At 73.7% G+C, this 109,085-nt stretch carries 110 protein-coding genes (2 of these 110 only partly in view); 52 read left to right on the plus strand and 58 right to left on the minus strand.

The window, feature by feature from the left end; translation table 11 throughout:
• Window positions 1–1,227, minus strand: the 5' portion of a protein-coding gene (locus EAH89_RS03805) for an amidase (protein WP_140881429.1). Its footprint begins 252 nt before the window's first position; only the first 1,227 of its 1,479 coding nucleotides appear in the window; the start codon lies at window positions 1,225–1,227; its stop codon lies beyond the left edge, outside the window.
• Between the two features lie 63 nt (window positions 1,228–1,290).
• Between EAH89_RS03805 and EAH89_RS03810 the strand changes: the two genes are divergently transcribed.
• From EAH89_RS03810 to EAH89_RS03820, 3 genes are all read left to right on the plus strand, one after another.
• A complete protein-coding gene (locus tag EAH89_RS03810) occupies window positions 1,291–2,328 on the plus strand; it encodes an ABC transporter substrate-binding protein (protein ID WP_140881430.1) in 1,038 nt (345 codons plus the stop codon).
• Window positions 2,329–2,569: 241 nt separating this feature from the next.
• Window positions 2,570–3,370 carry a DUF1194 domain-containing protein gene (locus tag EAH89_RS03815; RefSeq protein ID WP_140881431.1) on the plus strand — a complete coding sequence of 267 codons (801 nt, stop codon included), beginning with the start codon at window positions 2,570–2,572 and terminating at the stop codon, window positions 3,368–3,370.
• Window positions 3,371–3,419: 49 nt separating this feature from the next.
• Window positions 3,420–3,671 (plus strand): hypothetical protein, encoded by a 252-nt coding sequence (locus EAH89_RS03820; RefSeq protein WP_140881432.1) that lies wholly within the window; start codon window positions 3,420–3,422, stop codon window positions 3,669–3,671.
• A gap of 7 nt (window positions 3,672–3,678) precedes the next feature.
• Here EAH89_RS03820 and EAH89_RS03825 read toward each other — a convergent pair whose 3' ends face one another.
• From EAH89_RS03825 to ygfZ, 3 genes are all read right to left on the minus strand, one after another.
• Entirely contained in the window at window positions 3,679–4,665 is a 987-nt protein-coding gene (locus tag EAH89_RS03825; protein WP_140881433.1) for a Bug family tripartite tricarboxylate transporter substrate binding protein, read from the minus strand.
• 28 nt (window positions 4,666–4,693) lie between these two features.
• Window positions 4,694–5,635, minus strand: a complete 942-nt coding sequence (locus EAH89_RS03830; RefSeq protein WP_140881434.1) for a 2-hydroxyacid dehydrogenase — start codon at window positions 5,633–5,635, stop codon at window positions 4,694–4,696.
• Between the two features lie 139 nt (window positions 5,636–5,774).
• The gene (ygfZ, locus tag EAH89_RS03835) at window positions 5,775–6,605 is read right to left on the minus strand and encodes a CAF17-like 4Fe-4S cluster assembly/insertion protein YgfZ (protein WP_194152296.1); all 831 of its coding nucleotides are present in this window, start codon (window positions 6,603–6,605) and stop codon (window positions 5,775–5,777) included.
• Window positions 6,606–6,720: 115 nt separating this feature from the next.
• Between ygfZ and EAH89_RS03840 the strand changes: the two genes are divergently transcribed.
• The 3 genes from EAH89_RS03840 to EAH89_RS03850 are packed head-to-tail and all read left to right on the plus strand — an operon-like array spanning window position 6,721 to window position 9,540.
• On the plus strand, window positions 6,721–7,626 hold the full coding sequence (locus EAH89_RS03840; protein ID WP_140881435.1) for a glycosyltransferase family 9 protein: 906 nt from the start codon (window positions 6,721–6,723) through the stop codon (window positions 7,624–7,626).
• A 7-nt stretch (window positions 7,627–7,633) separates the two neighbouring features.
• Entirely contained in the window at window positions 7,634–8,422 is a 789-nt protein-coding gene (locus EAH89_RS03845) for a glycosyltransferase family 2 protein (protein WP_140881436.1), read from the plus strand.
• Window positions 8,419–9,540 carry a glycosyltransferase family 4 protein gene (locus EAH89_RS03850; protein ID WP_140881437.1) on the plus strand — a complete coding sequence of 374 codons (1,122 nt, stop codon included), beginning with the start codon at window positions 8,419–8,421 and terminating at the stop codon, window positions 9,538–9,540. The genes EAH89_RS03845 and EAH89_RS03850 overlap by 4 nt, the downstream gene beginning before the upstream one ends.
• On the opposite strand, the gene EAH89_RS03855 is transcribed toward EAH89_RS03850, so the two are convergent.
• Window positions 9,509–10,738 carry an O-antigen ligase family protein gene (locus EAH89_RS03855; RefSeq protein WP_140881438.1) on the minus strand — a complete coding sequence of 410 codons (1,230 nt, stop codon included), beginning with the start codon at window positions 10,736–10,738 and terminating at the stop codon, window positions 9,509–9,511. The genes EAH89_RS03850 and EAH89_RS03855 overlap by 32 nt on opposite strands.
• Window positions 10,739–11,073: 335 nt before the next feature.
• Between EAH89_RS03855 and EAH89_RS03860 the strand changes: the two genes are divergently transcribed.
• The gene (locus EAH89_RS03860; RefSeq protein WP_140881439.1) at window positions 11,074–12,420 is read left to right on the plus strand and encodes a hydrolase; all 1,347 of its coding nucleotides are present in this window, start codon (window positions 11,074–11,076) and stop codon (window positions 12,418–12,420) included.
• Window positions 12,421–12,426: 6 nt separating this feature from the next.
• Here EAH89_RS03860 and EAH89_RS03865 read toward each other — a convergent pair whose 3' ends face one another.
• Window positions 12,427–13,485 carry an AbrB family transcriptional regulator gene (locus EAH89_RS03865; RefSeq protein WP_241666847.1) on the minus strand — a complete coding sequence of 353 codons (1,059 nt, stop codon included), beginning with the start codon at window positions 13,483–13,485 and terminating at the stop codon, window positions 12,427–12,429.
• 143 nt (window positions 13,486–13,628) lie between these two features.
• Between EAH89_RS03865 and EAH89_RS03870 the strand changes: the two genes are divergently transcribed.
• A complete protein-coding gene (locus EAH89_RS03870) occupies window positions 13,629–14,960 on the plus strand; it encodes a dihydroorotase (protein WP_140881441.1) in 1,332 nt (443 codons plus the stop codon).
• A gap of 27 nt (window positions 14,961–14,987) precedes the next feature.
• Here the strand turns inward: EAH89_RS03870 and EAH89_RS03875 are convergent, their stop codons facing one another.
• Both EAH89_RS03875 and EAH89_RS03880 read right to left on the minus strand, forming a co-directional pair.
• Window positions 14,988–15,329 carry a hypothetical protein gene (locus EAH89_RS03875; RefSeq protein ID WP_140881442.1) on the minus strand — a complete coding sequence of 114 codons (342 nt, stop codon included), beginning with the start codon at window positions 15,327–15,329 and terminating at the stop codon, window positions 14,988–14,990.
• A 125-nt stretch (window positions 15,330–15,454) separates the two neighbouring features.
• Window positions 15,455–15,823, minus strand: a complete 369-nt coding sequence (locus EAH89_RS03880; RefSeq protein ID WP_140881443.1) for a hypothetical protein — start codon at window positions 15,821–15,823, stop codon at window positions 15,455–15,457.
• A gap of 106 nt (window positions 15,824–15,929) precedes the next feature.
• On the opposite strand from EAH89_RS03880, the gene EAH89_RS03885 reads away from it, so the two are divergent.
• The 3 genes from EAH89_RS03885 to der all read left to right on the plus strand — a co-directional run bounded on the left by EAH89_RS03885 (window position 15,930) and on the right by der (window position 19,372).
• Window positions 15,930–16,583, plus strand: a complete 654-nt coding sequence (locus EAH89_RS03885) for a tetratricopeptide repeat protein (RefSeq protein WP_140881444.1) — start codon at window positions 15,930–15,932, stop codon at window positions 16,581–16,583.
• Between the two features lie 27 nt (window positions 16,584–16,610).
• Complete coding sequence (locus EAH89_RS03890) at window positions 16,611–17,957, plus strand: outer membrane protein assembly factor BamB family protein (RefSeq protein WP_140881445.1); 1,347 nt, start codon at window positions 16,611–16,613, stop codon at window positions 17,955–17,957.
• Between the two features lie 74 nt (window positions 17,958–18,031).
• Window positions 18,032–19,372, plus strand: a complete 1,341-nt coding sequence (der, locus tag EAH89_RS03895) for a ribosome biogenesis GTPase Der (protein ID WP_140881446.1) — start codon at window positions 18,032–18,034, stop codon at window positions 19,370–19,372.
• Here the strand turns inward: der and EAH89_RS03900 are convergent.
• The 6 genes from EAH89_RS03900 to radA all read right to left on the minus strand — a co-directional run bounded on the left by EAH89_RS03900 (window position 19,357) and on the right by radA (window position 25,676).
• On the minus strand, window positions 19,357–20,739 hold the full coding sequence (locus tag EAH89_RS03900) for a phosphatase PAP2 family protein (RefSeq protein WP_140881447.1): 1,383 nt from the start codon (window positions 20,737–20,739) through the stop codon (window positions 19,357–19,359). The genes der and EAH89_RS03900 overlap by 16 nt on opposite strands.
• Before the next feature lie 118 nt (window positions 20,740–20,857).
• A complete protein-coding gene (locus tag EAH89_RS03905) occupies window positions 20,858–21,586 on the minus strand; it encodes an SDR family NAD(P)-dependent oxidoreductase (protein WP_140881448.1) in 729 nt (242 codons plus the stop codon).
• The gene (gene purF, locus EAH89_RS03910) at window positions 21,583–23,061 is read right to left on the minus strand and encodes an amidophosphoribosyltransferase (protein ID WP_140881449.1); all 1,479 of its coding nucleotides are present in this window, start codon (window positions 23,059–23,061) and stop codon (window positions 21,583–21,585) included. The genes EAH89_RS03905 and purF overlap by 4 nt, the downstream gene beginning before the upstream one ends.
• 4 nt (window positions 23,062–23,065) lie before the next feature.
• Window positions 23,066–23,626, minus strand: coding sequence for a CvpA family protein (locus EAH89_RS03915; protein WP_140881450.1), 561 nt, complete (start codon window positions 23,624–23,626; stop codon window positions 23,066–23,068).
• 118 nt (window positions 23,627–23,744) lie between these two features.
• Window positions 23,745–24,170: a hypothetical protein gene (locus tag EAH89_RS03920; protein ID WP_140881451.1), complete on the minus strand. Its 426-nt coding sequence runs from the start codon at window positions 24,168–24,170 to the stop codon at window positions 23,745–23,747.
• A 66-nt stretch (window positions 24,171–24,236) separates the two neighbouring features.
• Window positions 24,237–25,676, minus strand: a complete 1,440-nt coding sequence (gene radA / locus EAH89_RS03925) for a DNA repair protein RadA (protein ID WP_140881452.1) — start codon at window positions 25,674–25,676, stop codon at window positions 24,237–24,239.
• Between the two features lie 124 nt (window positions 25,677–25,800).
• On the opposite strand from radA, the gene EAH89_RS03930 reads away from it, so the two are divergent.
• The gene (locus EAH89_RS03930; RefSeq protein ID WP_140881453.1) at window positions 25,801–26,199 is read left to right on the plus strand and encodes an MAPEG family protein; all 399 of its coding nucleotides are present in this window, start codon (window positions 25,801–25,803) and stop codon (window positions 26,197–26,199) included.
• Between the two features lie 4 nt (window positions 26,200–26,203).
• On the opposite strand, the gene EAH89_RS03935 is transcribed toward EAH89_RS03930, so the two are convergent.
• The 10 genes from EAH89_RS03935 to rpsF all read right to left on the minus strand — a co-directional run bounded on the left by EAH89_RS03935 (window position 26,204) and on the right by rpsF (window position 35,452).
• Entirely contained in the window at window positions 26,204–27,298 is a 1,095-nt protein-coding gene (locus EAH89_RS03935; RefSeq protein ID WP_206667442.1) for an SPL family radical SAM protein, read from the minus strand.
• A complete protein-coding gene (locus EAH89_RS03940; protein WP_140881454.1) occupies window positions 27,288–28,343 on the minus strand; it encodes a spore photoproduct lyase family protein in 1,056 nt (351 codons plus the stop codon). Before EAH89_RS03940 ends, EAH89_RS03935 begins: the two co-directional genes overlap by 11 nt.
• A gap of 138 nt (window positions 28,344–28,481) precedes the next feature.
• Window positions 28,482–29,258, minus strand: a complete 777-nt coding sequence (locus EAH89_RS03945; protein WP_140881455.1) for an ABC transporter ATP-binding protein — start codon at window positions 29,256–29,258, stop codon at window positions 28,482–28,484.
• Window positions 29,255–30,058: an MlaE family ABC transporter permease gene (locus tag EAH89_RS03950; RefSeq protein WP_140881456.1), complete on the minus strand. Its 804-nt coding sequence runs from the start codon at window positions 30,056–30,058 to the stop codon at window positions 29,255–29,257. The genes EAH89_RS03945 and EAH89_RS03950 overlap by 4 nt, the downstream gene beginning before the upstream one ends.
• On the minus strand, window positions 30,055–31,134 hold the full coding sequence (gene alr / locus EAH89_RS03955; protein ID WP_140881591.1) for an alanine racemase: 1,080 nt from the start codon (window positions 31,132–31,134) through the stop codon (window positions 30,055–30,057). The genes EAH89_RS03950 and alr overlap by 4 nt, the downstream gene beginning before the upstream one ends.
• A 1-nt stretch (window position 31,135) precedes the next feature.
• Window positions 31,136–32,668: a replicative DNA helicase gene (locus EAH89_RS03960; RefSeq protein ID WP_241666848.1), complete on the minus strand. Its 1,533-nt coding sequence runs from the start codon at window positions 32,666–32,668 to the stop codon at window positions 31,136–31,138.
• A 9-nt stretch (window positions 32,669–32,677) separates the two neighbouring features.
• The gene (locus EAH89_RS03965; RefSeq protein ID WP_140881457.1) at window positions 32,678–33,964 is read right to left on the minus strand and encodes an SAM-dependent methyltransferase; all 1,287 of its coding nucleotides are present in this window, start codon (window positions 33,962–33,964) and stop codon (window positions 32,678–32,680) included.
• Between the two features lie 150 nt (window positions 33,965–34,114).
• Entirely contained in the window at window positions 34,115–34,681 is a 567-nt protein-coding gene (gene rplI / locus EAH89_RS03970) for a 50S ribosomal protein L9 (protein ID WP_140881458.1), read from the minus strand.
• Between the two features lie 15 nt (window positions 34,682–34,696).
• The gene (rpsR, locus tag EAH89_RS03975) at window positions 34,697–34,975 is read right to left on the minus strand and encodes a 30S ribosomal protein S18 (protein WP_043830720.1); all 279 of its coding nucleotides are present in this window, start codon (window positions 34,973–34,975) and stop codon (window positions 34,697–34,699) included.
• Between the two features lie 6 nt (window positions 34,976–34,981).
• Window positions 34,982–35,452, minus strand: a complete 471-nt coding sequence (gene rpsF, locus EAH89_RS03980; protein WP_140881459.1) for a 30S ribosomal protein S6 — start codon at window positions 35,450–35,452, stop codon at window positions 34,982–34,984.
• Between the two features lie 335 nt (window positions 35,453–35,787).
• On the opposite strand from rpsF, the gene aqpZ reads away from it, so the two are divergent.
• The 9 genes from aqpZ (at window position 35,788) to EAH89_RS04025 (ending at window position 43,268) form a co-directional block, all read left to right on the plus strand.
• On the plus strand, window positions 35,788–36,513 hold the full coding sequence (gene aqpZ / locus EAH89_RS03985) for an aquaporin Z (protein ID WP_206667443.1): 726 nt from the start codon (window positions 35,788–35,790) through the stop codon (window positions 36,511–36,513).
• A 179-nt stretch (window positions 36,514–36,692) separates the two neighbouring features.
• Window positions 36,693–36,950, plus strand: a complete 258-nt coding sequence (locus EAH89_RS03990) for a hypothetical protein (RefSeq protein ID WP_140881461.1) — start codon at window positions 36,693–36,695, stop codon at window positions 36,948–36,950.
• A 199-nt stretch (window positions 36,951–37,149) separates the two neighbouring features.
• Window positions 37,150–38,109 (plus strand): ACP S-malonyltransferase, encoded by a 960-nt coding sequence (gene fabD / locus EAH89_RS03995; RefSeq protein ID WP_140881462.1) that lies wholly within the window; start codon window positions 37,150–37,152, stop codon window positions 38,107–38,109.
• The gene (locus EAH89_RS04000) at window positions 38,106–38,603 is read left to right on the plus strand and encodes a GNAT family N-acetyltransferase (RefSeq protein WP_241666849.1); all 498 of its coding nucleotides are present in this window, start codon (window positions 38,106–38,108) and stop codon (window positions 38,601–38,603) included. Before fabD ends, EAH89_RS04000 begins: the two co-directional genes overlap by 4 nt.
• Window positions 38,591–39,328, plus strand: coding sequence for a 3-oxoacyl-[acyl-carrier-protein] reductase (gene fabG / locus EAH89_RS04005; protein WP_140881463.1), 738 nt, complete (start codon window positions 38,591–38,593; stop codon window positions 39,326–39,328). Before EAH89_RS04000 ends, fabG begins: the two co-directional genes overlap by 13 nt.
• A gap of 219 nt (window positions 39,329–39,547) precedes the next feature.
• Window positions 39,548–39,787, plus strand: coding sequence for an acyl carrier protein (locus EAH89_RS04010; protein WP_140881464.1), 240 nt, complete (start codon window positions 39,548–39,550; stop codon window positions 39,785–39,787).
• A gap of 163 nt (window positions 39,788–39,950) precedes the next feature.
• Window positions 39,951–41,234, plus strand: coding sequence for a beta-ketoacyl-ACP synthase II (gene fabF / locus EAH89_RS04015; protein ID WP_140881465.1), 1,284 nt, complete (start codon window positions 39,951–39,953; stop codon window positions 41,232–41,234).
• A gap of 59 nt (window positions 41,235–41,293) precedes the next feature.
• The gene (mltG, locus tag EAH89_RS04020; RefSeq protein WP_140881466.1) at window positions 41,294–42,307 is read left to right on the plus strand and encodes an endolytic transglycosylase MltG; all 1,014 of its coding nucleotides are present in this window, start codon (window positions 41,294–41,296) and stop codon (window positions 42,305–42,307) included.
• Between the two features lie 61 nt (window positions 42,308–42,368).
• Window positions 42,369–43,268 (plus strand): DMT family transporter, encoded by a 900-nt coding sequence (locus EAH89_RS04025; protein ID WP_161993470.1) that lies wholly within the window; start codon window positions 42,369–42,371, stop codon window positions 43,266–43,268.
• Window positions 43,269–43,314: 46 nt separating this feature from the next.
• Here EAH89_RS04025 and rutA read toward each other — a convergent pair whose 3' ends face one another.
• Window positions 43,315–44,403, minus strand: a complete 1,089-nt coding sequence (gene rutA, locus EAH89_RS04030) for a pyrimidine utilization protein A (protein ID WP_140881468.1) — start codon at window positions 44,401–44,403, stop codon at window positions 43,315–43,317.
• 191 nt (window positions 44,404–44,594) lie between these two features.
• Here rutA and EAH89_RS04035 point away from each other — a divergent pair, with 191 nt between their 5' ends.
• Complete coding sequence (locus EAH89_RS04035) at window positions 44,595–45,389, plus strand: TerC family protein (protein WP_241666850.1); 795 nt, start codon at window positions 44,595–44,597, stop codon at window positions 45,387–45,389.
• Here EAH89_RS04035 and EAH89_RS04040 read toward each other — a convergent pair.
• Window positions 45,352–46,146 (minus strand): SDR family NAD(P)-dependent oxidoreductase, encoded by a 795-nt coding sequence (locus tag EAH89_RS04040; RefSeq protein WP_140881469.1) that lies wholly within the window; start codon window positions 46,144–46,146, stop codon window positions 45,352–45,354. The genes EAH89_RS04035 and EAH89_RS04040 overlap by 38 nt on opposite strands.
• A 30-nt stretch (window positions 46,147–46,176) precedes the next feature.
• Here EAH89_RS04040 and EAH89_RS04045 point away from each other — a divergent pair, with 30 nt between their 5' ends.
• The 3 genes from EAH89_RS04045 to EAH89_RS04055 are packed head-to-tail and all read left to right on the plus strand — an operon-like array spanning window position 46,177 to window position 48,637.
• Window positions 46,177–47,070, plus strand: a complete 894-nt coding sequence (locus EAH89_RS04045; RefSeq protein WP_140881470.1) for a YicC/YloC family endoribonuclease — start codon at window positions 46,177–46,179, stop codon at window positions 47,068–47,070.
• Window positions 47,067–47,696, plus strand: a complete 630-nt coding sequence (gene gmk, locus EAH89_RS04050) for a guanylate kinase (RefSeq protein ID WP_140881471.1) — start codon at window positions 47,067–47,069, stop codon at window positions 47,694–47,696. The genes EAH89_RS04045 and gmk overlap by 4 nt, the downstream gene beginning before the upstream one ends.
• A complete protein-coding gene (locus tag EAH89_RS04055) occupies window positions 47,696–48,637 on the plus strand; it encodes an AEC family transporter (protein WP_140881472.1) in 942 nt (313 codons plus the stop codon). Before gmk ends, EAH89_RS04055 begins: the two co-directional genes overlap by 1 nt.
• 21 nt (window positions 48,638–48,658) lie before the next feature.
• On the opposite strand, the gene EAH89_RS04060 is transcribed toward EAH89_RS04055, so the two are convergent.
• Entirely contained in the window at window positions 48,659–48,934 is a 276-nt protein-coding gene (locus EAH89_RS04060; protein WP_140881473.1) for an usg protein, read from the minus strand.
• 256 nt (window positions 48,935–49,190) lie between these two features.
• Here EAH89_RS04060 and groES point away from each other — a divergent pair, with 256 nt between their 5' ends.
• From groES to EAH89_RS04075, 3 genes are all read left to right on the plus strand, one after another.
• Window positions 49,191–49,511, plus strand: a complete 321-nt coding sequence (gene groES / locus EAH89_RS04065; RefSeq protein ID WP_140881474.1) for a co-chaperone GroES — start codon at window positions 49,191–49,193, stop codon at window positions 49,509–49,511.
• Window positions 49,512–49,539: 28 nt separating this feature from the next.
• On the plus strand, window positions 49,540–51,186 hold the full coding sequence (gene groL, locus EAH89_RS04070; protein ID WP_140881475.1) for a chaperonin GroEL: 1,647 nt from the start codon (window positions 49,540–49,542) through the stop codon (window positions 51,184–51,186).
• A gap of 495 nt (window positions 51,187–51,681) precedes the next feature.
• Window positions 51,682–51,891 (plus strand): cold-shock protein, encoded by a 210-nt coding sequence (locus tag EAH89_RS04075; RefSeq protein ID WP_140881476.1) that lies wholly within the window; start codon window positions 51,682–51,684, stop codon window positions 51,889–51,891.
• A gap of 9 nt (window positions 51,892–51,900) precedes the next feature.
• Here the strand turns inward: EAH89_RS04075 and EAH89_RS04080 are convergent, their stop codons facing one another.
• From EAH89_RS04080 to EAH89_RS04090, 3 genes are all read right to left on the minus strand, one after another.
• Window positions 51,901–52,398: a hypothetical protein gene (locus EAH89_RS04080; RefSeq protein ID WP_140881477.1), complete on the minus strand. Its 498-nt coding sequence runs from the start codon at window positions 52,396–52,398 to the stop codon at window positions 51,901–51,903.
• A 94-nt stretch (window positions 52,399–52,492) separates the two neighbouring features.
• Window positions 52,493–52,981, minus strand: a complete 489-nt coding sequence (locus tag EAH89_RS04085; RefSeq protein ID WP_338325518.1) for a tellurite resistance TerB family protein — start codon at window positions 52,979–52,981, stop codon at window positions 52,493–52,495.
• On the minus strand, window positions 52,974–55,835 hold the full coding sequence (locus EAH89_RS04090; protein ID WP_140881478.1) for an ATP-dependent DNA helicase: 2,862 nt from the start codon (window positions 55,833–55,835) through the stop codon (window positions 52,974–52,976). Before EAH89_RS04090 ends, EAH89_RS04085 begins: the two co-directional genes overlap by 8 nt.
• Before the next feature lie 145 nt (window positions 55,836–55,980).
• Between EAH89_RS04090 and fbaA the strand changes: the two genes are divergently transcribed.
• The gene (gene fbaA / locus EAH89_RS04095) at window positions 55,981–57,078 is read left to right on the plus strand and encodes a class II fructose-bisphosphate aldolase (RefSeq protein ID WP_140881479.1); all 1,098 of its coding nucleotides are present in this window, start codon (window positions 55,981–55,983) and stop codon (window positions 57,076–57,078) included.
• Window positions 57,079–57,186: 108 nt separating this feature from the next.
• Here the strand turns inward: fbaA and EAH89_RS04100 are convergent, their stop codons facing one another.
• Window positions 57,187–58,194 (minus strand): aspartate-semialdehyde dehydrogenase, encoded by a 1,008-nt coding sequence (locus EAH89_RS04100; protein ID WP_140881480.1) that lies wholly within the window; start codon window positions 58,192–58,194, stop codon window positions 57,187–57,189.
• 182 nt (window positions 58,195–58,376) lie between these two features.
• On the opposite strand from EAH89_RS04100, the gene EAH89_RS04105 reads away from it, so the two are divergent.
• The gene (locus EAH89_RS04105; RefSeq protein ID WP_140881481.1) at window positions 58,377–60,029 is read left to right on the plus strand and encodes a lysine--tRNA ligase; all 1,653 of its coding nucleotides are present in this window, start codon (window positions 58,377–58,379) and stop codon (window positions 60,027–60,029) included.
• On the plus strand, window positions 60,026–61,963 hold the full coding sequence (locus EAH89_RS04110; RefSeq protein WP_140881482.1) for a phosphatidylglycerol lysyltransferase domain-containing protein: 1,938 nt from the start codon (window positions 60,026–60,028) through the stop codon (window positions 61,961–61,963). The genes EAH89_RS04105 and EAH89_RS04110 overlap by 4 nt, the downstream gene beginning before the upstream one ends.
• Window positions 61,964–62,011: 48 nt before the next feature.
• On the opposite strand, the gene EAH89_RS04115 is transcribed toward EAH89_RS04110, so the two are convergent.
• Genes EAH89_RS04115 through EAH89_RS04125 form a run of 3 tightly spaced genes read right to left on the minus strand, consistent with a single transcriptional unit; the run spans window position 62,012 to window position 63,309 of the window.
• The gene (locus EAH89_RS04115; RefSeq protein WP_140881483.1) at window positions 62,012–62,368 is read right to left on the minus strand and encodes a DUF952 domain-containing protein; all 357 of its coding nucleotides are present in this window, start codon (window positions 62,366–62,368) and stop codon (window positions 62,012–62,014) included.
• 18 nt (window positions 62,369–62,386) lie between these two features.
• Window positions 62,387–62,920 (minus strand): cell wall hydrolase, encoded by a 534-nt coding sequence (locus EAH89_RS04120; RefSeq protein WP_140881484.1) that lies wholly within the window; start codon window positions 62,918–62,920, stop codon window positions 62,387–62,389.
• A gap of 2 nt (window positions 62,921–62,922) precedes the next feature.
• Entirely contained in the window at window positions 62,923–63,309 is a 387-nt protein-coding gene (locus EAH89_RS04125; RefSeq protein WP_140881485.1) for a hypothetical protein, read from the minus strand.
• A 95-nt stretch (window positions 63,310–63,404) separates the two neighbouring features.
• Here EAH89_RS04125 and EAH89_RS04130 point away from each other — a divergent pair, with 95 nt between their 5' ends.
• Window positions 63,405–63,632, plus strand: a complete 228-nt coding sequence (locus EAH89_RS04130; protein WP_140881486.1) for a hypothetical protein — start codon at window positions 63,405–63,407, stop codon at window positions 63,630–63,632.
• A 235-nt stretch (window positions 63,633–63,867) separates the two neighbouring features.
• Here EAH89_RS04130 and terL read toward each other — a convergent pair whose 3' ends face one another.
• The 11 genes from terL to EAH89_RS04185 all read right to left on the minus strand — a co-directional run bounded on the left by terL (window position 63,868) and on the right by EAH89_RS04185 (window position 75,663).
• Window positions 63,868–65,325, minus strand: a complete 1,458-nt coding sequence (gene terL, locus EAH89_RS04135; RefSeq protein ID WP_140881487.1) for a phage terminase large subunit — start codon at window positions 65,323–65,325, stop codon at window positions 63,868–63,870.
• Window positions 65,309–65,611: a hypothetical protein gene (locus EAH89_RS04140; protein ID WP_140881488.1), complete on the minus strand. Its 303-nt coding sequence runs from the start codon at window positions 65,609–65,611 to the stop codon at window positions 65,309–65,311. Before EAH89_RS04140 ends, terL begins: the two co-directional genes overlap by 17 nt.
• On the minus strand, window positions 65,608–67,890 hold the full coding sequence (locus EAH89_RS04145) for a glycosyl hydrolase family 28-related protein (protein WP_140881489.1): 2,283 nt from the start codon (window positions 67,888–67,890) through the stop codon (window positions 65,608–65,610). Before EAH89_RS04145 ends, EAH89_RS04140 begins: the two co-directional genes overlap by 4 nt.
• A 39-nt stretch (window positions 67,891–67,929) precedes the next feature.
• Entirely contained in the window at window positions 67,930–68,370 is a 441-nt protein-coding gene (locus EAH89_RS04150) for a hypothetical protein (protein WP_140881490.1), read from the minus strand.
• Window positions 68,370–70,250 carry a hypothetical protein gene (locus EAH89_RS04155; protein ID WP_140881491.1) on the minus strand — a complete coding sequence of 627 codons (1,881 nt, stop codon included), beginning with the start codon at window positions 70,248–70,250 and terminating at the stop codon, window positions 68,370–68,372. Before EAH89_RS04155 ends, EAH89_RS04150 begins: the two co-directional genes overlap by 1 nt.
• A gap of 3 nt (window positions 70,251–70,253) precedes the next feature.
• On the minus strand, window positions 70,254–70,820 hold the full coding sequence (locus tag EAH89_RS04160) for a hypothetical protein (protein WP_140881492.1): 567 nt from the start codon (window positions 70,818–70,820) through the stop codon (window positions 70,254–70,256).
• A 262-nt stretch (window positions 70,821–71,082) separates the two neighbouring features.
• Window positions 71,083–71,925 (minus strand): phage capsid protein, encoded by an 843-nt coding sequence (locus EAH89_RS04165; protein ID WP_456306484.1) that lies wholly within the window; start codon window positions 71,923–71,925, stop codon window positions 71,083–71,085.
• A 408-nt stretch (window positions 71,926–72,333) separates the two neighbouring features.
• Window positions 72,334–73,083, minus strand: a complete 750-nt coding sequence (locus EAH89_RS04170; protein WP_140881494.1) for a capsid assembly protein — start codon at window positions 73,081–73,083, stop codon at window positions 72,334–72,336.
• A complete protein-coding gene (locus EAH89_RS04175) occupies window positions 73,080–74,492 on the minus strand; it encodes a portal protein (protein WP_140881495.1) in 1,413 nt (470 codons plus the stop codon). Before EAH89_RS04175 ends, EAH89_RS04170 begins: the two co-directional genes overlap by 4 nt.
• A 209-nt stretch (window positions 74,493–74,701) precedes the next feature.
• Window positions 74,702–75,061: a hypothetical protein gene (locus EAH89_RS04180; RefSeq protein ID WP_194152297.1), complete on the minus strand. Its 360-nt coding sequence runs from the start codon at window positions 75,059–75,061 to the stop codon at window positions 74,702–74,704.
• 167 nt (window positions 75,062–75,228) lie between these two features.
• Window positions 75,229–75,663: a hypothetical protein gene (locus tag EAH89_RS04185; protein WP_140881496.1), complete on the minus strand. Its 435-nt coding sequence runs from the start codon at window positions 75,661–75,663 to the stop codon at window positions 75,229–75,231.
• A 124-nt stretch (window positions 75,664–75,787) separates the two neighbouring features.
• Between EAH89_RS04185 and EAH89_RS04190 the strand changes: the two genes are divergently transcribed.
• Window positions 75,788–76,423 (plus strand): S24 family peptidase, encoded by a 636-nt coding sequence (locus EAH89_RS04190; protein ID WP_140881497.1) that lies wholly within the window; start codon window positions 75,788–75,790, stop codon window positions 76,421–76,423.
• 18 nt (window positions 76,424–76,441) lie between these two features.
• On the opposite strand, the gene EAH89_RS04195 is transcribed toward EAH89_RS04190, so the two are convergent.
• Window positions 76,442–77,497, minus strand: coding sequence for an alpha/beta hydrolase family protein (locus EAH89_RS04195; protein ID WP_206667444.1), 1,056 nt, complete (start codon window positions 77,495–77,497; stop codon window positions 76,442–76,444).
• Between the two features lie 102 nt (window positions 77,498–77,599).
• Window positions 77,600–78,448, minus strand: a complete 849-nt coding sequence (locus EAH89_RS04200) for a DMT family transporter (RefSeq protein ID WP_241666851.1) — start codon at window positions 78,446–78,448, stop codon at window positions 77,600–77,602.
• A gap of 134 nt (window positions 78,449–78,582) precedes the next feature.
• Here EAH89_RS04200 and EAH89_RS04205 point away from each other — a divergent pair, with 134 nt between their 5' ends.
• Together EAH89_RS04205 and EAH89_RS04210 are read left to right on the plus strand one after the other, a co-directional pair.
• On the plus strand, window positions 78,583–79,641 hold the full coding sequence (locus EAH89_RS04205; RefSeq protein WP_140881498.1) for a quinone-dependent dihydroorotate dehydrogenase: 1,059 nt from the start codon (window positions 78,583–78,585) through the stop codon (window positions 79,639–79,641).
• The gene (locus EAH89_RS04210) at window positions 79,641–80,498 is read left to right on the plus strand and encodes a TIGR01459 family HAD-type hydrolase (RefSeq protein WP_194152298.1); all 858 of its coding nucleotides are present in this window, start codon (window positions 79,641–79,643) and stop codon (window positions 80,496–80,498) included. Before EAH89_RS04205 ends, EAH89_RS04210 begins: the two co-directional genes overlap by 1 nt.
• An 18-nt stretch (window positions 80,499–80,516) precedes the next feature.
• Here EAH89_RS04210 and EAH89_RS04215 read toward each other — a convergent pair whose 3' ends face one another.
• Window positions 80,517–80,723 carry a hypothetical protein gene (locus tag EAH89_RS04215; RefSeq protein ID WP_140881500.1) on the minus strand — a complete coding sequence of 69 codons (207 nt, stop codon included), beginning with the start codon at window positions 80,721–80,723 and terminating at the stop codon, window positions 80,517–80,519.
• A 182-nt stretch (window positions 80,724–80,905) separates the two neighbouring features.
• On the opposite strand from EAH89_RS04215, the gene EAH89_RS04220 reads away from it, so the two are divergent.
• A complete protein-coding gene (locus tag EAH89_RS04220; protein ID WP_140881501.1) occupies window positions 80,906–81,253 on the plus strand; it encodes an Hpt domain-containing protein in 348 nt (115 codons plus the stop codon).
• Between the two features lie 10 nt (window positions 81,254–81,263).
• Here the strand turns inward: EAH89_RS04220 and EAH89_RS04225 are convergent, their stop codons facing one another.
• Together EAH89_RS04225 and EAH89_RS04230 are read right to left on the minus strand one after the other, a co-directional pair.
• The gene (locus EAH89_RS04225; protein ID WP_161993471.1) at window positions 81,264–83,879 is read right to left on the minus strand and encodes a hybrid sensor histidine kinase/response regulator; all 2,616 of its coding nucleotides are present in this window, start codon (window positions 83,877–83,879) and stop codon (window positions 81,264–81,266) included.
• 438 nt (window positions 83,880–84,317) lie between these two features.
• Window positions 84,318–85,007 carry a GntR family transcriptional regulator gene (locus EAH89_RS04230; RefSeq protein ID WP_140881503.1) on the minus strand — a complete coding sequence of 230 codons (690 nt, stop codon included), beginning with the start codon at window positions 85,005–85,007 and terminating at the stop codon, window positions 84,318–84,320.
• An 80-nt stretch (window positions 85,008–85,087) separates the two neighbouring features.
• Here EAH89_RS04230 and EAH89_RS04235 point away from each other — a divergent pair, with 80 nt between their 5' ends.
• The 4 genes from EAH89_RS04235 (at window position 85,088) to EAH89_RS32995 (ending at window position 88,332) form a co-directional block, all read left to right on the plus strand.
• Entirely contained in the window at window positions 85,088–86,305 is a 1,218-nt protein-coding gene (locus EAH89_RS04235; RefSeq protein ID WP_140881504.1) for a CaiB/BaiF CoA transferase family protein, read from the plus strand.
• 8 nt (window positions 86,306–86,313) lie between these two features.
• Complete coding sequence (locus tag EAH89_RS04240) at window positions 86,314–87,129, plus strand: enoyl-CoA hydratase (protein WP_140881505.1); 816 nt, start codon at window positions 86,314–86,316, stop codon at window positions 87,127–87,129.
• Between the two features lie 30 nt (window positions 87,130–87,159).
• The gene (locus tag EAH89_RS04245; RefSeq protein WP_140881506.1) at window positions 87,160–88,134 is read left to right on the plus strand and encodes a Bug family tripartite tricarboxylate transporter substrate binding protein; all 975 of its coding nucleotides are present in this window, start codon (window positions 87,160–87,162) and stop codon (window positions 88,132–88,134) included.
• A gap of 72 nt (window positions 88,135–88,206) precedes the next feature.
• Complete coding sequence (locus EAH89_RS32995; RefSeq protein WP_277753760.1) at window positions 88,207–88,332, plus strand: hypothetical protein; 126 nt, start codon at window positions 88,207–88,209, stop codon at window positions 88,330–88,332.
• Window positions 88,333–88,339: 7 nt separating this feature from the next.
• Here the strand turns inward: EAH89_RS32995 and rfaD are convergent, their stop codons facing one another.
• Window positions 88,340–89,323, minus strand: a complete 984-nt coding sequence (gene rfaD / locus EAH89_RS04250; RefSeq protein ID WP_140881507.1) for an ADP-glyceromanno-heptose 6-epimerase — start codon at window positions 89,321–89,323, stop codon at window positions 88,340–88,342.
• 96 nt (window positions 89,324–89,419) lie between these two features.
• On the opposite strand from rfaD, the gene EAH89_RS04255 reads away from it, so the two are divergent.
• A complete protein-coding gene (locus tag EAH89_RS04255) occupies window positions 89,420–90,535 on the plus strand; it encodes an AGE family epimerase/isomerase (protein ID WP_241666852.1) in 1,116 nt (371 codons plus the stop codon).
• On the opposite strand, the gene EAH89_RS04260 is transcribed toward EAH89_RS04255, so the two are convergent.
• Window positions 90,536–91,255 (minus strand): M48 family metallopeptidase, encoded by a 720-nt coding sequence (locus tag EAH89_RS04260; RefSeq protein ID WP_140881508.1) that lies wholly within the window; start codon window positions 91,253–91,255, stop codon window positions 90,536–90,538.
• Window positions 91,256–91,357: 102 nt separating this feature from the next.
• Between EAH89_RS04260 and EAH89_RS04265 the strand changes: the two genes are divergently transcribed.
• Window positions 91,358–92,461, plus strand: coding sequence for an acyltransferase family protein (locus EAH89_RS04265; protein WP_161993472.1), 1,104 nt, complete (start codon window positions 91,358–91,360; stop codon window positions 92,459–92,461).
• Here the strand turns inward: EAH89_RS04265 and EAH89_RS04270 are convergent.
• The 3 genes from EAH89_RS04270 to EAH89_RS04280 are packed head-to-tail and all read right to left on the minus strand — an operon-like array spanning window position 92,442 to window position 94,230.
• On the minus strand, window positions 92,442–92,756 hold the full coding sequence (locus EAH89_RS04270) for a cupin domain-containing protein (RefSeq protein ID WP_140881510.1): 315 nt from the start codon (window positions 92,754–92,756) through the stop codon (window positions 92,442–92,444). The genes EAH89_RS04265 and EAH89_RS04270 overlap by 20 nt on opposite strands.
• Window positions 92,757–92,761: 5 nt before the next feature.
• Complete coding sequence (locus tag EAH89_RS04275) at window positions 92,762–93,709, minus strand: dihydrodipicolinate synthase family protein (protein ID WP_140881511.1); 948 nt, start codon at window positions 93,707–93,709, stop codon at window positions 92,762–92,764.
• On the minus strand, window positions 93,706–94,230 hold the full coding sequence (locus EAH89_RS04280) for a YcgN family cysteine cluster protein (RefSeq protein ID WP_140881512.1): 525 nt from the start codon (window positions 94,228–94,230) through the stop codon (window positions 93,706–93,708). Before EAH89_RS04280 ends, EAH89_RS04275 begins: the two co-directional genes overlap by 4 nt.
• 72 nt (window positions 94,231–94,302) lie before the next feature.
• On the opposite strand from EAH89_RS04280, the gene EAH89_RS04285 reads away from it, so the two are divergent.
• Window positions 94,303–94,776, plus strand: a complete 474-nt coding sequence (locus EAH89_RS04285) for an MmcB family DNA repair protein (RefSeq protein ID WP_140881513.1) — start codon at window positions 94,303–94,305, stop codon at window positions 94,774–94,776.
• Window positions 94,777–94,883: 107 nt separating this feature from the next.
• On the plus strand, window positions 94,884–95,468 hold the full coding sequence (locus EAH89_RS04290; RefSeq protein WP_140881514.1) for a DUF4142 domain-containing protein: 585 nt from the start codon (window positions 94,884–94,886) through the stop codon (window positions 95,466–95,468).
• A gap of 3 nt (window positions 95,469–95,471) precedes the next feature.
• Here EAH89_RS04290 and EAH89_RS04295 read toward each other — a convergent pair whose 3' ends face one another.
• Window positions 95,472–96,917 (minus strand): PfkB family carbohydrate kinase, encoded by a 1,446-nt coding sequence (locus tag EAH89_RS04295; RefSeq protein WP_241666862.1) that lies wholly within the window; start codon window positions 96,915–96,917, stop codon window positions 95,472–95,474.
• A gap of 130 nt (window positions 96,918–97,047) precedes the next feature.
• Here EAH89_RS04295 and EAH89_RS04300 point away from each other — a divergent pair, with 130 nt between their 5' ends.
• From EAH89_RS04300 to EAH89_RS04330, 7 genes are all read left to right on the plus strand, one after another.
• On the plus strand, window positions 97,048–97,947 hold the full coding sequence (locus EAH89_RS04300; RefSeq protein ID WP_140881515.1) for a hypothetical protein: 900 nt from the start codon (window positions 97,048–97,050) through the stop codon (window positions 97,945–97,947).
• Window positions 97,944–99,131 carry a hypothetical protein gene (locus EAH89_RS04305; protein ID WP_140881516.1) on the plus strand — a complete coding sequence of 396 codons (1,188 nt, stop codon included), beginning with the start codon at window positions 97,944–97,946 and terminating at the stop codon, window positions 99,129–99,131. Before EAH89_RS04300 ends, EAH89_RS04305 begins: the two co-directional genes overlap by 4 nt.
• Window positions 99,132–99,174: 43 nt before the next feature.
• Window positions 99,175–99,936 carry an ABC transporter ATP-binding protein gene (locus EAH89_RS04310; RefSeq protein ID WP_161993473.1) on the plus strand — a complete coding sequence of 254 codons (762 nt, stop codon included), beginning with the start codon at window positions 99,175–99,177 and terminating at the stop codon, window positions 99,934–99,936.
• Window positions 99,937–99,949: 13 nt separating this feature from the next.
• Complete coding sequence (locus EAH89_RS04315) at window positions 99,950–100,600, plus strand: GntR family transcriptional regulator (protein ID WP_140881517.1); 651 nt, start codon at window positions 99,950–99,952, stop codon at window positions 100,598–100,600.
• 78 nt (window positions 100,601–100,678) lie between these two features.
• Window positions 100,679–102,076, plus strand: coding sequence for an FAD-dependent tricarballylate dehydrogenase TcuA (gene tcuA, locus EAH89_RS04320; protein WP_140881518.1), 1,398 nt, complete (start codon window positions 100,679–100,681; stop codon window positions 102,074–102,076).
• Window positions 102,063–103,211: a tricarballylate utilization 4Fe-4S protein TcuB gene (gene tcuB, locus EAH89_RS04325; RefSeq protein WP_140881519.1), complete on the plus strand. Its 1,149-nt coding sequence runs from the start codon at window positions 102,063–102,065 to the stop codon at window positions 103,209–103,211. The genes tcuA and tcuB overlap by 14 nt, the downstream gene beginning before the upstream one ends.
• A gap of 100 nt (window positions 103,212–103,311) precedes the next feature.
• Window positions 103,312–104,106 (plus strand): class II aldolase/adducin family protein, encoded by a 795-nt coding sequence (locus EAH89_RS04330; RefSeq protein ID WP_140881520.1) that lies wholly within the window; start codon window positions 103,312–103,314, stop codon window positions 104,104–104,106.
• 7 nt (window positions 104,107–104,113) lie between these two features.
• Here EAH89_RS04330 and EAH89_RS04335 read toward each other — a convergent pair whose 3' ends face one another.
• Window positions 104,114–105,079, minus strand: coding sequence for a tripartite tricarboxylate transporter substrate binding protein (locus EAH89_RS04335; protein ID WP_140881521.1), 966 nt, complete (start codon window positions 105,077–105,079; stop codon window positions 104,114–104,116).
• Between the two features lie 108 nt (window positions 105,080–105,187).
• Here EAH89_RS04335 and EAH89_RS04340 point away from each other — a divergent pair, with 108 nt between their 5' ends.
• Window positions 105,188–106,153 (plus strand): Bug family tripartite tricarboxylate transporter substrate binding protein, encoded by a 966-nt coding sequence (locus EAH89_RS04340; RefSeq protein WP_140881522.1) that lies wholly within the window; start codon window positions 105,188–105,190, stop codon window positions 106,151–106,153.
• Between the two features lie 50 nt (window positions 106,154–106,203).
• Here EAH89_RS04340 and EAH89_RS04345 read toward each other — a convergent pair whose 3' ends face one another.
• Window positions 106,204–109,085, minus strand: the 3' portion of a protein-coding gene (locus EAH89_RS04345; RefSeq protein WP_140881523.1) for an efflux RND transporter permease subunit. It continues 226 nt past the right edge of the window; only the last 2,882 of its 3,108 coding nucleotides appear in the window; the start codon falls outside the window, past its right edge — the gene reads right to left on this strand; the stop codon is at window positions 106,204–106,206.

Raw genomic sequence — 109,085 nt, forward strand, 5'->3', positions numbered from 1 at the left:
GGGCAGGGCGGCGGCGGCGGGGGTGAGGATGGCGTCGCAGTCCCGGGTGAGGAACAGCGCCATGGCCTGCCGGAAGGCGCCCATGGCGTCGAGCGCGCCGAAGAGCGCCGCCGCCCCCGCCCCGCGCCCCGCCGCGGCCATGGCGGCCAGCGCCGGGGAGGACGGTGACGGGTGGCCGGGCAGGCTGCCCAGCAACCAGGCGAGCCCCGCCCCCGCGATGGCTGGGAACAGCGGCAGCACGGCGTCGGGGTCGAAGGGCGGCGGTCCCTCCTCCACCGCGTGGCCCAGCGCGGCGAGGCGCCCCGCCGCCACCGCCACCGAGGTCGCGATGCCGGGGTCCACGGGGGAGGCGCCGAAGCGCGGGACGTAGCGGATGCGGAGCCGCGGCGCGGCATCGAGGGCCGCGAAGGGCTCGATCCCGCGGGAGAGCGGGTCCTCCGGCGCGGGATCGGCGATGGCGGCGAGGAGGAGGGCGGCATCGGCCACCGTGCGGGCGATGGGGCCGATCACCTCCAGGTCCAGCAGGATGGCGGGCAGCCCCTCCGCCCGGGGCACGCGCCCCGGCGTGGGCTTGAGGCCGACGAGGCCGGTGTGGGAGGCCGGGCGCCGGATCGAGCCGCCGCCGTCCGTGCCGAGGGCCAGCGGCCCCATGCCCGAGGCCACCGCCGCCACGGCGCCGCCGCTCGACCCCCCGGGCGTGAGGCGCGGGTCCCAGGGGTTGCGGGTGGGGCCGAAGAGGGCGTTGTCGGTGTAGCCCTCCAGCGTGAACTCGGGGACGTTGGTCTTGCCGAGGATGACGGCGCCGCCCGCCCGGAGGCGGGCCACGGGCAGCTCGTCCCGCGCGGGGACCCCGCCGGGCCAGGCCGGGCTGCCCCAGCGGCAGGGCAGGCCGGCGGCGGGGATGTTGTCCTTCACGGTCAGCGGCACGCCGTCGAGCGGGCCGGCGGGGCAACCCGCGCGCCAGCGCGCCTCGCTGCGCGCGGCCGCCGCCCGCGCGCCCGCCTCGTCGAGCGCGATCACGGCGTTCAACCGCGGGTTCCCCCGCGCGATGCGGCCGAGGGCGGCGCGCGCGGCCTCGACGGGCGAGAGAGCGCCGCGGCGGTAGAGGCCGACGAGCGCCCCGGCGGAGAGGGTGGAGGGATCGATGGCGCGGCACTCCCGGCGTGGCGGCCGCCATGCAAGCACCAGGCCTGGGGGCGGGCCAGGGCGGGCGCCGGGGCGCGGCATCCTTCTTGCTGCAGCCCTGGGCAAGCGGCGGCTCCCTCCGCCGGTTCCGGAAAGGGCTCCTCCATGAACAGGCATCTCTCAAGGCGCGGGCTTCTGGCCGGGGGCGCGGCCCTCGCGGGCACGGCCCTGGCCATGCCGCGCCTCGCCCGCGCGCAGCCGATGGCGAAGCTCCGCTTCGCGCTCGACTGGGCGAAGCAGGGGCCGAACGCCTACGTCACGCTCGGGCACGAGAAGGGCTTCTTCCGCGAAGTCGGGATCGACGCGACGGTCGACCGCGGCTTCGGCTCCGGCCGCGTGCCGACCGACATCGCGGCGGGCGCCTACGACATGGGCCAGGCCGACATCAACCCCGTCATCAAGTTCATGGCGGAGAACCCGGGCGCGGGCCTCGCCATCGTCGGCCTGTGGGGCGACCGCTCGCTGCTCTGCGCCGTCACCCGCGCGGACGGCGCCGTGCGGGCGCCGAAGGACCTCGAGGGCAAGACCCTCGCCGCGCCGGAATCGGACGCGGGCCGGCAGCTCTTCCCCGCCTTCGCGCGGGCGGCGGGCGTCGACGCCGCCAAGGTGAACTGGATGACGGTGAGCCCGGAACTGCGCGAGCCGATGCTCGTGCAGAAGCGGGCGGACGGCGTGACCGGCGCCATCACCTCGGTCGGCATGTCGCTCAAGGCGCTCGGTCTCGACTTCCCGCAGCAGCGCGTCATGTACTACCGCGACCACGGCCTCGACCTGCTGGGCACCTGCTACGTGACCACGCGCGCCTTCGCCGAGCGCAACCCCGAGGTGGTCCGCAACGCCCAGCGCGCGCTGTTCCGCGCCCTGATCTACGCGAACGCGAACCGCGCGGAGAGCATCGCGCTGCTCAAGAAGGTCGAGCCGCTCACCGACGTCGCGATCGAGACGGAGCGTCAGGCGATCAGCATGGAGCAGGGGGTCATCTCGGACCACGTCATGGCGAACGGCCTATCCAACCCCGACCCCGCGCGCTTCCAGCGGGCGATCGAGGCGGTGGAGAGCGCCTACGGCATGGCGCCGCGGCTGAAGGTGGCGGACATCTACACCGACCGCTTCCTGCCCCCGGCCGCCGAGCGCCGCCTCTGAGCCAGCCGCGCGGCCGCGGCGCGAGAGGGCCCCGGCCGCCCGTGCCCGCCCCCGCTTCGGAAACGAGGCGGAAGGGATGTCACCTGTCCGCAACACTATTTCGTGAATTCCGCTGAAGCTCTATTGACATCACGAAATTGCTGGCATTCGCAACTCTCCGCCGTCATGCTGCATTGCACAAAGGCCCGCCGGCGAGGCGGGTGGGAAAGCCAGACATGGCCCATCCTGAAGGACGGGACCGATGCAGCGTCGCCAACTTCTGCGCCTCTCCGGCGCCGGGGTCCTCAGTGCCCCCGCCATCCTCCGCGCCCGCCGCGCCCGGGCCCTCGGCGGCGTGCCGCCGGACGACGCGCGCGAGGCCGTGGACGTCGAGCTGGTGCTGGCGGTGGACGTCAGCCGCTCCATCGACGCGGAGGAGCACGAGGCGCAGATGCGCGGCTACGCCGAGGCCTTCCGCGACCCGCAGGTGGTCCGCTCCATCGCCGGCGGCGGCATCGGCGCCATCGCCTGCACGCTCTTCACCTGGTCCGACGCCGCCGCGCAGGAGAACCTCGTGCCCTGGTCGCGGATCGATGACGCCGCCTCGGCCGAGCGCTTCGCCGCGGCACTCGACGCCGCGCCCCGCCGCACCGGCAGCTACACCTCCATCTCCGGCGCGATGGAGCACGCGATGGGCCTCTACGAGGAGGGGCCCTACGAGGGGACGCGCCGCGTGCTCGACATCTCCGGCGACGGCATGAACAACGCGGGCCGGCGGCTGGAGCCGGTGCGGGCGCGGCTGGTGGAGGCCGGCATCGTCCTCAACGGCCTCGCCGTCGTGGACCGCGCGCCGATGCCTGGCAGCGGCTCCGCGCTCGAGGACTACTATCGCGACGAGGTCATCGGCGGCCCCGGCGCCTTCCTCGTGGTGGCCGAGGGCTTCGAGGCCTTTGGCCGCGCCGTGCGCCGCAAGATCGCGCGCGAGGTGGCGGGCCTCGGGGCCGCCGGGCACCTCGCCGGCGACGTCCTTCCCTTCCCCCGCGTGGACCGGGTTGCCGCGTGATGCGCGCCCGCCTTCCGCCCCTCCTTCGCACCAACCGAAAGCATCGCCCATGCCCCGCCTGACGATCGTCTCCACCCGCGACTACCGCCAGCACGTGCTCGAGATCGAGGAGCGCGGCAACGGGTCCTGCTCCGTCGTCGTGCATCCCCCCGCCCGGCTCGGCCGGCCGCGCCTGGTGGAGCCGCCGGCCGGGAGCGCCACGCTCATCGAGATCGTGAACAAGGCGAAGGCGGAGATCGACGACGTCATGGGCCCGAAGCCCGTGCCGCGCCGCCCGATGCCCCGCCGCCGCTTCGCCTGACGCCCCGCTACTCGGGGGCGATGCGGCCCTTCTGCACCACGTCCTTCCAGCGGGCGATCTCCTCCCGCTGGAAGCCCGCGAAGGCTTCCTGCGTGCTGGCGACGATCTCGAAGCCGAGGTCGGTCAGGCGCTTCGCCGTTTCCGGCTGGCGCAGCGCTGCGGCGCAGGCCGCCTGCACCTGGGCGGCGAGCGCGGGCGCCATGCCCGGCGGCCCGCCCAGCGCCTGCCAGGAATAGACGACGAAGTCGGCGAGCCCGGCCTCGGTCGCGGTCGGCGCCTCCGGCAGGATGAGGTTGCGCGCGCTCGCCGTCGTCACGATCGCCCGCACGCGGCCGTCGCGGATATGCGGTGCGATGGAGCCAAGGTTCTGGAAGGAGAACTGCACGTTGCCGGCGATGAGGTCCGTCGTCGCAGGGCCACCGCCGGAATAGGGGATGTGCGAGGCCTCCGTGCCCGTGCGCTGCTTGAACATCTCGGCCGTCAGGTGGTCCGAGGAGCCGACGCCGGAACTGGAGTAGGCGGCGCGCCCCGCCCGCTGCTTCAGCCAGGCGACGAAGCCCGCGAGGTCGGTGGCGGGGACCTGGTCCGGGTTCACGACGAGCACGTTGGGCGTGCGCACGGTCTGCATCAGCCCCGTGAAGTCGCGCGTCGGGTCGTAGCTGAGGTTCGGGCGCAGCGCCGCGTTGATCGCCCAGGTGCTGATCGGCGCGTGCATCAGCAGGCCGCCGTCGGGCGCGGCGCGGATGACGACGCGCGCCCCGATCTCGCCCGTGGCGCCCGGCCGGTTCTCGACCACGATGCCCTTGCCGCTCGACACCTGCAGCGCCTGGGCCATGGCCCGCGCGATGATGTCGGACGAGCTTCCGGGCGCGAAGGGCACGATGATGGTGACGGGCTTGGAGGGCCAGGCCTCCTGGGCCCGTGCCCGGCCCGGCCGGAGGATCGGCGCGGCGAGCCCACCGGCGGCGAGGCCGAGCATCTGGCGACGGTTCATCGGTTCTTCTCCTCGGCGTGCCGGTTGATCAGACGGGGTCGATCGGCGGCCGGCCCGCGAGCACGGCGGCGACGTTGTCGAGCGCCTTGAACCCCATGGCGTTGCGCGTCTCGATCGTGGCGCTCGCGACGTGGGGCGTGAGGAAGACGTTGGGCAACTCGGCGAAGCGGAGGTCGAAGTCGGGCTCGCGCCGGAAGACGTCGAGCCCGGCGGCGAAGAGATGGCCGGACCTCAGCGCCTCGATCAGCGCGTCCTCGTCGACCAGCGACCCGCGGGCGGTGTTCACGAAGACGGCGCCGCGCGGCAGCAGGGCGAAGTTCTCGGCCGTCATCAGCGTGCCCGCCTCGCCGCCCGGCAGGTGGAGCGACAGGACCTGGCTGCGCGGGAGCATGGCGCGCAGGTCGTCCACGTATTCCGCGCCCATCTCCTGCTCGGCCGGCAGGCGGCGGCGGTTGTGGTAGAGGACCCGCATGCCGAAGCCGCGCGCGCGCTGCGCCATGGCCTGGCCGATGCGCCCCATGCCGACGATGCCGAGCGTCCGGCCGCTGACCTGCAGGCCGAGGTGGTCGGGGAAGCCGTAGCCCTTGCGCCAGCCCGCGCGCATGATCGCCTCGTACTCGTGCCCGCGCCGGCAGGCGTTGAGCAGGAGCATGAAGGCGAGGTCGGCGGTGCAGTCCGTCAGCACGTCCGGCGTGTTGGTCACGACGACGCCCGCGGCCTTCACGGCCTCAGAATCCATGTGGTCGTGGCCGACGCTGGTGTTCGCGACGATCTTGAGGCTCGGCGGCAGCTTCGCGGCATGCTCGGCGGTGATCCGCACCTTGCCGCCCGTGACAAGCGCGGCCAGCCGCTTCTCGGCGACGATCGCGAGCGCCTCGTCGGCCGTCATGTCGTGGTCGGCCAGGATGGCCCTGAACTCGCGCCGCGCGCGCTCCGCCACGGCCTCCGTGATGCGGCGGGCGATCAGCATGCCGCCTTCCACCGCCGGTTTCTGACCTTCCTGGACGCCTGGATTCACTGGACTGTCTCGCCTCCGTCGGGGGCCGCGCGGGGCGGCCATGCGGGGGCGATGGTGGGGCGTCGGGCCGCGCGGGGCAAGCGAGGGGGGCTCAGGCCGCCGCGGCGGGGAGCCTCATCCAGTCCGGCACGCGCGGCCGCAGCACCGCGGTGCCGCAGGCGAGGGCGCCGGCCCGGGCCGCCTCCAGCCGCAGCAGCGCGAGCCCGATCCCGTCCCGGCCCGAGCGCATCTCGCCGACCGTCGCGCCGTCCAGCGTGACCGGCGCGTCGCGCGGGGGGAGGGGACCCTCCACCGCCACGGGCACGAGCCGGCGCTTGAGCAGGCCGCGGTAGCGCGTGCGGGCCGTCAGCTCCTGGCCCATGTAGCAGCCCTTCTCCCAGGAGACGCCGCCCAGTTCGTCGAAGCCGGCCTCGAGCAGCACGGTCTTGTCCCGGTCGAGGTCGCGCGCGCCCTCGGGCAGGCCGAGCCCGAGGCGGTGGCGGTCGTAGTCGGCGGGGTCGCCCCCCAGGGCCGTGCCGTAGACGCGCCAGCCAGCCGCGGGTAGGCGGGGGTCGCGGCGGGCGACGGCGAGCAGGGGCGGCTCCTCCCCCCAGACGGCGCCGACCGGGATCTCGCCCGAGCGGTCCGCCAGCGCGACCTTCGAGCGGAGCCGGAAGCGCGAGAGCTTCTCCACCAGCAGCGCGGCGTCGGCCCGCGGTACGTCGAGGAGGATCGCCTCGGGCGCGAGGGCCGGCGCCTCGAAGGCGAGGAAGTCGGTGAGCCACTTGCCCTGGGGGGAGAGAAGCGCGGACCAGGCCATCCCCGTCGCCTCGCCCCCGCCGAAGGGGGCCATGTCGTTGGAGACGAGGCCCTGGAGGAAGGCGGCGCGGTCGGGGCCGGCGACCTCCACGAGGCCGCGGTCGGGAAGGGGGGCGCTGGGCATAGGGGGCAGATCGGGCGGCGCCCCGCCCGGCGCAAGCACCCGCGCGGTGGGGCCGTCGCCGGCGTCCATCCCCCTGGCCCCGAACGGGGCCGGACGTGCTAGACCGGCGCGGCCCATGCGCATCCTCTTCGTCACTTCCACGCGGATCGGCGACGCCGTGCTCTCCACCGGCCTGCTCGATCACCTCCTCCGCACCCATCCGGGCGCGCGGATTACGGTGGCCTGCGGCCCGGCGGCCGAGGGCGTCTTCGCGCGGATGCCGGGGCGCGAGTGCACGATCGTCGTCGCCAAGCGGCCGATGTCGATGCACTGGCTGGTCCTCTGGGGGCAGGTCGCGACCACCGTCTGGGACCTCGTGGTGGACCTCCGCGGCTCGGCGCTCGGCTGGCTGGTGCCGGCGCGGCGGCGGGTGGTGATGCGCGGCGGGCGCCGGCCGGGCCACCGCATCGGGCACATCGCGGCCGTGCTGCGCCTCGACCCGCCGCCGCCGCCGGTGGCCTGGTTCGCGCCCGAGGACAGCGCGCACGCCGCGGCCCTCCTCGGGGACGGGCGCCCGGTGCTGGCGCTGGGGCCGACCGCGAACTGGGACGGCAAGGTCTGGCCAGCGGAGCGCTTCGTGGCGCTCGCCCGCGCGCTGGTCGGGCCGGGCGGGGCGCTGGCGGGCGCGCGCCCCGTGCTGCTGGGCGGGCCGGGCGAGGCGGAGCGGGCCATGGCGGCCCCGGTCGTCGCGGCGCTGCCGGACGCGCTCGACCTCGTGGGCCGGCTCTCCCTGCCCGAGGCGGCGGCGCTGCTCGCGCGCGCCGCGCTGTTCGTGGGGAATGATTCCGGGCTGATGCACCTCTCGGCCGCGGCCGGGGCGCCGACGCTCGGCCTCTTCGGGCCGACGCCAGCCGGGGAATACGGCCCGGTCGGCCGCGCCGCCCGCGCGGCGGTGGCGCCGGACGGCACCATGGCGGGCCTCTCGGTCGAGCGCGCGTTGGAGGCCGCCCGCGCGCTGCTGCCCGCGCCCATTCCCGCGTGATCCCGGCATGAGCCGCATCTCCGCCCTCGTGGTGGCGCGCAACGAGGCGGAGCGGCTGCCCGGCTGCCTCGATGCCCTCGCCCCCGCCGACGAGATCGTGGTGGTGCTCGACCGCAGCACGGACGGCAGCCTGGCGATCGCCTGGGGCCGCGCGCAGCGCGTGGTCGAGGGCGAATGGGCGATGGAGGGCGACCGCCGCAACGCCGGCATCGAGGCCTGCACCGGCGACTGGATCCTCGAGGTGGACGCCGACGAGCGCGTGCCGCCGGAACTCTGGGCCGAGATCCGGCGCGTGGCCGAGACCTCCGCGCACGGCTTCCACCGCGTGCGGATCGACAACTACGTCGGCGACCGGCTGATCCGGGGCGGCTGGGCCGGCAGCTTCGGCACCACTTCCAAGCCGGTGCTGTTCCGGCGCGGCGCCAAGCGGTGGCGGGCGCAGCGGGTGCACCCCGGCATCGACCTCCGGGGCACGGAGGGGGCGAAGATCACCGCCCACGGCATCCACCACGCGCTCGACCGCGACATCTCCGACATGCTGCGGCGGCTGGACCGCTACTCCAGCGCCAAGGCGGCGGACCTCATCGATTCCGGGAACATCGGCTCCCTGCCGGACAACCTCCGCCGCTTCGTCAGCCGCTTCTTCAAGTCCCTCGTCTCCCGCGGCGGCTGGCGGGAGGGCGGCTGGGGCGTGCTGCTGGCCTTCTGCACGGGGCTCTTCCCGCTCCTCTCGCACCTCAAGGCGCGGCTGGAGCCGGAGAAGCACGGCGGGCGGCGGGCCGACGCGCCCTCTTGATCCTCGTCCTCACCCAGAACCTGCCGCCCGACCCCGGGGGGATCGAGGCCCTGATGGGCGAGCTGGCGCGGGCGCTCGCCGGCGCCGGGGAGGGAGTGCTGGTGCTGGCCGACCACATCCGCGGGAGGGGCCTGGCCGAGCCGTCCTGGCCGGCGGGGGTGTCGCTCCGCCGCTTCGGCGGGCCGCGGCCGCTGCGGCGCTGGCGCAAGGGCCTTGCGGCGCGGCGAGCCCTGGCGCGGCAGCCGGTCCGGGCGGTGATCGCCGATAGCTGGAAGAGCCTCGAGGTGCTGCCGCGGGCCCCGGTGCCGGTGCTCGTTCTGGCCCATGGTTCGGAATTCCCGCCCTCCCCGAGCCCGCGGAAGCGGCGGCGGATCGAGCGGGCGCTGGAGGGGGCGACGGCCATCGCGCCGAACTCCGCCTTCACCGCGGGGCTCCTCCAGCCCTACCTGACCCCGGCCGCGCCACGACCGGTCGTGGTCCACCTGCCTGTCCCGCCGCAGCCGGACCCCTCGCCGGAGGGGCGCGCCCGGGTCGAGGGGCTGCGCGGGGAGGGGCCGCTGCTGCTGACCCTGGCCCGGCTGGAGCCGCGGAAGGGGGTCGATCAGGTCATCCGCGCGCTGCCGGGGCTGGCCGCCCGCCACCCCGGTCTCCGCTACGCCGTCGCCGGCGGGGGAGAGGACCGCGCCCGCCTGGAGGCGCTGGCGCGGGAGCTCGGCGTCGCGGAGCGGGTGGTCTTCCTCGGGCGCGTGGACGACGCGGCGCGGGCCGCGCTCTACGCCGGGGCCGACCTCTTCGCCATGCCGGTCCGGCGCGAGGGCGCCTCGGTCGAGGGCTACGGGCTCGTCTACCTCGAGGCCGCCTGGTACGGGCTGCCCGCCCTCGCCGGGAGGGACGGGGGCGCGGCGGAGGCGGTGCGGGACGGGGAGACGGGTCTTCTCTGCGACGGGGCGGACCCCGGCGACGTCGCCGCCGCCCTCGCGCGCCTGCTCGGCGACGAGGTCCTCCGCCGGCGGCTGGGCGAGGCAGCAGCGCGGCGCGTGCGGCGCGACCTCGGCTGGGACTCGGCGCTGCCCCGCTACCTCGCGCTCATCGGGGGCGCGCCGCCCGGAGGCGGTTGAGCGCGGCGAAGACGGCGCCGACGATCAGCAGCAGGCCGATCCACCACTCCTGCCAGATGCCGTAGCTGAGCATGCCCACCGTGACCGCGGCCGCCAGCACCCCCGCGCCGGCTGGCCCGCTGGCGCCCGCCGCCCAACCCAGGCGGAGCATGAGAAGCGCGACGAGGGCCGCGCCCACCCCGCCCAGCTCCAGCCAGACCTGCAGCATGGCGTTGTGGGTGTGCAGCGGCAGGCGCTGCGCCTCCGGCCGCGCGAACCAGAAGCGCGAGGCGGGGGAGGTGAGGCCGAAGCGGTCGAGCGTCGGGAGGTCGAAGGTGTCGCGCCCGCCGGGCACCGCGCGGCTGGCCTCGCCGCCCCAGCCGAGCACCGGGCGCTCGGCGATGCGCGCCAGCGCGAAGTCCCAGATGAGGATGCGGTGCGCGGCGGAGGGCGGGATCGTCTCCAGCGAGGGCAGGCGGGGCAGGGCCGCGCCGAAGACGAGCGGCGCCGCGACGAAGCCCGCCGCCAGAGCCATCCCGATCCCGCGCGCGACCCAGGGTCCGAGCCGCCAGGCCGCCGCCAGCGCCAGGAGCCCGACCAGGGCCGCGATCTTGGCGGAGGAGGCGGGCAGCAGCGCCAGGGTGACGAGCCCGCCGATCACCATCGCCGCCTTCGCCGCGCGCGGCACCGGCAGCAAGGGCACGAGCGGCAGGAGCACCGCGATGACCGACCCCGCGGGCTTGAGGCCGAAGTAGAGCGTCTCCGTCGCCTGCCGCATGCCCCGCACGGCGGCGCGCAGCGCGTTGCCCGTCACTTGGTCGAGGAAGGCGAGGAGGATGCCGAGCGCGAGCCCCCAGGCCAGCAGCCGCATCATCCGCCCGAGCCGCGCCGGCGGTTCCTCCGACAGGGCGCGGGCGGTGGCGGCGCCCAGCAGCACGAAGCCGCCGACGCTGAGCGCGGTGGTGGCCGCCCGCCCCGGCGCCTCGGCCCAGGCGGCGGTCGCGAGGCACCAGAGGGGGGGCAGCAGGGCGAGGAGGGTGGTGGGGCCGCCCGGCCAGGGAAGGCGGCGGTGGGCCTGGTAATGCGCGGCGATGGCCGCCACGAAGCCGATCGTGGCGGCGAGGGCGATGCCGCGGAACTGCCCGACGGCGATGGCGGGCACGAGCAGCAGGAGGATGCCCATGGGCCGGCTCGCGCCGCCCGGGGCGCGGGCTGTCATGGCTTGGATTCCCCTGCCGGCGTCTCGATGGGCGGCGTTGGATCACGCGGCGCCGGGTGGTGCAAGCCGCGGCGGGCGTCCCTCGCCGGAAGGGTTCTCGAATGGGCCGGTGGCGCCGCCCCCCGCCAGGGGAGCGGCGGCGCCGCGGGTTCAGCCCGGCCCACTCATCCGGGGCCCGCCCCCCAGGTATTCCGCGCCGGTCCGCCGGCCCGATCTCATGGGCTGGCCTGCCGGGCGCCGCGCGACGGTGGACGGCAACGCCGGTCCTTCCCGCCTGTTCCAGTTCTTCCGTCCGCCCAGAATGGGCCGGGAAGGTTAAGAATGAGGAAACGCGGATGACGAACGCCTCCCGGCGCGCCCTGCTCGGCGCCATGGCCCTCGCGCCCCTGATCCCCCGCCTCGCCCGCGCCCAGGAGGCCGCCCTGACCCCCATCCTCTTCGTGCACGGCAACGGCGACCACGCGGCGCTCTGGATGACCACCCTCTGGCGCTTCGAGAGCAACGGCTGGCCGCGGGACCGCCTGCGCGCGCTCGACTTCACCGACCCGCTGGCGCGCGACGACGACGCGGTGGCCCAGCCGATGCGCTCCTCCTCCGACGACGCCTGGCGGGAACTGGCGGCGGAGGTGGCGGCGCTGCGGGGGCGGACCGGGGCGGCGCGCGTGGCGCTGGTGGGCAACTCGCGCGGGGGATACCCGATCCGCAACCACGTCCAGCTCCACAACGGGGGCGCGGAGGTGTCGCATGCCGTCACCTGCGGCACGCCGAACAGCGGGATCTACAACTGGGAGGGCAACGCGGGGCGGGAGTTCAACGCGCGCTCGGCGCTGCTGCGGGCGCTGAACGGCGGGGAGTCCCAGGTGGTGCCGGGCACGGCCTTCCTCACGCTGCGGTCGGACTCGAACGACCTCTACGCCCAGCCGGACGGGCGCTACGCAGGTCAGCCGGGCGTCGCCACCGGCGTTAACTTCGACAGCCCGGCGCTGCGGGGCGCGACGAACCTCGTGCTGCCCGGGGTGGACCACCGCGAGACCGCCTACTCCGCCCGCGCCTTCCGCGAGATGTTTCGCTTCGTCGCGGGGCGGGAGCCCGATCGCCTCTCGGTCGTGCCCGAGGCGCGGCCGGTGCTGGACGGGCGGGTCACCGGCACCCCCGGCGGCGTGCCGACCAACCGCCCCGTGGCGGGGGCCTTGGTGGAGGTATTCCGCGTCTCGGCCGCGAGCGGGGAGCGGATGGGGGACGCCATCCACCGCCGCACCACCGGGGAGGACGGGCGCTGGGGCCCGCTGGCCGTCGCGCCGGACTGGAGCCTCGAGATCGTCGTCGCGGCGCCCGGGCATCCCGTCACGCACTCCTACCGCTCGCCCTTCCCGCGCTCCTCCGACGTGGTGCACCTGCGCCCGGCGGCCCCGCCCGCGGTGGCGGACCGGGAGGCGGGGGCGGTGGTGCGCTTCAACCGCCCGCGCGGCTATTTCGGCCTCCCGCGCGACGTGGTGCTGCTCGACGGGCGCGAGCCCGCGGAGCTGCCGCGCGGGGTCGCGGCCGGGGCGATTGCCATCGCGCGGCTGCCGGCCGCGGAGATCGGCCGCCCGGTGGCCGGCGTCTTCAACGAGGAGCGGGTCGTGGCCCGCGCCTGGCCGCTGGCGGAGAACCGGATCAGCGTGGCCGAGCTGACCTGGTGAGGGCGCTCAGCCCGCCGAGCGCCGGGCGATGGCCTTGGCGAGCGGCGGGCCGAGCAGCAGCACGACGAGCATCCGCACGGTCTGAAGCGCCATGACGAAGGACATGTCCGCCCCGCTCGCGGCGCCGATGGCGGCCACGGAATCAATGCCGCCCGGGCTCATCGCGAGGTAGGCCGTCAGCGGGTCGAGCCCGAGGGCGCGGGCGAGCGCGATCGACATCAGCCCGCAGAGCGCGATGAGCACGGCGATGGAGAGAAGGATCGTCGGCAGGGCGGAGGCCGCCCGCGCGAGGACCCCCCGCGTGAAGCCGAGCCCGATCTGGAAGCCGATCGCCCCGAAGGCGAGGGCGGCGAGCCAGGCCGGCACCTGCAGCGCCACCAAGCCGGAGGACTGCAGGAGGGCGCCGGCGAGGAGCGGCAGCAGCATGGGCCCGGCTGGGACGCGCGAGGCCCGCCCGGCCCAGGCGCCGGCCAGCGCCAGCGCGACCGCCGCCGCCACCTCCCCCGGCCGGAAGGGCGCGGCGGCCCGGATCGCGGCCTCGGGCGCGGGGCCGGTCGCCAGCGCGTGCGCCACGACGACGGCCACGCCGACGACGCAGACCACCCGCAGGTACTGCATCAGCGCGACCATCCGCACGTCCGCCCCGAAGGCCTCGGCCATCACCACCATGGCCGAGGCCCCGCCCGGCGCCGCCCCCCAGATGGCCGTGGTACCCGGCAGCACGCGCCAGACGCTCAGCAGCCAGCCGAGCAGGAGGCTGACGAGGAGCGTGCCGAAGGCCGCGGCCGCGATGTAGGGCCAGTCCTCCACGAAGGAGTGCAGGATGGCGGCGGTGATGGTCGTGGAGATGAGGCACCCCACCATGCCCTGGCCCGCGACGTAGACGCGGCGCGGCAGGCGGATGGTGACGCCCGCCAAGCTCAGCGCGATGGCCGCGACGAGGGCGCCGAGGAGGGAGGAGCCGGGCAGGCGGAGCAGGGCGCCCCCGAGGTCGAGGACGAGCGCCAGCCCGATCAGCAGGGCCCACTGGGCAGCGGCCGGCAGCCGCGCCAATCGAGCCGGCATGAGCATCACCTTGGCGGTTGGGGCGGAGGGCGGTGCCTCCCCGCCGATGATAGGCCGGTCGGCGGGGGAGGGAAATCGCCCTCCCGCCCCGCGGGGCCCTGGGCTATCACCCCGCCCTGGCAATTCGGCGATGGGGCGGCGAGATGGCGAGCTACGATCTGATCCTGCGCGGCGGCACCGTCGTGCTCCCCTGGGGCGAGGCGGCGACGGACGTGGCGGTGCGCGCGGGCCGGATCGTGACGCTCGGCGACCTCCGCACGGACGAGGCGGCCGAGGTGATCGACTGCGCCGGCCTGCACGTCCTGCCCGGGCTGATCGACCCGCATGTCCACCTCCGCGACCCCGGCGACCCCGCGGTGGAGACGCTCGCCACCGGCACCAAGGGCGCGGTGCTGGGCGGGCTGACGGCGGTCTTCGACATGCCGAACACCCAGCCCTCCATCACCTCGGCCGAGAGGCTCGACTGGAAGCGCGGGCACATCCGGGAAACGGCCTGGTGCGACGTCGGGATGTATGTCGGCGGCGCGCGCAGCAATGTCGGCGAGCTCGGCGCGCTGGAGCGCGAGCCGAACGTCTGCGCCATCAAGGTCTTCGCGGGGTCCTCCACCGGCGACCTGATGATCGAGGACGACGAGACGCTGGAGCGCGTGATGCGGGGCGGCGGGCGCCGCATCGCCTACCACTCCGAGGACGAGTACCGGCTGCAGGCGAGGAAGCCGATGTTCGAGGCGGGCGGGCCGCACCGCCTGCACGCGGAGTGGCGCGACGTGGAATGCGCCTTCCTCGGCACGCGGCGGCTGATGGCACTGGCGCGCAAGACGAACCGCCCCGCGCACATCCTGCACGTCTCCACCGCCGAGGAGCTGGACTACCTCCGCGACTTCCGGGACGTCGCCACCGTGGAGGTGCTGCTGAACCACCTCACGCAATGGGCGCCGGACGCCTACGACGCGCTGGGCGGCTATGCCGTGATGAACCCGCCGATCCGGGACAAGCGCCATTACGAGGCCGCCTGGGCCGCGGTCGCGAACGGCACGGTCGACACGGTGGGCAGCGACCACGCGCCGCATTCCCGTGCAGCGAAGGAGCGCCCCTGGCCGGCGACGGCGGCGGGGCTGACGGGGGTGCAGACCATCGTGCCGATGATGCTCGACCACGTCTCGGCCGGGCGGCTCTCGCTCGCGCGGCTCGCGGACCTCATGGCGGCGGGGCCGGCGCGGGTCTACGGCGCGATCGGGAAGGGCCGGATCGCGGCCGGCTACGACGCGGACTTCACCGTGGTGGACATGGGGAAGAGCCGGGTGATCGAGCCGGAGTGGCTCGTCTCGCCCTGCGGCTGGAGCCCCTTCGCGGGCACCCGCTGCCAGGGTTGGCCGGTGATGACCGTGCTGCGCGGCCGGGCCGTGATGCGGGAGGACGAGGTGCTGGGCGAGCCCGGCGGGCTCCCGGTGCGGTTCGAGGGCACGCGGGCCTGAAGGGGGGGCGGACGCCCCCCGACCCCCTCAGGCGCGGCCGAGGTGGCGCCCGAAGGCGTCGCGGATCGCGGCCATGGCGTTGGCGGCGTTCTCGGCGTGGCGGCGGGCGGCCTTCTCGGTCGGCTCCACCTCGTCGATCGCCTCGATCGCGGCCTCGGTGCTCTCCTGGAAGCCCTCGTGAAGCTCCTCGAGCCAGGCGCGAAGCTCCTCCTCGTCGCCGGCGGCGCGGAGGTCGTCCACGACGGATTCCACCTCGCGCACCATGCGCTCCGGGCTCGCGCCCCGCTGCAGGGTGGCGGAGAGGCGGTTGAAGGCCGCGCGCGTGGGGGCGGGAGCGCGCTTGGGCGCCGCGGCCGTGGATCGGGCCATGGGTGGTCCTCTGGTTGCTGGCGACGGGGAGGCGGGCCGGGAGGAAACGGGCCCGGCGCGGCGGCCGTGATGTCCTATAACATGGTGTTTCCCTCCTGTTCATCCAAGCGCTTGCGGGGTGTTCCTCACAGCACGCGCTCGGGCCAGGGCTCGGCCGGAGCGGCGGGGCGGGCGTCGCCGACCGAGCGCGGGGGCGGGTTGCCGGGCACCGGCCCGACCCAGCAATCGACCGCGCCGAGGCTGCGGGTGCAGCGCGGCTGCTCCACGACCTCGAGATCCGGGCGGCAGTAGCGCTCCCGCGCGTCGAGATAGGCGATCGAGCAGTCCCGGCCCGTGAGGCCCGAGACGACGAGGTCCGGCACGGCGCGGCCGGTCACCATCAGGGACACGCCGTTCACCGCGGCCAGCGGCACCACCGCCTCGCAGCCGGGCAGCGCCAGCAGCGCCCCCAGCAGGGTCAGGAGGAACCGGGACCGGGGGGCGAGGGGGCGCATCCGGCCATCAGACACCGACCGGGCTTAACGCACCGTGACGGTCCCGCTATACCCCCGCCCGGCCGCCTGCTGGGCGGCCTTGGCGGCACCAGGGGAAGGAACCCGCTTGCCCGATATCTTCGACGAGGTGCGCGAGGACCTCCGCGCCGAGCGCGCGCGGCAGCTTGGCCTGCGCTACGGCGGGATTCTCGCCGCGGTGGCGCTGCTGGCGCTGGTGGCGGTCGGCGGCTGGCAGGGCTGGCGCTGGTACCAAACGCGCGAGTCGGAGGCGGCCGCGAACGCGTTCCTGGTCGTGCACCGCGAGGTGGAGCGGCCCGGGGCCGACCTCAAGGCCGCCGCCGCGCGCTTCGAGGACATCGCCGCCCAGGCGCCGGAGGGCTACCGCGTCCTCGCCCGGCTCCGCGCGGCCGCGCTGAAGTCGGAGACGGGCGACCTCCCCGGCGCCCTCGCGGACTGGGACCGGATCGCCGGCGACAGCGCGGCCGACGCGCTCTACCGGGACCTCGCCAGCCTCAACTGGGTGCTGCACGGGCTTGATTCCGCCGACCCCGCGATGCTGGCCGCGCGCATCGCGCCGCTGGCGGCCGAGGGCAGCGCCTGGCGGTCCTCGGCGCGCGAGCTGCAGGCGCTGGTCGCCGTCCGGCAGGGGCGGAACGACGAGGCGCGGCGCATCCTGGAGGCGCTGGCGGCCGACCCCGCCGCACCGCAGGCGCTGCGCGACCGGGCGGCGCGGGTCGCGGCCCAGCTCCCCCATGCCTGATGTCCTCCCGTTGAGAGCGCCACGCCGATGAAGCCGATCCCCTCCCGCCGCGGCCTCCTGCTCGGTGGCGCGGCCCTCGCGCTCTCGGGCTGCGAGACGATCGACGGCATCTTCGGCGACAAGAAGACGCCCATCCCGGGCGAGCGGCTGCCCGTGCTGCAGCAGGACCGCGAGCTGGCGATCGACCCCGCCGCCGCCGGGCGCCCCGTGCAGCTTCCGCCGCCGGCGGCGCGCGCGGAATGGCCGGTGGCCGGCGGCACGCTCTCGCACGACCCCGGCAACGTGGCGGTGGGCGAGGGCCTGCGCGAGGCCTGGCGGGCGAGCATCGGGACCGGTTCCTCCTACCGCCGCCGGATCACGGCCGGGCCGATCGTGGCGAACGGCACCGTCTTCACCGCCGACGCCTTCGGCACCGTCTCCGCCTTCGACGCCGCGGGCGGCGCTCGCCGCTGGACCCGCGAGACGACGCCCGAGAAGGACGACGTGGGCGCGGTCGGCGCCGGCCTCGCCTTCGCGGACGGCACCCTCTACGCCGCGACCGGCATGGCGGAGGTGCTGGCGCTCGACCCCGGGACGGGCGAGGTGCGCTGGCGCGCCCCGGTCGGCGCGCCGACGCGGGGGGCGCCCAGCGTCGCCGGCGGGCGGGTCTTCGTGCCGACCGTCGAGAACCAGCTCGTCGCCCTCTCGACCGAGGACGGGCGGAAGCTCTGGACCTACCGCGGCGCCGTGGTCTCGGCCGTGCCCCTCGGCCTGCCCGCCCCGGCGGTGGAGGGCGAGAGCGTCGTGGCCGGGCTGCCCTCGGGCGAGCTCGCCGCCCTCCGTGCCTCGGATGGGCGCGTCATCTGGACCGAGAGCCTCTCGGCCGGCCCGGGCGGGCAGCGCGGCAGCATGGCGGAGCTCGCCGGCGTGCGCGGCCTGCCCGTGATCACCGACGGCCGCGTCTTCGCGACGGGCCAGGCCGGCACCTCCCTCATGGTCGACCTCCGCTCCGGCCGGCGGCTGTGGGAGCGGGACGTGGGCAGCAACTACTCGCCCGCGGTCGCGGGGGACTGGGTCTTCGTGGTGACGCCCGAGAACCAGATCGTCGCCATCGGCCGCACGGACGGGCGGGTGCGCTGGGTGAACCCCCTCGACGAGCGCAGCGCGCGCGACCGGCGGCGCAACCCCGTGACCTTCGGGTCGATCCTCGTCGCGGGCGGGCAGATCCTCGTGCCCTCCTCGCTGGGCGAGCTCCTGCTGGTGGACCCGGCGGAGGGCGGGGTCGCCGGCCGGATCAAGCTGCCGGGCGGGGCCACCCTCGCGCCCGTCGCGGCGGGTGGGACCGTGTACCTCGTGACGGACGACGGCACGCTGGTGGCGCTCCGCGGGGCCTGAGCCCGCCGCCACCGGGACGGTGACCCGCCGAGGCCGCGCTTGACCCCCCGGTGCGGACGGTGCTCTTGCGGCCCATGCTCCCCCGTATCGTCGTCATGGGCCGCCCCAACGTGGGCAAGTCCACCCTGTTTAACCGCCTGGCCGGGCGGCGCATCGCCATCGTGGACGACACGCCCGGCGTGACCCGCGACCGCAAGGAGGTGGTCGCGCGCGTCGCCGGGCGGGACGTGCTGCTGGTGGACACCGCGGGGCTGGAGGAGGCGCCGCCCGACACCATCCCCGGCCGCATGCGCGCGAGCTCCGAGGCGGCGCTGCGGGACGCGGACCTGATCCTCTTCGTGGTGGACGTCCGGACGGGGCTGACGCCGTCCGACCGCGCCTTTGCCCAGTGGCTGCGCCGCCAGGGCAAGCCCGTGCTGGTGCTGGCCAACAAGGCGGAGGGGCGGCTCGGCGCCGCGAACTCGCTCGAGGTCTACGAGCTCGGCCTCGGCGCGCCGCTCCCGGTCTCGGGCGAGCACGGCGACGGCTTCGGCGAGCTGCACGACGAGATCCGCGAGGCCCTGCCGCCCGAGCCGGAGGAGGACGAGGAGGACGACGCCGACCGCCCGCTGCGCCTCGCCATCGTGGGACGGCCGAACGCGGGCAAGTCCACCCTGCTGAACGCCCTGCTGGGCGAGGAGCGGATGATCACGGGGCCGGAGCCGGGGCTGACCCGCGATTCCGTGGCCGTGAAGTGGATCGACGAGACCGGCAAGCCGGTGCGGCTGGTGGACACGGCCGGCCTTCGCCGCCGGGCGCGGATCACCCAGGCGCTGGAGCAGATGTCGACGGCCGCCACCATCGCGGCGCTCAAGGAGTGCGAGATCGCGGTGCTGGTGGTCGATGCCGTGCAGGGCATGGACGAGCAGGACCTGCGCATCGCCCGCCTCGCGGAGCGCGAGGGGCGGGCGATCGTCATCGCCTTCAACAAGTGGGACGCGGTGGAGGACCGGGCGGCGGCGCGGCGCAAGGTGGAGGACGTGCTGACGGCCTCCCTCGCCCAGCTCCGCGGCATCCTCGTCGTCCCGCTCTCGGCCGCGACGGGCAAGGGCGTCGAGAAGCTGATGCCGACGGTGCGCGAGGCCTACGAGGTCTGGAACCGCCGCATCCCGACCGGCGCGCTGAACCGCTGGTTCGAGGACGCGCTGACGCGCCACCAGCCGCCGCTGGTCGAGGGCAAGCGGCTGAAGCTGCGCTACGCCACCATGCCCAAGGCGCGCCCGCCGACGATCGCCATCTTCGGCACGCGGGCGGAGATGCTGCCGGAGGACTACCGGCGCTACCTCGTGAACTCCTTCCGCGAGGCCTTCGACATGCCGGGTGTGCCGGTGCGGCTGAACCTGCGCGGGACGGAGAACCCCTACTCCGAGGAGTAGGCCCCGGCCGCCCGCGCCCGCTCGATCGCCCGCGCGGCGACCTGCCGGCCGAGCCGCTGCCCGGCCGCGACGTCGCTCGGGTAGTGGATGCCGGCCCAGACGCGGGAATCCCCGGCCTCGCGGGCCAGGATCGCGAGCGGCTCCGCATCGGCCGGGAAGAGGTGCGCCAGCACCCCCGCCGAGGCGCTCGAGTAGCAGGAATGCGCGGCCGGGTAGCTCGGGTGGTTGGGCGTCGGGAAGGCCGTGCGGAACTCGGGGTCGAGCTGGAAGGGGCGGATCGCCCAGTAGGCGTATTTCGCGTCCCAGCAGGCCACGCCCGCGTCGTAGAGCGAGACGTTGAGCAGGGCGAAGGTCCGGGCCGCGCGGCGCGCGTCGTTGCCCTGGCCGGCCTCGAGCAGCAGGCGGCCGGCCTGGAGGTTCCAGAACTCGAAGTTGCGCAGCCCGCCGACCGCCACCTCCCAGAACAGGGCGCGGGCGTTGGTGAGGGGCGTGCGCGGGAAGGCGCGGAGCGCCGCCATCTCCGCCGCGCGCTCCGGTGAATCGGCGGCGGCGGGGGGCGGGGGGCGGAACTCGTCGGGCGCGGCCAGCAGCCAGGGCTTCCAGGTCCCGGCCTGCGGGAGGATGGGGTTGGTGCCGTTCCAGAGCCCCGGCCCGGCGGGCACGCGGCCGGTCCAGCGCGCGTCCGACCCGTCCCCCCGGCCCCGCTCCAGCGCCGCCGCCGCGACCTTCCGGCCGAGCGCGGTGCCGGCCTCGACGTCGCTCGGGAAGGCGTGGCCGGCCACCAGCCGCATGCGCGCGGCCTCCTCCGCCCGGCTCGCGAGGGCGGCGGCGCGCTCGGGGAAGACCTCCCCGAGGATCGCCGCGGCCACGGCCGCCGCCGCAGCGTGCTCGTCCGGGTAGGAGGGGCCGGCGGGCGTGGGGAGGGCCGGCGCGAAGGAGGGGTCGGCCTCGGAGGGGCGGGGGCGGCGATGGGCCTCCTTGCTGTCCCAGGCCGCCGCCATCGCGTCGTCCAGCGCGGTGTGCAGCAGGGCGAGGCGGCGTGAGGCGAGGTTGACGTTCAGCCCGGCCGCGAGGGACTCCTCCAGCGCCACCTGGTTCCAGCGGTAGGCGGGCGCGGTGGAGGCCCACCAAGCCGCGCGCGTGACCTCCTCCGGCGTCCGGGCCGCGGCGATCGCGCGCAGCGCGTCCAGCTCCGCGCGCGTGGCCGCGGCGTCGGGCGGGGGCGGCAGGCGGAAGGCGCCGGCGGAGGGCAGCACCCAGGGGCGGCCGGGCTCCGCGGGCTGGGCGGCGCCGGGTGGGGCGAGGGGCGGCGAGGCAAGGAGGAGCGCCGCGAGGGCGGCGGAGCGGAAGCGCGCCAGAGGGAACATGCGGTCCTCCCACGGTTCGGCCGAACGGTGGGGAGGCTGCACCCGCGGGCGGCGGATCGCCACGAAAACCCGGCGCCCGCCGCGTGACGGAAGGCACCGGCCGGAACGGACCGCGCGGTCAGGCCGCGCGGACGACCTCGCCGCTGCGCGCCTCGGCGGGCAGGCAGAGGGCGGCGATCCGGGGCGCGACCTCGGCGGGCTTGGCCAGGGCGCTCGGGTCCTCGCCCGGCATGGCCTTGGCGCGGAGGCGCGTCGCGACGGCGCCGGGGTCGACCAGGTTCACGCGCAGCGGCGTGCCCGCGACCTCCGCGGCCCAGGTGGCCGTCAGGTGCTCGAGGGCGGCCTTCGTGGCGCCGTAGAGGCCCCAGTAGGGCTTGGGCTCCCGCGCGCGGCCGGTGGTGAGGATCACGGCGCGCCCCGCGTCCGAGGCCCGCAACGGCGGGTCGAGCGTGCGGATGAGGCGCCAGGCCGCGGTGAGGTTCACCGCCACCGCCTCCGCCCAGTCCTTGGGCATGATGTGGGCGACGGGGGTGAGGGCGCCCAGGGTGCCCGCGGCGTGGACGAGGATGTCGAGCCGGCCGAAGCGCTCCATGACGGAGGGGCCGAGGAGGTCCAGCTCGTCGCCGTCCTTGGCGAGGTCGAAGGGCAGGAGGGTGGCGCTGCCGCCGAGCGCGCGGATGGCGTCGTCCGTCTCCTCCAGCCCGCCCTGGGTGCGGGCGGTGAGGACGAGGTGGGCGCCGAGGCGGGCGAGCTCCACCGCGGTCGCGGCGCCGATCCCGCGCGAGGCGCCGGTGACGAGGGCGACCCGGTTCTCGAGGGGGCGGCCCTCGGCGGGGCGGCCGCTCATACGCCGTTCAGCGCCAGCAGGGCGGGCTTGCGCTCGGGATGGCCCTGCAGGTCGGTCAGCGGGATGGAGTAGTCGCCGGTGAAGCAGGCGTCGCAGTAGCCGGGGTTCGCGGCGTCGCGGCCGCGCTGGCCGAGCGCGCGGTAGAGGCCGTCGAGCGAGATGAAGGCGAGGCTGTCGGCGCCGATGATGCGCGCCATCTCCTCCACGCTGTGCTTGGCGGCCAGCAGCTTCTCCCGCTCCGGCGTGTCGATCCCGTAGAAGCAGGAATGGGTCGTGGGCGGGGAGGAGATGCGCATGTGCACCTCCCGCGCGCCGGCTTGGCGGACCATCTCGACGATCTTCTTGGAGGTGGTGCCGCGGACGATGGAGTCGTCCACGAGGATCACGCGCTTGCCCTCCAGCATGGCGCGGTTGGCGGAGTGCTTCAGCTTCACGCCGAGGTGGCGGATGCTGTCCGTCGGCTCGATGAAGGTGCGGCCGACGTAGTGGTTGCGGATGATGCCGAGCTCGAAGGGGATGCCGGCCTCCTTGGAGTAGCCCATGGCGGCGGGCACGCCGGAGTCGGGCACGGGCACCACCACGTCCGCCTCGACGCCGCTCTCGATCGCGAGCTCGCGGCCGATGCCCTTGCGGGCCTCGTAGACCGGCGTGCCCTCGACCACGGAGTCCGGGCGGGCGAAGTAGATGTACTCGAAGATGCAGAAGCGGCTGGACGTCTCGGCGAAGGGCTTGATGCTGCGTACGCCGTCGTCGTCGATGATGACGATCTCGCCGGGCTCGATGTCGCGCACGAAGTCGGCGCCGACGATGTCGAGGGCGCAGGTCTCGCTGGCCAGCACCCAGGCGTGGTTCTGGTCGGCGCCGAGGCGGCCGAGGACGAGCGGGCGCACGCCGAGCGGGTCGCGCACGCCCATCAGCGCGCCGTCGTGGAGCGCCACGAGCGAGTAGGCGCCGTCCACCTGCTTCAGCGCGTCGATCAGCCGGTCCAGCACCGTGGCGTAGAGCGAGATGGCGATGAGGTGGACGAAGACCTCCGAATCCGTGGAGGACTGGAAGAGGCAGCCGCGGCGGACGAGCTGGCGGCGGAGCGTGAGGGCGTTGGTGAGGTTGCCGTTGTGGGCGACCGCGAAGCCGCCGAAGGCGAAGTCCGCGTAGAGCGGCTGGACGTTGCGCAGCGCCGTCTCGCCGGCGGTCGCGTAGCGGTTGTGGCCGACGGCGGCGCGGCCGGGCAGGCCCGCCATGACGCGCGCGTCGCCGAAGATGTCGCCGACGAGGCCGAGGCCCTTGTGGGAGCGGAAGCCCTTCTCGCCGAGGGAGACGATGCCGGACGCCTCTTGGCCCCGGTGCTGGAGCGCGTGCAGCCCGAGCGCGGTGAGCGCCGCGGCATCGGGCGAGTTCCAGACCCCGAAGACGCCGCATTCCTCGTGGAAGCCGTCGTCCTCGCTGTCGAGCGGGTTGGTGGTCAGGTCCGTCATGGGATCAGATCCTGTTCCGCGCGGGAGGGCGCAGAAGCTCTTCGGCGGTGGGGGCGCGGCCGGTGGACGCGTCGGGGAGGCGTGGGCGGTACTTGGGGGGCAGCTGCCGGTTCAGCCAGGCGGCGCCCTCGGCGATCAGGGGCATGCTGCGGGCGCCCCGCACGGGGGCGGGCCAGAGCTCGGGATTGGGCACGAAGGCCCCGGCGGCGATGTAGGCGACGAGGATCACCGCCACCCCGCGCCCGAGGCCGAAGACGATGCCCAGCGCGCGGTCCACGCCGCCGAGGGCGGAGTTGCGCACGCCGCGCGCGACGAAGGCGATGATGATCTTGAGGATGATGAGGGTGACGACGAAGACCGAGGCCAGGGCGGCGACGTCGGCCATCCATTCCTGGGGAAAGAGCCCCACGAAGAGGCCGCGCATGCCGTCGAGCATGTAGAAGGCGAAGAAGATGGCGCCCACCCAGGCGCCCACCCCCAGGACCTCCCGGACGAGGCCGCGCAGGTAGCCGATGGCGCCGGAGAGGGCGACCAGCGCGAGGAAGACGGCATCGACCCAGGTCATCTGGGCGCCGATATAGCGAGGCGGGGGCGCCGCGTCACGCGCGCGGCGACCCGGTGGTTGCGGGGGTGGCATGTGATGGGGCCATGGGGCCGGCCGCCCCGGCCCGGGCCGCGCCCGGCTAGAAGCGGAACACCCGCGTCAGCACGAGGGCCGTGCCCCAGCCGAAGGTGCCGTTGATGAGGGCCGAGCGCATCAGGGCCACGCTGTTGCCGCCCGCGAAAAGCGCCTGCCCGCGGAGCGAGGGCACGAGGGTCCAGCCGACCATGGCCGCGCCGAGGACGCCGATGAGGAAGCCGGTGAGCAGCGCCGCCCCGCGCATCCCCCGCAGGACGAAGGCGATGAGGATCCCCCAGAGCCCGCCCCAGAAGCAGAGGTTGGCGAGCGCGGGCACGCCCCAGGGGCCGACCGGGCGCAGCGACCAGGGGGCCATGGGGACGTAGCCGGCGCGGTGGAGCAGCCAGATCACGCCCTGGTGGAAGACGACGACGGAGATCGCCGCCGCCACGAAGCCCAGCGCCGCGGTCCGCCCGACCGAGTTCCTCATGCCCTGCCCCTCGCGATGTTCCGCCCGACCGGATCACGGCGGGGGACGCGCCGCAAGGGGCCGGGGTCAGTCGGCCTCGGCGGGCTCGGGCTTCGCGTCCTTGCGCGGCGCGGGCTTGCGGGTGGCGCCGGCGGCGAAGGGCGCGACGAGGTCGGCGAGGTGGCCGGTCTCGCTCAGGCGCAGCCCCTCGGGCGCGGAGAGGGCGCGGCCGCCGCGGGCGACGCGGCGGGGGAGGGTGGCGGCGGAGAAGCCGAGCTTGGCGGCCTCGCGCAGGCGAAGCTCGGTCTGGGCGACCTGGCGCACCTCGCCGGAGAGGCCGACCTCGCCGAAGAAGACGCTGTCGGGCGGGCAGGGGCGGTCGGTCGCGGCGGAGACGAGGGCGGCGGCGACGGCGAGGTCGGCCGCGGGCTCGTTGATGCGCAGGCCCCCCGCGATGTTCAGGTAGACGTCGTTCTGGCCGAGGCTCATCCGGCAACGGGTTTCCAGCACCGCGAGCAGCATCGAGAGGCGCCCCGAGTCCCAGCCCACCACCTGCCGCCGCGGGCTGCCGCCCGAGGCCGGGGAGAGGAGGGCCTGGATCTCGACCAGCACGGGGCGCGTGCCCTCCAGCCCCGCGAAGACGGCCGAGCCCGAGACGTTGCCGCGGCGCTCCGCGAGGAACAGGGCCGACGGGTTCGGGACCTCGGCGAGGCCCTGCTCCGTCATCTCGAAGACGCCGATCTCGTCGGTGGCGCCGAAGCGGTTCTTGGTGGCGCGCAGGATGCGGAACTGGTGGCCGCGGTCGCCTTCGAAGTAGAGCGTCGCGTCCACCATGTGCTCGAGCACGCGGGGGCCGGCGAGGGTCCCCTCCTTCGTGACGTGGCCGACGAGGACGAGGGCGAAGCCGCGTGCCTTGGCCAGCCGCCCGAGCTCGGCCGCGCAGGCGCGGACCTGGGAGACGGTGCCGGGCGCGGAGTCGAGGCTGTCCAGCCAGACCGTCTGGATGGAGTCCATGATGACAAGGCCGACGTCGCGCTCCTCCTCCAGGCTGGCGAGGATGTCGCGCAGCGAGGAGGCGGCGGCGAGGCCGAGGGGGGCGCCGGAGACGCCGAGCCGGAGCGCGCGCAGCCGCACCTGCTCGATCGCCTCCTCGCCGGAGATGTAGAGGGTGCGCTTCCCGGCCGTCGCCACCCGGGCGGCGGCCTGGAGGAGGATGGTGGACTTGCCGATGCCGGGGTCGCCGCCGACCAGCACCACCGAGCCCGGCACGAAGCCGCCGCCCAGCACCCGGTCCAGCTCCGCCATCCCCGTGCGCGTGCGGGGCGGGGGGGCGGAGTGGCCGCGCAGCGGCACGAACTCGACGCGGCGGCCGCCGATGGCCGCGGTCTTCGCGGGCCCCGGGCCGCGGGCCTCCACCACCTCCTCGGCAAGGGTGTTCCACTCGCCGCAGCCCTCGCACTTGCCCTGCCACTTCGCGTGGACCGTGCCGCAGGACTGGCAGACGAAGCGGTGCGAGGCTTTTGCCAAGGGATGCCCGATCAGGAACGAAAGGTGGACGCGCTGATGTAGCGCGGCGCGGGGCCGGAAAGAAGGGGCGGGGTTCCCTGCCCACGCGGACCGGGTAGCCTGCGGCGGAGAGAGCGAGGCGCCGATGACCCCTGAACTCCGCTGGCTGGCCCTGGGCGCGCTGCTTGGACTCGCGCAGATCCTCGCGGCCGCCGTCGCGACCATCCGCCAGCGGGAGGGCGGGCTGGCCTGGGCGGCTGGGCCGCGCGACACCGCGCCACCCCCGCCACAAGGGGTAGCCGCGCGGCTGACACGGGCGCGGGACAACTTCCTGGAGACCTTCCCGCTCTTCGTCGCGGCCGTGGCGGCGGCGCAGCTCTCCGGCCGGGCCGGCGCGATGTCGGAATGGGGGGCGCTGCTCTACGTCCTCGCGCGGGTCGCCTATGTCCCGACCTATGCCCTGGGGCTGGCGGTGCGGCCGGTGGTCTGGGGCGTGTCGATCCTCGGCCTCCTGATGGTGCTGGCCGCCGCCCTGCTCGGGTAAGGCGTCAGGTCCAGTAGAGGATGCGCGCCTGGGGCAGGTGGCGGGCCACGCTCGCCTCCAACCCGGCGCGAAGCTCCGCCATCCGCTCCCGCGGGAAGACGTACTTGATGGAGCCGAACTTCGTCGTCTTCCGGGTCCGCTGCGCCGGGTCCATCTCCAGCGCGCTGCCCGGGTACCAGCCCTGCAGGGTGTCGCGGGAGCCCTCCGTGAAGCGGTGGGTGATGAGCTCCACCGTGAGGTCCGGGTCCGGGGCGCCGGCCAGGGCGGCGCCGCAGTCGGCGAGCAGCGCGTCGTAGGCCTCCCGCCAGTCCGGCAGGGCGAGGATGGGGGCGACGGTCAGGCCGATGCGGTAGCCGGCCAGCGCCGCCTTGCGCAGGGCGGCGAGGCGCTTCGACACGCGGGGCGCGCCGCCCTCGAAGCGCTCGGCGGAACGGGCGTTGACGGAGAAGCGGATTCGGGTGCGGCGGTGGTGCGGCAGGGCGAGCAGCGGGTCGATCGCGTCGTACTTCGTGGTGAAGCGAAGCTGCGTCTCCGCCTCCCAGGCGCCGAAGAAGCGGATCGTCTCGGCCAGGCTGCCGGTGATGTGCTCGATGCCCAGCGGGTCCGTGTAGCAGGAGGCCTCGAAGGTCGTGCCCTCCGCCGCGCGGGCGGCGTTGCGGGAGGTGACTTGGCCCTGGCCGAGCAGCGGCGGCAGCTCCGCCAGGATCTCCGGCAGGTTGGCGTAGGCGCGGATGATCGGCGGCCCCTTCAGCGAGCCTGCGAGGTAGCAGTAGGCGCAGTGGGCAGGGCAGCCCTCGGCCAGGTCGAAGCGCCAGTCGGCGCTCGGCGGGATGGGCTGCGGGCGGCGGCGGCTCGGCGAGGCGACGAGGACCGCCATGGTGGTCTTGGCGTCGCGGTAGCTGTCGGGCAGCCCGGCGAGGCGGTCGGCCTTCAGGCGGACGATCTCGGTGCCGAGCGCCGCGGCGCGCCCGGCCATCGCCTCGCCTGCGGGCCAGGACAGGGCGGCGGGGGTGATGAGGAGGCGCTTCGGCACCCAGGGCGGGTGCGGGCGCGCGGGGGCCGGGGTGGGGGCGGGGGGCGCCAGGGCCTCAGAAGGCATAGCGCACCCGGCAATAGGGCATGCGGGCGGCCAGCAGGTCCTGGAAGCGGCGCAGCCAGCGGCCCTTCCAGCCCGTGCGGTAGCGAAGGTTCACGCCGCCGCCCTCGGAGAGCTTCGTCTCCTGGATGTCCGGGCGCCAGAGGACCTCCTCGGCCTTGGGGTGCCAGGCGAGGTTGATCTCGTGCAGCCCCTCGTTGTGGGTGAGCATGATGATCTCGGCCGCGAGCTGGTTCTTCACGGCGTCGGGGAGAATATCGTCGAGCTCTGCGAAGAGCTCGCCCCACTCGGCCTCCCAACCCTCGCGGAGGACGACGGGGGAGAAGTTGAGGTGCACCTCGTAGCCGGCGCGGTGAAGCTCCGGGATGGCGACGATGCGCTCGGCCACGGGGGAGGTGCGGACGTCGAGCAGCTTCGCCATGGCGGGCGGCATGAGGGACATGCGGATGCGGGTGCGGCCGCGCGGGTCGTAGTCGAGGAGGCCCGGGTTCACCCACTTCGTCGCAAAGCTGCCCTTGGCGTTGGGGATGCCGCGGAAGGCGGCGACGAGGTCGCGGACGTTGTCGGAGATGAGGGCGTCCACCGAGAGGTCGCCGTTCTCGCCGAGGTCGTAGACCCAATCGCGCGGGTCCACCTGGTTGGGCTCGGCCTTCGGTCCCTGGCGGGCGGCGTGGCGGGCGATGGAGGCCGCGATCTCCTCGATGTTGACGAAGACGCTGATGGGGTTCGCATGCCCCTTGCGGCGCGCGACGTAGCAATAGGCGCAGGCCATGGCGCAGCCGTTGGAGGAGGAAGGGGCGATGAAGTCGGCGCTGCGGCCGTTGGGGCGGAAGGCGAGGCCCTTCTTCACGCCGAGCACGAGGGTGTCGCGCTTGTTGCGGAGGTAGTCGCCGGGATCGGCCTCGCGCAGCTCCGGAATGCGCCAGTGGGAGGCGACGGGGATGCGCTCGGCCGCCGGGAAGCGGGCGAGGATCTCCCGGCCGCGGGCGTGGGCCTCCACCGCCGGTTCCAGGTAGATGCGGGCGATGTCGAGAAGGGGGCCAGCCATGCAGGGGAGATATGGGGTGCCGCGCCTGTTCCGACAGGCCAAACGGCCCCTTTTCGCGCCGCGCCGCGCTCCGGCGGGGGAATTGAAGCGATTGATTTTTCGGGGAAAAACTGGACGCCGCTGAACGGGGCGCCCGCCCTAGCGCCGGAGCTCCATCTGAATCGGCCCCTCGCGCTCGCCGCGCGCGAACTGGTCCACGACGGCGTTCCCCGTGTCGCCGAGGGTGGAGGCCGGGCCGGTCCAGACGATCCGGCCCTTGTGGATCATGGCGGCCTCGTCGCCGATGCGGCGGGCGCTGGCCATGTCGTGGGTGATGGTGACGGCGGTCGCGCCGAGGCGCTTCACGCAGTCCACGATCAGCCCGTCGATCACCGCGCCCATGATGGGGTCGAGGCCGGTGGTCGGCTCGTCGAAGAAGATGATGTCGGGCTCGGAGGCGATGGCGCGGGCCAGCGCCACGCGCTTCTGCATGCCGCCCGAGAGCTCGGCGGGCGAGAGGTCGCCGACCTCGGGGCCGAGGCCGACATCGGCCAGGGCCTGCGCGGCCTTGTCGCGGGCGCGGGCGCGGTCGAGGCGCTTCTGGGCGAGGAGCTTGAAGCAGACGTTCTCCCAGACGGGCAGGCTGTCGAAGAGGGCGCCGTTCTGGAAGAGCATGCCGGTGCGGTCGAGAACCGCCTCGCGCTCGCGGGCGGACATGGCCAGCACGTCCCGCCCGTCGATCTCGATGGTGCCGGCGTCGGGGGTGATCAGGCCGAGGATGCACTTGATGGTCACCGACTTGCCCGAGCCGGAGCCGCCGAGGATCACCATCGAGCTGCCGGCCCGGACGTCGAGGTCCACGCCGTCCAGCACCTGCTTGGCCCCGAAGGCCTTGCGGAGGCCGCGGAGGCGGATCTTCGGCGGGGCGTCGCTCATCGGGAGAAGAAGGCCTCGGTGAGCACGTAGTCGAGGGCGAGGATGAGGATGGAGGAGGCGACCACCGCCGTGGTGGTGGCGCCGCCGACGCCCTGGGCGCCGCCACGGGAGTTGTAGCCGCACCAGGTGCCCATCAGCGCCACGACGAAGCCGAAGACCGCCGCCTTCGCGAGCCCGCTGACCACGTCCGTCATCCGCACGAAGTCGAAGGTCGCCTTCAGGTAGGCCGGGCCGGAGAAGCCGAGCTTGAGGGTGGCGATGAGGTAGCCGCCCATGACGCCGAGGACGTCGGCCACCACCACCAGCAGCGGCATGGCGAGCGTCGCGGCCAGGAGGCGGGGGGTGACGAGGTACTTCATCGGGTCGGTCGAGAGGGTGGTCAGCGCGTCGATCTGGTCGGTGACGCGCATCGTACCGATCTCGGCCGCAAACGCCGCGCCGATGCGGCCCGAGACCATGAGGCCGGCCAGCACCGGGCCGAGCTCCCGCGTGATGGAGATGACGACGACGTTGGCGACCGCCCCCTCCGCCCCGAAGCGGGAGAAGCCGGAATAGGACTGGAGCGCCAGCACCATGCCCGTGAAGACCGCCGTCAGCCCGACCACGGGAAGGGAGAAGTAGGCGACCTCCACGAAGGCGCGGAGGAAGAGGCGCGGGTGGAAGGGCGGGCGCACCGCGTGGCTGACCGCGTTGAGCGCGAAGAGCGCGACGGCGCCGACGGTGCGGCAGAGGTCCAGCACCGCGCGGCCGAGGGCGGCCAGCCCGTCCAGCGGGCGGGCGAGGGGGGAGGAGGCGCTCACGCGGCGCGCCGGTAGCGGCGGGCGTAGCGGGCGCCGAGCGAGGTCAGCACCTCGTAGCCGATCGTGCCGGCGCGGGCCGCGACGTCGTCGGCGGTCTGGGCGTCGCCGATCAGCTCGAGCATCGAGCCGGGCGTGATGAGGGGATGGTCGGTCACGTCGAAGGTGATGAGATCCATGGAGACCCGGCCGACAAGAGGGATGTCCTGTCCGGCGTGCCGGGCAAGGGCATGCCCGGAGAGGGCCCTCAGATACCCGTCGGCATAGCCCGCGGCAACGGTGGCGATGCGGGAGGGGCGCGCGGCCGTCCAGGTGGCGCCGTAGCCGACGGGGGTGCCGGCCGGGATCTCCCGGACCTGGAGCACCGGCACCTCCAGCCGGACGACGGGCCGCATGGGGTTCGGGCGCCCCGGCGTGGGGTTCAGGCCGTAGAGGGCGCAGCCGGGGCGGGCGAGGTCGGAGGCGAAGGCCGGGCCGAGGAAGAGGCCGGCCGAGTTGGCGAAGGAGGAGGGGGCGGCGGGCAGGCGGGCGCGCGCGGCGGCGAAGCGGGCGGCCTGGGCGGCGTTCATCGGGTGGTCCGGCTCGTCGGCGCAGGCGAGGTGGGTCATGACGTAGAGGAGGTCGAGGCCGGTGAGGGGGGCGGGGTCCGCGGCCAGGGCCTCGATCTCGGCGGGAGAGAGGCCGAGGCGGGCCATGCCGGTGTCGAGGTGCAACAATACGGCGGCGCCGGTGCCGGCCCAGGCCGCGATGTCGCCGGGGGTGTTCAGGACGGGGGTGAGGCCCGCGCCCCCGTCCGCGCCGGGGTGGAACCCGTTGAGGACGGCGACGAGGGGCCCGGGGCCGAGGGCGGCGCGGACCGCCGCGCCCTCCACCGCGTGGGCGACGAAGAAGTGGCGGCACCCGGCGGCGGCAAGGGCGGGCACGACCTCGGCGGCGCCCAGCCCGTAGGCGTCGGCCTTCACCGCCGCCCCCACCGCGCCGCCGCCGAGCGCCGCGTGGCGGTCGCGCAGGGTGGTCCAGTTGGCAGCGATGGCCGCGAGGTCGACGGTCAGGACGCCCGCGGTACCCGCCTCGGCGATCTCAGGCGTAGTCGTTCTCGTCGTGGGTCTGGTCGAGGTCGCCGAAGCGGGTGAACTCGCCCTCGAAGAAGAGGCGGATGGTCCCGGTGGGGCCGTGACGCTGCTTGGCAATGATCAGCTCCGCCTTGTTGTGCGCCTGCTCCATGTCCTTCTGCCACTTGTCCGTGGCCTCGGAGAACTTCTCCGCGTTGTCGAAGGCCAGCTCCTTCGGCATCTTCTGCTGCAGGTAGTACTCGTCGCGGTAGACGAACATGACGACGTCAGCGTCCTGCTCGATCGAGCCGGATTCGCGGAGGTCGGCGAGCTGCGGGCGCTTGTCCTCGCGCTGCTCCACCTGGCGGGAGAGCTGGGAGAGGGCGATGACGGGGACCGAGAGCTCCTTGGCGATGGCCTTCAGGCCCTGGGTGATCTGGCTGATCTCCTGCACGCGGTTCTCCGGCCGGGTGCCGGCGGCGGGGCGCATGAGCTGGAGGTAGTCGACGATGATGAGGTTCAGCCCCTTGGTCCGCATCAGGCGCCGGCAGCGGGTGCGCAGCGCCGAGATGGTGATGGCCGGGGTGTCGTCGATGAAGAGGGGAAGGGTGGAGAGCTCGCGGCTCACCTCCACGAACTTGTCGAAGTCACGCTGGGCGATGTCGCCGCGGCGGATGCGGTCGCCCGAGACGCGGGACTGCTCGGAGAGGATACGGGTGGCGAGCTGGTCGGCCGACATCTCCAGCGAGAAGATGGCGACGCCGCCGCGGACCACCGCGTTGGGGTCCTTCTCCTGCGCCTCCCGGATGACGGCCTGCGCGGCGCCGAAGCCGATCTTCACGGCGAGCGCGGTCTTGCCCATGGCGGGGCGGCCGGCAAGGATGAGCAGGTCCGAGGGGTGCAGGCCGCCGAGCTTCGTGTCGACGTCGCGCAGCCCCGTGGGGAGGCCGGAGACGCCGCCGGGGGTGGAGAAGGCGCGCTCGGCGAGCTCGACGGCGGCGGTGAGGGCGCGGTCGAAGGAGATGAGCCCGCCCTCAGAGCTGCCCTCGGTCGCGAGGTCGAAGAGGGCCTGCTCGGCGGCCTCGAGCTGGGCCTTGCCGTCGAGTTCGGGCTCGGCCCCGAAGGCGCGGTTCACGACGACCTCGCCGAGGTCCACGAGCTGGCGGCGGAGGAAGCAGTCGTGGATGACGCGGCCGTACTCGCCGGCGTTGATGATGCCGACCATGGCGGTCAGGAGCTGCGTCAGGTAGGCGGGGCCGCCAACCTCGTCGAGCAGGCCGGAGTGCTCGAACTCCGCCCGCAGCGTGACGACGTCCGCGAGCTGCCCGGCCTCGACCCGGCGCTGGATGGCCTTGAAGATGCGGCCGTGGATGGGGTCGGCGAAGTGCTCGTCCGCCAGGAACTCCGAGACTCGCTCATAGGCCTTGTTGTTGGCCAGCAGCGCGCCGAGCAGCGCCTGCTCCGCCTCCGTGTTGGAGGGGGGCAGGCGCTGGGACAGGCCCAGCATTCCCTGGCCCATTCCGGGGCCGGCCGGCTCCGCGAGGCTGTCGAAGGCGTTCATCCCGCCAGTCTAGCCCTCGGCGCGCTCCACGTCCCCCTCCACCGCGCCGCGGGGTCCTGTGGACGGCGGGGGATCATGGGGATAAGCCGCGGCGCGCTCCGCCTCGAGCATGTAGTCGCGGGTCAGCGGCAGGGCGTTCACGTCGCGGGTGAGCTGCATCTGCCAGTTCATGTGGCCCCAGCGGCGGAAGGCAAGCTCCGAGGCGGCGAGGTAGAACTCGAACATCCGGCAGAAGCGCTCGTCGTACAAGGCCTTGATCGCGTTGCGGTTCTCCGCGAAGCGCCCGCGCCACTGGGCGATCGTCATGGCGTAGTGCAGCCGCAGGATCTCGATGTCGGTGATCCAGAGGCCGGCGCCCTCCACCGCCGGCACCACCTCCGACAGCGCCGGGGAGTAGCCGCCGGGGAAGATGTACTTGGTGAGCCAGGGGTTGGTCGTGGCCGGCCCCTCGGACTGGCCGATGGCGTGGACGAGGGCGACTCCGTCCTCCTTGAGGGCGGCCTTCACGGTCCGGAAGAAGGCCGTGTAGTGGTTGATGCCGACGTGCTCGAACATGCCGACTGAGACGACCCGGTCCACCGGGCGCCGCCAGTCGCGGTAGTCCATCAGCTCGAAGCGGACGCGGTCCGAGACGCCCGCGGACTCGGCCCGCGCGCGGGACTCGGCGAGCTGCTCCTCGGACAGGGTGAGGCCGGTGACGCGGGCGCCGTGCTCGCGGGCGAGGGTGATGGCAAGGCCGCCCCAGCCGGAGCCGATGTCGAGCACCTCGAGGTCCGGGCGGTCGAGGCGCAGCTTGCTCGCGATGTGCCGCTTCTTGAGGGCCTGGGCCTCCTCCAGGCTCTCCCGCCCCGTCGGGAAGTAGGCGCAGGAGTACTGCCGGTCGGCGTCCAGGAAGAGGGCGTAGAGGCGGCCGTTCAGGTCGTAGTGGTGGGCGACGTTGCGGCGGCTGCGGGCCGAGCTGTTCGGGTCGAGCACCCGCCGCAGGGCCCAGCGGACGGCCTGCCCGGCGCGCATGGCGGGGTGGCTGCCGCCCTCGGCCAGGTTGAGGATCATCACGTCCAGCAGGTCGTAGATGGTGGAGCCCTCGATCGGCTCGATGCTGCCGTCCATGTAGCCCTCGCCGAAGGCGAGGTTGGGATTCATCACCAGGCGGCGGGCGATGCCCTTGTTGGTCAGGGCCATGGCCGCGGCGGGGCCGGGGCGCGCGCCGCCGAAGGTCACCACGCTTCCATCCGGGCGGCGGAGCCGCAGCGTGCCGCGGCGGATGAGGCGGGGCAGGATCGAATCCAGCAGCAAGGGGCAGTCCTCCTGCCGCGAAGGCTGTGCCGGGGCCTGGAGGGGCGCAATTGCCGGAGGGTGGCCTCACCCAGGCGTGATGCCCAGACATGAGAATGGCCGCCCCGGGCGGGGCGGCCATCCACGTCGTCCGGCCCGGGAGGGCGGGTCTTACTCGCTCGCGGCGCCCAGCTCGGACAGCTCGGCGGCCAGCTCGGCCTCGAGGCTGGCCTCCTCGGCCTCCTGCTCGGCGCGCAGGTCCTCGCCGCGGGACTGCTTGTCGGCTTCCTCGGGCGTGCGGGCGATGTTCACCACCACGGGGATCGAGACCTCCGGGTGCAGCGCGATGCGGACGGTGGTGAGGCCCAGCGTCTTGATCGGCTGCTCCAGGATGACCTGGTCGCGGGTGATGGTGAGGCCGGCGTCCTTCGTCGCGTCCGCGATGTCGCGGCCGGAGACGGAGCCGTAGAGCGCGCCGCTCTCGCCGGCGGAGCGGATCAGAACGACCTGCAGGCCCTCCATCCGCTCGGCCACGCGCTCGGCCTCCTCGCGCCGCTTGAGGTTCTGGGCCTCGAGCTGCGCGCGGTCCTGCTCAAACTTCTTCAGGTTGCTCTCGGTCGCGCGGATGGCGCGGCCGGAGGGGAGGAGGAAGTTGCGGGCGTAGCCGGGCTTCACCGTGACGGTGTCGCCCATCTGGCCGAGCTTCTCGACCCGCTGCATCAGGATGACGTTGATCATGGTGCTGTGCCCCGATCAGTCGTTGATGACGTAGGGCAGCAGCGCCAGGAAGCGGGCGCGCTTGATGGCGTTGGCCAACTCGCGCTGCTTCTTGGCGGAGACCGCCGTGATGCGGGACGGCACGATCTTGCCGCGCTCGCTCAGGAAGCGGGACAGCAGGCGCACGTCCTTGTAGTCGATCTTCGGCGCGTTCGGGCCGGAGAAGGGGCAGGACTTGCGGCGGCGGTAGAAGGGCCGGCGGGCGCCGACGGCCGGGCGGCGCGCGGCGGGGGTCAGGTCGGTCGTGTCGGACATGGGTTCTTACTCCTCGCCGCCGTTCATGTCGCCGTCGTCACGCGGACGGGCGCGGAACTCCTCGCGGTCGTCGCCGCGCTCACGGCCACGGCCGGAGCCGAAGCGGCCGGCGGGGCGGGGGCCGCGGAAGCCGCGGTCGCGCTCGCGGTCGTCGCCGCGCTTGGCGAGGATGGCGGAGGGGGCGTCGTCGATCGCCTCGATGCGCAGCGTCATGTGGCGCAGCACGTCCTCGTTGAGGCCGAGCTGGCGCGTCACCTCCTTCTCGGCGACCGGCGTGCAGTCGATGCCGAGGAGCATGTAATGCGCCTTGCGGTTCTTCTTGATCTTGTAGGCGAGGCCGCGGAGGCCCCAGTACTCGCGCTTGCGGATCTCGCCGCCGGTCTCGGCGATGATGCCGGCGACCTGGTCGGCCACGGCCTCGACCTGGGCCTGCGTGAGTTCGTTCCGCGCGATGAGCACGGTTTCATACAACGGCATCGTTATCCCTTCGGATGGCTCAGCCCGGGGTCCCAGCAGGATGCGGGGACCGGAATAGGCATAGCCGGGCGCGATGCCTCGCGCCCGGCAGGGTGGCCGGGCGTATAGGGGATGGGCGGGGCGGGTGGCAAGCGCCTTAACACCCGCCCTGCCCCCGGCACGCGCCGTCGAGGGGTGGGCGGGACCGGTTTCCGACGGCGGCCCACCCTAACGCGGATGTGAGGGCCGTCTATCAAGGGTTAATCTACGCTCGCCGCCGCGCGGGGGGCGTGTCGACGATTCCCCCACCCGAGAGATTTCTCACTGTGGCAAGGAACATGGCTTTGGATCGGGACATGCAGCGGCGCCTCGTCGCCGAATTCTTTGGCACCTTCTGGCTCGTCTTCGGCGGGTGCGGGAGCGCCATCTTCGCCGCCGCCTTCCCGCAGCTCGGCATCGGCTTCACCGGCGTCTCCTTCGCCTTCGGGCTGACCGTGCTGACGATGGCCTACGCGGTGGGCCATATCTCCGGCGGGCACTTCAACCCGGCGGTGACGCTCGGCCTTTGGTCGGCCGGGCGCTGCGCCAGCAAGCACGTCCTGCCCTACATGGTGGTGCAGGTGGTCGGCGCCGTGGCGGCCGCGGTCCTGCTCTGGCTGATCGCCTCCGGCAAGCCGGACTGGGCCCCGAGCGGCTTCGCCTCCAACGGCTACGGGGACCTCAGCCCTGGCAAGTACTCCATGGTGGCCTGCTTCGTGGCCGAGGCGTTGCTCACCTTCTTCTTCCTGATGATCATCATCGGCACGACCTCGAAGGGCGCGGCAACGGGCTTCGCGGGCATCCCGATCGGGCTGGCGCTGACGCTCATCCACCTGATCTCGATCCCCATCACGAACACCTCCGTCAACCCGGCGCGCAGCACCTCGCAGGCGCTGTTCGGGGGCGCGGAGTATGTCGGCCAGCTCTGGCTTTTCTGGATCGCGCCCCTCGCCGGGGCCTTCCTCGCGGGCATCGTGGCGCGCGCGCTCTACGAGCCGGCGGACGCCGTCGACACCGTCGTCGAGGAGATGCGGAGGGCCTGAGGGCGGCGCCCTCCCGGGCGGGGCGCGCATTGCCGCGCCGCGCCCGGGCCTGTCATGATCCCGCTCGCCCGCCGGCCGGTCCGCCCGCGGCCGGTCCACTTGTGGCCCGTCCGCCCGAGGCCGGTCCGGCGGGGTCCTGTCCCTCCCGGGCAGGGCCGTCACCCGGAGGAAGCCCAGCCATGATCCACCTTCCGCGCCTCGCCCTTCTCGCCGGCCTCGTCGCCGCGCTGGGCGCCTCTCCCGCCGCGCGGGCCGCCCCGGTCGCGGCCGCGCCGATGATCGGGGCCGCCGTCGCGGGCCTCGGCGCCGGGCTGGTGGAGGACGTGCGCTACGTCAACCGCTGCCGCCCGGTCGTGATCAACCGCCGCGACCGCTACGGCCGCCCCGTGCAGGTGCGGCGGGAGCAATGCCGCCGGGTCTGGATCGGGCGCCGCTGAGGAAAGGGCGGCGCGCGGCCCTTCGCCGGCCCGCGCCGCTCCCGCGCGAGGAGGGCCGGCAGGGATCCTGCCGGCCCTTTTTGCTGGTGGGACGGCGCGGGCGCCCCCCGGCGGCTTGCATCCGCGCCCGGCTCCGGTGATTGACAGTTCCGTGACGCGGCCCTACCCCGCCGCGCCCGTCGCAAAAGGTGGTCACCGCATGGCGCTCGCTCTCGTTTTCCCTGGCCAGGGCAGTCAGGCCGCCGGCATGGGGCGGGACCTGGCCGGCGCCTTCCCCGCCGCGCGTGAGGTCTTCGAGGCGGTGGACGAGACGCTCAAGCAGCACCTCACCCGCCTGATGTTCGAGGGGCCGCCGGAGGAGCTGACCCTGACGTCGAACGCCCAGCCGGCGCTGATGGCAATGTCGCTCGCGGTGCTGCGGGTGCTGGAGGCCGAGGGGGGCTTCGACGTGCGGGGGCGGGTCGCGCTCGTGGCCGGGCACTCGCTCGGGGAATACAGCGCGCTGGCGGCCGCCGGCGCCTTCGACGTCGCCCAGGCGGCGCGGCTGCTGCGGCTGCGCGGCGACGCCATGCAGGCGGCGGTGCCCGCGGGCACGGGGGCGATGGCGGCGCTTCTCGGGGCCGAGATGGACCAGGCGCGCGCCATCTGCGAGCGGGCGGCGGTCGATCCCGCGACGGAGGAGCGGCAGGTGGTGGAGGCCGCCAACGACAACGGCGGCGGGCAGGTGGTGATCTCCGGCCACAAGGCCGCGGTGGAGCGGGCCGTCGAGATCGCGAAGGCGGAGGGCATCCGGCGCGCCATGATCCTGCCGGTCTCGGCGCCCTTCCACTCCTCCCTCATGGCGCCGGCCGCCGATGCCATGGCGGAGGCGCTGGAGCGCGACCCGCCGCGCGCGCCGGCCGTGCCCGTGGTGGCCAACGTGACGGCCGCGAAGGCGACGGACCCCGACACCATCCGGGACCTGCTGGTGCGGCAGGTGACCGGCACCGTGCGCTGGCGGGAATGCGTGGCCGCCATGGTCGGGATGGGCTGCGACACCTTCGTGGAGGTGGGGTCCGGCAAGGTGCTGACGGGGCTGATGAAGCGCAACGCGCCGGACGCGCGGGCCCTGTCCTGCGGCACGCCCGCCGAGATCGAGGCGGTGCTGCGCGCGCTGTGACCCGCATCACGGTCGAGGAGGCGCCCGGGCCGGCCGGGCAGGCGGTGGGCCGGGACGAGGTCTGGGCGGGGCTGCTGGCCTTCAACGAGGCGCGCGCCGGGGCCGGCTCCTTCGCCTCCCGCCCGCTCAGCGTGCTCCTGCGGGACGAGGGCGGCGCGGTGCTCGGCGGGCTGGTCGGGCGCAGCTACGCGGGCTGGCTCTACGTCGAGCTGTTCCACCTTCCCGAGGCGCAGCGGGGCGCCGGCAACGGCCGGGCGATCCTGCGGGCGGCAGAGGAGGAGGCGCGGGCGCGCGGGTGCCTGGGCGTCCGGCTCGAGACCTACTCCTTCCAGGCGCCGGGCTTCTACGCCGGCCTGGGCTATTCGGTGGTGGGCCGGTTGCGCGACTGCCCGCCCGGCCATACGCGCTTCTCGCTCGCCAGGCGCCTCGACGGCGCGCCCCTACGGGACGCGGACCCGGGGGGATCATCGGAGGAAACCGCATGTTCGACCTGACCGGCAAGTCCGCCCTCGTCACCGGCGCCACGGGGGGGATCGGGGCCGCCATCGCGCGGGCGCTCCACGCGCAGGGGGCGCGGGTGGCGCTCACCGGGCGGCGCGAGGCCGAGCTGGCGGCGCTGGCCGGGGAGCTGGGCGAGCGCGCCTTCGTGGCCGCCGCCGACCTGTCCGACCCCGCGGCGCCGGCCGCCCTGGTGGAGAAGGTGGAGGCGGAATTCGGCGCGCTCGACATCCTCGTGAACAACGCGGGGCTGACCCGGGATGGGCTCGCGCTGCGAATGGGCGACAAGGACTGGTCCGACGTGATCGAGGTGGACCTGACCGCCCCCTTCCGCCTGGCCCGGGCCAGCCTGCGCGGCATGATGAAGCGGCGCTCGGGGCGGATCATCTCCATCGCCTCGATCGTGGGGGTCACGGGCAACCCGGGCCAGGCTAACTACGCGGCGGCCAAGGCGGGGCTGATCGGGATGAGCAAGGCGCTGGCCCAGGAGGTGGCGCCGCGGGGCGTGACGGTGAACGTGGTGGCGCCGGGATTCATCCAGACGGCCATGACGGACGCGCTGAACGAGGCGCAGCGGGCCGCGCTGATGGGGCGCATCCCGATGGGCAAGATGGGGGCGGTCGAGGACATCGCGGCGGCGGTGGCCTACCTCGCCTCCGGCGAGGCCGCCTGGGTGACGGGGGTGACGCTGCACGTCAACGGCGGGATGGCGATGATCTGAGGCCCCCTGCCGGGCCCGGGAGGTGCATTCCGGGCACAGCGGGGCTTGATCCGCCCGGCGCGGGGCCCATCCTGCGGTCCGGGGCCGAAGCGCGGTCTAGGCCCCCGGAAAAGGGCGTGCTAAGGCCCGCGCCCTGCGCCGGGGCGTCTCGCGAAATGCCGGACCCGGCCGCAAGGACGATTTCCGGCGGTGCACCGCCATCAGGAGAGAGCAAGCGCGATGAGCGAAACCGCCGAGAAGGTGAAGAAGATCGTGGTCGAGCACCTCGGCGTCGAGGAGGCCAAGGTCACCCCCGAGGCGTCCTTCATCGACGACCTGGGCGCGGACAGCCTCGACACGGTCGAGCTGGTGATGGCCTTCGAGGAGGCCTTCGGGGTCGAGATCCCCGACGACGCGGCCGAGAAGATCACGACGGTCGGCGACGCGATCACCTATATCGACGCGCACAAGGCGGCCTGATCGGCCGCCGGGCGGGACCGGCCATCGCGCCGGCCCCGCTCTCCCAGGAACGAGACGCCCAGGGCGGGCCGGCATGACCGGTGACCGCCAGAACCCGGATGAAGGCGGGCCCGGATAGAGCCGGACCCGGATCGGCCGGGCGGGGCGCGGAGGAGTAGCGAGAGTGTTCGGTCAGCTCAGGGCCCCGCGCCGCGTCGTCGTCACCGGGATGGGCATCGCCTGCCCGCTCGGGCTCGGGGTGGAGCGCGTCTGGAAGCGCATGCTGGGCGGCGAGTCCGGCATCACCGCGATCCAGTCCTTCGACGTCTCGAACATCCCCGCCAAGATCGCCGGCATCGTGCCGAACGGCACGCGCGCCGATGGCGGGCTGGACCTGGCCGAGTGGATCCCGGTCAAGGACCAGAAGAAGATGGACCGCTTCATCCAGCTCGCCCTCGTGGCGGCGAGCGAGGCGGTGGAGGATTCCGGCTGGGTTCCCGAGAGCGAGGACGACCGCCACGCGACGGGCGTGATGATCGGCTCCGGCATCGGCGGCCTGCAGACGATCTACGAGGCCTCGGTGCAGATCGCGGCCGGCAAGCACCGGCGGCTCTCGCCCTTCTTCATCCCCTCCGCGCTGATCAACCTCGCCTCCGGGCACGTCTCGATCAAGTACGGGTTCAAGGGGCCGAACCACTCGGTGGTGACGGCCTGCGCGACCGGCGTGCACGCGCTGGGCGACGCCGCGCGGCTGATCGCGCTGGGCGACGCCGACGTGATGGTGGCCGGCGGCGCGGAAGCCGCGGTGAGCGAGCTCGGCATGGCGGGCTTCGCGGCCTCGCGCGCCCTGTCCACCGCCTTCAACGACACCCCCGCCGAGGCCTCCCGCCCCTGGGACAAGGACCGCGACGGCTTCGTCATGGGCGAGGGCGCGGGGGTGCTGGTGCTCGAGGAGTACGAGCACGCGAAGCGGCGCGGCGCGAAGGTCTACGGCGAGGTGATCGGCTACGGCATGTCCGGCGACGCCTACCACATCACCGCCCCCGCCGAGGGCCACGAGGGCGCCTTCCGGGCGATGACCGCCTGCCTGAAGTCGGCGGGCATCGGCACGGGTGACATCCAGTACATCAACGCGCACGGCACGAGCACGCCGCTCGGCGACGACCTCGAGCTGCAGGCGGTGGAGCGGCTCTTCGGGGAGGACGCCAAGGGCGTGGCCATGTCCTCCACCAAGTCGGCCATCGGGCACCTGCTGGGCGCGGCCGGGGCGGTGGAGGCAATCTTCTCGCTGCTCGCGATCCGCGACGACGTGGCGCCCCCGACGCTGAACCTGCACGAGCCCTCGCACCCCTCGGCGATCGACCGGGTGGCGAACGAGGCGCAGCCGCGCAGGATCGAGGTGGCGCTGTCCAACTCCTTCGGCTTCGGCGGCACGAACGCCTCCATCCTGTTCAAGGCCGCGGCCTGAGCCCCATGTGAGCGCTGGCCCGGGGGATGGTCCCCGGGGATGAGGGGGACCGCCCGCCGATGGGACGAGCGATCCGTTTCCTGCTGATCCTGGTGCTGCTGCTCGGCGCGGCCGCGGGCGGCGGCTTTCTCTACGCGCGCTCGGTCTACGAGCGGCCCGGGCCGCTGGCCGAGGCCGCGCCGGTCGTGGTGCCGCGCGGCGGCGCCGAGGCGATCGGCGTCGCCCTGGCCGAGCGCGGCGTGGTGGCCGACGGCCGCGCCTTCCTGGCGGCGGCCTGGGCCACGCGGGGCGAGGGGCCGCTGCGGGCCGGGGAGTTCCTCTTCCCGGCCGGGGCCTCGCTGGCCGATGTCCTCGGGGTCCTCCGCACCGCGCGCCCCGTGCCGCGCCGGCTGACCATTCCCGAGGGGCTGCTGGCCCGGCAGATCGTGGGGGTGATCGACCGCGCCGAGGGCCTGGTCGGCGAGACGCCGCCGATCGACGAGGGCGAGGTGCTGCCCGAGACCTACACCTACCAGTGGGGCGACACGCGCGCCGCCCTCGTCCGCCGGGCGACGGCCGCAATGGACGAGGCGCTGCGCGAGGCCTGGGCGAACCGGGCGCCGGACCTGCCCCTGGCCTCCGCCCGCGAGGCGCTGGTGCTGGCGAGCATCGTCGAGCGGGAGACGGGGCTGGCGGCGGAGCGGCCGCGCGTGGCCTCCGTCTTCCTCAACCGCATCCGCCAGGGCATCCCCCTGCAGTCCGACCCGACCGTGGCCTATGCCGCGGCGGACGGGGCGCCGCTGGACCGCGGGCTGACCCGGGCGGACCTCAACCGGGAGCACCCCTTCAACACCTACCGGAACCGTGGGCTGACGCCGGGACCGATCGCCTCGCCCGGGAAGGAGGCGCTGCGGGCGGTGACGCGGCCGGAGGCGACGGACTTCCTCTTCTTCGTGGCCGACGGCAGCGGCGGGCACGCCTTCGCGCGCACGCTGGAGGAGCACAACCGCAACGTCGCCCGCTGGCGCGAGGTGGAGCGCGCCCGGGCGGGCTCCGGCCCGGCGGCCCCCGCCGCGCCGGCGCCCGCGCGGTGAGGCCCCGGCCGGAAGGCCGCTCCCCCGCGGGCAGGCCGGGGCGCTGCGCCGCGCGGGGGGCGTGAGCGGGCTCGCGACGCTCCGGGGCTGGCCGCTCTGGTGGCGGCTGCTGGTGATCGCGGCGCTCTGGGGCACGGCCTTCCCGGTGATCCGCCAGGCGGCGCGCTCGATGCCGCCCTTCGCCTTCTCCTTCAGCCGCGGCGTGGTGGGCTGCATCGCCATGGTCGGCTTCGCCCTCTGGAGCGGGGCCTTCCGCGGGCTGGGGCCGGGCTTCGTGCGGCACGGGCTGGTGCTGGGGACGACGAACGGCTGGCTCGCGAACTGCCTGACGGCGATCGCGCTGCTCTCGCTCGGCGCGGCCTCGGCGGCACTGATCCAGTCCACCACCCCGCTCTTCGTGGCGCTGCTCGCCTTCGGCTTTCTGCCGGCGGAGCGGCCGGGGCCGCGCACCCTCGCGGGCATGGCGCTCGGCTTCGTGGGACTGGGCGTGGTGCTCGGTCCGGCGGCGCTGGCGGGCGGCGAGGCCGGGCTGGCGGGGCTCGCCATGCTGCTGGTCGCCTTCTCCTACGCCCTGGGCACGGTCTATGTGCGGCGGGTGCGGCCGGGGGCGCCGGTGGTGCTGTCGGTGGGGCAGCAGGTGGTGGGGGCGGTGGTCGCCGGCGGGCTCAGCCTGGCCTTCGACCCCGCGGGGAGCTTCGACCAGCCCTGGCCGGTCTGGGGGGCCGTGCTCTGGGTGGGGCTCGTCGCCTCGGCGCTGCCGCTGACCCTGTTCCTGACCCTGCTGCAACGGGCGCGGGCGACGGACGGGGCGATGACGAGCTACCTGCAGCCGGGCTTTGCGGCCGTCTTCGCGGCGATGCTCCTGGGGGAGTGGCCGGAATGGCGGGTGCTGGCCGGGGGCGCGGTGATCCTGGCCGGGGTCTGGCTCGCGACGAGCGGGGAGCGGGACGGGCGGGGCTGAGGGCCGTCCGCCCCGCCCGGCGAGGGCGAGGCCTCGTCCCCCGCGCTCAGGCGGCGACCACCTCGGCCCCGCGCGGCGCGCGGCAGCGCATGAGCGGCTGGATGCGCTCGCCGTACTCCACGATGCCGCGCTGGAAGTCGTCGAAGGTGAGCAGGACCCCGGCGAGGCCGGGCACCTCCGACAACTCGTCGAGCATGCGCGCGACCGAGGCGTGGGAGCCGACGAGGGTGCCCATGTTGAGGTTGATGGCGCCCTCGGGCAGGGCGTACTGCCGCGCGTTGGTGTCGCTGCCGGACTTCGTGTCGGCGGAGGCCTGCTGGGCCATCCAGCCGATGGCCTCGAGGTCGGCGCCGTCGCGGTAGTGCTCCCACTTCGCCATGGCGGCCTCGTCGGTCTCGTCGGCGATGATCATGAAGAGGGCCAGCGCGCCGACCTCGCGCCCGGCCTCGGCCGCGGCGGCCCCGACGCGGGCGACCATGGGGGCGAGGGCCCGGGGCGTGTTGATGCCCTGGCCGAGGAGGAAGTTGTAGTCGGCGTGGCGGGCCATGAAGCCGAGCCCGGCCTGGCTCTGGCCGGCGCAGACGATCTTGATGCCGTTCTCCGGCATGGGGAGGAGGCGGCAGTCGTCCATCTGGAAGTACTCGCCCTTGAGATCGGAGCGGCCGGTGGTCCAGAGGTCGCGCAGGATTTGCGCGTATTCGGAGAGGTGGTCGTAGCGGCGGGCGAAGTGCTCGTCGCCGGGCCAGAGGCCCATCTGCGCGTATTCCGGGCGCTGCCAGCCTGTGATGAGGTTCACGCCGAAGCGGCCGGGGGCGATGGAATCGATGGTGACGGCCATGCGCGCCATGATCGCGGGCGGCAGGACGAGCGAGGCCGCGGTCGCAAAAAGTTTGATGCGGCTGGTGACGGCGGCGAGCCCGGCCATGAGGGTGAAGGATTCAAGGTTGTAGTCCCAGAACCCGGTCTTCCCGCCGAAGCCGCGGAGCTTGATCATGGAGAGCAGGAAGTCGAGGCCGTAGTGCTCGGCCTTTTGGGCGATCTCCTTGTTCAGCTCGAAACTTGGCTTGTACTGCGGCGCGTTGGACGAGATCAGCCAGCCATTGTTGCCGATGGGGATGAAGACGCCGACTTCCATGGTGCTGTTCCTTCTCGCTGGCCTCTCCCCATGCCGGGGCCGGGAGCGTCCTGGGCCAAGTGGAGCAAGTCCCGTTCCATCATGGACCGGAACCCCGCGGGAAAGCGCGCCGGCGCGAGGAGCGGGCCTTTTGATGCGGCCGTCGCCTCCCCATACAGGTGGACGGATTACAGAAAGGACATGTTTCCGCCGTGGAAGCCGAACTCGTCGTCGCCTTGTTGGCCCTCATCGGGATGGAGGTGATCCTCGGGATCGACAACCTCGTCTTCATCGCCATCCTCACGAACCGCCTGCCCGAGGAGCGCCGACGGTCGGCGCGACTGATCGGGCTCGGGCTCGCGGTGATCATGCGGCTCGGCATGCTGGCGGGGGTGGGCTGGCTCATCTCGCTGACGCGGCCGATCTTCGGCGTCTGGGGGATGGAGTTCTCCGGCAAGGACCTGATTCTGATTGCGGGCGGCCTGTTCCTCATCGGCAAGGCGGTGATGGAGATTCACCACCGCGTCGACCCCGCCTCCCAAGCGGAGGCCAAGGCGGCCAACCAGGTGACGGCCGGCTTCGGCGCCACGGTGTTCCAGATCATCCTCATCGACATGGTCTTCAGCGTGGACAGCATCCTGGCGGCCGTCGGGCTGACCACGGTGATGTGGGTGATCGTCGTCGCGATCCTCGTCTCGGTGACGGTGATGCTGCTGTCGATGGACGCCCTGTCGAACTTCATGGAGAAGAACCCGACGGTGGTGATGCTGGCCCTCGCCTTCCTGGTCATGATCGGGATGGTGCTGCTGGGCGAGGGCTTCGGCTTCCACGTGCCCAAGGGGTTCGTCTACGTCGCCATGGCCTTCGCGGCGGGCGTGGAGGGGCTGAACATCTGGGCGCGGCGCGGGGCGGAGCGGAAGCACGCCGCCGAGGCGCCGGCCGCCGGCGCCGCCATCCCCGTGGCGCCCGTCACCCCGCTGAATCAGCCTTCGACGGAAGCCGGCTGAGCCAGGCCGGCGGCAGCGCGCCCATCAGGCGCGCTGCCGCGTAGACCGGCCAGGGAAAGGCCACCCTGGCCCGGCCGCGCGCGATGCCCGCGAGGGCGCGGCGCGCGGCCTCGTCGGCCTCCAGGATCATCGGCATGGGGAACCGGTTCGGCGCCGTCATGGGCGTGCGGATGAAGCCCGGGCAAACGGCGTGGACGCGCAGGTCCTCCCGGCGGGAGGTGGCGTCGGTCGCCTCGGCCCAGCGCTGCAGGGCGGCCTTGGAGGCCGCGTAGGCGGGGGCGCCGGGCGAGGCGACGAAGGCCGCGATTGAGGCGATGGCGGCGACGCGGCCGCGGACGCCGTCCGGGCCGCGCGGCTGGCCCCGCATGAGGTCGAGCGCGGGGAGAACCGTGTTGAGGGCGCCCGTGAGGTTCACCGCGAAAATGCGGGCGACCTGGTCCGCGGATTCGCTCGCGCCGCCCGTGCCGGCGGAGGTGCCGGCGTTGGCGAGGAGGAGGTCGAGGCCGCCGCTGCCCTTGACCCAGGCGCGGGCGGCCGCGGGGTCGGTCACGTCGAAGGCGGTCTCCGTGACCGCCGCGCCCCGGCCGCGGCAGGCGGCGGCGGTCGCGGCCAGGCGCGCGGTGTCGCGGCCGGCGAGGTGGAGGGTGCGGCCGGGGGCGGCGAGCGCGAGGGCGAGCGCGGCGCCGAGGCCCGAGGAGGCGCCGGTGACGGCCACGCGGGGCCAGGCCGCGCGGGTGGGACGGTTGCCGCCTTGCATCGTGCCGTCTCCCGCCGCAGAAGGCCGCGCATGTCCATCCGATCCATGACCGGCTTCGCGCGCGCCACCGGCACCCTGCCGGACGGCACCCCCTTCGCCTGGGAGCTTCGCAGCGTCAACGGCCGGGGGCTCGACGTGCGGCTGCGGCTGCCGGGGGGGCTGGACGCGCTGGAGGCGCCCCTGCGGGAGGCCGCGGCGGGCCGATTCGCGCGGGGCAACATCAGCGCGAGCCTGACCGTGAAGCGCGAGGACCGGGCGCCGCGGCTGGTGCTGGACCAGGCGGCGCTGGAGCGGGCGATAGCCCTGGTGCGGGAGCTGGCGGAGCGGATGCCGGGGGCGGCCGCGCCGCGGCCCGAGGCGGTGCTGGCCCTGCCGGGCGTGCTGCGGACCGAGGTCGAGGTGCCCGACGAGGCCGCCGAGGCGGCGCGGCGGGCGGCGGTCTCGCAGGGTTTCTCGGAGGCGCTGGAGGGGTTGTTCTCGGCCCGGGCCGGGGAGGGCGCGCGGCTGGCCGCCATCCTGGCGACGCTGCTCGACGAGATCGAGGCGCTCTGCGGGCGGGCGGTCGCGGAGGCGGCGGGGCAGCCGGCGGCGCACCGCGCGCGGCTGTCGGGCGTGCTGGCGGAGCTGCTGGAGGGCGAGCGCCGGGTGCCGGAGGACCGGCTGGCGGCGGAGGTCGCGCTGCTCGCCGCGCGCTCGGACGTGCGGGAGGAGCTGGACCGGCTGGGGGCGCATGTGGCGGCGGCCCGGGCGCTGCTCGCGGACCCCGCGCCGATCGGGCGCAAGCTCGAGTTCCTGACGCAGGAGTTCGGGCGGGAGGCGAACACGCTCGGCGCGAAGTCGGGCAGCCTGGCGCTGACGCGGATCTCGCTCGACCTGAAGGCGGCCATCGAGCGGTTGCGCGAGCAGGCGGCGAACGTCGAATGAGCGGCGCGGCGATGAAGCGGCGGGGGCTCTGCCTCGTGCTGGTGGCGCCCTCGGGCGCGGGGAAGACGAGCGTGTCGCGGGCGCTGCTTGGGCGGGAGCCGGAACTGTCGCTCTCGGTCTCGGCCACGACGCGGGCGGCGCGGCCGGGCGAGCTGGAGGGGGTGCACTACCACTTCCGGACCGTCGAGGAGTTCGAGGCGATGGAGGCGGCGGGCCTCCTGCTCGAGAGCGCGCATGTCTACGGCCGCCGCTACGGCACGCCGCGCGAGCCCGTGGAGCGCGCCCTGGCCGAGGGGCGGGACGTGCTGTTCGACGTCGACTGGCAGGGGCACCTGCTGCTGCGCGCCGCCATGCCGGAGGACGTGGTGGGGGTCTTCCTGCTGCCGCCCTCGATCGGGGAGCTGGAGCGGCGGCTGCGGGCGCGCGGCCAGGACAGCGAGGAGGAGATCGTCCGGCGCATGGGCAAGGCGCGCGACGACGCCTCGCACTGGCGGGAGTTCGACCACGTGCTGGTGAACAGCGTGTTCGAGGAGACGGTGGAGACGGTGGCGGCCATCCTGCATGCGGCGCGGACGGCGCGGGCGCGCAACCCCTGGCTCGGGGATTTCGTGGCGGGGATGGGGTAGTGCTCGGGGTCCTCGGCCTCGTCGCGCCGGTCTTCCTGCTCATCGCGCTCGGCTACGGCGCGGCGCTGCGGCGGATGGTGGCGGACGAGGCGCTGCGGGGGCTCAACGACTTCGCCTACTGGCTCTGCGCGCCGGCGCTGCTCTTCCTCTCCGCGGCCTCGGGCGGCGGGCTCGCGGCCCATGGCGGGCGGCTGGAGATGGCCTTCTTCGCGGGGGCGCTCGGCATCTACGCGGCGGCGCTCGCCTTCTCGCGGCTGGCGGCGGGGCGGGGCCTCGCGGAATCCGGGCTCTTCGCCCTCAACTGCGCCTTCGGCAACACGCTGATGATGGGCGTGCCGGTGGTGCTGGCCGCCTTCGGGCCCGCCGGGATCGGGCCGGCGACCGCGATCATCGCGCTCTACTCGCTCATCTTCATGCCGCTGACGACCATCGTGGCGGAGATGGGGCTGGCGGAGGGGGCCTCGCCGATGCGGGTGGCGCGGACCACCATCCGCTCGGTGGCGCGCAACCCGATCGTGGTGTCGGTGGTGCTGGGGAACCTCTGGGCGCTGGTGCTGCCGCCGCCGCCCCTACCCCTCGCGCGGTTCCTCGCGATCCTGGGGGCGGGGACGAGCCCGCTGCTGCTGTTCTGCCTCGGCGCCTCCCTGCGGGACTTCCGGCTCCGGCGGGACTGGGTGGACGCGGTGGTGATCAACGCGCTCAAGCTCGTGGCCATGCCGCTGCTGGTCTACGGGGCCGGGCGGCTTGTGGGACTCGGGCCGCTGGAGCTCGCCGTGGCCGTGACCATGGCGGCGATGCCGACGGGGGCGAACGCCTTCCTCATGTCGCGGCGCTACGCGGTCGGGATGGAGCGATCCGGCGCCGCGGTGCTGCTGGGCACCATGGCCTCCGTCGCGACGCTGACCGGGGTGCTCGGCTGGTTCGCGGGGGCGGCGCCCTGAGCGGCCGCCCCGTGCCCGTGATCAGTGCAGGCGCAACTCGCCTTCGGCATAGGTGAACTCGGCCGGGCGCCAGAGGGCGGCGGAGGCGACGCGGACGGAGTAGAGGGCCCCCTCGATCTCGCGGCGCCAGAACTCGAGGAAGCCGTGCAGCTCGGGGAAGGTCGGGGCGTGGTCGACCTTCTGCCAGACGAAGGTCTGGAGGACCGCGGGGTGGTCGGGCATCCGGTACAGGATTTCCGCGGTCGTGAGGCGCCAGTCGGGGATGCGGACGACGCGCTCGATGCCGTTCAGAAGCATGTCCCTGTTCCTCTCAACGAGGCGGCGGGGTGCCGCCCCGGGCCCATGGTGCCATGCAACATCAACCGCGGAACACAATAAATGTTTCATATCAATGCTTTGGCACTCTAGGCCTGAGAGTGCTGCCGGGCTTGACGCGAGGGGGGGTGATCCCCTAGATCGCTGGCACTCACCGGGTGCAAGTGCTAACGGCCCCTCGGGGCACGGTTCGGCACCCGGCCGGGTTCATCCAGATAAAGGCTCAGGAGAGGACCGCATGACCAAGTTCCGTCCCCTGCACGACCGCGTTCTCGTTCGCCGCGTCACGGCCGAAGAGAAGAGCGCTGGCGGCATCATCATTCCCGACACCGCCAAGGAGAAGCCCCAGGAGGGCGAGGTCGTGTCGGTTGGCGCCGGCGCGCGCAACGAGGCCGGCCAGGTCGTGGCGCTCGAGGTGAAGGCCGGTGACCGGATCCTGTTCGGCAAGTGGTCCGGGACCGAGGTGAAGCTCGATGGCGAGGAGCTCCTGATCATGAAGGAGTCCGACATCATGGGCATCGTCGAGTCGACCGGCGCCACCACCGCCAAGGCCGCCTGAGCAGCAACGAGAAGCAGGAGAAACAAGTATGGCAGCCAAGGACGTCAAGTTCGGCACCAACGCCCGCGAGCGCATGCTGCGCGGCGTGGACATCCTCGCCGATGCCGTGAAGGTCACGCTGGGCCCGAAGGGCCGGAACGTCGTGCTCGACAAGAGCTTCGGCGCGCCGCGGATCACCAAGGACGGCGTGACCGTCGCCAAGGAGATCGAGCTGGCCGACAAGTTCGAGAACATGGGCGCCCAGATGGTGCGCGAAGTGGCCTCGAAGCAGAACGACCTCGCCGGTGACGGCACCACCACCGCGACCGTGCTGGCCCAGGCCATCATCCGCGAGGGTGCGAAGGCGGTCGCCGCCGGCCTCAACCCGATGGACCTCAAGCGCGGCGTCGACAAGGCGGTCGCGGTGATCGTCGCGGACCTGCAGGCCAAGACCCGCAAGATCACGACCTCGGCCGAGGTGGCGCAGGTCGGCTCGCTCTCCGCCAACGGCGAGACCGAGATCGGCCAGATGATCGCCGAGGCGATGGAGAAGGTCGGCAACGAGGGTGTCATCACCGTCGAGGAAGCCAAGTCCATCCAGACCGAGCTCGACGTGGTCGAGGGCATGCAGTTCGACCGCGGCTACGTCTCCCCGTACTTCATCACGAACGCGGAGAAGATGATCGCCGAGCTCGAGAACCCGTACATCCTGATCCACGAGAAGAAGCTCTCCCAGCTGCAGCCGATGCTGCCGCTGCTGGAAGCCGTCGTGCAGTCCGGGCGTCCGCTGGTGATCGTGGCCGAGGACATCGAGGGCGAGGCCCTGGCCACGCTCGTGGTGAACAAGCTGCGCGGCGGCCTGAAGATCGCGGCCGTGAAGGCCCCGGGCTTCGGCGATCGCCGCAAGGCGATGCTCGAGGACATCGCCATCCTGACCGGCGGTGAGGTGATCTCCGAGGACCTCGGCATCAAGCTCGAGAGCGTGACGCTGAACCAGCTCGGCCGTGCGAAGAACATTCGCATCGAGAAGGAGAACACCACGATCATCGACGGCGCCGGCGAGAAGTCCGCCATCGAGGGCCGCGTGGAGCAGATCAAGGCGCAGATCGAGGAGACCACCTCGGACTACGACCGCGAGAAGCTGCAGGAGCGTCTCGCGAAGCTGGCCGGTGGCGTCGCCGTCATCCGCGTCGGCGGTTCGTCCGAGGTCGAGGTGAAGGAGCGCAAGGATCGCGTCGACGACGCGCTGCACGCGACCCGCGCCGCGGTTGAGGAAGGCATCGTTCCCGGCGGTGGCGTGGCGCTGCTGCGCGCCAGCCTGAAGCTGGCCGACCTCAAGGGCCTGAACAACGACGAGCAGGTCGGGATCGAGATCGTTCGGCGCGCCATCGCGGTGCCGCTGAAGCAGATCGCCGAGAACGCCGGCAAGGACGGCGCGGTCATCGCCGGCGAGGTGCTCCGTTCGGACACCTACGAGTACGGCTATGACGCCCAGATGGACGAGTACAAGAACCTCGTCGAGGCCGGCATCATCGACCCGACCAAGGTCGTGCGCACGGCCCTGCAGGACGCCGCGTCGGTGGCCTCGCTGCTGATCACCACCGAGGCGATGGTGGCCGAGCGGCCGGCGAAGGCCTCCGCTCCGGCCGGTGGCCCCGGCGGCGGCATGGGCGGCATGGGCGACATGGACTTCTGATCGGCTCTCGCCAGCCCGGTTCGCCGGGCTGGCGGGGATCAGCGGAACAGGGAAGGGGGCGGTCCGGGAACGGGCCGCCCCCTTCTTCATGCGACGTCTCCGCTTCCGGTGCGACGCTCCGGAAATTTTTATCTAGTGCTCGCTGAAAAGATTGCCGTGCGCACAGCCGGTGGCATAGGCTTTGTGCATGTCCGCTACCCAAGGTTGCGAAGGGCCCGAGAGGTCCTTTCGCGAAACCGCATCGACTGATGAGCTAGGCACCGGCCCCTCCCTGTGGGATGGGCTGCGGGGTGTCTGGCTGCTGGCGGGGTGGGGCGAGCGCGGCGAGAAGGGGACGGCGGCCAGGGCCACAGGCCGGTTACCCGGTCCTTCCGCGATGGGGTCGCTGGACACGGGCGAGGGCGGCGGGCTCTCGCAGGCCTGAGGCGGTGCGCTCTTGCCGCGTGCTGGCCCGGCTTCGTATCTCTCGCGCCAGGACGGGGCGGGAGGCGGGCTATGCCGACGGGAACGGTGGTTTGGTATCAACCCCACAAGGGCTACGGCTTCATCCGGCCCGATGACGGGGGGCCGGATGTTATGGTCCACGCCTCCGTCGTCGAGGCGGCGGGCCGGCGGGAGCTGCGCAAGGGCGAGGACATCGCCTACGAGGTCGAGCAACGGCCGAAGAAGCCGGCGCCGTCGGTGACGCGGCTCCTTCCGGGCTAGCCGGGCCGGCTACTCCTCCCAGACGCGCAGGGCGGAGACCTTGCGCAGGACGCCCTTCGCGCGCTCGGCCTGGTCGGCGGTCGTGGCGGCGACGGTCACGACGGCCGCGGCCTTCTCGGTGTCCGGCTTCACGTCGACGTTCGTGGCGGCCGAGACGCCCTCGCTCGCGGCCCCGGCGCCGAGGCCCGCGATGGCGGCGGCGGCAATGGCCGGAAGGGCCGCGCCACCGGTCGCCACGACCGCGCCGGCGGCGGCCATGCCCGCGCCCGTGGCGGCCATGCTGGAGCCCATGGTGCGGAGGTTGCGGTGCTCGTCCTCCTGGACCTGGTGGTCCATCTCGTCCGGCGCGTGCGGCGGCTCGAGGGAGACCTCGCCGGTGCGGATGGAGACGAGCTCCTGCGGGATGGCTTCGGCGTTGAGGAACTGGAGGGCGTTCTCGGCGGCCTCGCGCGTCGCGAAGCTGGCGACCACCTTCGGGTGGGTGGACTGGCTGGTCGTCTCGGGCATGTCGTGCTCCCTTCGGGATGTCATCCCAGGGAACGCGGCGGCGGCGGGGATGTTGCCGCCAGCCCCGCTCTTCGGTCGCCCGCTCCGATGATGGTCAGATGACCTGGTAGCGGGCCTTGGCCGCGCGCTCGATCGCGCCGGCGATGAGGCGGTCGATGTCGAGGGTGATGCGGAAGTCCTGGAGGAAGCGGAGCTCCTCCTGCGAGGCGTCGCCGTCGGCGGCCGCGATCTCGCAGGCCAGAAGGTAGGCGGTCTCGCGGAGGCGGGGCGGGAGGGCGTCGCGGATCATCTCGGCGGCGCGGTCCAGCCCGTCCGACTTGTCGAGCAGGTTGAGGACGATCTCGGTGACCGTGTCGATCTCGGTCGGGTGGAAGTCGCCGAAGACGGGCAGCTCGCGCACGAGGCGCGACATGGTCGCGAGCTCGGCGTCCGTCATGCCGCGGTCGGAAACGCCCATGAGGACCATGGCGCAGACGAGGGCTTCCTGCGCGGAGAAGCGGGTGGGGAGGGCCGGCTCGGCGTTCATCATGTTCGTGTCCATCGTGGCGCAGGGTTCGCGCGGCGGGGCGGGCGCGTCAATCATTCCCGGTGCCGCCGGGGCGCCCGCCATCCGGGAAGTGATCCGCCCGGTGGTCGCCGAGGAAGGCGCGCGTCTCCCGCACGGCGTCGGCGAGGCCCATCCGGCGGGGCACGACGCCCTCGGGCAGCCCGGCGAGCAGGCGGCTCGGGGCGCGGGCGTCGAGCAGCACGAAGACGCCGCGGTCATCGGCGCGGCGGATCAGGCGGCCGAAGGCCTGGCGCAGGCGGTGGCGGGCGATGGCGTCGTCGTAGGACTTGGGCCGCCCGCCCGAGAGATGCGTGCGGCGCTCCCGGTGGAGGATGGTGGGACGGGGCCAGGGGATGCGGTCGAAGACGAGCAGGCGCAGCGAGCGGCCGGGCACGTCGACGCCGTCCCGCAGCGCGTCGGTCCCGAGAAGGCAGGAATCCTCCTCGGCGCGGAAGACGTCGACGAGGGTCGCGTTGTCCATGGCGTCGACGTGCTGGGCGTAGAGCGGCAGCCCGGCGGCCTCGAGGCCCGGCGCCATGCGGGCATGGGCGTCGCGGAGGCGCCGGATGGCGGTGAAGAGGCCGAGCGCGCCGCCGCCCGAGGCCCGGAAGAGCTTCTCCATGGCCATGGCGGCCTGGGGCCCCTCGCGCGCGACGTCGGTGACCACGATGGCGAGCGTCTGGCTCGGGTAGTCGAAGGGGGAGGGGACGGCCGCGCGGATGGCGGGGGAGGGGAGGTGGTTCGCGCCGGTGCGGGCCTCGGCCTCCTCCCAGGCGGCCTCGCCGTCGGGCTCGCCGCTATCGCGGAGGGTGGCGGAGGTGACGAGGAGCCCGTGGGAGGGGGCGGCGACGGCGGCGGCGAAGGGCTCGGTGGGGTCGAGGAAGTGGCGGTGCAGGGCGGCGTCGATCACGCGCCCCTCGCGGCGGGTGAGGGCGAGCCAGTCGACATGGGCGGGCCGGGTGCCGGGCTCCGGCGGGCGGGCGGCGAGGGCCTTGAGCATGGCGCGCCAGGCGCCGAGGGGGCGGAGGCCGCGGCGGTCCACCGCGCGGCGGGCGGTGTCGAGGCGGATGCGGTCGCCGGTCTCGAGCTCGGCCTCGGGGTCCTCCAGCAGGCCGGTGAGGCGGCCGTGCAGGGCGCGCAGCGGGGTCTCGATGCGCGAGAGCGCGTCCTCGAGGGCGGCGCCGGTCTCGGCCAGGCCGGGGTTGAGGGGGTGGAGGTCGCACTCGGCGTCGTAGCCGGCATCGGCCTCGGGCGAGCGCGCGAGGACCTGGGTGATGACGGTGCGGAGGAAGGCCTCGGCGGGGTTGGTGACGGCGGGGATGCCGGGGCGGGCGTCCTCCTCCTCGTAGGGGCCGCGCTCCTCGGGCTCGCCGAGACGCGAGCCCCAGCCGGGACCGGGAAGGGCGCCGGCGTGACGGAGGGCTTCCTCCACCAGGGGGAGGAGGGCGGGGTGGTCCGTCGTGGTCTCCTCCAGCCGGCGGCGGAGCCCCCGGGCGCGGCCGCGGGAGCCTTCGGCGCCGAGCAGCCAGCGGCGGAGCTCGGCCATCTCGCCGCCGCTGATCTCGGCGGAGAAGGCGCTGTCGGCGGCGTCGAAGAGGTGGTGCCCCTCGTCGAAGACGTAGCGCAGCGCCGGCCGGTCCTCGCCGCCGCCGAGCGCGGCCTGGATCATGACGAGGGCGTGGTTGGCGATGACGAGCCGGGCGGTGCGGGCGCGGCGGATGGAGTGCTCGACGAAGCAGCGGCGCCAGTGGGGGCAGGCGGAGTGGATGCACTCGCCGCGGCGGTCGGTGAGGCCCGCGACGTGGCCCCAGGGGAAGAGCTCCGCGATCCAGCCCGGGAAGTCGCCGCCCTGCATGTCGCCGTCGCGCGTCGCGAAGGCCCAGCGGGAGACGAGGGAGAGGGCGAGGAGGCGGGACGGCATGGCGCCGCTCACCGCTTCCTCGTGGTTGAGGAGGCAGAGGTAGTTCTCGCGGCCCTTGCGGATGACGACGTGGCGGCGGCGCTCCTCGGGGTCGGGGTAGAGGCGGAAGAGCTCTTGGTCGATCTGGCGCTGGAGGTTCCTCGTGTAGGTGCTGATCCAGACGGGGGCGCCGTTGCGCTCGGCCCAGAGGGAGGCGGGCGCGATGTAGCCGAGCGTCTTGCCGGTGCCGGTGCCGGCCTCCGCGAGGACGAGGGCGGGCTGGCCCTCCACCTCGCGCGGGGCGAAGGCGAGGGCGGCCGCGGAGGCGTAGTCGGCCTGGGCGGGGCGGGTCTCGGCGCCCTCGCCGAGGATCTCGGCGAGGCGCTTGCGGGCCTCGAGCGGGGCGACGGGGTTGGAGCCGGGCGGGGGCGGGGTGGCCGTCTCCTCCCAGTCCGGCAGGCGGCGCCAGACCTTCAGCGGGTCGGCGGAGGGGCGGGCCTCGGGCTGGCCGAGGGCGGCGAGGACGCTGGCGGCCCAGGGCCAGTCGGCGGCCTCGCGCAGGCGGGCGGCGAGCATGCCGGCGTCGCGGTTCAGGGGCGCGTGGCGGGTGGAGGCGAGGCGGCGGAGAAGGTTCGTCGCGATCTCCGGCAGGAGGATGGCGGCTGCCTCTTCGTCCTTCGGGGGCTCCATATCCAGCGCCAGGGCCAGGCCGCGGGGGGTGGGGGCGGCGGGCTGGGCGGGAAGGACGAAGGCGAAGAGCTCGAGGAGGTCGAAGGCGACGGGGAAGGGGGCGAGGCCCAGGCGGCGCGCGGTGGCGGGGGCGTGGACGAGGAGGGGCGGGGGCAGCTCGGGCAGGCGGCGGGCGAGGTCGTGCGCGGACAGGGCCTCGATCTCGCCCTCGGGCGTCAGGAGGGTGGCGCGGCGGATGCCGGCGACCAGCGCGGGCGCTTCCGGCAGGAGAAGGCGGGGCGTGGCCGCGGCGGGGGGCATCGGGGGGTCTATACCCGCTTTGTTCGCGCAGGCGAGTCCGCGGGACCCTTTCCTTGAGTTTTCAGACGGGGCCGGGCTGGGGCATATTGGCCGGCATGTCCCGGGGGCGCCCCCTCCCCCGGGCGAGCAGAGCAGGAATCAGAGCGTGAACCATATCTCGCCGGCCCCCGCCGGTACGAAGCTGAAGCCGGGCGTCGTGACGGGCGCCGACTACCTCACCCTGCTGGAGGCCTGCCGCGCGGGCGGCTACGCGCTGCCGGCGGTGAACGTGGTGGGCACGAACAGCATCAACGCGGTGCTGGAATCCGCCTCGAAGAACAAGGCGGACGTGATCATCCAGCTCTCCAACGGCGGCGCGCGCTTCTTCGGCGGCGAGGGCTGCCCGGACGCCGAGGCGGCGCGGGTGCTGGGTGCGGTCTCGGCCGCGCAGCACGTCCACACCCTGGCCAAGGCCTATGGCGTCTGCGTGGTGCTGCACACCGACCACGCCGACCGCTCGCTGCTGCCCTGGGTGAACGCGCTGATCGACCACGGCGAGGAGCACATGAAGCGGACGGGGCAGCCGCTGTTCTCGTCGCACATGATCGACCTCTCGGCCGAGCCGCTGGAGACGAACATCGCGGAATGCGCGGCGGTGCTGAAGCGCATGGCGCCGCTCGGCATGAGCCTCGAGATCGAGCTCGGCGTGACCGGCGGCGAGGAGGACGGGATCGGGCACGACATCGAGGAGAGCGCCGACAACGCGCATCTCTACACCCAGCCCGAGGACGTGCTGCGCGCCTGGGAGGTGCTGTCGCCGATCGGGCACGTGACGATGGCCGCCTCCTTCGGGAACGTGCACGGGGTCTACGCGCCGGGCAACGTGAAGCTGCGGCCGGAGATCCTCAAGGCGTCGCAGGAGGCGGTGGCCGGCAAGTTCGGCGGCGGCGACAAGCCGATGAGCCTCGTCTTCCACGGCGGCTCGGGCTCGGAGAAGGACAAGATCACGGAGGCCGTGTCCTACGGCGTGTTCAAGATGAACATCGACACGGACACGCAGTTCGCCTTCGCGGAGCCGGTGGGCGCCTATGTGCAGGCGAACCCCGTGGCCTTCACGCACCAGATCGACCCGTCCAACGGCAAGCCGACAAAGAAGCTGTACGACCCGCGCAAGTGGCTGCGGGCGGCGGAGAAGGGGGTCGCGAAGCGGCTGGACGAGGCCTTCGCCGACCTCGGCTCGGCCGGGCGCAGCCTGGCGGGCTGATCGCCGGCGGGCGGGGACCCAGTTCCCGCCCTTCCAGCCGCCGCGAAAACGAGAAGGGGCGGGAGGGCCGAAGCCTTCCCGCCCCTTTCTGCTAGTGGCGCGGCGGGGTCAGGCCGCGAGGCGGACCGGCAGGGCCTCGGCGATCTGCACCGCGTTGAGGGCGGCGCCCTTGAGGAGCTGGTCGCCGCAGACGAAGAGGTCGAGGCCGCGGTCCCCGAAGACGGGGTTGGCGCGGACGCGGCCGGCCTCGACGTCGTACTGGCCGCTGGCGGTCAGCGGCATGGGGTAGAGGGCGTTCTCCACGTCGTCGACGAGCTTCACGCCGGGGGCGGCGGCGAGGATGCGGCGGGCGGCCTCGGCGGTGACGGGGCGCTCGGTCTCGATCGTCACGGCCTCGGCGTGGGCGCGCATGGTCGGCACGCGGACGGCGGTGCAGGAGATCAGGAGGTCCGGCAGGCCCATGATCTTCCGGGTCTCCCAGGTGACCTTCATCTCCTCCCGCGTGTAGCCGTTGGGCTGGAAGCTATCGATGTGCGGGATGAGGTTCATGGGGAGCGGGTGGCGGAAGAACTTGTTCGTCGCCTGACCGCCTTGCGCGAGGACCTCGCGCAGCCCGTCCTCGAGCTCCTGCATGCCCTCGGCCCCCGCGCCGGAGGCGGCCTGGTAGGTGGAGACGATGACGCGCTTCAGGCCGAAGGCCTCGTGCAGCGGGGCGAGGGCGACGGCGAGGATGGCGGTGGTACAGTTGGGGTTGGCGATCAGGCGGGCGTTGCCGGCCGCGGCCGCGTTCACCTCGGGCACCACGAGGGGGACGTCGTCCTCCAGGCGGAAGGCGGAGGAGTTGTCGACCACCACGGCGCCGGCCTCGACGAGCTGGCGGGCGTGGGCCTTGGACCAGTCGCCGGAAACGGCAAGGAGGGCGAGGTCCAGGCGGGGCGGGGTGGCGGGGTCGTAGACCTCGATCCGCTTGTCGCCGAAGGGGGTGGGAACGCGGGTGCCGGCGCTGCGGGTGGAGGCGAAGAGGCGCAGCTCGGTCACCGGGAAGCCCCGGTCGCCCAGGACCTGCACCAGTTCCTTGCCGACGGCGCCCGTGGCGCCGAAAACCCCAACGCGCATGACCTGCGTTCCTTGCGAGGCGTTGTCGGGGCGCCCGGATGGGCCCGCCCGGCCAGAGTGGCAGGGTGGCTTATACAGGCGCGCGCGCGGGATGCGAGGCGCGCGTTGCGGGGAGCAGGGATGCCCGGTTGTTGAAGGGGCGCGTTGACCGGGCGGGGTGGCGGGGGCAATTGGGGGCGGCCATGGAACGTCCCCCCGCCGATCCCTCCCTTCGTGATACCCGCGCCTGGCCCTTCGAGGAGGCGGCGAAGGTGGCCGGCCGGGCCTCGGTCGCGGCCAAGGGGGCGGCCCTGTTCGAGACGGGCTACGGCCCTTCCGGCCTGCCGCATATCGGCACCTTCGGGGAGGTGGCGCGGACCACCTGGGTGCGGCGAGCCTTCGAGCGGCTGACGGGGCTGCCCTCCCGGCTGCTGGCCTTCTCCGACGACATGGACGCGCTGCGGAAGGTGCCGGACAACGCGCCGCAGCCGGAGATGCTCAGGGCGCATCTCGGGCGGCCGCTGACGCGCATCCCGGACCCCTACGGCACGCACGAGAGCTACGGCGCGCACAACAACGCGCGGCTGCGGGCCTTCCTCGACGAGTTCGGCTTCGAGTACGAGTTCGTCTCCTCGACCGACTATTACGGCTCCGGCCGGTTCGACGCGGCCCTGCGCCGGATGCTCGCGGTGCACGAGGAGGTCCGGGCGGTCATCCTGCCGACCCTCGGCCCCGACCGGCGGGCGACCTACTCGCCCTTCCTGCCGATCCACCCGCGGACCGGCATCGTCATGCAGGTGCCGATGGAGGAGGTGCGGGCGGAGGCCGGGACGGTCGTGTGGCGCGACCCGGAGACGGGGGAGCGCTTCGAGACGCCCGTGACCGGCGGCCACGTGAAGGCGCAGTGGAAGGCGGACTGGGCGCTGCGCTGGTTCGCGCTCGGCGTGGACTACGAGATGTCGGGCAAGGACCTGATCGACAGCGTGCGCCTGTCCTCGGCCATCTGCCGGGTGCTCGGGGGGGAGCCGCCGGTGGGCTTCACCTACGAGCTGTTCCTCGACGCCGAGGGGCACAAGATCAGCAAGAGCAAGGGCAACGGGCTGACCATCGACGAGTGGCTGCGCTACGGCCCGCCCGAGAGCCTGTCCCTGTTCATGTACCAGCAGCCCGGGCGGGCGAAGCGGCTGCACTTCGACGTCATCCCGCGGGCGACGGACGAGTACCTGGGGCAGGTGGAGAAGCTGCGGGCGGCCGCGGACCCGGCGAACCCGGCCTGGCACATCCACGAAGGCGCGCTGCCGAACGGGGCCGGCAGCCCGATCACCTTCACGCTGCTGCTGAACCTCGCCGTGGCCGCCAACGCCGAGACGCCGGAGATGCTCTGGGGCTACCTGCGGCGGCACGCCCCGGACGCGACGCCGGAGGCCTCCCCGATGCTGGCGGTGCTGGTGGAGCGGGCCTCCGCCTACTACCGGGACGTGGTGAAGCCGACGAAGCGCTTCCGGGCGGCGACGGAGGCGGAGCGGGAGGCGCTGCTGCACCTGGCGGCCCTGCTCCGGGAGAACCAGGGGCGGATCGAGGCGCTTCCGGTGGCGGAGCGGCCCGCGGCCATCCAGGACCTCGTCTACGACGCGGGGCGGCGGGAGCCCTTCCTGCAGCCGGGCAAGGACCCCGCGCGGCCGGGCGTGTCGCGGGCCTGGTTCGCGGCGATCTACCAGGTGCTGCTCGGGCAGGAGGAGGGGCCGCGCTTCGGCGGCTTCGTCGCGCTCTACGGCATTCCCGAGACGGTGGCGCTGATCGAGGGAGCGCTCGGGGCCGCGGCCCCGAAGCAGGCCCAGGGCGCCGGCGCCGCATGAGCTGGGCGCTGATCCGCAAGCACGGGCCGACCGTCTTCGGGCTGATCCTGCTGGTGGGGGCGCTCTACGTCGTGCAGCGGGAGTTCCGCAGCCTGTCGGTGGCGGATGTGGGGCGGGCGCTGGAGGCGACCTCGCAGCGGCAGCTCTGGATCGCCGGCGGCTGGACGGTGCTCGCCTACGCGGTGCTGACGATCTACGACCGGCTCGGCTCGGTCTACGCGGGAAAGCCCATCTCCTACCTGCGGACCTCGCTGGCCTCCTTCTGCGCCTACACGCTGGCGCACAACCTCGGCTTCGCCGCGGTGTCCGGGGCGGCGGTGCGCTACCGCTTCTACGCGGCCTGGGGGCTGACCTCGGTCGAGATCGCGAAGGTCATCGCCTTCACCTCGCTCACCTTCGGGCTCGGCGGCTTCGCGCTCGGCGGGCTGGTGCTGGTGCTGGAGCCCTCCGTGCTCCCCTGGGTGGGCGAGGCGTCGGGCGAGGTGGTGCCGTCCTGGGTCGCGCAGGTGGTGGGGGTCGCGATGTGGGGGATCGTCGGCACCTACCTCGTGCTGTCGCGCCGCTTCCCGCACTTCAAGGCCTTCGGGCACCAGATCGATCTGCCGGGCTTCCGCATGGCGCTGGCGCAGGTCGCGCTGGCGAGCGTCGACGTCGCGGTCACGGCGGCGATCTTCTACTGGCTGCTGCCCGAGGCGCCCGGGCTGACCTTCTGGAAGTTCCTCGGCATCTACATCGCGGCCTACACCGCGGGGCTGGCCGCGAGCGTGCCGGGCGGGCTCGGGGTCTTCGACGGCTTCATCCTGCTGAGCCTCGAGCCCTACCTGCCCTCCGCCCAGGTCGTGGGGGCGGTGCTGCTGTTCCGGCTCTTCTACTACGTCGTGCCGCTCTTCCTGGCGGGCGGCCTCTTCGCGGCCTTCGAGCTCGGGCAGCGCCGGCCCGCGATGGGGCGGCTGCAGGTGGAGACGCGCGTGACCGGGGCGCTGGAGGTGCCGGTCCTCGCCGGGCTCACCGGCCTGGGCGGGGTCGTGCTCATCTTCGTCGGCGCCCTGCCGGCGCGTGGGTCGGACATCGCGCACTGGGGCGGGGAGTGGGCGGCGCTGGCGAGCCAGTTCGCGGCCTCGGTGGTGGGGTCGCTGCTGCTGGTGGTGTCCTACGGGATGCTGCGGCGGCTGCGCCTGGCTTGGTGGGCCGGGCTGTTCCTGCTGGCCAATGGGGTGGCCATCCTCGCGATCCGGGGCGACCCCTGGTGGGTGGCGGCGGCCTATCTCGGGACGGGGTTGTTCCTGGCGGCCATGGGGGGCGCCTTTTACCGCGACGCGCGGCTGACCGGGGAGCCGCTGACGGCGTCGCGCGTCTTCTCGCTCGCGGCCGGGGTGATCTGCGGGCTGACGCTGGCCACCGTCGCTTATCACGGGCGGGTCTCCGAGGCGGCCTGGTGGGAGGTGGTGCTGCTGTCGGGCATGCCGGCGCCGCTTCGCTTCGGGGTGGGCCTCTCGGCCCTGCTGCTGCTCTTCGCGGCCTTCCGGCTGCTGCGCCCGGCGCGGATCCACGCCGAGGACTACGACGAATCGGCCCAGGCGCGGCTGGCGGCCCTGGGCGCGCGGGTGCCGCACCACGCGGACGGGGTGGTCTTCGCCGATGGCGGGCGGGCGGGCTTCGCCTTCCGGCGGCTGGAGGGGATCTGGGTGGCCGAGGGCGACCCCGCGGGCGCGCCGGACGCCCGGATCAGCGCGATCTGGCGCTTCCGGGACCTTTGCGACGCCGCCGGGGTCGCCCCGGCCTTCGCGGGGGTGGGGCAGGGGATGCAGCGGGCCTACGAGGCCGCCGGCATGGCCTCCGTGACGCTGCCGGACGGGCGGTCGATGGCGCTGTCGGGCGACCAGGACCCGCAGAAGGTGCTGCGGCTGCTGGCGGCGGGCGGGGCCGGGGACTAGGCCGGGCGACGCCGTTCCCGGCCGCCGGTCAGGCGGCCGCGCCGTCGCTCAGGGCACCCAGGGCGGGAAGCGGTGCAGCCCGTCGCGGCCGAGCGGGAGAGGGACCGCGCCGCGCACGGCCGCGAGCGGGAGGGTGCCGTAGAGATGCGGGAAGAGGCCGGGCCGCTTGCCGCCAGCGGCCGGCTCCCAGCGCAGCGCGGCCCCGAGCGCCGCGGCCTCCGCGCTGACGAGCCAGAGGTCGGGCTCGCCCGCGCGGTGCTTCGCCGCGCTGGCGCGGAGCTGGGCTGCCGTGGAGAAGTGCAGGAAGCCGTCGCGCCGGTCGTCGGCGCTGCCGGCATAGGCGCCCGCCTGCTGGGCCGCGTGCCAGTCGGCCCCGCGCAGGACGGTGTGGATCAGGGGTTCCATGCCCCCGCTTCTAGCGCGTCAGGCCGCGGCCACCAGGGCCGGGGCGGCGGGCCGCGCCGGGGGATACCCGGTCTCCAGGCGATAGAAGGTCAGGCCGCCGATCTCGGCCGAGGCCTCGCGCGCCACGGCCCAGCCCGGGAGGCGGTCGGACGGGTGCCAGTGGGTGGCGCCGCCGGTCGGGTCCACCAGGGCGCCGGAGAGGGCGCGGGACGCGATCCGGCGGCACACCGCCAGCGCCGGGTCAGCCGGCGGCGGGGCGGCCAGCCGGGCGTGGCCGGGGTGGCGCGGGTTGCAGGCCGGGAACAGGAAGGGGTCCCGGCAGGCGGCCGCCATCTCCTTCGGGCCGGGCTCGGGCAGCCGCGCGTGGCCGCCGCGGGCGAAGGGCGCCGCGCCGGGAACGCGGGGCGGCCGCGGCTGGGCGGCGCGCGCCCGGTTCGCGGCGAGGGAGGCGAGCGCCTCGATGGCGCGCACCGGGAGGGTCCCCGCCTCGGCGTAGAGCGTGCGGGCGAGGGTCTCGGCGACGGCGTCGGCGGTCGTGGCGGGGGAGGGCATGGTCAGCGATCCTCGGCGAGCACGCGCACCTGCGCGGCCGTGCTGTGGGCGGTGCGGGTGGCCTCGTCGAGCTTCTGCTCGATCCGGACCAGGTGGGAGGTCAGGCGCCCGTCGACGTCCCGGATGAGGGAGAGCGGGACGTAGGTGCGCGCGACCTCGAGCTTGAAGGCGCTGAGCTCCTCGCGCGTGCGCTCGATCGCCCCGAGATGGGCGTTGTGCGACGGGGCGGGCGGCGCGGGCGGCGCGGAAAGGGGCGGCTCGGCGGCGTCCCGGTCGGGCGGCTGCGGGAGGCTGCGCCGGAGCTGGTGGAGCATCCAGGCGAGCAGGGCGATGAAGGGCGTGTCGACCGCCGCGGCGATCCACTGCGAATCGGTGGCAAGGGACGGCATGGGTCCTCCTTCGGGGGATCCGGCGGGATGGGGTTGATCCCGGGTGGGGACGCCCCGACTTACCGGGACGCCATGGGGGATGCTTTGAGACGAGGATGTGGAACGAACCGTATCTCGAGACCTGCTGCCGGTCCGCGCTGCACCGCCTGTTCCTGACGCGGGGCGGGACGCGCCCGGCCGGGCTGCCGGACGATGCCTGCCTTCGCCGGCTCGGCGGGATGGGCCTGGCGGAGGAGGTCTCGCCGGGGCGCTTTGCCATGACCGAGGCGGGCGCCGCCCGGCACGCGAGCGAGGTGCTGCGGCGGCCGAGATCGGCGGCCTAGAACGCAAAAGGCCCGCCTTTCGGCGGGCCCTTGGGATCGCGGCTGGTGGCCGGGGTCAGCGTCGCGGCAGGGACGCCGTCCAGGGCAGGGCGGCGAGGCCGGCGAGCAGGCTGGTGGTGGAGGCGCTGAGCTGGCGGATGGACGTCATGAGGTGTCTCCCTTGGTTGGCGTGGTCTCAATTTCCACCAGCCCGGTGAATCAGGCCTGAACGACACCGAAAAAAATGAGACGTCCCTCACCCGCGCCAGGATGCGCCCCGCGCGGCGGGGGGCAGGCTCGGCAGGCGGACCGGCTCGGCGAGGAGGCAACCGGCCACCGCGTCGAGCGCGTCGTCCCGCACCCCGTTCGTGCCGGGCTTCCACTCCGCCATCTCCTGCGGAAAGGCGGTGCGGAACACCGCCTCGTGGGCGTGCAGCCTCCGCGCGGCGAGCGCCGGGTCGAGCGCGCCGAGGATGCGCTCCGCCTTCGGCCGGTGGCTCGCGTGCTCCACGACCGTGCAGGCGGCCCCGGCGCGCGCCATCTCCCGGCGCAGGAGGGCGGGCAGGAACTTGCCGATGCCGTTCGTCTCCACGCGCACGACCGGGAGCAGCAGCTCCCGCGCCAGCGCCGCGACGCGCTGGCACTGCTGCGTCGCGGGGTCCGTCGCGGCGCCCGGGTCCTGGGTGATGTAGGCCAAGCGGTGCAGGTAGTGATTTCCCTCCGCGTCCGAGAAGGTGGCGGCGAGCACGCTGCTGTCCCCCTTGCCCTCCCGTCCGTAGGCCGGGTCCCAGAAGCCGCCGCCCGAGACGAGGCGCCGGCCGAGCAGGGACAGCACCGGACGCCCGTTCGCCTCGCGGTAGTCGAGGTCCTCGCCGTAGCGGACGATCAGCCCGGGATCGAGCCGCGCGGCCTCGGCCGCGGCGCATTCGAGCATCATCTGCCGCCGGAACTGCAGCGGCCCCACCCGGTCGCGCTGCGCCTGCACGCCCTCGCGCGGGAAGCGCTCGGGCCAGGCGCTGCGGCCGGCGGCGTCCAGCAGCGGAACCCGCAGGCGCCGGTAGGAGCCGAGGTAGGCGCCCTCCACCTCGGGCGGCGCGTAGAGGCTGTCCGCACAGTGTGGCGTGCCGACGAAGAGGATGGTGCCGCCGGGCGTGAGGATGAACTCGCACTCGGCCAGCCGCTCGCGAAGCTCCTCGCGCTTGCCCGGCGTGTCGCAGTTGCCGGCGACCTCCACGTCGTCGCAGACGATGAGCTCGGCGCGCGAGCCCGTCACGTTGCCGCCGATCCCCTGGGCCAGCATGGAGGGCTCGCGGATGGCCCCGCGGCGGCGCACCGAGAAGCGGTCCGCCGCCCAGGTCTCGCCACCGCCGAGAAGATGCCGGCAGAGGGGATGGCGCTCAACGATTCGCCGCACCGTCGCGACCATGCGCGCCGCCAGCGCGTGGTCGGCGGCGAGCACGAAGATTCGGATCTCGGGATCCACCGCCAGGCGCCAGGCGCACCACAGGCCGACCAGCGTCGACTTCCCGCAGCCGCGGAAGGCCATCAGCAGCAGCCGGTTGTCCGCCGCCGCCTCGCACGCCATCAGCCAGCGCGCGATCCGCCGGTGCACGCCGGGGGTGGCGATCCCGGCGCGCAGGTTCCAGGCGTAGAGGAACTCGAGGAAGTCCCGCCCCCGGACCTCGGGGCCCGGCGCGTCAGCCCTGGTCTTCATCCTCCGTCATCTCCCCGTCTTCCTGCTCGGCCAGCTGGATGGACCGGCGGGCCTCGGCGATCAGCGTGCCGGCCTCCGCGCCGAGCTCCGTCGCGGCGGGGCCCGGCGCGAGCTTCATCAGGTGCTCGACATGAGCCAGGGCGGAGCGGGCGGCGGCGTGGTGCGCGGTGAAGGCCTTCGGGTCCTCGCGCGCGCCCGGCGCCGGGCCCCGCTCGACGAAGGCCTTGTAGTCCGCCACCACCTTCCGCAATGCGCTCTGCAGCTCCTCCTCCGTAAGGGGCCTCACGACTTCACCGCCCGCACGCGCAACGTGCCCGCGGCGAGGTCGATGGAGATGGTGCTGCGGTTCCAGGCCGTGACGGTGATCACGTCCTGCGCTCCGACCTGGGCGAGGAACACCACGCCCGAGGTGGAGAGGCCGAAGGCGGCCTGCACGAAGTCGCCCGGGCGGACGCCCGGGCAGGGCACGTTCACCTGGGCCGAGGCGCCGGCGGCGATGGCGGGGGGATCCCAGGTCATCTCCGCCTTCAGCTCCCGAACCCCGTGCGGCAACTCCGGCGTGCCGTAGAGCACCGGCGGGCTCTGCGAGGGATCGCAGGCCAGGCGCAGGCTGCGCACCTCGTAGTCGGCGTCGATGCGCGCCACGCCGATGATGGCGCTCTGCACCTCCGGCGCGAGCCGGATCGTCTGCAGCCGCGTCAGCCCGGCGTCGTTGCTGTCGGCGTTGCCCTGCCACCACCGCGGCCCGGCCACGTAGGTCAGCGACATGCCGGAGGCCCGCACCATGGTCCCGTCCGTGGCGCTGAGCAGCACGCCGCCGGCCCCGAAGCACTGGATGATCATGCGTGGGTTGTCGGCGTCGATGGCGAGCGCGAACTCCTTGCAGCGCCGCGTGTCCACCACGAAGCCCAGGCCGCGCCCGCCGGTCAGGATCACCCCGCGGTCCGTCAGCGTGTAGCTGTCGAGCGCCGGGAAGGCGAACTGCGGCAGCAGCGTGGGCGTGCCGCTGACGTTGGTGGACAGGCAGGCCAGCTTCTCGAAGCCGATGTCCGTGGCGTTCCATCGGATGGCGGCGGCGCGGAGGTTGGGGATCTCCGCCAGCGTGCGCGTCGCCTCCCGGTGCGCGGCCGCCTGGTGGAAGGTGCGGACCACGCTGCCGACCCGCGTCGCCGTCGCGGTGTAGTCGATGTCCACGCCGTAGCCCTGGCTCGCCCAGGCCACCTCGTAGACATGGTCCTGCGCGCCCGCCGTGTGGCGGGCGACGAAGGCGTCGCACCCTTCCATCCGGATGTTGCGGGCGACCACCCCGCGCGAGTTCACCTCGATGAGGAAGGGGATGCCGTCGATCGGCCGGTCCCGCGCCTGCAGCTCGAAGGCCGGGCCGTCGAAGACGTGGCGGTTGTGCGCAACGTAGGCGCCCGGCGCGGCCGAGAGCCGGATGCCGTAGCGCGACTTGTCGGGCCAGGTGGCGATGGACATCGCGAAGTGCCCGCCATAGTAGCGGATCGACGTGTTCCAGGCCGCGGCCGTCGCGGTGCGCACGTCGAGGCCATAGCGGTTGTCCACGAAGCGGCCGAGATGCAGCACGCTGTCCTCGAAGCCGCGCTCCACGCCGAGCGTCTGCACGCCGATCGTGAAGCGCTCCACCTGCCGGATTTCGATCAGGGCGGAGTCCTGGTTGCGGATGAGGATGCCGATGTCCCGCTCGTCCTCCCAGGAGGAGAGCGTGCTGCGGAGCACGCGCAGGCCCTGGTAGACCTTCGTGCGGTTCCGGATCGCCGCGCCGTCGCCCAGCGTCAGCGCGGCCTCGCCCCCGGCGCCGGCGTAGAGAATCGCCCCCAGCATGACCAGGCCCGCGGCCGCGCCCGGCAGGGTCAGCGGGATCGTGCTGCGGTAGGTTCCCTCGCCGATCTGCAGGAACTTGCCGGAGGCCGCGGCGGCGTTCATGGCCGCCTGCAGCGCCGGCCCGTCATCGGCCACGCCGTCGCCGACCGCGCCAAAGTCGCGCGCCGAGAGCCGCTCGGCCAGCTTGTCCTCGACCGTGCGCGGGATGCCGCCCGGGAAGGGCGCCGACAGCGTGGCGTCGCCGCGCGAGAAGGTCGTGACGTCGCCGGTGCTATCGAAGCCGAGGAGCCGGTTGGCGCGGACGGGGCGCACCGGCAGCTCGAAGCGGGCGCCGACCTCCCCGGGACCCTGGCGCAGCGACCCCGCGAGACCCTCGCGCAGCTCCTGCAGGGCGGCCATCTGGCGGTCCAGCTCATCGTTCAGCGTGTTCGCCCGCAGCACGCCGTTGGGCTGGTAGTCCGTCACCCGCTCCATCACGAGCTGGCGCCGCAGCACGACCTTGGCGCCGGCGGCGGGCGGCTGCACGAAGCTGACGATGCCGCCCTCGGAGTTGCCGGCGCCGGAAACGGCGAAGCCCGCGCTGAGCGACAGCCCGTCGACGAAGACCGCCAGGTCGTCCGGCTGGAAGATCGGGAAGGGGTAGACAAACACCGTCTGCGCGCCGTCGGCCACGTACTGCACGCGCGGCGCGATGTCGCCGATGCGAATGTGCTCGGGCATCAGTGATCTCCAAATGTGCCGCGTGGGCGTGTCTCGGGGTCAGTCCAGAAGGCTTCTGGCGACGCGCCCGAGGCCCTGCCCCGCGCGCGCCCAGGTCAACATCGAGGCGTCCTGGTCGAGCAGCGACTTGCGTCCCGCCTGGAGGCGCGCCGCGTAGGTCACGTCGTCGCTCGCCTGCTCGGCCGCCGCCGTGCGCCGGAGACCGTCGGTGAGGGCCGCGGCCGACCCCTCGTTCGGGTTCACCCCGCCGGCCGCGAGGCGGGCCCGCGCGGAGGCGATCCCGCGGTCGAGCGCCGCCTGCCGCTCCGCCGCGTTCTGCGACGCCTGCGCGGCGAGCACCTGCTGCTGGGCCTCCTGCTGGACGACCGCGTTCGCCTGCTGGAGGCGAGCGTTCTTCTTCTGCCGCCCGGCCTCCTGGCTCTGGGCGTAGATGGAGGCGCCCGTCGCGGCGAGCGTCACGATGGGGGCAAGCTGCGCCATCAGTCGGTCATCCTCGTCTCTGTGGTGACGGAAAGCAGGGTAAAGGGCAGCGGGACGTCGCCCTCGATGCGCCAGAGCGGCGCGAGGGAGTCCCGGCTCCAGCCAAGGCCCCGCAGCGTGACGTCGCCCGTGAAGAGCGGGGGCGCCGCGTCGAGGACCGGCGTGTCGAGCCGGCGGAACGGAACCGGCTTCGTGCCGCGGCCGAGATCGACCGAGAGCGAACCGGTGCCCAGCAGCCGGAAGGTGATGCTCACCAGGCGTACCGGGCCCGTCCGCGCCCCGTTCGGCGAGAGGGTGTCGGCCGGCAGGGGCTCCACCACATGGGCGAAGGGCAAGCCGGCCTGGACCGACGACGCCGCCGGATCGATGGAGATGCCGCCGCCGGCCACGGCCGCCGCGTCGCGCGGCGCGCCGTCCGCCAGCACGGACACCGTCCGCCCCTCGAGATGGCCGAGCCCCAGCCAATTGCTGCCCGTCGCATCCCCCTTCGCCGCCACGCAGGCATCGAGCGAGAGGGCGTCGTCGAAGCGCTCGAGCCGGAAGCTGCCCGCCCGCTCGACCACGGCGTAGACGGCGCCGTCGAGCTCCGCGACGCAGCGGAACGCCCCGTCCGTCTCCTGCCGCGTCCACCCCGTCACGCCCTCGGCGCGGTAGATCGTCAGCGTGGCGAGGCTCCCATCGGCCATCGCGACGTGAAGAAGGCGTCGCAGGGAGTCGTAGGCGGCCGAGACCGGCGTGACGATGAGGTGCCGCGCGATCAGCGCGAGGTCCTCCGCCTGGTACGCCTGCTGCAGGTCCGTGTAGGAGAACTCGTAGACGCCGCGCCCGGAACGCGAGACGGAGACAGTCATCCCGTCCACGTCGAGCGGCGGCACGCTGCGCTCCACCATGGAGCCGACCCGCGTCTGCCGCGTCACCTGGATGGAGGCCGGCGTGAGCGGATCGCCCGACACCATCCACTCCGCGCCCGAGGTGAAGACCTGCAGATGCCGCCCGGCGAAGACCGCGCGAATGGCGTTCAACTGGTCCGACACGAGCGAGAAGGCGATCGCCTGGTCGTCGAGCCCGCTCCCCGGGTCGAAGTTCTCGTAGGCGGCGCTGCGCGAGAACCAGAGCCGATTCGGAAGGTCCCGCGCGCCGCCGAGCACCAGCCGCCCCTGGTAGAAGCAGGCGCTGACGGGCCAGCCATGCGCGCCGCTGAAGGCCGATTCCGCCCAGTCCGTTGTGGCGTCGGTGGAGACGAGCGCGTCCACCACGTCCGCCACCACCGTGCTCGGCGTCGGCACCGCGGTGACGCGCACCCGCCGGCCCTGGATGCGCAACTGCGCCCCCATGTGCGCCGCGGTGAAGATTGCGCTGGTCGCCGTCACGGTAATGGACCCCGTGGTGCCGCTCGGCGTGACGCTGACCTCGGCGGAGACGTAGCGGAAGAAGGGCTCGGCCGCGAAGGCGAAGGGCGCGACCGACCAGGCGCCCGCGTCCGACCGGCGCACGACCTGCGGCGGCATGGACGGGTGCACCAGCAGCAGCATGTTGGCGTTCTGCGTGTAGTTGATCTGCGGCAGCATCGCCGCCGTCCACGGCCCGCTCAGCTCTGCGACCAGCGTGTCGTTGCGCAGGATCCGCACCCGCCCCGCCAGGAGGACCAGCAGGAAGGTCAACTCCGTGCTCGCCTCGTAGGGCACGAGGCGGGCGGCGCCCGGCAGGACGTCGAGATGCCGCAGCCCCGGGCGGCGCTGCAGGCCGCCGGTCGGCTGGATGAAGACGTTGCGCAGCTTCGCGGCCCCGTTCCCCCAGGCCGCGACATCGCCGCGGCCGAGGAGCTCCGGGGCGAGCTCGCCCGCCGTGAAGGTGGTCTTCGCGCGCTTGACCGAGGGCATGGCTCAGCCCCGCACGCTGAGGAGCGGGAAGTCCTCGATGCCGCGCACCGTCTGCTGCTGGCTGTCGATCAGCCGGGCCTGCCGCAGCTCCGCGTCGGCGATCCGGTGCAGCATCTCGGCGCGGGAGGTGTTCTCCGTCAGCGGCAGGCAGAACTCCGCCGCGAGGCGCGAGACCAGCGCCCCCGCGAAGAAGGGCGGGAACTCGGCCTCGGCGGCGCGGAAGATGTAGGTGAGGGTCACCGAGGCGGCGTCCGCGTGCAGCCGCCCCTCTTGGATGCGATAGGGAAGGCCGCGCCCCCTGCCGCTTCCGGCCGAGAGGACCCGCAGGACGTTCGCCGGGAGCTGGAAGGCATAGGCCAGGTCCGCCACCGGCGCGGCCGCCAGCCGGTTGAGGCACATCTGCCCCGTCGCGAAGGTCCACGGATGGCAGGACAGCAGCGCGTCCCGCGTGCCCGGATAGAGGTTGGCGGCCACTTCCGCCTCGGCCGTCCCCTCCTCGAGCGAGGCGATCGGTTGCGCGCCGACCTTCAGCAGCGCGCGCGAGCAGAGGGCGAGAGCGGAAAGCGCCATCGTGTCGTTGCTCCCTAGGGGGATGGGGGTGAACTCGTGATCGGCGCGGGGCCGGCGCCGGCGCGGCCGCGAACGTCGCGCCGCTCGGGCGCGGAACAGGCGGCACGGCCAGGGCGCGCGGCCCCGCGCGACGCGCACGCCGCCCGGAGGGGCGTTGCGCGCGCTTGCATCTCGTCGTGGGAAGGGGACCGCGCGCGACACGACGTCGCGCGCGGCCCGCCTCACGCAGGCAGCGCTCGCGCGGCTGCCTGCCCTCGCGCGGCTACTCGGCCGCGCGCATCCGGACGACGCCGGCGTTGTCGATGAGCACGGCGCCCTGGCTCATCATGTTGTTGACGAAGTGCGCGGCGCGGTCGCCGTGCCAGGTCACGTCGGTCATGACGTCCTGCGCCACCGCGTGGCCGATCGCCGTGCGGTGGTAGAAGTAGCAGAAGCGCAGGTTGCCGCTCTTGGTCAGGCCGGAATGCGGCATCCACAGCGCGCCGAGCCAGCGCTTCGCCTGCATGCCCTTCCAGGGGAGGTCGCCCTCGCCGATGAACTGCGAGTTGGCGAACTCCTGGATCTGGAGCAGCTGGCTCCACTGCTTCCAGCCGACGACGGCGAAGCGGTTGCCGTCGTCCGGCACGTCCGCGGCGCCGAGCATCTCGAAGGCGGCCAGCACCTTGGACTTGGTCAGCCCGTCCGTGTCGGTCAAGCCGGCCGCGGTGCCCACCGCCTCCTGCGTGCCGGTGTCGAGGGCGGAGATGATCAGCTCGTCCGTCTTGCGGCCCAGCGCGTAGGCGCCGGCGTTGGCGACGATCGCGCGCTCGTCGACGTTGGTCTTGATGTCGTCGAGCTTGTCGACCCACTCACCCGCGTAATAGTCCTGCAGGAAGCACTCCACGGCCGAGTAGTCGAGGTTCATGACGGGCACGACGCCGTTGCGGGCCTTGGCCGCGGCCACGCCCTTGCCGACGCGGGGGAACACCGTGGACGCGCCGTTGATGCCCGTCTTGGAGCGCACCGTCGGGCGCAGCTTGCTGCCCTGGCGCTGGAAGGCCTCGTGCACCTCGGCCTGGAACTGCTTGACGAAAGCCTGGTCGATCGTGGCGGACACGGATGTCATCCTTTGAAGGGGTTTCAGTGCGGTCGGGTGCGGCCGCCCGGTTGACGCACCTCGGGAGAGGCAGGGGCCGGGCGGCGCGCGGAACGGCGCGCGCCCGCCGCGGCCTTCGGGGCCAGGGCGGGTTGTTCGCGCCGGAAAGGGGCTGGAAACGCGAAAGGCCCCTTCCGCGGGGCGGAAGGGGCCTTTCGTCAGGGGGACGGGGGCGGGCGGCACCAGGGGGTAGTAGGGTGCCACCCGCCCCCGCAGCCGGCCCGCATGAGGGGGGATGCGGGCCAGCGACAACGGGGTCACCCATGGGGGGGTGTAGTCGGATGACCACCGTCGCGGAGGTGCCGGGATAACCCGGCAGCTCAACCCTGGTTTCAGGAACTTAGACCAGAAACCTGAAGAATGGGTTGAGCCTTCGCATCACCCTCCGGTGAGACGGCGGAATCCCTCGGTCACCCGGCGCACGAAGTCGGGCTCGCGGGAGCGCCAGTAGCGGGGATCCCGCATCATGCGGCGGAGCGCGGCCTCGTCCACCGTCTCCGGCGCCTCCGCCTGGCGGGCCAGCGCGGGCTCGCCCTTCTCCATCATGCGGTGCAGCGCGATCACGCCGTCCGCCGTGGTGGAGAGGGCGGTGAGCACCTCCTCGGGGAGGTTCGCCCGTCCCCAGGCCGCGATCTGCTTCGCGGTGCGGCGATAGCGCTCCTCGCCGCCGAACTCGGCCCGCAGCCGGTCGCGCTGGCGCTCCGCCTCGAACTGGGAAGTGGCCTCGGCCACGATCGGCAGCAGCCGCTCCGCCGCCAGGTCATAGACGAGCTGGACCTGCGCCGGCGTGAAGCCCGCCTGGTGAAGCGTCGCGTTCACCTCGGGATCGGCCCCGATCAGCTCGTGCTTCGGCTGGACGACGTAGCCGTCGGCCGTGTCCGGCACGCCCATCGCCCGGCGGAAGCGCAGCCGCTCCTCCTCCGGCGCGTCGTCGGCCGGCGGGGCGAAGCGCGCCGAGAGCTTGCGCTCCAGCTCCCGGTAGGACTTCAGCAGCGCCTCCACCCGGATCGCGCCGCGCTCGCCGTCCCAGAACTTCTCCGGCACCTCGTCGGGCCGGACCGCCACGGCGCCGGCCGCCCCGCCATCCCCGGCGGGCTCCGCCTCGACCTCGAGCAGGTTCTCGCTCATGCGCTCGTCTTCTCCTCAATGGGCGCCAGGATGGCGCTCGGCGCCGAAAGGGTCCTGGCGAGGTAGCGGGCCGCCGCCGGCAGATCGACGACGGCCGAGGCCGAGGGCCCCATCGCCGCCACCGCCTGCAGGAACAGCAGCGTGTTCGACGCGTCCGCCCGTCCCTGCACGCGGGCGAGCGGCGATCGGTAGGCGATCCGCGCCTCCTGCCCGTCGAGCAGGATCGGCGGCACCTCCCCGCGCCGGCGCAGGATCGAGAGGCAGCGCGCCACCAGCGGCGTCAGCAGCTCGGCCTGGAGACGCCCGTAGGTCGCCCCCAGCAGCCGCGCCGTCTCCGCGCTGCGCTCCAGCACCTCCGTCGCGGTCATCCCCGGCTGGGACGGCGCCGAAAGCCGGTCCGCCAGCAGCGCGGAGCGGATCCGCGCCCGCATGTCCGACAGCACGAGCTGGGATACGTCGAAGGACCCCGGCGCCGCCAGCGGCGTGAGCCCCGCCGAGCCGACCGCCTTCGGGATGATCGCGCCCGGCTCCAGCCGGACGGTCGCTGGGTTCAGCACCCCGTCGTCGTCGGCTTGCCAGATGCCCGTCGCCGCGATGGAGGCGTTCTTCAGAACCAGCTCCACCACCTTGTTGGCGGTGCGGATGTCCGGCAGCGCCTTCATCACCGGGCCGCGCCCGTAGGTCTCGCCGGGCGCCTTCATCCAGCGGAAGGCCACCAGCGGCCCCTCCTCGAAGCGCCCCTCGGCCAGCGGGATGCCCTTGCCGTCGCGCTCGAGGACCGCCGCGAAGAAGGACCCGCCCCGGCCCGGCCAGACCGCCTCGATAACGCGGTGCTCGGCCTCCGCGTCGTCCATTTGGATGAGGTCGGGCGGCAGCGGCGCCAGCGGGTAGCGGGCGGCGATCGCGGCGCCCGTCATCCGCACGAGCCGGAACACCGTGTCGAGCCGGCCGGAAGGACCCTCCTCCAGCACTGCCTCCTGCAGCGGCACGGCGGTGAAGCGCAGCGCGGAGGCCTCGCCCGGGGGCGCCTCCTCCACCATCAGCACCCCGGTCCCCGCCACGACGAGATCGAGAAAGGCCTGCGGCATCTCGAGGGCGAAGTTCGAGCGGTCTAGGTGCCCCTGCAGCGTCTCCGCCGCGCGCTCCAGCACGCCCGCCAGCTCGGGGTCAGCCGCCTCGTCCACCGGGCTCAGCCCGAACCACCGGGACCAGGGCGGCGTCAGCTCGGCAAGCAGCGAGGCCGCCAGGCCCTCGGCCGCGTCCGCCGCGGTCCCGTCATGCAGCGACGGCCCGCCCGCACCGGGCGTGCGCGCCAGGACGTGGTCGTAGCAGTCGCGCCAGACGCCCTCCCAGGGGCGGCGGCGCTCCAGCGCGCGCTCGGCGCGGGCGATGATCTCGTCGGGCGTCATGCCGCGGCCCCTCGCTCGGGGCGCGGCGAGGAGGGATTGCTGTCGCCCATGCGCCTGCCAGCTCCTTGTCTGTGAAAACCGGACCCGCCGCGATCGGCGCCCGAAAAAGCGCAGGCCCGGCGCCGGAGGGGTCCGGGCCGGGCCTGCAAGTTCGAGGGGATCAGGAGGGATCGTCGCCGGGCGCAACTGTCCCGTTGACAAGAGCGGTTCTACAGCTCAGTGAGCTCCTCGTCAAGAACATTTTCCTTGATACGGAAATTTTTCTTCAACCGCCGGTAGAGCGCATAGGGCGTGACAGCGAAAGGCGCTCCAGGGCCCAGGAGCCCCCGGCAGAGCGACACGCAGGACAGCGGAACCACCGACGGCAGGCATCGCGCCGGCGCCCCCGGCTCGAAGGGACCCAGCACCCGGCATCCCGCCCTCTCCCAGAACCCCGGCAGGTCGAACTCGGGCCCGACCGCCAGCCGCGTCACGAGCAGCCGGCCCGAGAGCGGGTCGACCACCGTCCATCCCGACTCGTCCTGCAGGCCCGCGAAGCAGTGGCGGAAACCGGGCCGCAGCAGCCGCATCCAGCCCTGGTCCGCCCCGCCGCCGAAGGACAGCCAGAGGCGCTGCGGCCGAGTCCCCGCCGCCCGCCGGTGCGAGGCACCCCCACAAGCGGCACCGCCGCCCCGGTTTCCCGGGACGGCGGCAAGCAGATCGATCATGGGCACCGAAGGTGCGGAATTCATGGCATTTACGCCGTACGGAAGGGCACCACCTCGCCCGGCTCCGGCGCGGCGGCGGGGCCGGACACGATGCCCTTCAGGCGCAGCGGCCACTCCATCCGGTCCATCGCCTCGCGCCAGAGGCGGTGGTCGCCGCGCTCGCGCAGCACCGTCGGGTCCGGCGCCACGCCGCGCTCGCCCCAGATCCGCAGGATGCGCGCGTGGGCGAGGTCGATGCGGCGCTGCCGGTAGAGCCGGTCGAGGCACTTCACGACGTCGTCCGGCTCGCAGGGCCGGCTCACCAGCCCCCGGCCGGAGACGATGCGCGCCCCGTCACGGCGGGCGACGAGCGCGGACATGGTCCAGAACCAGGCCTCATCGGCGCTCTGGAAGGGCTGCACCTTGTCGAGGCTCGACAGCGTGGCCGCGGTGGTGCGGAGAGTACCGGAGGTAGGACGGGTCATCGGGGGCTGATCCTGTCGGTTGTGAACAGAACCTGAACATCAACCCTCGGGCTCGTGATCGTCAAGTCGTTTCTGTGACGTCATTCCTGTTGCCCGCAGATTCTCCGCCTATATGATGGGCGCCATGCAACACAACGACATCTGGCGGGCGATCGACGCGCTGGCGGCCGAGAACGGCCTCTCGGCCTCGGGCCTTGCCCGCCGGTCGGGACTCGACCCCACCGCCTTCAACCCCTCCAAGCGCACGGGGCCGGACGGCCGCGCCCGCTGGCCCTCCACGGAAAGCGTCGCGAAGGTTCTCGCCGCCACCAGCACCGGCATGGACGAGTTCGCGAGCCTCATCACCGGGAACCTCCGCACGGCATCCCGCCCCAGCCGCCGCATTCCCCTGATCGGCCTCGCCCAGGCCGGCAGCAGCGGCTACTTCGACGATGGCGGCTACCCCGTCGGCGGTGGCTGGGACGAGATCAGCCTGCCCGAGGTCGGCGACCCCAACGCGTACGCGCTCGAGATCAGCGGCGACTCGATGGAGCCCGTGTTCCGGGACGGCGACGTCATCATCGTCTCCCCCAGCGCCCCGGTCCGGCGCGGCGACCGCGTGGTCGTCCGCACCAGCGGCGGCGAGGTCATGGCAAAGGAGCTCCTCCGCCAGTCCGCGAAGCGGGTGGAACTCTCGAGCCTCAACCCCGCCCACCCCAACTACAGCTTCGACCTGGAGGAGCTGACCTGGATGCACCGCATCGTCTGGGCCAGCCAGTAGCGCCGACCGGGCGGCGCCTTACCGCCGCTCCCCCACGTTCTTCCCGATCCAGGCGACGAGCCAGTCCGCGAGCTCGATCGAGTTCCGGTCCTGCATGAGCATGTGGGAATTGCCGGAGATGCCGATCTCCGGCAGCACCACGATCTCCACCTTACCGCCGGCCGCGTTGGCCGCCCGCGCAAAGTCGCGGCAGGCGGCCAGCCGCGGCGCCCAGCGCGGCGACTCCTGCACGAAGTCGCCCCAGAGAACGAGAATCGGCAGCCCCGCATAGGGTGCCAGGTCCCCGTCCGCCGCCGGGCAGGCACCGGGCTCGATCGAGACGATCCCCGCGATTCCCTGGCGTCCGCTCGCCGCCGCCTGGAACGGGAAGATGCCGGACTGCGAGTGGCTGACCAGCACCGCCCCGTCCAGCTGCGCCGCCAGGGCCGAGAGGCCGACCACCGTGGGGTGAGGGGAGGGGAGGGCGAGGTTCCAGTCGGGCACCATCTGCCGCCAGAACTCCTCCTGCGCCTCCAGCGGGAAGAGCATGCCCGGGAAGGTCTCCCCGAATCGCCGCCCGAAGCGGAAGATCGCCCAGGCATCCTCCCGCCCCGCGGCAAAGACCGCCGGCAACGCCTCCGCCCCCGCCTTCCCGGCCTTCACGGCGTTGATCTGGCTCGGATGCGCGGCGGACCGCCCCCGCCAGGGCTGGTCCACCACATAGGTCGGGTGCCCGCGGCGCAGCAGCACCTCATCCCATCCCATGCGGCCGTCCGGCGTCGTCTCCCAGGTCTTGCCCGTCAGGCAGCAGCCATGCACGAGCACCACCGGCCGCTTCGCCCCGGCATCGGCGGGCACCTGGAAGCGGACATACATCTGGTCGAGCGTGATCGTCCCGCTCGGCGCATAGGCCGGTACGGTAGAGAGCGTGTCCGAGTGGAGCGACCGCCCGCCGACGAAGAAGGACCCCTGCCGCTCGATCGAGACCGGCCCCTGCAGCGGCCGAGCCCCCTCCTGCGCCGCCGCGGGCGCGAGGGCGGCGAGCGGCAAGGCCAGCAGGGCGGCCAGCCCGGCGGCGCGGGACGGGATGGTCATCGGCGTTCCTCCTCGTGACGGCCCGACCCCCGCGAGAGGGCGGATCCTTGACGCAAGGGTAGGCCGTGGCCGTCCGGCCCTGTCAAACCGGGCGCGGCGTCCTCAGGCAGCCCGCGGCGCGCGCTGCGCCATGATCCCCGCGAAGCTCACCACGGCCGCCCCCGCCCAGACCCAGGCCGAGGGCCAGACCCCCCAGATCGTCACGTCTGCGATCACGGCGAAGACCAGGGCCGAGAACTCCAGCGGCGCGAGCCGCGGCGCGGAGGCGTAGCGGAAGGCCGCGGCCAGGCCGATCGTCGCGCCCCCCGCCAGCAGCCCGTTCGCCGCCAGCGCCAGGGCATCCCCGGCCGGCGGCGTCGCCCACTCGGCCCAGGCCCAGGGCACCAGCAGCGGCAGGGCCGGCGCGGCGCTCCAGAGGATCAGCCGCGCCATGCCCGGCTCGTCCCGGAGGCTGCGGTTCATCACCAGCACCATCGCGTGGCAGAAGCTGCCCAGCATCCCCCAGGCATAGGCCGCCCAAGCCCCGCCGGCCGAGAGCCCGGGCCAGAGTGCCAGCAGCACCCCCGTGAACCCCACCCCGCACCAGCCCCAGGCCGAGGCCGGGACCGGCTCCTTCAGCAGCACCCGGAACAGCGCGAGCAGCATGAAGGGCGCCGTGAAGTAGACGAGGTAGCCCTCCGCCAGCGGCAGGTGGCGCAGCGACAGGAAGAACCCGGCGCCCGACCCCACCATGAAGGCGGAGCGCAGCAGCTGCGCCCCCGGTCGCCGCGTCCCCAGCGGCCCGGGCGCGGCGCGGCGCAGGATCACCCAGGCCGCCAGCAGCGCCAGCAGCACGGCATAGCGGAAGGCCAGCACCTGGCTGACATGGTACCCGCCCGACAGCAGCTTTGAGTTGGCGTCGAGCACCGCGAAGAGACCGAGCGCGGAAAGCAGCAGCAATGGTCCGCGCAACCGGCGTTCCCCCTCGTGATCCCCGTGCCCGCTTCTCCCGTCCCCAAGGGGTGGCGTCAACGCGCCCCCGACCCCCCGGCGCGCCCTCCGCGACCCCTGGCCTCGCCGCCCGGCCTGCGGCACAAGCGGCCCCGATGCGCCCCGCCCTCGCCTCCGCCCTCATGCCGCTCGTCCGGGGCCTCGACCCCGAGGGCGCGCACGAGCTCTCCCTGCGCGCCCTCAACTGGGGCCTGGCCGGGCGGGACCGCTCGCCGGACGACCCCCTCCTGGCCACCCGCGCCCTCGGCCTCGACTTCCGCAACCCCCTCGGCCTCGCCGCTGGCTTCGACAAGAACGCCGTCGCCGTCCTGCCCCTGATGCGCCTCGGCTTCGGCTTCATGGAGGCCGGCACCGCGACCCCGCGCCCCCAGGAAGGCAACCCCCGCCCCCGCGTCTTCCGCCTCGAGGAGGACCGCGCCGTCATCAACCGCCTCGGCTTCAACAACGCGGGCCTTGAGACCTACGCCGCCAACCTCGCGGCGCTCCCCCGCCCGCTGCCCGCCGTCCTCGGCGCCAATGTCGGCATCAACAAGGACAGCACGACGCCCGAGAGCGACTACCCCGCCCTCTACCGCCGCGTCGCGCCGCTCGCCGACTACGTCACCGTCAACGTCTCCTCCCCCAACACCCCCGGCCTTCGCGACCTGCAGGGCGAGGCCCGCCTGGCCGCCATCCTCGACGCCGTCCTCGCCGCCCGCGCCGGCCAGCCCCACCGCCCGCCGGTCCTCGTGAAGATCGCGCCGGACCTCAGCGAGGCTGCCGTGGAGGCGATCGTCGGCACCTGCGCCGACCGCGAGGTGGCCGGGCTGATCGTCTCCAACACCACCATCACCCGCCCCGACACGCTCCGCTCCGAGCAGCGGCGCGAGGCCGGCGGCCTCTCCGGCCGCCCGCTCTTCGCAACCTCGACCGAGCTCCTCCGCCGCGTCCACCGCCTCTCCCGCGGCCGCCTCACCCTCATCGGCGCCGGCGGCGTGGAGAGCGGCGAGACGGCCTACGCCAAGATCAAGGCCGGCGCCTCCCTCGTGCAGACCTACGCCGGCTTCGCCTATGCCGGCCCCGCCATGATCCCGCGCCTCAAGCGCGACCTCGCGGCCCTGCTCCGGCGCGACGGCGTCCGGCGCCTGGCCGACGCCGTGGGAGCGGAAGCCTGATGCTCATCCTCGACGGGATCGCCTCCCTCGCCCCCCGCTACCGCGGCTTCGTGCTCGACCTCTGGGGCGTCGTCCACGACGGCCAGGCCGCCTTCCCCGGCGTCGCCGAGGCCCTGGCCCGCCTGCGGGAAGGGGGCGCCCGCATCGTCTTCCTCTCCAACGCCCCCCGCCGCTCCCACGTCGTGGAGGCGCAGCTCACCGGCTTCGGCATCGACCGCGCCCTCTACGACGCCGCCATGACGAGCGGCGAGATCACCTGGCGCCTGCTGCGCGACCGCGCCCACCCCTTCGTGCGCGACCTCGGCCCGCGCGCCCTGCACATCGGCGCCGCGCGGGACCACTCCGTGGTGGAGGACCTCGGCATCACCCTCACCGACCGGCCGGACGAGGCCGACTGGCTCCTCAACACCGGCCCGGATCCCGAGCGCGGCGGCCAGTCCGTCGACCCCTACGAGCCGACCCTGCGCGCCGCGCTGGAGCGGGGCTTCCCGATGCTCTGCGTCAACCCCGATCGCGCCGTGGTGGTCGGCGGCGGCCGCATCATCTGCGCCGGCGCCCTGGCGGAGCGCTACGCCGCCCTCGGCGGCGCGACCCTCGAGATCGGCAAGCCCGACCCCGCCGCCTACGATCCCGTCATGGCCCTCCTGGACCTGCCCCGCGCCGCGGTGCTCGCCATCGGCGACAGCCCGCACACCGACCTCGCCGGCGCCCAGGCGGCCGGGCTCGACGCGGTCTGGGCCCTGGGCGGGCTGGCCGCCGAGGAAGGCCTGGCGGAGGCCGGCCCGGACACCCTCGCCGCCCGCGCGAAGGCCGAGGGCGTCTCCCCCATCGCGGCCCTGCGCGCCCTGCGCTGGTAGGGCGCCAGGGCGCCTCCTCTACCGGCGCCCGTTCTCCAGCCGGTCGCCAACCCAGTTCCCCGCCCGGTCGAGCGCCGCCCCCGTGCCGCGCGCCGCCCCGCCGATCGCGTCCCCGGTCCGGTCCGCCGCCCGGTCGAGGGACCGCCCCGCCCGCTCGGCCGGGCCGGGCTGCGCGCAGCCTCCCAGCGCGGCCAGGAGGACGAGGAGCGGGATTTTTCGGAGCATCGATGGCGTTCCGCGGCGTGAAGAAGCAAGAATGATCCTCTCCGCGGCGGCTGCCAACGAGGGGTCCGGGAGAAGGAAGCGCACGTCACGCCAGAGGCATGGACCGGCAACCCGGCACCGCCCGCCCAACGGCCGGGACCGGAATCTTGACCGGGAGCGGGAGCGGGGGGTAATTCCATTACGTGAGCGCAATAGATCCACAGGTTGCCGGCCAGCTGGCGGAGGAGCTTCCCCACGACGTCTTCGTGAGGATCATCCACACCTTCGAGCAGGATCTCGCCCGGCTGGTGCGGCAGATGGTGGACGCCGCGCGTGCGGGCGACGCCGACGGGTATCGCCGCGCCGCCCACAGCTTGGCCGGCGCGGCCGGATCGATCGGGGCGAAGACCCTCGAGTCGCTTGCCCGCCAGGCCATGTGCCGCGACGACCGAACGCCCGCCCAGCAGATGCTTCTCGGCATCGGAGCGGAGGCCACGGCGGCCCTCTCGGAACTGGCCGTCCTCGCCCGGCAGAGCGGCACGGCGGCCTGAGCCGCCACGCCTACTCCGCGGCGGGCGCCCGCGCCGGCTGCGCGATCCCGATCGCCTGGCCCAGCTGCTCCCGCTGCACCGGCTTGGACAGGTAGTCGTCCATCCCGGCCTCGCGGCACTGCTGCTCGAACTCCGCGCCCACCGCCGCCGTCAGGCCGACGATCCGCGTCTCCCGGTTCAGCCCGGCCCCCCGGATCGAGCGCGTCGCCTCCAGCCCGTCCATCACCGGCATCTGGAGGTCCATCAGGATGACGTCGAACCGCGCGGCCTGGCAGTGGCGCACGGCCTCCAGCCCGTTGTCCGCCACCGTCACCTCCGCGCCGAGGCGGGCGAGGAGCGCGCGCATGAGAAGCTGGTTGGTCGCGTTGTCCTCCACGAGCAGGATGCGCGGCGCGAAGCGCGGCGCCGGCACCGGCGCCTCGGGCTCGGCGGCCAGTGCCGCTGGCACCGGAGAGATCGCCTGGACGACCGCCTCCAGCAGCCGCCCGGGCAGGGCGGGCTTGAGCAGCACCGCGTCGATCAGCCCTGGCAGCCCCCCGGCCGGAATCTGGTGCGCCTCCACCCCGAAGGAGGCGAGGATCAGCGCGGGGCGGCCGAGCTCGCCCGCCTCCGCCCGGATCCGCCGCGCCAGCTCCAGCCCGCCGACCCCCGGCATGCCCGCGTCGAGCAGGACCGCGTGGAAGGGCGTGCCGCGCTGCGCCGCCAGGTGAAGCAGTCGCATCGCCGCCTCCGCGCTCTCGGCCGAGAGCGAGAAGGCGCCGGCGGCATTCAGCTGGCGCAGCATGGTCTCGCGGTTCAGCAGCAGGTCGTCGACCACGAGGAGGCGCATCCCGAGCAGCGGCGCCGGCGCCGGCGCCTGGTCGGGCACCGCGCCCACCTCGATCCAGAACCGGAAGACGCTGCCCCCGCCCTTGCGCGGCGTCGCCTCGATCCCGCCCCCCATCTGCTCCGCGAGCTTGCGGCAGATCGCGAGGCCGAGCCCGGTGCCGCCGTACTTGCGGCTGATCGACGCATCGGCCTGGGTGAACCGCTCGAACAGCATCGGCACCTTCGCCGCGTCCACGCCGATCCCCGTGTCGGCCACCGAGCAGGTGAGCCGCAGCGCGTCCTCCGCCTCCTCGAGCGGAGCGACGGAGAGCGACACCTCGATCCAGCCCGCCTCGGTGAACTTGATGGCGTTGCCGACGAGGTTGAACAGGATCTGCCGGAATCGCCCCGGATCCCCCAGCACCTGCCGCGGCAGGCCCGGCGGCAGGGAGGCCACCATCTCCACCCCCTTGGAGACGGCGCGGTCGGCGAAGAGCTCCACGATGGTGGAGATCTCGTCCTCCAGGTTGAAGGGGATGTGCTCGTGCCGGATCATCCCGGCCTCGAGCTTGGAGAAGTCGAGGATGTCGTTCAGCACCATCAGCAGGTGCTCGGCGCTGCCCTGGATGGTCTCGGCGTAACGGCGCTGGATGGCGTCGAGCTGGCTGTCCAGCAGCAGCCCCGTCATGCCGATCACCCCGTTCATCGGGGTGCGGATCTCGTGGCTCATGGCCGCGAGGAACTCCTCCTTCGCCCGCGTCGCCGCCCGCGCCTCGCGCTCGCTCTCGGAGAGCGCGTCCCCCTGCGCCTTCAGCGCCGCCGCCTGCCGGGACATGAGCCAGAGGGCCACGAGCATGATCGCCGCGATGGCCACGCCGCCGCCGATCAGCAGCGCGCCCAGCCGCTCCACCCCCTCGAAGGCCGCGGCCCGGCGCCGCGCCGCCTCGATCACCAGCGTGCCCCCGCGGAGGGTCGAGAAGGCGGCGAAGACCTCCTGCCGGTCCTGGTCGAGGCCGGAGAAGGTGCCGCTCTCGCGCCGCGGCAGGAAGTCGCGGAACAGCCAGGCGCCGTTGTTCGCCTCCCCCACCCCGTCCACCCGCCCGTCCGACCGCGCGAGGAGGACGCCGTTCAGCGAGTGGATGCGCACCGTCACGCCGAAGGCCTCCGCGTGGCGGCGCCCGACCGAGATGAGGTAGTCCGGGTTCAGCAGCGCCACCGCCGCCCCGCTGAACTCGCCCCGCGCGTTGCGCAGCCCGCGCGCCAGCGGGATGGACCAAAGCCCCGCCGCCTGGATGGCGCGCGCCTGCATGGAGGCCGAGCCGCCGAGGTAGCGCCCCGCCTCCGGCGATCCCAGCCGCAGCGCCGGGCCGCCCATGCGCAGCACCCGGAACCAGTCCCGGTCCGCGACGGAGGCGCCGCGCAGGCTCTCCACCGTCGAGGCGGCAACCTGCCCGTTGGCGTCCACGATCAGCACCGCCCGCAGCTGCGGCACGTCGCGGATGCGCCCGGCGAGGGCACGGGCGGTGAAGGCCGGATCGACGTCGTTGCTCCGCTCGGCCATGTCGAGCAGCACGAAGTCGACCGTCTGGACCGCGCGCGCGAGCTGGTCTGCCATGGCGGCCGTCACCCCGAGCGTCAGCCGCTCCGCCTCGTGCGCCGCCTCGCGCTGGCCGCGGTCGAACAGGATGAGATAGACCGTGACGAAGCAGGCGCCGACAAGCACCACGGTCGCGCCGAACAGGCGCCAGGGACGCGGGGTGGCCGGCTGGGCCCGGCCCAGCGTCAGAACCCGGCGAAGGGAGTGGGGCGTGTTGTTCATCCGTGGGGCGACCGCCCCCATCATCGCAGGCCTCGTCGCCCTTTGCGAGGCCGTTGCGATCCCGGAGGGGCCGCACCGCCAATCCGCCCCCAGCCCTGTCCGCGGCCCGCCGCACACTCTGCGGAGGCCGCCGGGTACCGTCTGGCCCTCATCCACGCGCGGCCGGAGCTCATCGTTTGTGAGGCGCCTGCGCCTTGGCGACGGTCAGGATTGGGACCAGCCCAATACGTGCCGCCGCGTCGCCTTTGGCCGAACCTACCTGTCCGGCCCGCTCGCCGCCGTACCGGAAGAGACCATGCGCCAGCCGCCTCTCTAGGCCAATCTACTCGTCCTCGGCCTGTCGCTGAACGCCCCCCTGGTGGGCGCGACAGCCAATCGCTCCCTTTCCCCGCGCCACCGCGCGCTAGGATCGGCGCGCCAAGCCGGTCCACCAGCCGCTCACCCCTCGCTCAGCGATTCAATCCAGCGCCGCTTGCCTCCCTCGGCCACATGCGCCTCCCCGAGCGCCCGGGCGCGGGCTGCATCCCCCGCGGCGACCGCCGCCAGCATCGCCCCGTGCTCCGCGTTGCTCTGCCGCATCCGGTCGGGATGGGCCAGCGACTGCTGGCGCGCGAGGTGGCTCTCCTTGATGAGCGAATCGTAAAGTCCCGAGGCGCGCCGGTGCCCGGCGGCACGGTGCAGCGCCTCGTGGAAGCGAAGGTTCTCCGCGTAGTAGCCCCCGGCCTCGCCCGAGCCGGCCATGCCCTCCATGGCCTCCACCTGGGCCCGCAGTCCCTCCAGCACGCCCGCGGGAAGCGCGCCCCGCGCCACGCGCTCGGCAATGCGGCCAAGGATGAAGCCCTGCAGCAGGGCGCGCATGTCGTAGAGCTCCGCCATCTCGGCCGGCTCCAGCCGGCGGACGCTCATCCCCTGGCCCGCCGGCCCGGCCGCGACCAGCCCGTCCCGCTCCAGCCCGCGCAGCGCCTCGCGCAGTGGCCCGCGCGAGAGGCCGAGCCGCGCCGCCAGCGCCACCTCGTTCAGCCGGGTTCCCGGCGGGATCTCGCCGGACAGGATCAGCCGCTCCACGGCCGCCCGCGCGCGCTCCGACAGGGATCCCGGTGGGGGCAGCGTGTCCATGGCCCAGGGCATCACGCCACCGCGCGTCCTGTCAACAGCCTGTTGACAGGAACGCCCCGTCCCCCCAGCCTGCGGGCAACGGAGGAGATACCATGCTCGACGCCCCGAACCCGGCCCCGGACAGCGGTGCCGCCACCGCCGGCGCGCTCGCGCGCTTCAAGGTGCTCGACCTCACCCGCGTCCGCTCCGGCCCGACCTGCGTCCGCCAGCTCGCGGACTGGGGCGCCCAGGTCGTCAAGATCGAGATGCCCGAGGGACTGGACCAGGGCGACCCCATGGGCGGCCCCCGCAACGGCCCCGACTTCCAGAACCTCCACCGCAACAAGCGCGGCCTGACCCTGAACCTGAAGTCGCCTGAGGGTGTCGCCATCCTCAAGAAGCTCGTGCGCGACGCCGACGTGGTTGTGGAGAACTTCCGGCCCGACGTGAAGGACCGCCTCGGCATCGGCTACGGTGACCTCTCGGCCGAGAACCCGCGCCTCGTCTACGCCTCCATCTCCGGCTTCGGGCAGGACGGCCCCTACGCGGGGCGGCCCGGCTTCGACCAGATTGCCCAGGGCATGGGCGGCCTCATGTCCATCACCGGCCTGCCCGGCCAGGGGCCCGTGCGCGTCGGCATCCCCATCGCCGACCTCTGCGCCGGCCTCTTCGCGGCCCAGGGCATCATGGTCGCCCTGCTGGAGCGCGAGGTCTCCGGCAAGGGCCAGTGGGTGCAGACCTCCCTCCTGCAGGCCCAGGCCTTCATGCTGGACTTCCAGGCCGCCCGCTGGCTCCAGGCCGGCGAGGTGCCAAAGCAGGCGGGGAACAACCACCCGACCTCCATCCCCACCGGCGTCTTCCGGACGAAGGACGGCCACATCAACATCGCCGCCACCGGCAATGCCATCTGGAAGCGCTTCTGCGCCGCCGCCGGCGCGCCGGAATGGCTGGAGGACCCGCGCTTCAAGGACGCGGGCTCGCGCTCGGACAACCGCGACGCGCTGAACGCCCTCATCGCCGAGAAGGTCGCCGCCCGCACGAGCGAGGACTGGGTCACCTCCCTCAACGAGGCCGGCGTGCCGGCGGGGCCGATCTACGCCATCAACGAGATGTTCGAGGACCCGCAGGTGAAGCACCTCGGCATCGCCACGACGCTCGACGACGGCGCGAAGCGGCAGACCTACGTCGCCCAGCCCATCGGCCTGTCGCGCACGCCCGCCCGCATCGCCAGCCACCCACCCGCCATCGGCGAGCACTCCGCCGAGGTGCTCCGCGAGGCCGGCTACTCCGACGACGAGATCGCGGACCTCAAGTCCCGCCAGGTGACCTAGGACCCATCATGCCCGACGCGCTCCCCCCGCCGAACCCGGCGCTTGGCACCGACAAGATGCTCCTCCGCAAGGAGGGCGGCGTCGGCTGGATGATCTTCAACAACCCCGAGCGCCATAATGCCGTCTCCATGGAGATGTGGGTGGCCGCCGAACGGATCCTGGCGGACTTCGCGGCCGACCCCGCGATCCGCGTGGTGGTCGTCACGGGCGCGGGCGGCAAGGCCTTCGTCTCCGGCGCCGACATCTCGAAGTTCGAGAGTGAGCGCTCCTCCAAGGAGGCGGTGGACGCCTACCAGGTGCAGACCGCGAAGGTTTACGACGCGCTGGCGGACTTCACGAAGCCCACCGTCGCCGCCATCCGCGGCCATTGCATCGGCGGCGGCTCCGCCCTCGCCGTCTGCTGCGACATGCGCATCTGCACGGAGCGGTCCTCCTTCGGGATCCCCGCCGCCAAGCTCGGCCTCGGCTACCCGCTCAAGGGCATCCGGCGCCTCGTCGAGATCGTCGGCCCCTCCTTCGCGAAGGAGCTCTTCTTCACCGCCAAGCGCTTCTCCGCCGAGGACGCGCGCGTCATGGGCCTGGTGAACCGCGTGGTGCCCGACGACGCGCTGGAGGCGACCATCGGCGACTACGCCTCCACCATCGCCGGCAACGCGCCGCTGACGGTCGACTCCGTGAAGGCCATCGTGCGCGAGGCGCTGAAGCCCGAGCCCGACGAGGCCCTCTGCGCCCGCCTCGTCGCCGAGTGCTTCGCCAGCGAGGACTACATCGAGGGCCGGCGCGCCTTCATGGAGAAGCGCCCGCCCCAGTTCCAGGGGCGCTGATCCAGGGCTGCCCAAGAGGGAGGGAACACGATGATCGGACGCCGCAGCCTGCTCGGCGCCGGGGGCCTCGCCCTCGCGCTGCCGGCCATTCCGGCGCGCGCGCAGGAGGCCTGGCCGAGCAAGCCCATCCGCATCGTCGTCGGCTTTGCGGCCGGCGGCGCGACGGACATCAGCACGCGCGTGATGCAGCCCAAGCTCTCCGCCCTGCTCGGCGTCCCCGTCGTGATCGAGAACCGCCCCGGCGCCGGCGGCAATCTCGCGACCGAGGTGGTGGTGCGCGCCCCGCCCGACGGCAGCACCTTCCTCATGGGCACCATCGGCGCGCTCTCGATCAACACGAGCCTCTACGCGAGCCTCCCCTTCGACCCGCAGGCGGACCTCACCCCCATCTGCATGGCCGGCAACGTGCTCAACGTGCTCGTCGTGCCGGCGGAACGCCCCTGGAAGACCGTCGCGGAGCTGCTCGCGGCCGCGAAGGCCGTGCCCGACACCATCACCTACGGCTCCTCGGGCGTCGGCGGCGCCGGGCACCTCGCGGGCGCGCTGATGGACCGCATGGCCGGCGTGAAGACCGTCCACGTCCCCTACCGCGGCGGCGGCCCGATGATCACGGACCTGATCGGCGCCAAGATCGACTACGCCTTCTCCACCGCGCCCACCGCCCTGCCGCACGTGCAGTCCGGGCGCCTGCGGATGCTCGCCGTGCCGACGCTCAAGCGCGTCCGCTCCATGCCCGATATCCCCGCCCTCGCCGAAACCCTACCGGGCTACGAGGTGCAGAACTGGTACGCTCTCGTCGGCCCCAAGGGCCTGTCGCCGGCCATCGTCGCCCGCATGAACGCCGCGATGCGGGAGGCGCTGGACGACCCCGGCGTCTCGTCGTCGCTGGAAGGGCAGGGGGTGGAGCCGATCCCCACCACCCCCGAGGAACTCGGCCGCTTCATCCGGGAGGAAGCCGAGAAATGGGCGCCGATCGTGCGCGAGACCGGCGCGCGGGTGGAATAGCGGCAGAGACCTCGGGATGCGCGGCCGGAGCGCGATGGTGACGGCGGCCGACTGCGGGCGCGCACCGGCACCGTGCCCAAGGCCGTGGCCTGCGACCAGTCCGACGCGGCCATGGTCGCCTTCCTCGCCGCCCCCGTCGCCGCCTACGTCACGGGCCAGGGCATCGCGGTGGACGGCGGCGGACAGCGTGCGGTGTGACGCGCCCTCAGCGGTAGCGGTCCCCCGCGGCGAGGAACCCCGTGACGTATCGCGCGACGCCCTCCTCCAGCGAGGTCATCGGCGCGTTGTAGCCGGCGCCGCGGAGCTTCGAGAGGTCGGCCTCCGTCCAGTACTGGTACCGGCCGCGCAGCGTCTCCGGCATCGGCACGTACTCGATGCGCGCCGGCTGGTTCAGCGCGGCGAAGACCGCCCGCGCCATGTCCGCGAAGCTGCGCGCCCCGCCCGAGCCGATGTTGTAGAGGCCTGACGGCGCGCTCCCGCGCAGCAGCCACAGCATGACGTCGCAGAGGTCGTCCACGTGGACGAAGTCGCGGGACTGCCCGCCGTCCTCGATGCCCGCGCGGTCCGAGGCGAAGAGCCGCGCGGGCTCGCCCCGCAGCGCGGCCTGCGTGATGTTGAAGGCCGCGCTCGTCATGCCGCGCTTGTGGTACTCGTTGGGCCCGTAGACGTTGAAGAACTTCAGCCCGTACCAGCGCGGAGGCACCGGCCCCCCCGCCTCCACCGCGCGCGCCACGCGGCGGTCGAAGACGTGCTTGCTCCAGCCATAGAGGTTCAGCGGCTGCAGCGTCGCCAGGAAGTCCGGCGTGTCCCGGTCGAGGAACCCCGCCTCCCCGTTCCCGTAGGTCGCGGCCGACGAGGCGTAGAGCAGCGGCACGCCCTCCCGGGCGCAGTGCCGCCACAGCAGGAGGGAGGTCGCGAAGTTGCGCTCCATCACCTCGTCGCCGTCCGCCGCCGTCGTGTCCGAGTTGGCGCCGAGGTGGATGACCGCGTCCAGCCGCGGCGCCCCGGCCAGCCAGGCGCGCAGCCCGTCGATCGGCACGAAGTCCGCGAATTCGTGCCGCCGCAGGTTCCGCCACTTGTCGCCGGTGCCCAGCGCGTCGCAGATCACCACCTCCGTCATGCCGGCCTCGTTGAGCCGCGCGAGCAGGTTGGACCCGATGAACCCCGCGGCCCCCGTCAGCAGTATCACGACGCAGCACTCCTCGATCGCCGGGCGGACCCTTTTACAGCCCCGGCCGGGCGGCACCACCCCGCGCCCGCCCGGGCGCCCCGCGGAGCCCGGCCGGTGACTACCGCCCCCCCGCGCCCGCTGACGGAATGGCTGCGCGACGCCGCCTGGCCCCTCTGGCTGGAGCACGGCGTGGACTGGGCGCGCGGCGGCTTCAACGAGAGCCTCGACCCGCGGACGCGGCAGAGCACCGCCCCCTTCCGCCGCCTCCGCGTCGCGGCCCGCCAGGTCTACGTCTTCACCGAGGCCCAGGCCCTCGGCCTCCCGCGCGCGGCCGAGGCGGTGGAACTCGGCGTCGCCTTCCTGCGCACCCGCGCCCGGCAGCCCGAGGGCGGCTACGCCCGCTGCTTCGACCTCGAGGGCCGGGTCACGGACGCCCATCGCGACCTCTACGACCACGCCTTCGTCCTGCTCGCCCTCGCGAGCGCGGCACGCCTCCTGCCCGCGCCGCCGCTGCGGCGGGAGGCCCTGGACCTGCTCGGCTACCTCGACGCCCGCCTCGCCCACCCTCTCGGCGGCTACGCGGAGGGCCTCCCGCCCAGCCTGCCGCGCCGCCAGAACCCGCACATGCACCTGCTGGAGGCGTTCCTGGCCGCGGCCGAAGCCTTCGGCGACGACCTCTTCCTCCATCGCGCGACGGCCTTGGTGGAGCTCTTCCTCACGCGCCTGCGCGACGCCCGCACCGGCACTCTGCCGGAATACTATGCCGACGACTGGACCCCCCTCCGCGAGGAGGGGCGGCATGTCCTGGAGCCCGGCCACCACTGCGAATGGGCCTGGCTCCTCGACTGGCACGCCCGCCTGGTGCCGGAACGGGGGGCAACCGGCGCCGCCGGTCCCCTCCTGGACTTCGTGGACCGCCACGGCATCAACCCGCGCCTCGGCACCCTCCGGGACGAGCTCTGGAGCGACGGCACGGTGCGAAGCGCCGGCTCGCGCCTCTGGCCGCAGACCGAGCGCCTGAAGTCTGAGGCCCTGCGCACCGGGGCCACGCCGGAGGGCCGCGCCCGCGCCGAGGTCGCCCTTCGCCGCCATCTCGACGGCGCCCCGCCCGGCCTCTGGCACGAGCGCCTGGACGAAATGGGGGACCCGAGTGGCGAGCCCGCCCCCGCCAGCAGCCTCTATCACCTCACCGCCGGCATCCTCTTCGCCGACCGGCCGCGGGGCGCCTGATCACCCCACGCGCAGCAGCGTCGGCCCGTTCCGCCGCAGCCAGTCCTGCGCGGCCTCGCGATGCGGCGTCAGCCGGGCGACATGAGCCCAGAACCGGTCGGAGTGGTTCAACTCCCGCAGGTGCCCGACCTCGTGCGCGACGACGTAGTCGAGCACCCAGTCCGGCGCCATGACCAGCCGCCAGGAGAAGGCCAATGTCCCGTCCGGCGCGCAGCTTCCCCAGCGGGAGCGGGTGTCCTTCAGCACGATCCGCTTGATCTTCACCCCCAGCGAGGCCGCGTGCCCCGCCGCCAGCACCGCGATCCGCCGCTTGGCCTCGGCCTTGAGGAAATCCCCCACCCGCCGCGTGAGGAACGCCTTGTCCCCGGCCACCACGATCTCCCCCTGCCAGAGGATCGCCGGCCCCCGCGCCGCCGGATCGTGCCGGATGACGTGCGGCAGCCCGCCGAGCGGCACCGCCTGTCCCTCCGCCAGCGGCACAGCCGGCGCCAGGCTGCCCAGCCGCTCCTTCACCCAGGCGGCATGGGTGTTGAGCAGCGCCATCCCCGCCCGCCGGCCGGAGCGCGGCGGCAGGGTCACCACCACCTCCCCCGCGCGGGGATCGATCCGCAGCGAGACCCGGCGCGCCCGCGCCGAACGGTTCCAGCGCACCGGCGTTGGCGTTGGCAGGGCCAAGGGATGGGCGCGCAGGGGAACGACCTCGGTCTCGTTATGTTCCATTCCAAGAGAATGGACCCTGGGTGGGGTCGGGTTCAACGACTTGACAGAGACAAGGATGACCGCGTGGACCACGCGCCACCAAAAGCGGGCAAAATCATTGCCTTGGGCGGCCCATCCTCCCGGATCGCCTTCGCCCACGGCCTGCGCGGCCTGGCCGCCCTCTCGGTCCTGCTGAGCCACTACACCCAGCACTTCTGGACCAACCGCCCGACCGCCGCCGCCTTCCTGGGCGCCCCCGCCTGGGACGGGCCGGCCCCCGCCGTCCTCGCCCTCCACGCCGCCCTCCCGCCGGGCTTCGCCGGTCATTTCGGGGTGGCGGTGTTCTTCCTGATCAGCGGCTTCGTCGTCCCGCTCTCCCTGGTCGGCCGGGGCAGGACGGGCTTCGCGCTCGGCCGGGCGCTGCGGATCTGGCCGACCTACGCGGCCGGCTTTGCCGTCACCACGGCCGCCGTCTGGCTCTGCGCCCGCCACTTCGGCAATCCCGTGCCCTTCGGCCCCGCCCAGTGGCTGGCCCACCTCGCCTTCCTGCAGGACGTGCTGGGCCTGGGCACGATCGACGGCATCAGCTGGACGCTCGCCATCGAGGTCCGCTTCTACCTTCTCTGCCTGCTGATCGCCCCCGCGCTACGGTTAGGGCGGGTGCGGCCGCTCCTCGCCACCGGCCTCGCGCTGACGGGCCTCGCCGCCCTGGCCGGCACCGTTACCTGGGGACCAGGGGGGCAAATGGCCTTCGAGGAACTGGCGCTCAGCGCGCAGATGATCACCTACATGCTCGTCGGCACCGTCTTCGCCGCCCGCCACCGCGGCACGGCGGGGCAGGGAGCCTGCCTCGGCGCCGGCGCCGCGCTCCTCGCGCTCTTCGCCCTGCAATGGGCCGGCGGCATCATGGGCTTCCAGACCCTGCCCGGGCTGACCGCCTACGGCTGCGCGCTCCTGCTCTTCGGCGGCCTGTTCCTCCTCCGCCACCGCATCCGCCGCGTGCCGGCGCCGCTCGACGCGCTCGCCCGCGTCAGCTACCCGCTCTACGTCGTGCACGCGGTCGCCGGCTACGCGGTCCTGCGCCTGCTGCTGGAGGCCGGCACGCCGCCCGGCGCCGCCATCCTCGCCACCACCGCCCTCGCGCTCGCCGCCGCGGCGCTGCTGCACGCCCTCGTGGAGGTCCCGACCCAGCGGGCGGGGCACCGGGTCAGCCGGGGTGCGCCTTGAACTCGATCTCCACGAAGGAGAAGGGCTCGGTGCCGCCGTTGACCACGTTGTGCTCCACCCCCGGCGGGCGGGCGTAGGACACGCCCGCGCGGATCGTCGCCTCGCGCGTCGCCCCGCCCGGCTCCTCCAGCGTCATCGTCCCGTCCGTCACGGGCACGACGAGATAGGCCCAGCCGTGCCGGTGCCACCCCGTCTCCGCGCCGGGCGGGAAGTCCCAGCGCGTGACGCGGGAGGTCTCGTCGTCCACCTGCACCGTCGAGACGGCGGGGACGCGGCAGCGCAGCGCCTCGGACACCCCGCTCACTCCGCCGCCAGCGACAGGCCGTGCTCGGCCAGGCCGGGCAGGGGCAGGGCGCCGGTGCCCTCCCAGGCCGCCCAGACGGCGTCGGCCTGCGCGGGGGAGAGGCGCGTGTTCGGCGGGCGGATGTGGCGCCAAGCCTCGTCGCCGGTGCTGCGCGCCAGCACCTCGCGCAGCCCCGCGATCAGCGGCACGGAGCTGGCCGCGGCGCGCCCGGCGTTCAGCACCGCCTGCGCCGCGTCCGCCTCCGGCCCGCTCCGCTTCGCGTAGACCACCTGGGAGAAGCGGGCGACGATGTTGGCCGCGGCCGTGATGCAGCCGGCCGCGCCAATGCCCAGCATCCGCTGCAGCAGGTTGTCCGCGCCCGGGTAGACCTCGAAGCCGCGGCTGGCGAAGGCCTTGATGAAGCCCTCGGCCTGCGCCGGGTCGCCCGTGCTGTCCTTCACGCCCCGCACCACGCCCGGGAAGGCCTCCAGCAGCCGCCCGATGAGCGGAACCGTCAGCGGCACGGCGGACTGGGCGGGGAAGTGGTAGAGATAGACCGCGAGCCCGCCGCCGATCCGCTCGATCACCTCGGAGAAGTAGGCGTAGAGCCCCTCCTCGCTCGGGTTCTTGTAGTAGAAGGGCGGCAGCAGCAGCACGCCGGGGCAGCCGAGCTCGCGCGCGTGCCGCGACAGCTCCACCGTGTCGGAGAGATTGGTGGTGCCGGTGCCGGGCATGAGCCGCGTCACCGGCACGTCGTTCTGCACGAGGGATTCCAGGATCACCCGGCGCTCGCCCAGCCCGAAGGAATTCGCCTCCCCCGTCGTGCCCAGCACGCCCAGCCCGTCGCAGCCATTCGCCAGCAGCCACTTCGCGTGGGCGGCGGTGCGGACATGGTCGGGCGAGAGGTCGGCGTGCATCGCCGTGATCAGGGCGGCGTTCACCCCGCCGTAGAGCGCCTTGGTCATCCGGTCTTCCTCCTCCTGGTGGGCGCGGCGGGGTCCGCCGCCTTGGGGCCGCCGCGCCGGCCGGGCAACCGCGGCGGCCAGCGCCCCGGCCAGGACACGACATGGTCCTCCAGCGCCCCGGCGTCGCGCTCCGAGACCACGCGCCCGCGGACCGAGATGCCGGCCCGGTGGACGCTTTCCGGATCCCCCGAGACCAGCGGGTGCCAGTCCGGCAGGTCCTCGCCGCGGGCGAGAAGGTGGTAGGCGCAGGTCGGCGGCAGCCAGTCGAGCGCCGGCACCATCTTCGCCTTCAGCTGCACGCAATCCGGCACGTGGTCGCGCCGGTTGGCGTAGTCGCGGCAGCCGCAGCCCTGGGTGTCGAGCATCCGGCAGGCCACGTTGGTGAAGTGAACCTCCTCCGTGTCCTCGTCGCGGATCTTGTGCAGGCAGCAGCGGCCGCAGCCGTCGCAGAGGGATTCCCACTCGGTCCGCGTCATCGCGGAGAGGGACTTCCGCTTCCAGAAAGGTCGTTCGTCGGGCACCCCCCTCCCTACACCGCCGGGAAGCGGCACGGGAAGCTTGACCTCCCTCACGTCTCGGCGTGAATCCGGCCCATGCCGCTGGACCTCTCCATCCCCGAGCGCACGGCCACCACCTGCCGCGCCGCCATGCGCTTCTGCGCCCGCCACCGCTGGGCCCCCCTCGCCGAGATGCCCATCCCCTGCGGCCGGCGCCTCGACATCATGGCGCTCACCCCCGAGGGCTGCCTCTTCGCCATCGAGGTGAAGTCCGGCCCGCGCGACTTCCTCTCCGACAACAAGTGGCACGAGTACCGGGACTGGTGCGACCGCCTCTACTTCGCCGTCGACTGCGACTTCCCCCAGGAACTCATCCCCGAGGAGATCGGCCTCATCGTCAGCGACGGCTTCGACGCCGTGATGGTGCGCGACACCGAGCACCGCGCGCTCGCCGGCGCCCGCCGCAAGTCGCTCATGCACCGCTACGCCGTGCTGGCCGCGGGGCGGCTGGCCGCGCTCTGCGATCCCGTGGGCTCCCAGGAGATGCGCGCGGCCCTGCTCTGCGAGTGAGGGGGCCGGGCACCCCCTTCCGGTGGGAGCGGTGATTCTGCCCTACGGAACCACGACCCGCCGCCGCCGTTCCTTCTCCGAGCCCCACACTCGGAGATTGCCACCCCATGAACCGCCGCACCGTCCCCTTCGCCCTCGCGGGCGCCGCCCTGCTTCCCGTCCTCGCGCCCAGCCTGGCCCAGGCCCAGGGCAACTCCCCCCGCGCCGACGTGACCCCCGAGAACCTCGCCATCGTCCCGCCCGAGCGCCTGGCGCGGATGCTCTACGAGACCGGCGCCTTCTCCCACGCCACCGCCGAGATCGGCGCCGAGAAGGCGACCAACCCGGACGTGAAGCGCTTCGCCCAGTTCGAGATCCAGGAGCAGGAGGGCGTCGTCCAGGCCATGAAGCTGGCCGGCCACGACTTCCCTAAGGCCAGCCTCGGCAACGACCGCGGCAAGGCAATCGAGAGCCTGCGCGCCGCGAGCGGCCCCGACTTCGAGCGCCTGTTCCTTGAGGTTCAGGAGCGCGGCCACCAGGAGCTTCTCAGCCTCACCAGCGCCGTCATGGAGAGCCGCTCCCCGGCGCCCGACAAGATCGCGGCCACCCTCTCGAACAACTCGATCAAGGAGCACCTGATCCTCATCGGGATGCTGCGCGGCCAGGTGGTCCGGCCCGGCCAGCAGCCGGACTCGCCGCCCTCCGGCCGGTAGCCCTCAGTCCTGCAGGCTGGCGACCGCGGCCCCGTCCTCGGGAAGCAATGCGGCCAAGCGGATGATGCCGCCCCATTCCGGCGCCAGCGTCGCGCCGACCACGTCCTCGAGGCGGTGGTCGGCGCCCTTGATCAGCACGTCCGGCCGGATCGCCTCCACCAGGGGCAGCAGCCCGTCGTCCTCGAAGGAGGTGACGAGATCCACGGCGGAAAGCGAGGCGAGCGCCGCCGCCCGCACCGCCTCCGCCTGCACGGGGCGCGTCGGCCCCTTCAGGCGGCGGATCGCCTCGTCCGACCGGACCCCCACGACCAGCCGGTCGCACCACCGCCGCGCCTGCTCCAGCAGGTGGAGGTGGCCCGGGCTGAGAAGGTCGAAGGAGCCGTCGGCGAAGCCCACGCGCCAGCCGTGGCGCCGCCAGCGCTCGGCCTGCTCCGCCGCGCGCAGCCGGGTGACGATCTTGCGCAGCGCCCCGCGCTCGGCGCCTAGTGACTCCAGGATGTCGGCGTCGCGCGCGACCGCCGTGCCCATCTTCCCGACCACGAGCCCGGCGGCCATGTTCGACAGCCGCGCCGCGACCGGCAGCGGCAGGCCGGCCGCCATTCCCGCGGCCACCAGGGCCGCGACCGTGTCGCCGGCCCCCGCGACGTCCGCCACCTCCAGCGCCTCCGCGTGGAAGTGGTGGACCTCCGCGCCGTCGAGCAGCGTCATGCCCTCCCGCCCGCGCGTCACGAGCACCGCGGCGATGCCGTGCCGCTGCATCAGCGCGCGCGCCGCGGCGATCAGCCCCGCCTCGCTCTCGATGTCCATCCCCGTCGCCGCCCGCAGCTCCGCCCGGTTCGGGGTGATGAGGTCCGCGCCGGCGTAGATGCCGTGCTCGCCGCCGTGCGGATCGACCACCACGCGCCGCCCGGCCGCGCGCGCCGCGGCGATGAGGCGCTGCGGCACGTCCCCCGCCAGCACGCCCTTCCCGTAGTCCGACAGGATCATGACCTTGGTGGCCGCGATCGTGTCCTGGGCGATCCGCACCATCCGGTCCGCCAGCCGCGGGTGGATGGGCCGCGCCACCTCGTGGTCGGCCCGCATCAGGTGCTGGCCGGAGGCGATGAAGCGCGTCTTCGTCGTCGTGGCCCGCCCGCCCTGCACCAGCAGCCAGGGCTCCACCCCGGGCTGCCCGCCGATCAGGCCCGTCAGCTCCGACCCCGCCTGGTCGTCGCCCACCACCGAGAGGAAGGCGACGGAGGCGCCAAGAGCCGTGAGGTTCCGCACCACGTTGCCGGCGCCGCCCGGCGTCGCCACCTCGCGGTCCACCGTCAGCACGGGCACCGGCGCCTCGGGCGAGATGCGGGTCACCGTGCCATAGACGGTGCGGTCCAGCATGGCGTCCCCCACCACGAGGACCGACGCGCGGCGCAGGGTGCGCACGGCCTCCGAGAGGTCGGCGCTGGCCATGGTGGGGCGTGGGGTCTCTGGCGCGGGGCCGTTCATCGCTTCGGCGTAGCCCGCCGCCGGGTCGGGTGGCAACCGGCCGATGCGCGCGGTCACCGCGGGTTAACCCTCTTCGGCCAGAATCGGCCGCTCGATGACCCCCGCACCGCACCCGGCCCAGGATGGGCCACCGCTCGCGGCGCTGCTCTTCCGTCCCGGCCCCGGCCTCGCGCCCGAGGCCCACCGGGTGGCGCGCGCGCTGCTGGAGGACGCCGCCCGCAACCGCGGCGGCCGCGTCTCCTCGGCCGAGGACGGCGCCTGGCGCCTCGTCGCCGCCCAGCCCGCGCTCGAGATGGCCCGCCGAGCCCTCGCCGCCGTCCTCCACGGCCGCGACGCCGCCCTCCTCACGGAAACGATCACCGCCCCCGCCGCGCCCCTGGTCCCTTCCACCGGACTGGAGGCGATGCTCGGCGCCACCCCGCTCGAGGGGCTTCTGGAACGCCGCCCCATCCTGGGCTTCGGCCCGGGCGGGGAGCTGCGCCCCATGGGCCAGCGCGCGCTGCCCGCCGCGGCCGCGATCCGCTCGGTGCTCGGCGCCCGCTGGGCCGGCGCGCCGTGGCAGGCGCACGCGCACGACGTGGTTGCCCGCCGGGCCCTCGCCCTCGCGCCCCCTTCCGCCGACCCTCTGCACCTCGACCTCCCGCCCGAGGCCCTGCCCGTCGCCGTGGAGAACCTCCTCCCCCTGCTTCCGGCGCGGGCGCTCGCCCGCCCGCCGGCGGGGCGCCACGGCGTGGCCGACCTGCCGGCCTCCCTGCTTTCTTTGCTCAACCCGGCCCATCTTCCGGGAGAGGCGCTGCACCTCGCCTTCGACCCCGCCCTCGACGACCTGCCGGGGGATTTCTGGCAGGCTCTCAACCCCGCGCGGGTGGTGCTGGAGGGCGTGGCCGACGCCGAGGCCCTCTCCTGGGGCCTCGCCCGCGGCATCCTTCGCTTCGCGGGCCCCTGGCCGAACCGCCTCATGGCCGCGCGCCGCCGGCAGGGCGCCGCCGGATGACGGCCGCCCCCTCCGTCGCACCGCCGCCCCTGCGCGGCGCCAGGGTCCACGCCATGCCGGTGGACCCGCCCCCTCTCACCGGGCCGGACGGCGGCGCGGCGGAGCTCGCCGCCCTCGTGCGCGTCTGCCTCGCCTCCGGCGCGGTGCGCGACGTGCTCTGGCTGCGCCTCTCCGACCTTCCCCGCGGCCTCGACCGCCCGCATCACCGCCGCCTCCTGCGGGAGGCCCTGGCCCTGCCGCAGCACGCCCGCCGCGCCCGGGTCTTCCACCTGCCGAACGGCGACATGGCCGTGGCGACCGCCCCGCCCGACACGCTCCGCCCCGCGGTCCTCCGCGTGCTCGACGGCGCGGTGGACGACGCCGCCGTCGCCGCGGTCGTCCGCGGGCTGCGCCTGCCCGAGCAGTCCGGCGCCCTGCTGGCCGCGCTGGAGGAAAGCCTCGGCCTCGTCCCCGCCGCGCCGCCCCCCGCGCCGGCGATGCCCCCGCTCACCGCGGAGGAGCTCGCCCCGGTCCTGCCCGTGCTCCTCCGCGCCGACCCCGCCCCCTATCTCCGCCGCCAGCCCGTCTGCCGCCTCGCGCCGGAAGGGGAGTCGGGCGTCGTCGCGGAATCGGTCGCCCCCATGCCCGGCGCCCTGCGGGACCGGCTGCTTCCGGGCCGCGACCTCGACGCCGTGCCGGCCCTCACGGCGCAGCTTCGCCTGCATCTCGAGCTGCGGATGCTCGCCGGGGTCGCACGGCCGGAATGGCTGGCCTCCCCGCGCCCGCTGCACCTGTCCCTCTCCGTCGCGGCCCTCACCTCCGACGCCTTCCTCGCGCTGGACGGCCGCTTGCCGCGCGCGGTCCGGCCGATGCTCACCCTTGCCGTCCCGGCGGCGGAGGTGCTGGCCGATCCCGCCGGCTTCGCGCTCGGCCGCGATCTCGCGGTCAGCCGGGGCTACGTCCTGGCGCTGGAGGCCGCCGGCGGCGAGGTGCTGGCCCTGCTGGACCCCGCGCGGCTGGGCGCGCGGGTCGTCCGCCTCGCCTGGACCGACGCCCTCCCGGCCAACCCTCCCCCCGCCGGCGTGCTCCAGGAGGTTTCGGTGGTGATGACCGGCGCGGACCGCGCCGCGGCCGTCGCCTGGGGGTGGGAGAACGGCGTCACCCTCTTCCAGGGGCGGGCCACGGACCGGCACCTGCGCCGCTGAGGCCCGGCCGGCCCTGGCGAGGCGCCGCCGGGCGGCCTATGCCATGGCGATGCGCCCGGCCCCCGATCCCCGAGCCCCCGCCATCGAGGCCGAGGGGCTGACCAAGCGCTACGGCGCCACCCTGGCGGTGGACGCCCTCTCCTTCACCCTGCCGCGCGGCGGCACGGTCGGGCTGCTCGGCGGCAACGGCGCGGGCAAGAGCACCACCATCGCCATGCTGCTCGGCCTGCTGATCCCGACGGGCGGCCGCGTGCGGGTGCTCGGGCACGACATGGCGCGCGACCGCTTCGCCGCCCTCGCGCGCGCCAACTTCTCCTCCCCCTACATCGCCCTTCCGCACCGGCTGAGCGTGGCGGAGAACCTCCTCGTCTACGCGCATCTCTACGACGTGCCGGACGCCGCTGGCCGGATCGCGGAGCTGGCGGCCCAGCTCTCCCTGGCGGACCTGCTGGACCGCCCCGCGGGGCAGCTCTCGGCCGGGCAGAAGACGCGCGTGGCGCTCGCCAAGTCCCTCATCAACCGCCCGGACCTCCTCCTGCTGGACGAGCCGACCGCGAGCCTCGACCCCGACACCGCGGACTGGGTACGCTCCTGGCTCGAGCGGTACCGGCAGGAGAGCGGCTGCGCGATCCTCCTGGCCTCGCACAACATGGCGGAGGTGGAACGTCTCTGCGACCACGTCCTGATGCTCAAGACCGGGCGGCTGGTGGACAGCGGCTCCCCCGCCGAGCTCCTGTCGCGCTACGGCCGCGACGACCTGGAGGAGGTCTTCCTCGACATCGCGCGCGACCGCCGTGCCGGATGAGGGCCCGCGCGGCGTGAGCGCCCGCCCCAGCCGCTCCTCGGGCTCCGAGGCCTACGACCTCCTCCTGGCCGCGATCGACAGCGGCGCCCTGCCGGCCGGCACGCGGCTCCGGGAATCCGAGCTGGCCGAGCGCTACGGCATCAGCCGCACCCCCGTGCGCGAGGCGCTGAAGCGGCTGGAGACCCAGGGCCTCGTCCTGCACGAGCCCCACCACGGCGCGGTGGTGGCCCGCCTCGGCTACGCGCAGATGACGGAGCTCTACCACATGCGCGAGGTGCTGGAGGGCACCGCCGCCGGCCTGGCCGCCACCCACGCGACGCCGACCGAGGTCGAGATCCTGCGCGAGATGGTCGAGCGCGACCGGACGCTGGTGGACGACCCCGCCGCCCTCTCCGGCACCAACCGGCGCTTCCACCGGCAGGTCTACCTCTCCGCCCGGAACGGCTTCCTCATCAACATCCTCGAGACCATGCGGCTCTCCCTCGCCCTGCTCGGCGGCACCACCCTCGCCGCGCCCCTCCGGGGGGCGGAGGCGATCGAGGAGCACGCGGTCATCGTCGCCGCCATCGAGGCGCGCGACGCGGCGGCCGCGGAGGCGGCGGCGCGGCGGCACATCCGCAACGCCTTCAAGGTGCGGATCGGCCTCACCACCCGCCAGGACTGACGCCACGAGGCCGCAAGGCTTGTAAGCCCGCGCCCCACATTGTATCCGCTCGTATACAAGCTGGGGCGGAGGCGGGCGATGCCGGACTTCTCGCGGATCTGGGACGTGCTGGTGATCGGCGGCGGCAACGCCGCCCTCTGCGCCGCGGTCACCGCCCGCCAGGCCGGCTGCTCCGTCCTTCTGATCGAGCACGCCCCCAAGCCCATGCGCGGCGGGAACAGCCGCCACACCCGCAACATGCGCACCATGCACCCCGAGCCGACGAAGGTGCTCACCGAGAGCTACCTCGAGGACGAGTACTGGGACGACCTCCTGCGCGTCACCGGCGGCCAGACCGACGAGAACCTGGCGCGCATGACCATCCGCCTGACGCACGACGCGCTGCCCTTCATGGAGGCCTGCGGGGTGCGCTTCCAGCCATCCCTTTCCGGCACGCTGAGCCTGTCCCGCACGAACGCCTTCTTCCTCGGCGGCGGCAAGGCGCTGGTGAACGCCTATTTCGCGACCGCCGAGCGCCTCGGTATCGACATCCTCTACGACACCGAGGCCGTGGAGCTGCGCATGGACGACGGCTTCGTGCGCGAGGTGCTGATCGACCACCGCGGCTTCCCGGAGACCGTGCGCGCGAAGGTCGTCATCGCCTCCTCCGGCGGCTTCCAGGCGAACCTCGAATGGCTGAAGGACGGCTGGGGGGAGGCCGCTCAGAACTTCCTCGTGCGCGGCACGCCCTATGCCCAGGGCAAGGTGCTCCGCAACCTGCTCGACCAGGGCATCGCCTCCGTCGGCGATCCCTCCCAGTGCCACGCGGTGGCCATCGACGGGCGCGCCCCGAAATACGACGGCGGCATCGTCACCCGCCTCGACTGCGTGCCCTTCTCCGTCGTCGTGAACAAGCACGGGGAACGCTTCTACGACGAGGGCGAGGATGTCTGGCCCAAGCGCTACGCCATCTGGGGCCGCCTCGTCGCGCAGCAGCCGGACCAGGTCGCCTACTCGATCATCGACTCAAAGGCCGAGCGGCTGTTCATGCCCTCCGTGTTCCCGGCCATCAAGGCGGACACGGTCGGCGAGCTCGCCGCCAAGCTCGGCCTCGATCCCGCCGCGGTGGAGAGGACGGTCGCGCGGTTCAACGCCGCCTGCGTGCCCGGCGAGTTCAACGGCACGCGCCTGGACGGCTGCCGCACGGAGGGGCTCGACCCCCCGAAGACCCACTGGGCGCGGCCGATCACCGACCCGCCCTTCATCGGCTACCCGCTGCGCCCCGGCATCACCTTCACCTATCTCGGCGTGAAGGTGGACGAGACGGCGCGGGTGCGGATGGACGACGGGCGCCCCTGCGCGAACCTCTTCGCGTCGGGCGAGATCATGGCCGGATCCATTCTCGGCAAGGGCTATCTCGCCGGCTTCGGCATGGCGATCGGCACCGTCTTCGGACGGATCGCAGGCAGGGAGGCCGCGAGAAATGCGCGAAACTGAGGCCACCACCGAAGCCCGCCGCGCGATGGAGGTGTGCAACGCCTGCCGCTACTGCGAGGGCTTCTGCGCCGTCTTCCCGGCGATGACGATGCGCCGCGAGTTCTCCACGGGGGACCTCAGCTACATCGCCAACCTCTGCCACAACTGCAAGGGCTGCTACTACGCCTGCCAGTACGCGCCGCCGCACCCCTTCAACATCAACGTGCCGCAGGTCCTGGCCCAGGTGCGCGCTGACACCTACGAGGAATACGCCTGGCCAGGGCCGCTGGCGGGCCTGTTCCGCCGCAACGGCACGGTGGTGTCGCTGGTGTCCGCGGCCGGCATCGCCCTCGTGCTGCTGCTGACCATGGCGCTGGTGGACCACCGCGTGCTCTATCAGCCGCAGACCGGCCCCGGCGCCTTCTACCGCGTCATCCCCTGGTGGCTGATGACGGCGCTGGCGGGCGGCACCTTCCTCTTCTCCATCCTCGCCCTCGCCATGGGCTTCCGCAACTTCTGGCGCGACACCGGCGGCCGGGCGGACGAGCTGACGCGCGGGCGGCCGCTCGCCGTCGCGCTGCACGACATCCTCACGCTCAAGAATCTCGGCGGCGGGGGAGGGGGCTGCAACGACCGAGACGAGGCCTTCTCCCAGGCGCGCCGGCGCTTCCACCACGCCATGTTCTACGGCTTCCTCCTCTGCTTCGCTTCCACCAGCACGGCCACCGTCTACGACCACTTCCTCGGCATGGAGGCGCCCTACGCCTTCCTCAGCCTGCCCGTGCAGCTCGGCTTCTGGGGCGGGATCGGCATGGTCGTGGGCACGGCGGGGCTGATCTGGACGAAGATCGTCTCCGATCCCGCGCCGGCCGCGCGCAACCTGCTCGGGGCCGACTACGCGCTGCTCGTCCTGCTACTGCTCGCGGCCTCCACCGGGCTGCTGCTGCTGGCGCTGCGGGACACCGGGGCCATGGGCGTCCTGCTGGCCGTTCACCTCGGCATCATCCTCGCCCTCTTCCTGGTCATCCCCTACTCGAAGATGGTGCACGGGGTTTACCGCTCGGCCGCGCTGCTGCGGCACGCGCTGGAACGCCACCCGACCCCGCCCCCGCCAGGCACCGCGCCTTCCGACCGGGCGCTCGGCTCGGCGGCCTGACCCCGCGCGCCCCAGGCAGGTGGGCCGCGAAATCCCTGGCGGAGGCGGCGGACCCGTCCGATCATGCTCGCCAAGGTCGACACAACCGGGAGGGAACGCCATGCTCGAGCACGCGAAGAAGACGCTGCGGATCACCCCGATGCGGGAGCGCGTCTCGCCCGCCGAATGGCAGGCCCGGATCGACTGCGCCGCCTGCTACCGCCTCGTCGCCCATTACGGAATGGCCGACATGATGGCGAACCACATCTCCGTCCGCGTTCCCGGCGAGGACAACGCCTTCCTCATCAATCCCTACGGCATGATGTACGAGGAGATGACGGCCTCGTCCCTCATCAAGGTCGACATCGACGGCACGATCCTCGACAAGCCCGATTACGGGGACTTCGACTTCGGCATCAACCGCGCCGGCTACGTCATCCACTCCGCCATCCACCGCGCGAAGCACGAGCTCGACTGCGTGATCCACACGCACACCTGGCCGGGGATGGCCGTCTCCTCCCTCGAATGCGGCCTGCTGCCCATGACGCAGACCGCGATGCGCTTCACCCGGATCAGCTACCACGAGTACCAGGGCGTGGTGCTGGACCTGGCGGAGCAGGACGCGCTGGTCGCCAACCTCGGCGACAACAACGCCATGATCCTGCGCAACCACGGGCTGCTGACCGTCGGCCGCACGGTGGGCGAGGCCTTCAACGCCCTGCACCGCCTCGAACTTTCCTGCCGCGCGCAGATCGCCGCCATGTCCTGCAACACGCCGCTGCACCCGGTGCCGCAGCCCGTGCTCGACGCCACCTACCAGAACTACCAGCCCAATGTCCGGCGCCCCTACGGCCTCATGGAATGGCCGGGCCTGCTGCGCATGCTGGACCGGCTCGACCCCACCTACGCCGAGTAGGCGCCCCCTAGTTCACGCTGGCGCCGGACAGCCGGACGATCCCGGCCCAGCGGGCGATCTCGGCGTCGAGGAAGGCGCCGAACTCCTCGGGCGTGCTGCCCACGGGATCGGCCCCCTGGTCGACCATCTGGCGCTCGATCTCCGGCCGGCGCACCGCGGCGGCAGCGTCGGCCGAGACGCGCTCCACCACGTCCCGCGGGGTTCCCACGGGCGCCAGGATGCCGAACCAGGAGGAGGCGTCGAAGCCCGCGAAGCCCAGCTCCTCCATTGTCGGCACCTCCGGCGCGGCGCGGGAGCGCCGCAGGGTGGAGACGGCCAGCGCCCGCAGGCGGCCGCCCCGGATCTGCTCGATCACCGAGGGAATGGTCGCGAACATGAAGTCGATCCGCCGCGTCAGGAGGTCGTTCAGCGCCACCGCCCCGCGATAGGGCACGTGCGTGGTCTGGACGCCCGCCATCCCGTCCATGATCGCGCTAGAGAGGTGAGACGAGGTGCCCACCCCCGTGGAACCGTAGGACAGGCCCCCCGGCCTCTCCTTCGCCAGCGCCACCAGCTCCGCCACGCTGCGGACCGGGGAAGCCGCGGCCACGACGAGGATGTTCGGCACCCCCGCCAGCAGCGTGATGGGCGCGAGGTCCTTGCGCGTGTCGTAGGGCATGCTGCGGTAGAGCGCCCCGTTCACCGCCAGCGGCCCGACCGAGGCGACGAGCAGCGTGTAGCCGTCCGGCACCGCCCGGGCGACGTATTCCGTTCCGATGTTGCCCCCGGCCCCGGGCCGGTTCTCGATGACCACCGGCTGCCCCCAACGCTCCGCCAGCAGGTTGCCGACGACGCGGGCGATGATGTCGGTCGTGCCCCCCGCCGTGAAGGACACGACGATCCGCACCGGCCGGTCCGGCCAGGCGGCTAGGGCCGGGCGCGCGAGGGCGAGGGCGGGGCCTGCCAGCAGCAGGCCGCGTCGCGTGGTCGGCATGGCTTCCTCCTCGCGGCCGGTCTCCGCCGGCCATCTTCCGCCATGCTCGCAAGCGCGTAGGCTGGGGCGCAAGCGCGGCCTTCCGGGCCGCCTGGAGGAGGAGAGACCATGGAAACAACCCGCCGGGCCATGCTGGCCGCTTCCGGAGCCCTCCTTGCCAGGCCCGCCCTGGCCGCCTGGCCGGACCGCCCGGTGACGCTGGTGGTGCCCTACGCCGCCGGCGGCTCCACGGACGTGGTGGCGCGCCTGCTGGCGCCGAAGCTGCAGGGCCTCCTCGGCCAGTCCTTCGTGGTGGAGAACCGCACGGGGGCCGGCGGGTCGATCGGCACCGCCGCCGTGGCGCGCGGCGCGGCGGACGGCACGTCCTTCCTCGTCTCCTCCGCCAGCAACCACGTCATGTACCCGATCGTGGCCCCCGGCAGCATGCCCGACCCGCGCACGGCCTTCGCCGGCGTCTCCCAGCTCGCCGACATCCCGCTGGCGCTGACCGTCGCCAACCGGCTGGGCGTCTCCGACATGCCGGGCCTCCTCGCGCTGCTGAAGCGGGAACCGGGGCGGCATTCCTTCGCCTCCTCGGGCGTCGGCGGCTCCCAGCACCTGGCGGGGGAGCTCTTCGCCATGCGGGCGGGGGTGGACATCGTCCACGTTCCCTACCGCGGCGGCGGGCCCGCGCTGAACGACCTCGTGGCGGGGCAGGTCTCGCTCGCCTTCCTCAACCTCCCCACCGCCCTGCCGCAGGCCGAGGCCGGCAAGGTGCGGATCCTGGCCGTCGCGGGCGAGAAGCGATCGGCCCTGAAGCCCGACATCCCGAGCGTCGCGGAGCTCGGCGTGAAGGACTTTGCCGTCCGGTCCTGGACCGCCCTCTTCGCCGCGCGCGCCACCCCGCCCGAGATCGTCGAGCGCATGAGCGCGGCCGTGCGGGAGGCGCTGACCGATCCCCCGATGAAGGCCCGCTTCGCCGAGCTCGGCGCGGAATCCGAGGTCTCGACCCCCGCCGAGCTGGATCGCTTCGTGAGGGACGAGTTCGTGCTCTGGGAACCCGTGATCCGCGCCGCCAAGGTCACGGCGCAATAGGGAAGGGGTCGCCCGGCTTCCCGGACGGCCCCTTTTCGCGCAACCCCCGGCTACTCCGCCGGCGCGGGATGGGCCGCCGGCGGCGCGGCGCGCGAGCCGCGGCGCAGCCGCCCGACCGCGCTCCCCAGGGCATCGAAGCCGAGATAGAGAACCGGCGTCACGAAGAGGGTCAGCGCCTGGCTGACCGCGAGCCCGCCCACGACCGCGAGGCCCAGCGGCTGGCGCAGCTCCGCCGCCGCGCCCCAGCCGGCCGCGATCGGCACCGCGCCGGCGGCCGCGGCGAGGGTCGTCATGATGATCGGGCGGAAGCGCAGCAGGCAGGCCTCCCGCACCGCCGTCAGCGGGTCTGCGCCCTCCCGCTGCCGGCTGAGCGCCACGTCCACGATCATGATGGCGTTCTTCTTCACCAGCCCGATCAGCAGCAGCACGCCGATCACGCCGATGACCGAGAGGTCCATCCCGAAGAGCCAGAGCGTGGCCAATGCCCCCAGCGCCGCGGCGGGCAGGCCGGAGAGGATGGTCAGCGGGTGGATCAGGCTCTCGTAGAGGACGCCGAGCACGACATACATCACCAGCACGGCGGCCAGGATCAGCATGCCCTGGCCGGCCAGCGCCTGCTGGAACACCTGGGCCGTGCCGGAGAAGGCGCCGAGGACGCCGAGCGGCGGCTGGAGCTCCGCCTGCGCCGCCTGGATCGCCTCCGTCGCCGCGCCGAGCGAGACGCCGGGCGCCACGTTGAACCCGATGGTCACGGCCGGGAGCTGGCCCTGGTGCCCCACCGTCAGCGGGCCGGTCCCGCGCTGCACCGTGGCCAGCGCGCTCAGCGGCACGAGGCGCCCGGTGTTGGAGCGAAGGTAGATCTTCTGCAGCCCCGTCTCGTCCCGCTGGTCCTCCGGCAGGGCCTCCACGATGACCGGGTAGGCATTCGCCTGGGCGTAGATGGTCGAGATCTGCCGGGCCCCGAAGGCCGAGTAGAGGGCCTGGCGCACCTGGTCCACGTTCACGCCCAGCGCCGCCGCCCGGTCGCGGTCCACCTGCACCGACACCACGGGGGCGTCGAGCTGGAGGTCGGTGTTCACGTCCTGCAGCAGCGGGCTCGACCGCAGCCGGGCCGCAAGCCGCTGGGAGAAGTCGTAGAGCGGGCCGGATTCCAGCCCCTGCAGCGTGTAGATGTAGAGGGTGCGCGACTGCCGCGCGCCGAAGTTGAGGTTCTGGATCGGCTGCAGGAAGACCTGCATCCCCGGCACGCGCGAGGTCTCGCGGCGAAGCTGCTGGATCACCTCCTGAACGGGCGGCCGCTCGTTCCGCGGAACCAGCTCGATGAACATGCGCCCCTGGTTGATCGACAGGCTCTGCCCGATCGCGCCGACGTTGGAGGCCACAGTCTTCACGTAGGGGTTCGCCTGGATGATCCGGGCGACCTCCCCCTGCAGCTCCACCATCGCCTCGTAGGAGGCGTCGCGCGGACCCTCGGTCGCGCCGTTTGCGAGCCCGGTGTCCTCGATCGGGAAGAAGCCCTTCGGCATGGCGACGGCCAGCCAGCCGGCGGCGACGAGGGAGGCGAAGAACAGCGCCCAGACCACCAGCCGGAAGCGGAGCGCGAGGCTGAGACCCCAGGCATAGGCCCGCTCGACGGCCTTGAAGCCCCGCTCGAGGAAGGCGTCCACCCGGCCGGGAGCCGAATGGGCCGGCAGCCAGGAGGCCATCAGCGGCGTCAGAGTGAGGGAGACGAAGCAGGACACCGCCACCGCGAGCGAGACGGTGGCCGCAAAGGCGTTGAACACGCGCCCGACCACGCCGCCCATCAGCAGGATGGGAAGGAAGACGGCCGTGAGCGAAAGGGTGATCGAGATGATCGTGAAGCCGATCTCCCGCGAGCCCTTCAGCGCCGCCTCGAAGGGCCCCATCCCCTCCTCGATGTGGCGGATGATGGCCTCGAGCATGACGATGGCGTCGTCCACCACCAGGCCCACGGCCAGGGTGAGCGCCAGCAGGGTCACGTTGTCGATGCCGTAGCCCATCAGGTACATCAGCCCGAAGGTGCCGCAGAGCGAGATCGGCACCGCGATCATCGGGATGAGCGTCGCCAGCAGCCGGCGCAGGAACAGCCACACCACCAGTACGACGAGCCCGATGGCGATCAGCAGGCTCTCCTGCACGTCGTGCACCGCGGCCCGGATGGAGGCCGAGCGGTCGAGCGCGACCTCGATGGAGGAGCCCGGCGGCAGGGCGGCGCGCAGGGCGGGCAGGGCCGCGACGACCCCGTCCACCACCTCCACCGTGTTCGCGTCGGGCTGGCGCTGCACGGCCAGGGTCAGGCCGCGCACCCCGTTCCGGAAGGAGGCGACGCGGTCGTTCTGCACGCCGTCGACCACGTCGGCCACGTCCGAGAGCCGGACCGGCGCCCCGGAGCGCCCGGCGATGACGAGGTTCCCGAAGGCCTCGGCATCCGGCGGCTGGTCGTTCGCGCGCAGCACGAGCTGCTGCCGCTGGCCGCTGAGCGTGCCGACGGGGGTGTTGGAATTCGCCGTCGCCACCGCGTTGCCGACCTGGTCGAGCGTGAGGCCCATGGCCGCCAGCCGGTCGGGCCGCATCCGCACCCGCACGGAGAAGAGCTGCTCGCCATAGGTCACGACCTGCGCGACCCCCGGGACGCGGGAGAGGGCGGGGGAGACGAGGGTCGAGGCGATGTCGTTCAGCTGGTAGAGCGGCACGTCGCCGCCCGAGAGCGTCAGCAACACCACCGGCGCGTCGGCCGGGTTCGCCTTCCGGTAGGAGGGCGGCTGCGTCATCTCGATCGGGAGCCGCCGCTGGGCGCGGGTCAGCGCGGCCTGGACGTCCTGCGCGGCCGCGTCGATGTTGCGGTTGAGCACGAACTGCAGCGTGATCTGCGTCGTGCCCTGGCCGGAGGTCGAGGAGATCTGGTCGATGC

Origin of the sequence: Muricoccus nepalensis (assembly GCF_006438825.1) — a bacterium.
Classification (GTDB): Bacteria; Pseudomonadota; Alphaproteobacteria; order Acetobacterales; family Acetobacteraceae; genus Roseomonas; species Roseomonas nepalensis.

Excerpts from the sequence above, each read along its gene's own strand:
- EAH89_RS03825 (WP_140881433.1), bottom strand. The coding sequence starts at position 4,665 with ATGAACCGTCGCCAGATGCTCGGCCTCGCCGCCGGTGGGCTCGCCGCG.
- EAH89_RS04275 (WP_140881511.1), bottom strand. The coding sequence starts at position 93,709 with ATGACCAAGGCGCTCTACGGCGGGGTGAACGCCGCCCTGATCACGGCG.
- purF (WP_140881449.1), bottom strand. The coding sequence starts at position 23,061 with ATGACGGACCTGACCACCAACCCGCTCGACAGCGAGGACGACGGCTTC.
- EAH89_RS04165 (WP_456306484.1), bottom strand. The coding sequence starts at position 71,925 with ATGACATCCGTGTCCGCCACGATCGACCAGGCTTTCGTCAAGCAGTTC.
- EAH89_RS04105 (WP_140881481.1), top strand. The coding sequence starts at position 58,377 with ATGGAACGTCCCCCCGCCGATCCCTCCCTTCGTGATACCCGCGCCTGG.
- EAH89_RS04100 (WP_140881480.1), bottom strand. The coding sequence starts at position 58,194 with ATGCGCGTTGGGGTTTTCGGCGCCACGGGCGCCGTCGGCAAGGAACTG.
- EAH89_RS03990 (WP_140881461.1), top strand. The coding sequence starts at position 36,693 with ATGATCCACCTTCCGCGCCTCGCCCTTCTCGCCGGCCTCGTCGCCGCG.
- EAH89_RS04045 (WP_140881470.1), top strand. The coding sequence starts at position 46,177 with ATGTCCATCCGATCCATGACCGGCTTCGCGCGCGCCACCGGCACCCTG.
- EAH89_RS03890 (WP_140881445.1), top strand. The coding sequence starts at position 16,611 with ATGAAGCCGATCCCCTCCCGCCGCGGCCTCCTGCTCGGTGGCGCGGCC.
- EAH89_RS04120 (WP_140881484.1), bottom strand. The coding sequence starts at position 62,920 with ATGCCCTCCCCCGCCACGACCGCCGACGCCGTCGCCGAGACCCTCGCC.
- EAH89_RS04260 (WP_140881508.1), bottom strand. The coding sequence starts at position 91,255 with ATGGAACATAACGAGACCGAGGTCGTTCCCCTGCGCGCCCATCCCTTG.
- EAH89_RS03915 (WP_140881450.1), bottom strand. The coding sequence starts at position 23,626 with ATGACCTGGGTCGATGCCGTCTTCCTCGCGCTGGTCGCCCTCTCCGGC.
- EAH89_RS04060 (WP_140881473.1), bottom strand. The coding sequence starts at position 48,934 with ATGCTTCTGAACGGCATCGAGCGCGTCGTCCGCATCCCCGACTGGCGC.
- gmk (WP_140881471.1), top strand. The coding sequence starts at position 47,067 with ATGAGCGGCGCGGCGATGAAGCGGCGGGGGCTCTGCCTCGTGCTGGTG.
- EAH89_RS04290 (WP_140881514.1), top strand. The coding sequence starts at position 94,884 with ATGAACCGCCGCACCGTCCCCTTCGCCCTCGCGGGCGCCGCCCTGCTT.
- EAH89_RS04245 (WP_140881506.1), top strand. The coding sequence starts at position 87,160 with ATGATCGGACGCCGCAGCCTGCTCGGCGCCGGGGGCCTCGCCCTCGCG.
- EAH89_RS04145 (WP_140881489.1), bottom strand. The coding sequence starts at position 67,890 with ATGCCCGAGCACATTCGCATCGGCGACATCGCGCCGCGCGTGCAGTAC.
- EAH89_RS04110 (WP_140881482.1), top strand. The coding sequence starts at position 60,026 with ATGAGCTGGGCGCTGATCCGCAAGCACGGGCCGACCGTCTTCGGGCTG.
- der (WP_140881446.1), top strand. The coding sequence starts at position 18,032 with ATGCTCCCCCGTATCGTCGTCATGGGCCGCCCCAACGTGGGCAAGTCC.
- EAH89_RS04155 (WP_140881491.1), bottom strand. The coding sequence starts at position 70,250 with ATGCCCTCGGTCAAGCGCGCGAAGACCACCTTCACGGCGGGCGAGCTC.
- groES (WP_140881474.1), top strand. The coding sequence starts at position 49,191 with ATGACCAAGTTCCGTCCCCTGCACGACCGCGTTCTCGTTCGCCGCGTC.
- EAH89_RS04205 (WP_140881498.1), top strand. The coding sequence starts at position 78,583 with ATGCGCCCCGCCCTCGCCTCCGCCCTCATGCCGCTCGTCCGGGGCCTC.
- EAH89_RS04190 (WP_140881497.1), top strand. The coding sequence starts at position 75,788 with ATGCAACACAACGACATCTGGCGGGCGATCGACGCGCTGGCGGCCGAG.
- EAH89_RS04230 (WP_140881503.1), bottom strand. The coding sequence starts at position 85,007 with ATGCCCTGGGCCATGGACACGCTGCCCCCACCGGGATCCCTGTCGGAG.
- EAH89_RS04305 (WP_140881516.1), top strand. The coding sequence starts at position 97,944 with ATGACGGCCGCCCCCTCCGTCGCACCGCCGCCCCTGCGCGGCGCCAGG.
- EAH89_RS04170 (WP_140881494.1), bottom strand. The coding sequence starts at position 73,083 with ATGAGCGAGAACCTGCTCGAGGTCGAGGCGGAGCCCGCCGGGGATGGC.
- EAH89_RS03845 (WP_140881436.1), top strand. The coding sequence starts at position 7,634 with ATGAGCCGCATCTCCGCCCTCGTGGTGGCGCGCAACGAGGCGGAGCGG.
- EAH89_RS04010 (WP_140881464.1), top strand. The coding sequence starts at position 39,548 with ATGAGCGAAACCGCCGAGAAGGTGAAGAAGATCGTGGTCGAGCACCTC.
- tcuA (WP_140881518.1), top strand. The coding sequence starts at position 100,679 with ATGCCGGACTTCTCGCGGATCTGGGACGTGCTGGTGATCGGCGGCGGC.
- EAH89_RS04075 (WP_140881476.1), top strand. The coding sequence starts at position 51,682 with ATGCCGACGGGAACGGTGGTTTGGTATCAACCCCACAAGGGCTACGGC.
- EAH89_RS03855 (WP_140881438.1), bottom strand. The coding sequence starts at position 10,738 with ATGACAGCCCGCGCCCCGGGCGGCGCGAGCCGGCCCATGGGCATCCTC.
- EAH89_RS03840 (WP_140881435.1), top strand. The coding sequence starts at position 6,721 with ATGCGCATCCTCTTCGTCACTTCCACGCGGATCGGCGACGCCGTGCTC.
- EAH89_RS04215 (WP_140881500.1), bottom strand. The coding sequence starts at position 80,723 with ATGCTCCGAAAAATCCCGCTCCTCGTCCTCCTGGCCGCGCTGGGAGGC.
- EAH89_RS04330 (WP_140881520.1), top strand. The coding sequence starts at position 103,312 with ATGCTCGAGCACGCGAAGAAGACGCTGCGGATCACCCCGATGCGGGAG.
- aqpZ (WP_206667443.1), top strand. The coding sequence starts at position 35,788 with ATGCAGCGGCGCCTCGTCGCCGAATTCTTTGGCACCTTCTGGCTCGTC.
- EAH89_RS03870 (WP_140881441.1), top strand. The coding sequence starts at position 13,629 with ATGGCGAGCTACGATCTGATCCTGCGCGGCGGCACCGTCGTGCTCCCC.
- EAH89_RS04115 (WP_140881483.1), bottom strand. The coding sequence starts at position 62,368 with ATGGAACCCCTGATCCACACCGTCCTGCGCGGGGCCGACTGGCACGCG.
- EAH89_RS03960 (WP_241666848.1), bottom strand. The coding sequence starts at position 32,668 with ATGAACGCCTTCGACAGCCTCGCGGAGCCGGCCGGCCCCGGAATGGGC.
- EAH89_RS04310 (WP_161993473.1), top strand. The coding sequence starts at position 99,175 with ATGGCGATGCGCCCGGCCCCCGATCCCCGAGCCCCCGCCATCGAGGCC.
- EAH89_RS03880 (WP_140881443.1), bottom strand. The coding sequence starts at position 15,823 with ATGCGCCCCCTCGCCCCCCGGTCCCGGTTCCTCCTGACCCTGCTGGGG.
- EAH89_RS03900 (WP_140881447.1), bottom strand. The coding sequence starts at position 20,739 with ATGTTCCCTCTGGCGCGCTTCCGCTCCGCCGCCCTCGCGGCGCTCCTC.
- fabD (WP_140881462.1), top strand. The coding sequence starts at position 37,150 with ATGGCGCTCGCTCTCGTTTTCCCTGGCCAGGGCAGTCAGGCCGCCGGC.
- EAH89_RS03810 (WP_140881430.1), top strand. The coding sequence starts at position 1,291 with ATGAACAGGCATCTCTCAAGGCGCGGGCTTCTGGCCGGGGGCGCGGCC.
- EAH89_RS03920 (WP_140881451.1), bottom strand. The coding sequence starts at position 24,170 with ATGAGGAACTCGGTCGGGCGGACCGCGGCGCTGGGCTTCGTGGCGGCG.
- EAH89_RS04160 (WP_140881492.1), bottom strand. The coding sequence starts at position 70,820 with ATGGCGCTTTCCGCTCTCGCCCTCTGCTCGCGCGCGCTGCTGAAGGTC.
- EAH89_RS03930 (WP_140881453.1), top strand. The coding sequence starts at position 25,801 with ATGACCCCTGAACTCCGCTGGCTGGCCCTGGGCGCGCTGCTTGGACTC.
- EAH89_RS03945 (WP_140881455.1), bottom strand. The coding sequence starts at position 29,258 with ATGAGCGACGCCCCGCCGAAGATCCGCCTCCGCGGCCTCCGCAAGGCC.
- EAH89_RS04150 (WP_140881490.1), bottom strand. The coding sequence starts at position 68,370 with ATGGCGCAGCTTGCCCCCATCGTGACGCTCGCCGCGACGGGCGCCTCC.
- tcuB (WP_140881519.1), top strand. The coding sequence starts at position 102,063 with ATGCGCGAAACTGAGGCCACCACCGAAGCCCGCCGCGCGATGGAGGTG.
- EAH89_RS04130 (WP_140881486.1), top strand. The coding sequence starts at position 63,405 with ATGTGGAACGAACCGTATCTCGAGACCTGCTGCCGGTCCGCGCTGCAC.
- EAH89_RS03830 (WP_140881434.1), bottom strand. The coding sequence starts at position 5,635 with ATGCTGATCGCCCGCCGCATCACGGAGGCCGTGGCGGAGCGCGCGCGG.
- EAH89_RS04080 (WP_140881477.1), bottom strand. The coding sequence starts at position 52,398 with ATGCCCGAGACGACCAGCCAGTCCACCCACCCGAAGGTGGTCGCCAGC.
- EAH89_RS04210 (WP_194152298.1), top strand. The coding sequence starts at position 79,641 with ATGCTCATCCTCGACGGGATCGCCTCCCTCGCCCCCCGCTACCGCGGC.
- EAH89_RS04175 (WP_140881495.1), bottom strand. The coding sequence starts at position 74,492 with ATGACGCCCGACGAGATCATCGCCCGCGCCGAGCGCGCGCTGGAGCGC.
- EAH89_RS03865 (WP_241666847.1), bottom strand. The coding sequence starts at position 13,485 with ATGCCGGCTCGATTGGCGCGGCTGCCGGCCGCTGCCCAGTGGGCCCTG.
- EAH89_RS04335 (WP_140881521.1), bottom strand. The coding sequence starts at position 105,079 with ATGCCGACCACGCGACGCGGCCTGCTGCTGGCAGGCCCCGCCCTCGCC.
- EAH89_RS04235 (WP_140881504.1), top strand. The coding sequence starts at position 85,088 with ATGCTCGACGCCCCGAACCCGGCCCCGGACAGCGGTGCCGCCACCGCC.
- terL (WP_140881487.1), bottom strand. The coding sequence starts at position 65,325 with ATGAAGACCAGGGCTGACGCGCCGGGCCCCGAGGTCCGGGGGCGGGAC.
- EAH89_RS03905 (WP_140881448.1), bottom strand. The coding sequence starts at position 21,586 with ATGAGCGGCCGCCCCGCCGAGGGCCGCCCCCTCGAGAACCGGGTCGCC.
- EAH89_RS04300 (WP_140881515.1), top strand. The coding sequence starts at position 97,048 with ATGACCCCCGCACCGCACCCGGCCCAGGATGGGCCACCGCTCGCGGCG.
- EAH89_RS04340 (WP_140881522.1), top strand. The coding sequence starts at position 105,188 with ATGGAAACAACCCGCCGGGCCATGCTGGCCGCTTCCGGAGCCCTCCTT.
- EAH89_RS04090 (WP_140881478.1), bottom strand. The coding sequence starts at position 55,835 with ATGCCCCCCGCCGCGGCCACGCCCCGCCTTCTCCTGCCGGAAGCGCCC.
- EAH89_RS04125 (WP_140881485.1), bottom strand. The coding sequence starts at position 63,309 with ATGCCGTCCCTTGCCACCGATTCGCAGTGGATCGCCGCGGCGGTCGAC.
- fabG (WP_140881463.1), top strand. The coding sequence starts at position 38,591 with ATGTTCGACCTGACCGGCAAGTCCGCCCTCGTCACCGGCGCCACGGGG.
- EAH89_RS04285 (WP_140881513.1), top strand. The coding sequence starts at position 94,303 with ATGCCGCTGGACCTCTCCATCCCCGAGCGCACGGCCACCACCTGCCGC.
- EAH89_RS03820 (WP_140881432.1), top strand. The coding sequence starts at position 3,420 with ATGCCCCGCCTGACGATCGTCTCCACCCGCGACTACCGCCAGCACGTG.
- EAH89_RS03860 (WP_140881439.1), top strand. The coding sequence starts at position 11,074 with ATGACGAACGCCTCCCGGCGCGCCCTGCTCGGCGCCATGGCCCTCGCG.
- EAH89_RS04040 (WP_140881469.1), bottom strand. The coding sequence starts at position 46,146 with ATGCAAGGCGGCAACCGTCCCACCCGCGCGGCCTGGCCCCGCGTGGCC.
- EAH89_RS03815 (WP_140881431.1), top strand. The coding sequence starts at position 2,570 with ATGCAGCGTCGCCAACTTCTGCGCCTCTCCGGCGCCGGGGTCCTCAGT.
- mltG (WP_140881466.1), top strand. The coding sequence starts at position 41,294 with ATGGGACGAGCGATCCGTTTCCTGCTGATCCTGGTGCTGCTGCTCGGC.
- EAH89_RS04225 (WP_161993471.1), bottom strand. The coding sequence starts at position 83,879 with ATGAACAACACGCCCCACTCCCTTCGCCGGGTTCTGACGCTGGGCCGG.
- rplI (WP_140881458.1), bottom strand. The coding sequence starts at position 34,681 with ATGATCAACGTCATCCTGATGCAGCGGGTCGAGAAGCTCGGCCAGATG.
- EAH89_RS03940 (WP_140881454.1), bottom strand. The coding sequence starts at position 28,343 with ATGGCTGGCCCCCTTCTCGACATCGCCCGCATCTACCTGGAACCGGCG.
- EAH89_RS04240 (WP_140881505.1), top strand. The coding sequence starts at position 86,314 with ATGCCCGACGCGCTCCCCCCGCCGAACCCGGCGCTTGGCACCGACAAG.
- EAH89_RS04180 (WP_194152297.1), bottom strand. The coding sequence starts at position 75,061 with ATGCGGCTGCTGCGGCCCGGTTTCCGCCACTGCTTCGCGGGCCTGCAG.
- rpsR (WP_043830720.1), bottom strand. The coding sequence starts at position 34,975 with ATGTCCGACACGACCGACCTGACCCCCGCCGCGCGCCGCCCGGCCGTC.
- EAH89_RS03935 (WP_206667442.1), bottom strand. The coding sequence starts at position 27,298 with ATGCCTTCTGAGGCCCTGGCGCCCCCCGCCCCCACCCCGGCCCCCGCG.
- rutA (WP_140881468.1), bottom strand. The coding sequence starts at position 44,403 with ATGGAAGTCGGCGTCTTCATCCCCATCGGCAACAATGGCTGGCTGATC.
- EAH89_RS04295 (WP_241666862.1), bottom strand. The coding sequence starts at position 96,917 with ATGGCCAGCGCCGACCTCTCGGAGGCCGTGCGCACCCTGCGCCGCGCG.
- EAH89_RS04195 (WP_206667444.1), bottom strand. The coding sequence starts at position 77,497 with ATGACCATCCCGTCCCGCGCCGCCGGGCTGGCCGCCCTGCTGGCCTTG.
- ygfZ (WP_194152296.1), bottom strand. The coding sequence starts at position 6,605 with ATGCCCAGCGCCCCCCTTCCCGACCGCGGCCTCGTGGAGGTCGCCGGC.
- EAH89_RS04085 (WP_338325518.1), bottom strand. The coding sequence starts at position 52,981 with ATGATTGACGCGCCCGCCCCGCCGCGCGAACCCTGCGCCACGATGGAC.
- EAH89_RS04185 (WP_140881496.1), bottom strand. The coding sequence starts at position 75,663 with ATGACCCGTCCTACCTCCGGTACTCTCCGCACCACCGCGGCCACGCTG.
- rpsF (WP_140881459.1), bottom strand. The coding sequence starts at position 35,452 with ATGCCGTTGTATGAAACCGTGCTCATCGCGCGGAACGAACTCACGCAG.
- groL (WP_140881475.1), top strand. The coding sequence starts at position 49,540 with ATGGCAGCCAAGGACGTCAAGTTCGGCACCAACGCCCGCGAGCGCATG.
- EAH89_RS03875 (WP_140881442.1), bottom strand. The coding sequence starts at position 15,329 with ATGGCCCGATCCACGGCCGCGGCGCCCAAGCGCGCTCCCGCCCCCACG.